115 protein-coding genes and 2 tRNA genes (2 of these 117 cut by a window edge) are annotated in these 111,440 nt (G+C 61.3%); 38 read left to right on the forward strand and 79 right to left on the reverse strand.

Going from position 1 to position 111,440, the window contains the following annotated elements; translation table 11 throughout:
- From ribB to ACZ2HM_RS11405, 8 genes are all read right to left on the reverse strand, one after another.
- Positions 1–460, reverse strand: partial view of a 3,4-dihydroxy-2-butanone-4-phosphate synthase gene (gene ribB, locus ACZ2HM_RS11370; RefSeq protein ID WP_470425259.1) — the 5' portion only. Its footprint begins 821 nt before the window's first position; only the first 460 of its 1,281 coding nucleotides appear in the window; it begins with the start codon at positions 458–460; its stop codon lies off the left edge, out of view.
- A 70-nt stretch (positions 461–530) separates the two neighbouring features.
- Positions 531–1,145 carry a riboflavin synthase gene (locus ACZ2HM_RS11375; RefSeq protein WP_470425260.1) on the reverse strand — a complete coding sequence of 205 codons (615 nt, stop codon included), beginning with the start codon at positions 1,143–1,145 and terminating at the stop codon, positions 531–533.
- Positions 1,146–1,183: 38 nt separating this feature from the next.
- A complete protein-coding gene (gene ribD, locus ACZ2HM_RS11380) occupies positions 1,184–2,137 on the reverse strand; it encodes a bifunctional diaminohydroxyphosphoribosylaminopyrimidine deaminase/5-amino-6-(5-phosphoribosylamino)uracil reductase RibD (protein WP_470425261.1) in 954 nt (317 codons plus the stop codon).
- A gap of 59 nt (positions 2,138–2,196) precedes the next feature.
- Positions 2,197–2,649 carry a hypothetical protein gene (locus ACZ2HM_RS11385; RefSeq protein WP_470426848.1) on the reverse strand — a complete coding sequence of 151 codons (453 nt, stop codon included), beginning with the start codon at positions 2,647–2,649 and terminating at the stop codon, positions 2,197–2,199.
- Between the two features lie 98 nt (positions 2,650–2,747).
- A complete protein-coding gene (locus tag ACZ2HM_RS11390) occupies positions 2,748–3,461 on the reverse strand; it encodes an energy transducer TonB (protein WP_470425262.1) in 714 nt (237 codons plus the stop codon).
- 117 nt (positions 3,462–3,578) lie between these two features.
- Positions 3,579–4,844: a DUF445 domain-containing protein gene (locus ACZ2HM_RS11395; protein WP_470425263.1), complete on the reverse strand. Its 1,266-nt coding sequence runs from the start codon at positions 4,842–4,844 to the stop codon at positions 3,579–3,581.
- A 55-nt stretch (positions 4,845–4,899) separates the two neighbouring features.
- On the reverse strand, positions 4,900–8,055 hold the full coding sequence (locus ACZ2HM_RS11400) for an efflux RND transporter permease subunit (protein WP_470425264.1): 3,156 nt from the start codon (positions 8,053–8,055) through the stop codon (positions 4,900–4,902).
- A gap of 79 nt (positions 8,056–8,134) precedes the next feature.
- Positions 8,135–9,304 carry an efflux RND transporter periplasmic adaptor subunit gene (locus ACZ2HM_RS11405; protein WP_470425265.1) on the reverse strand — a complete coding sequence of 390 codons (1,170 nt, stop codon included), beginning with the start codon at positions 9,302–9,304 and terminating at the stop codon, positions 8,135–8,137.
- 226 nt (positions 9,305–9,530) lie between these two features.
- Here ACZ2HM_RS11405 and ACZ2HM_RS11410 point away from each other — a divergent pair, with 226 nt between their 5' ends.
- On the forward strand, positions 9,531–9,779 hold the full coding sequence (locus tag ACZ2HM_RS11410) for a GlsB/YeaQ/YmgE family stress response membrane protein (protein ID WP_037476498.1): 249 nt from the start codon (positions 9,531–9,533) through the stop codon (positions 9,777–9,779).
- Positions 9,780–9,861: 82 nt separating this feature from the next.
- On the opposite strand, the gene ACZ2HM_RS11415 is transcribed toward ACZ2HM_RS11410, so the two are convergent.
- The 3 genes from ACZ2HM_RS11415 to ACZ2HM_RS11425 all read right to left on the reverse strand — a co-directional run bounded on the left by ACZ2HM_RS11415 (position 9,862) and on the right by ACZ2HM_RS11425 (position 11,031).
- Positions 9,862–10,116 (reverse strand): GlsB/YeaQ/YmgE family stress response membrane protein, encoded by a 255-nt coding sequence (locus ACZ2HM_RS11415; RefSeq protein ID WP_037476499.1) that lies wholly within the window; start codon positions 10,114–10,116, stop codon positions 9,862–9,864.
- A gap of 209 nt (positions 10,117–10,325) precedes the next feature.
- A complete protein-coding gene (gene sciP / locus ACZ2HM_RS11420) occupies positions 10,326–10,625 on the reverse strand; it encodes a CtrA inhibitor SciP (protein ID WP_037476500.1) in 300 nt (99 codons plus the stop codon).
- A 106-nt stretch (positions 10,626–10,731) separates the two neighbouring features.
- A complete protein-coding gene (locus tag ACZ2HM_RS11425; protein WP_096060937.1) occupies positions 10,732–11,031 on the reverse strand; it encodes a hypothetical protein in 300 nt (99 codons plus the stop codon).
- A 127-nt stretch (positions 11,032–11,158) separates the two neighbouring features.
- On the opposite strand from ACZ2HM_RS11425, the gene mnmA reads away from it, so the two are divergent.
- The 6 genes from mnmA to ACZ2HM_RS11455 all read left to right on the forward strand — a co-directional run bounded on the left by mnmA (position 11,159) and on the right by ACZ2HM_RS11455 (position 18,630).
- Positions 11,159–12,265 carry a tRNA 2-thiouridine(34) synthase MnmA gene (gene mnmA, locus ACZ2HM_RS11430; RefSeq protein WP_470425266.1) on the forward strand — a complete coding sequence of 369 codons (1,107 nt, stop codon included), beginning with the start codon at positions 11,159–11,161 and terminating at the stop codon, positions 12,263–12,265.
- Between the two features lie 226 nt (positions 12,266–12,491).
- Positions 12,492–13,154, forward strand: a complete 663-nt coding sequence (gene hisG, locus ACZ2HM_RS11435; protein WP_037476505.1) for an ATP phosphoribosyltransferase — start codon at positions 12,492–12,494, stop codon at positions 13,152–13,154.
- A gap of 165 nt (positions 13,155–13,319) precedes the next feature.
- The gene (gene hisD / locus ACZ2HM_RS11440) at positions 13,320–14,609 is read left to right on the forward strand and encodes a histidinol dehydrogenase (protein WP_470425267.1); all 1,290 of its coding nucleotides are present in this window, start codon (positions 13,320–13,322) and stop codon (positions 14,607–14,609) included.
- Positions 14,610–14,630: 21 nt separating this feature from the next.
- Positions 14,631–15,077, forward strand: coding sequence for a transcription antitermination factor NusB (gene nusB / locus ACZ2HM_RS11445; RefSeq protein WP_037472088.1), 447 nt, complete (start codon positions 14,631–14,633; stop codon positions 15,075–15,077).
- A 160-nt stretch (positions 15,078–15,237) separates the two neighbouring features.
- Positions 15,238–16,152, forward strand: coding sequence for a thiamine-phosphate kinase (gene thiL, locus ACZ2HM_RS11450; protein ID WP_470425268.1), 915 nt, complete (start codon positions 15,238–15,240; stop codon positions 16,150–16,152).
- 354 nt (positions 16,153–16,506) lie between these two features.
- Positions 16,507–18,630 carry a sodium-translocating pyrophosphatase gene (locus ACZ2HM_RS11455; protein WP_037472092.1) on the forward strand — a complete coding sequence of 708 codons (2,124 nt, stop codon included), beginning with the start codon at positions 16,507–16,509 and terminating at the stop codon, positions 18,628–18,630.
- 44 nt (positions 18,631–18,674) lie between these two features.
- On the opposite strand, the gene ACZ2HM_RS11460 is transcribed toward ACZ2HM_RS11455, so the two are convergent.
- Positions 18,675–18,959, reverse strand: a complete 285-nt coding sequence (locus ACZ2HM_RS11460; protein WP_037472094.1) for a type II toxin-antitoxin system RelE/ParE family toxin — start codon at positions 18,957–18,959, stop codon at positions 18,675–18,677.
- On the reverse strand, positions 18,956–19,234 hold the full coding sequence (locus ACZ2HM_RS11465; RefSeq protein ID WP_037472095.1) for a hypothetical protein: 279 nt from the start codon (positions 19,232–19,234) through the stop codon (positions 18,956–18,958). Before ACZ2HM_RS11465 ends, ACZ2HM_RS11460 begins: the two co-directional genes overlap by 4 nt.
- A 165-nt stretch (positions 19,235–19,399) precedes the next feature.
- On the opposite strand from ACZ2HM_RS11465, the gene ACZ2HM_RS11470 reads away from it, so the two are divergent.
- The 5 genes from ACZ2HM_RS11470 to ACZ2HM_RS11490 all read left to right on the forward strand — a co-directional run bounded on the left by ACZ2HM_RS11470 (position 19,400) and on the right by ACZ2HM_RS11490 (position 25,274).
- Entirely contained in the window at positions 19,400–19,747 is a 348-nt protein-coding gene (locus tag ACZ2HM_RS11470) for a hypothetical protein (RefSeq protein WP_037472097.1), read from the forward strand.
- A gap of 18 nt (positions 19,748–19,765) precedes the next feature.
- Entirely contained in the window at positions 19,766–20,536 is a 771-nt protein-coding gene (locus tag ACZ2HM_RS11475; RefSeq protein ID WP_076605431.1) for a DUF3800 domain-containing protein, read from the forward strand.
- A 97-nt stretch (positions 20,537–20,633) separates the two neighbouring features.
- On the forward strand, positions 20,634–21,098 hold the full coding sequence (locus ACZ2HM_RS11480) for a restriction endonuclease (RefSeq protein ID WP_470425269.1): 465 nt from the start codon (positions 20,634–20,636) through the stop codon (positions 21,096–21,098).
- 191 nt (positions 21,099–21,289) lie between these two features.
- Positions 21,290–22,285 carry a sensor domain-containing diguanylate cyclase gene (locus ACZ2HM_RS11485; RefSeq protein ID WP_037472480.1) on the forward strand — a complete coding sequence of 332 codons (996 nt, stop codon included), beginning with the start codon at positions 21,290–21,292 and terminating at the stop codon, positions 22,283–22,285.
- Between the two features lie 160 nt (positions 22,286–22,445).
- Positions 22,446–25,274 carry a class I SAM-dependent DNA methyltransferase gene (locus ACZ2HM_RS11490; RefSeq protein WP_470425270.1) on the forward strand — a complete coding sequence of 943 codons (2,829 nt, stop codon included), beginning with the start codon at positions 22,446–22,448 and terminating at the stop codon, positions 25,272–25,274.
- Between the two features lie 36 nt (positions 25,275–25,310).
- Here the strand turns inward: ACZ2HM_RS11490 and ACZ2HM_RS11495 are convergent, their stop codons facing one another.
- From ACZ2HM_RS11495 to ectA, 7 genes are read right to left on the reverse strand one after another with little or no spacing between them, the layout of a single operon-like run.
- Complete coding sequence (locus ACZ2HM_RS11495; protein ID WP_470425271.1) at positions 25,311–26,645, reverse strand: MFS transporter; 1,335 nt, start codon at positions 26,643–26,645, stop codon at positions 25,311–25,313.
- A 4-nt stretch (positions 26,646–26,649) separates the two neighbouring features.
- The gene (locus tag ACZ2HM_RS11500) at positions 26,650–27,927 is read right to left on the reverse strand and encodes an MFS transporter (protein ID WP_470425272.1); all 1,278 of its coding nucleotides are present in this window, start codon (positions 27,925–27,927) and stop codon (positions 26,650–26,652) included.
- Positions 27,928–27,942: 15 nt separating this feature from the next.
- Positions 27,943–29,385: an aspartate kinase gene (locus tag ACZ2HM_RS11505; protein ID WP_470425273.1), complete on the reverse strand. Its 1,443-nt coding sequence runs from the start codon at positions 29,383–29,385 to the stop codon at positions 27,943–27,945.
- A complete protein-coding gene (thpD, locus tag ACZ2HM_RS11510; RefSeq protein ID WP_470425274.1) occupies positions 29,382–30,299 on the reverse strand; it encodes an ectoine hydroxylase in 918 nt (305 codons plus the stop codon). The genes ACZ2HM_RS11505 and thpD overlap by 4 nt, the downstream gene beginning before the upstream one ends.
- Positions 30,300–30,323: 24 nt before the next feature.
- The gene (locus ACZ2HM_RS11515; RefSeq protein ID WP_310220956.1) at positions 30,324–30,737 is read right to left on the reverse strand and encodes an ectoine synthase; all 414 of its coding nucleotides are present in this window, start codon (positions 30,735–30,737) and stop codon (positions 30,324–30,326) included.
- A gap of 11 nt (positions 30,738–30,748) precedes the next feature.
- The gene (gene ectB / locus ACZ2HM_RS11520; RefSeq protein WP_333971270.1) at positions 30,749–32,053 is read right to left on the reverse strand and encodes a diaminobutyrate--2-oxoglutarate transaminase; all 1,305 of its coding nucleotides are present in this window, start codon (positions 32,051–32,053) and stop codon (positions 30,749–30,751) included.
- 33 nt (positions 32,054–32,086) lie between these two features.
- The gene (ectA, locus tag ACZ2HM_RS11525) at positions 32,087–32,572 is read right to left on the reverse strand and encodes a diaminobutyrate acetyltransferase (RefSeq protein WP_052027493.1); all 486 of its coding nucleotides are present in this window, start codon (positions 32,570–32,572) and stop codon (positions 32,087–32,089) included.
- Between the two features lie 281 nt (positions 32,573–32,853).
- Between ectA and ACZ2HM_RS11530 the strand changes: the two genes are divergently transcribed.
- Positions 32,854–33,348 (forward strand): MarR family winged helix-turn-helix transcriptional regulator, encoded by a 495-nt coding sequence (locus ACZ2HM_RS11530; protein WP_470425275.1) that lies wholly within the window; start codon positions 32,854–32,856, stop codon positions 33,346–33,348.
- Positions 33,349–33,398: 50 nt separating this feature from the next.
- Here the strand turns inward: ACZ2HM_RS11530 and ACZ2HM_RS11535 are convergent, their stop codons facing one another.
- Genes ACZ2HM_RS11535 through ACZ2HM_RS11545 form a run of 3 tightly spaced genes read right to left on the reverse strand, consistent with a single transcriptional unit; the run spans position 33,399 to position 35,019 of the window.
- On the reverse strand, positions 33,399–33,800 hold the full coding sequence (locus tag ACZ2HM_RS11535; RefSeq protein WP_037472115.1) for a hypothetical protein: 402 nt from the start codon (positions 33,798–33,800) through the stop codon (positions 33,399–33,401).
- Positions 33,801–33,856: 56 nt separating this feature from the next.
- Positions 33,857–34,579: a hydroxyacylglutathione hydrolase gene (gene gloB, locus ACZ2HM_RS11540; RefSeq protein ID WP_470425276.1), complete on the reverse strand. Its 723-nt coding sequence runs from the start codon at positions 34,577–34,579 to the stop codon at positions 33,857–33,859.
- Positions 34,580–34,584: 5 nt separating this feature from the next.
- On the reverse strand, positions 34,585–35,019 hold the full coding sequence (locus ACZ2HM_RS11545) for a VOC family protein (protein ID WP_470425277.1): 435 nt from the start codon (positions 35,017–35,019) through the stop codon (positions 34,585–34,587).
- A gap of 101 nt (positions 35,020–35,120) precedes the next feature.
- Here ACZ2HM_RS11545 and ACZ2HM_RS11550 point away from each other — a divergent pair, with 101 nt between their 5' ends.
- Positions 35,121–35,828: an SIMPL domain-containing protein gene (locus ACZ2HM_RS11550; RefSeq protein ID WP_470425278.1), complete on the forward strand. Its 708-nt coding sequence runs from the start codon at positions 35,121–35,123 to the stop codon at positions 35,826–35,828.
- A gap of 6 nt (positions 35,829–35,834) precedes the next feature.
- Here the strand turns inward: ACZ2HM_RS11550 and ACZ2HM_RS11555 are convergent, their stop codons facing one another.
- The 3 genes from ACZ2HM_RS11555 to ACZ2HM_RS11565 all read right to left on the reverse strand — a co-directional run bounded on the left by ACZ2HM_RS11555 (position 35,835) and on the right by ACZ2HM_RS11565 (position 37,759).
- A complete protein-coding gene (locus ACZ2HM_RS11555; RefSeq protein WP_409593226.1) occupies positions 35,835–36,050 on the reverse strand; it encodes a hypothetical protein in 216 nt (71 codons plus the stop codon).
- Positions 36,051–36,137: 87 nt separating this feature from the next.
- Positions 36,138–37,004 (reverse strand): tetratricopeptide repeat protein, encoded by an 867-nt coding sequence (locus tag ACZ2HM_RS11560; RefSeq protein ID WP_069065472.1) that lies wholly within the window; start codon positions 37,002–37,004, stop codon positions 36,138–36,140.
- Positions 37,004–37,759: an alpha/beta hydrolase gene (locus ACZ2HM_RS11565; protein WP_470425279.1), complete on the reverse strand. Its 756-nt coding sequence runs from the start codon at positions 37,757–37,759 to the stop codon at positions 37,004–37,006. The genes ACZ2HM_RS11560 and ACZ2HM_RS11565 overlap by 1 nt, the downstream gene beginning before the upstream one ends.
- A 130-nt stretch (positions 37,760–37,889) precedes the next feature.
- Between ACZ2HM_RS11565 and ACZ2HM_RS11570 the strand changes: the two genes are divergently transcribed.
- The 11 genes from ACZ2HM_RS11570 (at position 37,890) to ACZ2HM_RS11620 (ending at position 44,757) form a co-directional block, all read left to right on the forward strand.
- Positions 37,890–37,976, forward strand: a tRNA-Leu gene (locus ACZ2HM_RS11570).
- 155 nt (positions 37,977–38,131) lie between these two features.
- Complete coding sequence (locus ACZ2HM_RS11575) at positions 38,132–39,565, forward strand: DUF6538 domain-containing protein (protein ID WP_470425280.1); 1,434 nt, start codon at positions 38,132–38,134, stop codon at positions 39,563–39,565.
- Between the two features lie 223 nt (positions 39,566–39,788).
- Positions 39,789–40,217, forward strand: coding sequence for a hypothetical protein (locus tag ACZ2HM_RS11580; RefSeq protein ID WP_470425281.1), 429 nt, complete (start codon positions 39,789–39,791; stop codon positions 40,215–40,217).
- On the forward strand, positions 40,214–40,615 hold the full coding sequence (locus ACZ2HM_RS11585) for a helix-turn-helix domain-containing protein (RefSeq protein WP_470425282.1): 402 nt from the start codon (positions 40,214–40,216) through the stop codon (positions 40,613–40,615). The genes ACZ2HM_RS11580 and ACZ2HM_RS11585 overlap by 4 nt, the downstream gene beginning before the upstream one ends.
- A complete protein-coding gene (locus ACZ2HM_RS11590) occupies positions 40,615–41,133 on the forward strand; it encodes a hypothetical protein (protein ID WP_470425283.1) in 519 nt (172 codons plus the stop codon). Before ACZ2HM_RS11585 ends, ACZ2HM_RS11590 begins: the two co-directional genes overlap by 1 nt.
- A 71-nt stretch (positions 41,134–41,204) precedes the next feature.
- A complete protein-coding gene (locus ACZ2HM_RS11595; protein WP_470425284.1) occupies positions 41,205–41,339 on the forward strand; it encodes a hypothetical protein in 135 nt (44 codons plus the stop codon).
- Between the two features lie 674 nt (positions 41,340–42,013).
- Positions 42,014–42,424 carry a hypothetical protein gene (locus ACZ2HM_RS11600; protein ID WP_470425285.1) on the forward strand — a complete coding sequence of 137 codons (411 nt, stop codon included), beginning with the start codon at positions 42,014–42,016 and terminating at the stop codon, positions 42,422–42,424.
- A 50-nt stretch (positions 42,425–42,474) separates the two neighbouring features.
- Positions 42,475–42,663 (forward strand): hypothetical protein, encoded by a 189-nt coding sequence (locus ACZ2HM_RS11605; RefSeq protein WP_470425286.1) that lies wholly within the window; start codon positions 42,475–42,477, stop codon positions 42,661–42,663.
- A gap of 92 nt (positions 42,664–42,755) precedes the next feature.
- Positions 42,756–44,024, forward strand: coding sequence for a tyrosine-type recombinase/integrase (locus tag ACZ2HM_RS11610; RefSeq protein WP_470426849.1), 1,269 nt, complete (start codon positions 42,756–42,758; stop codon positions 44,022–44,024).
- Positions 44,025–44,060: 36 nt separating this feature from the next.
- Positions 44,061–44,414 carry a type II toxin-antitoxin system RelE/ParE family toxin gene (locus ACZ2HM_RS11615; protein ID WP_242496099.1) on the forward strand — a complete coding sequence of 118 codons (354 nt, stop codon included), beginning with the start codon at positions 44,061–44,063 and terminating at the stop codon, positions 44,412–44,414.
- Positions 44,415–44,418: 4 nt separating this feature from the next.
- Entirely contained in the window at positions 44,419–44,757 is a 339-nt protein-coding gene (locus ACZ2HM_RS11620) for a helix-turn-helix domain-containing transcriptional regulator (RefSeq protein ID WP_129927272.1), read from the forward strand.
- A 181-nt stretch (positions 44,758–44,938) separates the two neighbouring features.
- Here ACZ2HM_RS11620 and ACZ2HM_RS11625 read toward each other — a convergent pair whose 3' ends face one another.
- From ACZ2HM_RS11625 to ACZ2HM_RS11635, 3 genes are all read right to left on the reverse strand, one after another.
- Positions 44,939–45,256 carry a 2Fe-2S iron-sulfur cluster-binding protein gene (locus tag ACZ2HM_RS11625; RefSeq protein WP_371388774.1) on the reverse strand — a complete coding sequence of 106 codons (318 nt, stop codon included), beginning with the start codon at positions 45,254–45,256 and terminating at the stop codon, positions 44,939–44,941.
- Between the two features lie 65 nt (positions 45,257–45,321).
- Positions 45,322–46,605, reverse strand: a complete 1,284-nt coding sequence (locus tag ACZ2HM_RS11630) for a spinster family MFS transporter (protein ID WP_470425287.1) — start codon at positions 46,603–46,605, stop codon at positions 45,322–45,324.
- A 98-nt stretch (positions 46,606–46,703) separates the two neighbouring features.
- Positions 46,704–47,945 carry an aromatic ring-hydroxylating oxygenase subunit alpha gene (locus ACZ2HM_RS11635; RefSeq protein WP_470425288.1) on the reverse strand — a complete coding sequence of 414 codons (1,242 nt, stop codon included), beginning with the start codon at positions 47,943–47,945 and terminating at the stop codon, positions 46,704–46,706.
- Positions 47,946–48,222: 277 nt separating this feature from the next.
- On the opposite strand from ACZ2HM_RS11635, the gene ACZ2HM_RS11640 reads away from it, so the two are divergent.
- Both ACZ2HM_RS11640 and ACZ2HM_RS11645 read left to right on the forward strand, forming a co-directional pair.
- A complete protein-coding gene (locus tag ACZ2HM_RS11640) occupies positions 48,223–48,870 on the forward strand; it encodes a CoA transferase subunit A (protein WP_470426850.1) in 648 nt (215 codons plus the stop codon).
- Positions 48,870–49,511: a 3-oxoacid CoA-transferase subunit B gene (locus ACZ2HM_RS11645; RefSeq protein WP_470425289.1), complete on the forward strand. Its 642-nt coding sequence runs from the start codon at positions 48,870–48,872 to the stop codon at positions 49,509–49,511. Before ACZ2HM_RS11640 ends, ACZ2HM_RS11645 begins: the two co-directional genes overlap by 1 nt.
- 79 nt (positions 49,512–49,590) lie before the next feature.
- Here the strand turns inward: ACZ2HM_RS11645 and ACZ2HM_RS11650 are convergent, their stop codons facing one another.
- The 16 genes from ACZ2HM_RS11650 to ACZ2HM_RS11725 form a co-directional block, all read right to left on the reverse strand.
- Complete coding sequence (locus ACZ2HM_RS11650) at positions 49,591–50,385, reverse strand: SDR family NAD(P)-dependent oxidoreductase (RefSeq protein WP_371388768.1); 795 nt, start codon at positions 50,383–50,385, stop codon at positions 49,591–49,593.
- Positions 50,386–50,423: 38 nt separating this feature from the next.
- Entirely contained in the window at positions 50,424–51,233 is an 810-nt protein-coding gene (locus tag ACZ2HM_RS11655; RefSeq protein WP_470425290.1) for an SDR family NAD(P)-dependent oxidoreductase, read from the reverse strand.
- Complete coding sequence (locus ACZ2HM_RS11660) at positions 51,233–51,994, reverse strand: SDR family NAD(P)-dependent oxidoreductase (RefSeq protein ID WP_470425291.1); 762 nt, start codon at positions 51,992–51,994, stop codon at positions 51,233–51,235. Before ACZ2HM_RS11660 ends, ACZ2HM_RS11655 begins: the two co-directional genes overlap by 1 nt.
- Before the next feature lie 47 nt (positions 51,995–52,041).
- The gene (locus tag ACZ2HM_RS11665; protein ID WP_470425292.1) at positions 52,042–52,842 is read right to left on the reverse strand and encodes an enoyl-CoA hydratase/isomerase family protein; all 801 of its coding nucleotides are present in this window, start codon (positions 52,840–52,842) and stop codon (positions 52,042–52,044) included.
- 3 nt (positions 52,843–52,845) lie between these two features.
- Entirely contained in the window at positions 52,846–54,480 is a 1,635-nt protein-coding gene (locus ACZ2HM_RS11670) for a GMC family oxidoreductase (protein WP_470425293.1), read from the reverse strand.
- A gap of 70 nt (positions 54,481–54,550) precedes the next feature.
- On the reverse strand, positions 54,551–56,053 hold the full coding sequence (locus ACZ2HM_RS11675; protein WP_470425294.1) for an AMP-binding protein: 1,503 nt from the start codon (positions 56,051–56,053) through the stop codon (positions 54,551–54,553).
- Between the two features lie 31 nt (positions 56,054–56,084).
- On the reverse strand, positions 56,085–56,972 hold the full coding sequence (locus tag ACZ2HM_RS11680; RefSeq protein WP_470425295.1) for an enoyl-CoA hydratase: 888 nt from the start codon (positions 56,970–56,972) through the stop codon (positions 56,085–56,087).
- Between the two features lie 85 nt (positions 56,973–57,057).
- Entirely contained in the window at positions 57,058–57,924 is an 867-nt protein-coding gene (locus tag ACZ2HM_RS11685; protein ID WP_371388761.1) for an enoyl-CoA hydratase/isomerase family protein, read from the reverse strand.
- A gap of 41 nt (positions 57,925–57,965) precedes the next feature.
- Positions 57,966–58,724, reverse strand: coding sequence for a glucose 1-dehydrogenase (locus ACZ2HM_RS11690; RefSeq protein WP_371388785.1), 759 nt, complete (start codon positions 58,722–58,724; stop codon positions 57,966–57,968).
- 48 nt (positions 58,725–58,772) lie between these two features.
- The gene (locus tag ACZ2HM_RS11695; RefSeq protein ID WP_371388760.1) at positions 58,773–59,621 is read right to left on the reverse strand and encodes a TauD/TfdA dioxygenase family protein; all 849 of its coding nucleotides are present in this window, start codon (positions 59,619–59,621) and stop codon (positions 58,773–58,775) included.
- A 79-nt stretch (positions 59,622–59,700) separates the two neighbouring features.
- A complete protein-coding gene (locus ACZ2HM_RS11700) occupies positions 59,701–61,416 on the reverse strand; it encodes a diflavin oxidoreductase (RefSeq protein ID WP_470425296.1) in 1,716 nt (571 codons plus the stop codon).
- Positions 61,417–61,456: 40 nt separating this feature from the next.
- On the reverse strand, positions 61,457–61,789 hold the full coding sequence (locus tag ACZ2HM_RS11705) for a Rieske (2Fe-2S) protein (RefSeq protein ID WP_371388758.1): 333 nt from the start codon (positions 61,787–61,789) through the stop codon (positions 61,457–61,459).
- On the reverse strand, positions 61,786–63,012 hold the full coding sequence (locus ACZ2HM_RS11710; protein WP_470425297.1) for a cytochrome P450: 1,227 nt from the start codon (positions 63,010–63,012) through the stop codon (positions 61,786–61,788). Before ACZ2HM_RS11710 ends, ACZ2HM_RS11705 begins: the two co-directional genes overlap by 4 nt.
- Before the next feature lie 218 nt (positions 63,013–63,230).
- Positions 63,231–64,007, reverse strand: a complete 777-nt coding sequence (locus ACZ2HM_RS11715) for an SDR family NAD(P)-dependent oxidoreductase (protein WP_470425298.1) — start codon at positions 64,005–64,007, stop codon at positions 63,231–63,233.
- Positions 64,008–64,044: 37 nt separating this feature from the next.
- Positions 64,045–65,214, reverse strand: coding sequence for an acetyl-CoA acetyltransferase (locus ACZ2HM_RS11720; RefSeq protein WP_470425299.1), 1,170 nt, complete (start codon positions 65,212–65,214; stop codon positions 64,045–64,047).
- A gap of 48 nt (positions 65,215–65,262) precedes the next feature.
- Positions 65,263–66,435: an alpha/beta hydrolase family protein gene (locus tag ACZ2HM_RS11725; protein ID WP_470425300.1), complete on the reverse strand. Its 1,173-nt coding sequence runs from the start codon at positions 66,433–66,435 to the stop codon at positions 65,263–65,265.
- 150 nt (positions 66,436–66,585) lie between these two features.
- Here ACZ2HM_RS11725 and ACZ2HM_RS11730 point away from each other — a divergent pair, with 150 nt between their 5' ends.
- Positions 66,586–67,455, forward strand: a complete 870-nt coding sequence (locus tag ACZ2HM_RS11730) for a helix-turn-helix transcriptional regulator (RefSeq protein WP_470425301.1) — start codon at positions 66,586–66,588, stop codon at positions 67,453–67,455.
- Positions 67,456–67,548: 93 nt separating this feature from the next.
- Here the strand turns inward: ACZ2HM_RS11730 and ACZ2HM_RS11735 are convergent, their stop codons facing one another.
- From ACZ2HM_RS11735 to ACZ2HM_RS11830, 20 genes are all read right to left on the reverse strand, one after another.
- Entirely contained in the window at positions 67,549–68,157 is a 609-nt protein-coding gene (locus ACZ2HM_RS11735) for a VOC family protein (protein ID WP_371388754.1), read from the reverse strand.
- A gap of 83 nt (positions 68,158–68,240) precedes the next feature.
- Entirely contained in the window at positions 68,241–68,819 is a 579-nt protein-coding gene (leuD, locus tag ACZ2HM_RS11740) for a 3-isopropylmalate dehydratase small subunit (RefSeq protein WP_470425302.1), read from the reverse strand.
- A gap of 41 nt (positions 68,820–68,860) precedes the next feature.
- The gene (gene leuC, locus ACZ2HM_RS11745) at positions 68,861–70,267 is read right to left on the reverse strand and encodes a 3-isopropylmalate dehydratase large subunit (RefSeq protein WP_470425303.1); all 1,407 of its coding nucleotides are present in this window, start codon (positions 70,265–70,267) and stop codon (positions 68,861–68,863) included.
- On the reverse strand, positions 70,264–71,184 hold the full coding sequence (locus ACZ2HM_RS11750) for a hydroxymethylglutaryl-CoA lyase (protein WP_470425304.1): 921 nt from the start codon (positions 71,182–71,184) through the stop codon (positions 70,264–70,266). Before ACZ2HM_RS11750 ends, leuC begins: the two co-directional genes overlap by 4 nt.
- Positions 71,181–72,413 (reverse strand): CaiB/BaiF CoA transferase family protein, encoded by a 1,233-nt coding sequence (locus ACZ2HM_RS11755; protein ID WP_470425305.1) that lies wholly within the window; start codon positions 72,411–72,413, stop codon positions 71,181–71,183. The genes ACZ2HM_RS11750 and ACZ2HM_RS11755 overlap by 4 nt, the downstream gene beginning before the upstream one ends.
- Positions 72,410–73,045 (reverse strand): nuclear transport factor 2 family protein, encoded by a 636-nt coding sequence (locus ACZ2HM_RS11760; RefSeq protein ID WP_371388750.1) that lies wholly within the window; start codon positions 73,043–73,045, stop codon positions 72,410–72,412. The genes ACZ2HM_RS11755 and ACZ2HM_RS11760 overlap by 4 nt, the downstream gene beginning before the upstream one ends.
- Positions 73,042–74,154: a Gfo/Idh/MocA family protein gene (locus ACZ2HM_RS11765; RefSeq protein WP_470425306.1), complete on the reverse strand. Its 1,113-nt coding sequence runs from the start codon at positions 74,152–74,154 to the stop codon at positions 73,042–73,044. Before ACZ2HM_RS11765 ends, ACZ2HM_RS11760 begins: the two co-directional genes overlap by 4 nt.
- Positions 74,155–75,411, reverse strand: coding sequence for a cytochrome P450 (locus ACZ2HM_RS11770; RefSeq protein ID WP_371388748.1), 1,257 nt, complete (start codon positions 75,409–75,411; stop codon positions 74,155–74,157).
- Between the two features lie 140 nt (positions 75,412–75,551).
- Positions 75,552–75,914, reverse strand: coding sequence for a GlcG/HbpS family heme-binding protein (locus tag ACZ2HM_RS11775; protein ID WP_470425307.1), 363 nt, complete (start codon positions 75,912–75,914; stop codon positions 75,552–75,554).
- A 41-nt stretch (positions 75,915–75,955) separates the two neighbouring features.
- Complete coding sequence (locus ACZ2HM_RS11780) at positions 75,956–76,873, reverse strand: SDR family NAD(P)-dependent oxidoreductase (RefSeq protein ID WP_470425308.1); 918 nt, start codon at positions 76,871–76,873, stop codon at positions 75,956–75,958.
- Positions 76,854–77,969, reverse strand: coding sequence for a phosphotransferase (locus tag ACZ2HM_RS11785; protein WP_470425309.1), 1,116 nt, complete (start codon positions 77,967–77,969; stop codon positions 76,854–76,856). Before ACZ2HM_RS11785 ends, ACZ2HM_RS11780 begins: the two co-directional genes overlap by 20 nt.
- A gap of 19 nt (positions 77,970–77,988) precedes the next feature.
- Complete coding sequence (locus ACZ2HM_RS11790) at positions 77,989–78,426, reverse strand: SRPBCC family protein (RefSeq protein ID WP_470425310.1); 438 nt, start codon at positions 78,424–78,426, stop codon at positions 77,989–77,991.
- Positions 78,427–78,456: 30 nt separating this feature from the next.
- Positions 78,457–79,221, reverse strand: coding sequence for an SDR family NAD(P)-dependent oxidoreductase (locus ACZ2HM_RS11795; RefSeq protein WP_470425311.1), 765 nt, complete (start codon positions 79,219–79,221; stop codon positions 78,457–78,459).
- Entirely contained in the window at positions 79,209–79,964 is a 756-nt protein-coding gene (locus ACZ2HM_RS11800; RefSeq protein ID WP_470425312.1) for an SDR family NAD(P)-dependent oxidoreductase, read from the reverse strand. The genes ACZ2HM_RS11795 and ACZ2HM_RS11800 overlap by 13 nt, the downstream gene beginning before the upstream one ends.
- A 52-nt stretch (positions 79,965–80,016) precedes the next feature.
- Entirely contained in the window at positions 80,017–82,365 is a 2,349-nt protein-coding gene (locus ACZ2HM_RS11805; RefSeq protein ID WP_470425313.1) for a TonB-dependent receptor, read from the reverse strand.
- 203 nt (positions 82,366–82,568) lie between these two features.
- A complete protein-coding gene (locus ACZ2HM_RS11810; protein ID WP_470425314.1) occupies positions 82,569–83,975 on the reverse strand; it encodes an acyl-CoA reductase in 1,407 nt (468 codons plus the stop codon).
- Complete coding sequence (locus tag ACZ2HM_RS11815) at positions 83,968–85,314, reverse strand: hypothetical protein (RefSeq protein ID WP_470425315.1); 1,347 nt, start codon at positions 85,312–85,314, stop codon at positions 83,968–83,970. The genes ACZ2HM_RS11810 and ACZ2HM_RS11815 overlap by 8 nt, the downstream gene beginning before the upstream one ends.
- 202 nt (positions 85,315–85,516) lie before the next feature.
- Positions 85,517–86,200: a TetR/AcrR family transcriptional regulator gene (locus tag ACZ2HM_RS11820; protein ID WP_470425316.1), complete on the reverse strand. Its 684-nt coding sequence runs from the start codon at positions 86,198–86,200 to the stop codon at positions 85,517–85,519.
- 202 nt (positions 86,201–86,402) lie between these two features.
- Positions 86,403–87,458, reverse strand: a complete 1,056-nt coding sequence (locus ACZ2HM_RS11825) for an NAD(P)-dependent alcohol dehydrogenase (RefSeq protein ID WP_470425317.1) — start codon at positions 87,456–87,458, stop codon at positions 86,403–86,405.
- 61 nt (positions 87,459–87,519) lie between these two features.
- Complete coding sequence (locus tag ACZ2HM_RS11830; protein ID WP_470425318.1) at positions 87,520–89,895, reverse strand: TonB-dependent receptor; 2,376 nt, start codon at positions 89,893–89,895, stop codon at positions 87,520–87,522.
- A 703-nt stretch (positions 89,896–90,598) separates the two neighbouring features.
- Between ACZ2HM_RS11830 and ACZ2HM_RS11835 the strand changes: the two genes are divergently transcribed.
- From ACZ2HM_RS11835 to ACZ2HM_RS11860, 6 genes are all read left to right on the forward strand, one after another.
- A complete protein-coding gene (locus ACZ2HM_RS11835; protein WP_470425319.1) occupies positions 90,599–91,651 on the forward strand; it encodes an ArdC family protein in 1,053 nt (350 codons plus the stop codon).
- Entirely contained in the window at positions 91,648–92,079 is a 432-nt protein-coding gene (locus tag ACZ2HM_RS11840) for a DUF2958 domain-containing protein (RefSeq protein ID WP_470425320.1), read from the forward strand. The genes ACZ2HM_RS11835 and ACZ2HM_RS11840 overlap by 4 nt, the downstream gene beginning before the upstream one ends.
- Before the next feature lie 89 nt (positions 92,080–92,168).
- Positions 92,169–94,007, forward strand: coding sequence for a ParB/RepB/Spo0J family partition protein (locus ACZ2HM_RS11845; RefSeq protein WP_470425321.1), 1,839 nt, complete (start codon positions 92,169–92,171; stop codon positions 94,005–94,007).
- Between the two features lie 107 nt (positions 94,008–94,114).
- Positions 94,115–95,203 carry a hypothetical protein gene (locus ACZ2HM_RS11850; protein ID WP_470425322.1) on the forward strand — a complete coding sequence of 363 codons (1,089 nt, stop codon included), beginning with the start codon at positions 94,115–94,117 and terminating at the stop codon, positions 95,201–95,203.
- A gap of 17 nt (positions 95,204–95,220) precedes the next feature.
- On the forward strand, positions 95,221–95,541 hold the full coding sequence (locus ACZ2HM_RS11855; protein ID WP_470425323.1) for a DUF736 domain-containing protein: 321 nt from the start codon (positions 95,221–95,223) through the stop codon (positions 95,539–95,541).
- 405 nt (positions 95,542–95,946) lie between these two features.
- Positions 95,947–96,303: a hypothetical protein gene (locus tag ACZ2HM_RS11860; protein ID WP_470425324.1), complete on the forward strand. Its 357-nt coding sequence runs from the start codon at positions 95,947–95,949 to the stop codon at positions 96,301–96,303.
- Between the two features lie 204 nt (positions 96,304–96,507).
- Here the strand turns inward: ACZ2HM_RS11860 and ACZ2HM_RS11865 are convergent, their stop codons facing one another.
- The 10 genes from ACZ2HM_RS11865 to ACZ2HM_RS11910 all read right to left on the reverse strand — a co-directional run bounded on the left by ACZ2HM_RS11865 (position 96,508) and on the right by ACZ2HM_RS11910 (position 104,569).
- Positions 96,508–96,753, reverse strand: coding sequence for a DUF6771 family protein (locus tag ACZ2HM_RS11865; protein WP_470425325.1), 246 nt, complete (start codon positions 96,751–96,753; stop codon positions 96,508–96,510).
- A gap of 91 nt (positions 96,754–96,844) precedes the next feature.
- Entirely contained in the window at positions 96,845–98,050 is a 1,206-nt protein-coding gene (gene trbL / locus ACZ2HM_RS11870) for a P-type conjugative transfer protein TrbL (protein ID WP_470425326.1), read from the reverse strand.
- Positions 98,043–98,327, reverse strand: a complete 285-nt coding sequence (gene trbK-alt / locus ACZ2HM_RS11875) for a putative entry exclusion protein TrbK-alt (RefSeq protein WP_470425327.1) — start codon at positions 98,325–98,327, stop codon at positions 98,043–98,045. The genes trbL and trbK-alt overlap by 8 nt, the downstream gene beginning before the upstream one ends.
- Position 98,328: 1 nt before the next feature.
- A complete protein-coding gene (gene trbJ, locus ACZ2HM_RS11880; RefSeq protein ID WP_470425328.1) occupies positions 98,329–99,030 on the reverse strand; it encodes a P-type conjugative transfer protein TrbJ in 702 nt (233 codons plus the stop codon).
- A complete protein-coding gene (gene trbE, locus ACZ2HM_RS11885) occupies positions 99,027–101,462 on the reverse strand; it encodes a conjugal transfer protein TrbE (protein WP_470425329.1) in 2,436 nt (811 codons plus the stop codon). Before trbE ends, trbJ begins: the two co-directional genes overlap by 4 nt.
- Positions 101,459–101,728, reverse strand: a complete 270-nt coding sequence (locus ACZ2HM_RS11890; RefSeq protein ID WP_224548918.1) for a VirB3 family type IV secretion system protein — start codon at positions 101,726–101,728, stop codon at positions 101,459–101,461. Before ACZ2HM_RS11890 ends, trbE begins: the two co-directional genes overlap by 4 nt.
- Positions 101,728–102,060, reverse strand: a complete 333-nt coding sequence (locus tag ACZ2HM_RS11895; protein ID WP_037475283.1) for a TrbC/VirB2 family type IV secretion system protein — start codon at positions 102,058–102,060, stop codon at positions 101,728–101,730. The genes ACZ2HM_RS11890 and ACZ2HM_RS11895 overlap by 1 nt, the downstream gene beginning before the upstream one ends.
- The gene (gene trbB / locus ACZ2HM_RS11900; RefSeq protein ID WP_470425330.1) at positions 102,060–103,025 is read right to left on the reverse strand and encodes a P-type conjugative transfer ATPase TrbB; all 966 of its coding nucleotides are present in this window, start codon (positions 103,023–103,025) and stop codon (positions 102,060–102,062) included. Before trbB ends, ACZ2HM_RS11895 begins: the two co-directional genes overlap by 1 nt.
- Before the next feature lie 185 nt (positions 103,026–103,210).
- Positions 103,211–103,966 (reverse strand): helix-turn-helix transcriptional regulator, encoded by a 756-nt coding sequence (locus tag ACZ2HM_RS11905; RefSeq protein WP_470425331.1) that lies wholly within the window; start codon positions 103,964–103,966, stop codon positions 103,211–103,213.
- A 521-nt stretch (positions 103,967–104,487) separates the two neighbouring features.
- Positions 104,488–104,569 (reverse strand) — tRNA-Gly (locus ACZ2HM_RS11910).
- A 150-nt stretch (positions 104,570–104,719) separates the two neighbouring features.
- Here ACZ2HM_RS11910 and ACZ2HM_RS11915 point away from each other — a divergent pair.
- Positions 104,720–106,285: a tyrosine-type recombinase/integrase gene (locus ACZ2HM_RS11915; RefSeq protein ID WP_159640377.1), complete on the forward strand. Its 1,566-nt coding sequence runs from the start codon at positions 104,720–104,722 to the stop codon at positions 106,283–106,285.
- 99 nt (positions 106,286–106,384) lie between these two features.
- Here ACZ2HM_RS11915 and ACZ2HM_RS11920 read toward each other — a convergent pair whose 3' ends face one another.
- Positions 106,385–106,687, reverse strand: a complete 303-nt coding sequence (locus tag ACZ2HM_RS11920) for a hypothetical protein (RefSeq protein ID WP_348656880.1) — start codon at positions 106,685–106,687, stop codon at positions 106,385–106,387.
- An 87-nt stretch (positions 106,688–106,774) separates the two neighbouring features.
- Here ACZ2HM_RS11920 and ACZ2HM_RS11925 point away from each other — a divergent pair, with 87 nt between their 5' ends.
- Positions 106,775–107,800 (forward strand): cation diffusion facilitator family transporter, encoded by a 1,026-nt coding sequence (locus ACZ2HM_RS11925; RefSeq protein WP_159640374.1) that lies wholly within the window; start codon positions 106,775–106,777, stop codon positions 107,798–107,800.
- 7 nt (positions 107,801–107,807) lie between these two features.
- Here ACZ2HM_RS11925 and ACZ2HM_RS11930 read toward each other — a convergent pair whose 3' ends face one another.
- Complete coding sequence (locus tag ACZ2HM_RS11930; RefSeq protein ID WP_196847016.1) at positions 107,808–108,305, reverse strand: DUF305 domain-containing protein; 498 nt, start codon at positions 108,303–108,305, stop codon at positions 107,808–107,810.
- 134 nt (positions 108,306–108,439) lie between these two features.
- On the opposite strand from ACZ2HM_RS11930, the gene ACZ2HM_RS11935 reads away from it, so the two are divergent.
- Complete coding sequence (locus tag ACZ2HM_RS11935; RefSeq protein WP_159640371.1) at positions 108,440–108,790, forward strand: ArsR/SmtB family transcription factor; 351 nt, start codon at positions 108,440–108,442, stop codon at positions 108,788–108,790.
- A gap of 139 nt (positions 108,791–108,929) precedes the next feature.
- Here the strand turns inward: ACZ2HM_RS11935 and copM are convergent, their stop codons facing one another.
- Both copM and ACZ2HM_RS11945 read right to left on the reverse strand, forming a co-directional pair.
- Positions 108,930–109,334, reverse strand: a complete 405-nt coding sequence (gene copM, locus ACZ2HM_RS11940) for a CopM family metallochaperone (protein ID WP_159640368.1) — start codon at positions 109,332–109,334, stop codon at positions 108,930–108,932.
- Positions 109,335–109,343: 9 nt separating this feature from the next.
- A complete protein-coding gene (locus ACZ2HM_RS11945; protein ID WP_159640365.1) occupies positions 109,344–109,547 on the reverse strand; it encodes a heavy-metal-associated domain-containing protein in 204 nt (67 codons plus the stop codon).
- Between the two features lie 236 nt (positions 109,548–109,783).
- On the opposite strand from ACZ2HM_RS11945, the gene ACZ2HM_RS11950 reads away from it, so the two are divergent.
- On the forward strand, positions 109,784–111,440 hold the 5' portion of the coding sequence (locus tag ACZ2HM_RS11950) for a heavy metal translocating P-type ATPase (protein ID WP_159640362.1). The gene runs 851 nt beyond the window's last position; the window shows 1,657 of its 2,508 coding nt (coding positions 1–1,657); its start codon is at positions 109,784–109,786; its stop codon lies beyond the right edge, outside the window.

A 111,440-nucleotide genomic window follows, 5' to 3' on the forward strand; every position in this document is an offset into this window, starting at 1 on the left:
GCGCCTCGATCGACACGGTGAAGGCGGTTTCGTGGCGGGTGCCATTGTTGCGGCTCATGAGGCCGAGGCCCAGTTCCTCGACCCGCGCCTTGGTCAGCGCCAGGCAGATGAGGCCTCGACCATGGGTGGCCATGAAATTGATCGCGTCGGGCGTTGCCATTTGGGCGGGAATGACCAGATCACCTTCATTCTCGCGATCCTCGTCATCGACCAGGATGAACATACGGCCATTGCGGGCTTCGTTGATGATCTCTTCCGGCGAGGCGAGGGCCGTGCCGCCCTCGCGCTTCAACAGATAGGCTTCCAGCTTGCCCAGCGTGTCGGCGGTCGGGTTCCAGTCGCCCTCGCCCAGCTTGCGCAAGGAATTGGCGTGGAGACCGGCGGCGCGCGCCAGGCCGGAACGGGACATGCCGCCGTCTGTGACGAGGCGGCGAACGGTATCGAGAAGTGCGGACGACATGAAAACGACTCCTGCCCGGAAAGGACTGGAGCCGTATATCACATTTTAATGTGATTAATTCAAGCCGCAATCACATTGCGCGATTGCGAAGGCTCATCATCCGGTCGAGATAGCGCGCCAGCACGTCGATCTCCAGATTGAAGGCGCGCCCTTCCGGCAGCGCATTGAGCGTGGTGGCCGCAGCCGTATGGGGGATGATGTTGAGACCGAAATGGACGCTGCCATCGGCCTGATCCTCGACACTGTTCACGGTCAGCGAAATGCCATCGAGCGTGATCGACCCCTTGGCCGCCAGCGCCGCCGCCAGGGCAGCGGGTGCGGCGATGACCAGGCGCATCGAATCGCCTTCGGGTGTCGCTGATACCAGATGCCCGACACCATCGACATGGCCCGTGACGATATGCCCGCCCAATTCGTCACCGACCTTGAGCGCGCGTTCGAGGTTGAGGCGCGCACCTTCGTTCCACAGGCCGGGCGCGGTGCGCTCTACCGTCTCGGCGGACAGATCGACCGCGAACCAGTCCGCACCCTTTTCCACCACCGTCAGGCACGCGCCCGAACAGGCGATCGACGCGCCGATCGCCACGCCGTCCATGGCATAGCCGCTACCGATAACCAGCCGCAGGTCGCCGCGCTGCTCCGCGCTGCGGATGGTGCCGATGTCGGTGATGATGCCGGTGAACATGCGTCCTGATCCATCTGTTGAGGCCTGTGCCTCGGCCTCTAAGCGCTCCGAACCGCCTCGTAAACCTCAAGTCCGTCGGCCCCCAGCCGCCGTTCGTCGATCAGCCGCCAGCGGCCACGCGCCTCACTCAAGTCGGTCAGTCCGATGTCGCCGATACCAGCAAGGCCATTACCGATGAGGATCGGCGCGCGATAGAGTGTCAGCCGATCGACAAGATCCGCGCTCAGGAAGGCCGCCGCCGTCGCCGCGCCGCCCTCGACCAGCAGATGATCGACCCGGTCGAGCGTCGATATGTCCTCCGGCGCGCCAATCCGTTCCCAGCCATGGGGTGCCGCGCCCCGGCTCAGCAGGATGCGGCGCGGGCTGCGCCCTTCAAGCCCGGCGATCCGCACATCGAGTCGCGGTGCATCGGCGCGCAGCGTGCCGCCGCCGACCAGGATCGCGTCGTGCCGCGCTCGTTCCATATGCGCGTGGGCGCGGGCTTGCGGTCCCGTGATCCAGCGGCTGGCGCCATTGGCGAGCGCGATTTGCCCGTCGAGCGAGAGGCCGAGCTTGAGCGTCACATGCGGCCGCCCCAGCGTCTGGCCCAGGACGAACCCCGCCATGGCGCGGGCGGCATCCTCTGCCATCAGGCCCATCTCGACCGCGATGCCCCGTTCGCGCAGCCAGGCCGCCCCCTGCCCGTCGGTGCGCGGATCGGGATCGCGCAGCGCGATCACCACGCGCGCCACGCCAGCGCGCGCCAGAAGGTCAGCGCAGCGCGGCCCGCGCGGGGACAAATGAAAACAGGGTTCCAGCGTCACATAACAGCAAGCGCCATGCGCCCGGTCGAACGCCTGTTCCAGCGCCTGCGCCTCGGCATGGGGTCGGCCGCCCTTTTGCGTCCAGCCACGCCCCACGACCCGGCCGTCCCGCACGATGATGCAGCCGACATTGGGATTGGGGGTGGAAAGCCCGCGTCCGCGCCGCGACAGCGCGATGGCGGCGGCCATGAAGCGCCGGTCGGTGGCCGGATCGGCTATCGGCGCGTCAGAGATTAGCTGGGGGGCGCTCAGGGCTGTTGCGCCCCTTCGGCCTGCTTGGCCTTGGCGAGTCGTTCGTCCAGCATTGCGTTGATCCGCGTCAGCGCTTCCTTGCGCTTGGCGCTGTTGCGCGCGGCGTCCTCGCGCCATTCGATCCCGACCATGTCGGCGACCTTCTGCATGTCCTTCTGGCTGCGCGAGAGCGCCACTTCATAGCGGGCGATGTCCATCTTCTGCTGCAGGATCACGGCCGCGTCGGATCGGTTGGCGTCCCAGCTTTTGACATAGATGATCTTGTTGCGGGTCGGCATCGTGTTGGTGTTACCATCGACGATGAACGCCCAGATGATGACATAGGTGATCGCGGCCGACAGGCCCAGCAACGGCCATTTATGCGGCCGGCTTTCGCGAAAATAACCCCACAGATCATTGGCTGCTCTTTTGGGGGAAACGGGACGGGGAAAAATCGCCATGTCGTCCATATAGGCCAGCCTGCGCCAGGATGCAAAAGGGTCCGTCACGCCCGGCGCAAATGAACGGCTTCCGCCCTGCCCATCGGACAGGGCGGGAACCGCAGCCTTTACCGATCCGTCAAAGTGAACCGCACGGTCAATATTTTGGTCGTCGCCACCGCCACGCCATCGCGCGTCGCGGGGCGGAACCGCCATTTGCGCAGCGCGTGCCGTTCCGTCGCACGCCAGAAACTCTCGTCGCTCGCAGCAATGCGGGCAATGTCGGTCACGCGACCCTGCGCATTGATCGTCACCCGCACCGTCACGCTGCCTTCCAGCCCCTGCCGGATCATCGCGCCGGGATAGTCGGGCTGGAATGCCGACAGCGCGCGCGGATCGATCGCTGCCTCGACCATCACCGGCTCGCGCGGCGGATCGGCGGGCGGCAGGATGATCGTGGGGGCTGGGTTGATGCCCTCGCCCGACCCGGTGCTGCCGGTCAGGACGGAATCGCCTCCGCTCGACGGTACGATCGGATCGACCGTGGTCGGGCGCTGCTCTGTCGGCCGGGTCGGTATCCGCTCCGTGGTCGTCGGCTTGGTCTGTTCGGGCGGGGGCGGATCAAGCAGCGGAACGTTGGTGGTGATGAGCGGCGGCGGCGTGAACACCTCGTCGATCATCTCCTGCGGGATCATCAGCCAGACGCCGATCGCCACCATATGAACCGCAATTGCGCCACCGATGCCGAACGGCGACCCCTTGCCGCCCTGGTAGCCTGATGGCGCCGCTACTCCCGCCTCTGTCCGTTGGTTGCCCGTCGCTTGAATCGCCAATTTGCGCATCGCTCGACTCCTCTCCACACCGCCCGCCTTTGGACGGATCATGACATGTTACATCATATTTCTATGATATGTTGCAACATCATTTTATCGAGTCACTGGAAAGGTTGTCGAGGAGGGTTAAAGCGCCACGTCAATGGCATGCAAGATCAGCCCGACGAGGCCGCCCACCAGCGTGCCGTTGATGCGGATATATTGCAGGTCGCGGCCGACCGCGCCTTCCAGCCGGTTGGTGATGGTGCCCGCATCCCAGCCGCGCACCGTGTCGCTGACCAGCCGCACGATCGCATCGCCATAGGTCGCGGTCGCGCCCACCGCCGCGCGGCGCACGAAGCGGTTGATAACCAGCCGCAGCCGCGCATCCTCCTGCAAGGTGCCGCCCAACTGGCGCAGCGCTTCGCCCAGCCGCCCGGCCATCGCCTTGCCGGGATCACGCACCGCGCGCAGCAACCCGCCACGCGCCTGTTCCCACAGCCCGTCGATCCAGCGCTGCATGGCGGGATTGTCGAGTATCTCGTCGCGGATCTTCGCCGCCTTGGCCTGCGTTTCCAGGTCAAATTGCAGGTCGAAGGCCAGTTTCGCCATGCCCTCTTCCGCCTTCAGGCGCAGGTCATGGCCCGGATCGGCCGCCATTTCGGCGAGCATCCGGCGCAGGCCGTCGATGATCGCATTGGCCAGATTTTCGTCCAGCCCGGTCCAGCGCAGCACTTTGCCCGCCTTGTCATGCACCATCTGGCGGATCAGATGGTCATTGGCTTCCAGCGTTTTATCAGCCCAGTGGATGATGCCGTCCATGACCGGCGTGTGGCGACCGTCGCGCATCGCCGCCTCGATCGCCTGACCGATCAGCGGGCCGACATTTATGCCGCGCAACCGCTGGCCGATCGCGCCCTTGACCATGCCGCCCAGCCGTTCCTGGTCCAGCGCTTCGAGCATGTCGGCGATCAGGCGCGACGCGCCCGCGCGGAGCCGCCCGTCGCCTGCCGAGGGACTGGCAAGGAAGCGGCCTGCTGCCGACGCCACATCCATCGTCCGCATCCGCCGCGCGACGACGGCGGGCGTGAGAAAATTGTCACGCAGGAAGACGGCCAGCGTCTCGCCGATCCGGTCCTTGTTGCGGGGGATGATCGCGGTGTGGGGGATAGGTAGGCCGAGCGGATGGCGAAATAGCGCGGTGACCGCAAACCAGTCGGCCAGCCCGCCCACCATCGCCGCTTCGGCAAAGGCCTGCACGAAGCCGATGGCGGGATGGATATGCACCGTAGCCCGCGCCGCAATGAATATCGCCGCCATGACCAGCAGCATCACGGTCGCGAACATCCGCATGCGCCGTGCGGGATTGGGCAGGGTGTCACCGGTCGACCGGGAGGCGCGGAGCAATGTCATGGCTGCTTAACGGTTACGCCGCCGTTTCGTTCAGGCAAAGCCCTAATCCATCCGGCTATTCTGCAGGCAGGGCGACTCCCTTGTCATCGCCCGGCTTGTAGGTGAGCAGCCCCCGGCCGAGGCGCGGCCCAACCCAGCTTTCGAGCGCGACGGCCAGGCTGAAGGTCGCGGGCACGATCACCAGCGTCAGCACGGTCGACAGCAGCAGGCCGCCGATCACGGTGATGCCCATCGGCGCGCGCCAGGCACCATCGCCCGACAGCGACAACGCGGTGGGCACCATGCCCGCCACCATCGCCACTGTCGTCATGACGATCGGCTGGGCGCGTTTATGCCCGGCGTCCACGATCGCTTCGAACTTGGGCACGCCCTTGTCCATTTCCTCCAGCGCGAAGTCGATGACGAGGATCGAGTTTTTGGCGACGATCCCCAGCAGCATCAGCAGGCCGATGAACACCGGCATCGACAGGGGCTGTCCTGCGACATGCAGGGCGAGCGCCCCGCCCAACGGCGCGAGCAGCAGCGAGCCGAGATTGACGAAGGGCGGCATGATCCGCTTGTAGAGCAGGGTCAGCACCGCCAGCACGAGCAGGATGCCCGACGCCACGGCGATGGCGAAATTGACCAGCATTTCCGCCTGCCACTTGGCATCGCCGGCGTCGATCTTTTGCACGCCCTGGATACGGCCTTCGTTGATCGCCTTCATCAGCGGCAGAGCGTTGATCTTCTTGGTCGCCTCACTGGTCACGACGCCCGGTGCCATGTCGGCCCCGACGACGATGCGGCGGATCTGGTTGTAGCGGCGGATCTGCGTCGGCCCGGCGCCGAAGGTGATGTCGGCCACCACTTTGAGCGGCACCGATCCGCCATTGACGGTGGGCACGGGCATATTTTCGATCGTGCCGAGATCCTTGCGGCTATCTTCCGCAATCGCCACGCGGATCGGAATCTGGCGATCGGCCAGCGAGAATTTCGCGCTATTCTGGTCGATGTCGCCGATCGTCGCGATACGGATCGACTGGCTGAGTGCAGCCGTCGTCACGCCCAGGCTGGCCGCCAGGTCGAGCCGGGGCTTGATGATGATCTCAGGCCGCTGCATGTCGCCCTGGACGCGCGGCGCGCGCAATTCGGGGATGCGGGCCATTTCCGCGACCAACTGGTTTGCGACCTGCTCCAGTTTCACGGGATCGTCGGACCCGAACATCATGATGATGTCGCGGCCAAAGCCGCCGCCCGACTGCGACTGGAAATTCACCCGTGCGTCGGCGATCGTCTGGAATTTCGGCGCAATCTTGCGCTCCCATTCGACCGACGTCATCGGCCGGTCCTTCTTGAGCGTCAGAAAGATATCGGCATTGGTGGTTTCGATATCGGCAAAGGCGGCATCGACCACCTTCGTATCGGCCGCCAGCATGTCGGCGACCTTGCGCGTGATCGCGGTCGTCTGGGCCAAGGTGCTGCCCGGCACCGTTTCGATCTTCACCTGGCTGAAATCGGTGTTGGTCGTGGGCTGGAACGTCATCGGCAGCGTCGCGAAGGCGATGATGGTCGCGATGAAGGCCAGCGCGCCAAAGCCGACGGTCCACATCCGATGATCCAGGAAAATCGCCGTGAACCGCCGCCAGCCCCCACGTGCGCGGTGCGCGATGGCCCGCCGCTCGTCGAGCGACCAGCGCAGCACGCTCATATAGCGGTCCATCAGCCAGCCTTCGCCATGGCTTGCCTCACCATGGGCTTTGAGGAAATAGGCCGCAATCATCGGCGTGATCAGGCGCGCGACAGCCAGGCTCATCAGCACCGCGACCACGACGGTCATGCCGAACTGGATGAAGAACTGTCCCGAAATACCCGGCATCAAGGCGACCGGCAGGAACACCGCCACGATCGCCATGGTGGTCGCCAACACGGCCAGGCCGATCTCGTCAGCCGCGTCGATCGATGCCTGATAGGCGCTTTTGCCCATGCGCATATGGCGCACGATATTCTCGATCTCCACGATCGCGTCATCGACCAGCACGCCCGCGACCAGGCTGAGCGCCAGCAGCGAGATGCCGTTGAGCGTGAAGCCCATCATGTCCATGAACCAGAAGGTCGGGATCGCCGAGAGCGGGATCGCCAAAGCGGATATCATCGTCGCCCGCCAATCGCGCAGGAACAGGAAGACGATGACGACCGCCAGCACCGCGCCCTCGATCATCGCGGCCATGGCCGAATGATATTGGTCCTTGGTGTAATCGACGCTGGTATAGAGCTGCTTGTAGGTAACCTTGGGGTTTTCCTTGCGCAGCTTGTCCAACTGAACCATCGCATCGTCATAGACGGTGACGTCCGACGAACCCTTGGCCTTTTCCAGGCTGAAACTGGTGACCTGCCGCCCGTTCATCAGCGCCAGGCTGCGCTGTTCGGCATACATGTCACGCACGTCGGCTATGTCGGCCAGCTTGACGGTGCGGCCGCCGGTAATGGCGATCTGGGTCGCGCCCAGGTCGCGCGCATTGCGCGCATTGCCCAGCACGCGGATCGATTGTTCGGCCCCGGCGATTTCGGTGCGGCCTCCTGCAGCGTTCAGATTGACCTGATTGAGCTGGCTGTTCACCTGCGCGGCGGTGATGCCGAACGCCTGCAACTTGGCGGGGTCCAGGATGACCCGGATTTCGCGGCTGACGCCGCCGCCGCGATTGACCGCCGCCATGCCGCTGACCGACAGCAGCCGCTTGGCCACCGTATTGTCGACATACCAGGACAGTTCCTCCAGCGTCATGTCGGTCGCTTCGGCGCTGAAATAGGCAATCGGCCCGCCGTCGATATCGACACGGGTGACCTGCGGCTCCAATATGCCGTCGGGCAAATCGCTGCGGATCTGGTCAACCGCATTCTTCACGTCGTTGACGGCGCGATCGACGGGCGTGCCGATCTGGAACTGGACATTGGTCAGCGACTGGCCTTCGGAGGCGAAGGAGGTGATTTCGTCCACGCCGCTGATGCCGCGCACCGCCGCCTCGATCCGTTGCGTGACCTGCGTTTCCAGTTCGGTCGGGGCAGCGCCCGGCTGGCTGACGATCACGGTAACGGCCGGAAAGCTGATGTCGGGATTATTGTTGACGTCCATCCGCGTGAAACTGACGATTCCCGCCAGCAACAGGGCGGCGAACATCACCAATGGCGTCACCGGATTGCGGATCGCCCAAGCGGATATATTGCGAAAACTCATGACGGGCTTTCCCTCGCCGGACGGATCGCCGTCCCTTCCAAATCCATCCAGCGCAGGCCGCGACGCGACCCCGCCAGCCCTAACTGCCCTTGATCGCTTCCGGCTTGACCTTCTGCCCCGGTGTCAGGAAGGCACCGGCCGACGTCACGATCTTTTCCGTGCCCGTGATGCCGCTGGTTACCGCGACGCCCGCATCGGACACCTGGCCAACGGTCACGTCACGCCGCTCGACCATATTCTTGGCATTGATGACATAGACATAATTGCCCTTGGGATCGCTCTGCACCGCCGATTCCGGCAGCAGCGGCGCGGTCCCCGATCCGCTGGTGATCGTCACCGCGGCAAAACCGCCGGGCCGGATCGCAGGATTATAAGGAATGGCGACGCGGGCGATGCCCTGCCGCGCGGTCGGATCGACCACCGGGGACACCTGCCACACCTGTCCGGCGAACTGATCCTTGCCGCCGATCGGCGTCACCACAGCACTGTTACCGGGGCGCAGCGTCGCAAGGTCGCCCTCGGCCACCTGCGCCTGCAATTCCATCTCGCCATCCTTGGCCATGCGGAACAGCACACCGCTGCCCGAACCGACGATCTGGCCCGGTTCGACCGCGCGCGTCAGGATCAGGCCCTTTGCGGGCGCACGAATGTCGAGGCGTCCGGTGCGGGCGCGCTGTTCGGCCAATTGTGCGACTGCGACATTGACGCGCGCTTGCGCCGCATCCCGTGTCGCCGTGCGTTGATCAATGTCGGCCGCGCTGATGAACCCGCGCCCGACCAGCGCCTTGGCGCGATCGAGCTGCGCCTGCGCCAGTTTCGCATCGGCGCGCGCCACTTCGACTTGGGCCGCGAGCGAGCGGACCTGTTCGACCTGGACCGAACGTTCGATGATGGCGAGCGGCTGGCCTGCGCGCACCCAATCGCCCGGCTGTACCAGCACGCGGCTGACCATGCCGCCTTCGCCGATGACGCCGACCGGCATTTCGACGCGCGCGGCGAGCGATCCTGTTGCCGTGACGGTGCGGGCGACGGTCGATTGGCCGGGACTTGTTACCGTTACCACCGGTACCTGCGCGCTTGGCGCAGGCGCAGCTGCATCGCCGTCGCGCATGGACATCCATATCGCCACCGCAATCAGTATCAGCGCGACCACGCCGCCCACGATCAACAGCTTCTTGCGTCCGTTGCGTGAGTCGTCGTCGCCAAGGACAACCGTCGAGTCGCGCAAGACCTGGGTTTCGTAATTCATGCCGATTCCATCTTTCCGGCCTTCGCCATCCAGCGACTGTGTTATATGAATATAGCACCTGCCTCAACCCCCAATATCACGGGGTCGGGCGCGAGGGCAAAGCGATAATGTATCGGCACGGGACGGTGGATCGCGGATGCCGGTTCGTTACGCCTGCTTAGCATATTGCCAAGCGAACCGGAGTGTGGCGCTATATCGACGCGGGGTACGGGGAGAGGAGCGCGCCATGGACTTGTTGGGATGGATCGTCATCGGCCTGTTGGCTGGGGCACTTGCGAAGCTGATCATGCCGGGGCGCGACCCCGGTGGCTGCATCGTGACGATGTTGCTGGGGATCGCCGGGGCGCTGCTGGCCGGCTTCATGGGCAGGCTGGCGGGCCTTTATGCGCCGGGGCAAAGCGCCGGGTTCATCGCCGCCGTGCTGGGCGCGATCGCCATATTGATCGTGTATCGTTTCTTGGCAGCCAAGCGATAGCCGAAGCACCTGCAGTCATAAAAAAAGGGCCGCGCTTCGGATGAAGCGCAGCCCTTTTGATCGGAAGGTCGGGTTGAGCGCGTTAGCGCACCGAACCGCGACGGACCAGATTGATGATCGCCAGCAGAATGATCGCACCGACCAGCGACACGAGGAAGCTGTAGAGCGTCACACCGTCGTTGATCGAACCGCCGCTGAAAATCAGACCGCCGATGAAAGCGCCGACGATGCCGACGACGATGTTCAGCAGGATGCCCTGCTGCGCGTCAGTGCGCATGACCATGCTGGCCAGCCAGCCAACGACGCCACCGATGATAAGCCACAGAATGATGCCCATGATAATCTCCTTGAACCACGCCCCCTGCGGGTTGGGTAATCATTGAACGGGGGACAGAGCATCTCGTTCCATCGCACAAAAATGATTCCGCCCCTGCAACCATCGCGACTTTGCGCCGTTAGGACGCGCCCGCAACGGGATGCAAAAAGGGCCGCCGGAGCGATGCTCCGACGGCCCCTGCCAATCCCGCCACGCCAGCTGGCGCGAATTCAATATTTCTGCTGCCGCTCATAGAGAGACTTATAATATTGGATGCGCGTGACGCGCAGCCCATGCATGCCCGACCGGTCGACGGCGCGCTGCCAGCCGGCAAATTCCTCCAGCGTCAGATTGTAACGCGCGCATGCCTCGTCGACGGTCAGCAGGCCGCCATTGACGGCCGCGACCACCTCTGCCTTGCGCCGCACCACCCAGCGCGTCGTATCCGCAGGCGGCAGGCTATCCAGCGTCAGGGGTTCTCCGAGCGGCCCGACGACCTGGGCGGGCCTGATTTTCTGGTTCTCGATCATTCTTAACCCTCAACTTGCGGCATTTGGTGTTGCAAAATCCAACAGCGTTATCCTTTTTGCGCTTCAGCCCTGAACATCGACTAAAGCGCCACGGTAAACGCCATCTTCATCTTCCTTGCCCCCCAGCTAGACGGCTCGCGACGAGTGGATTGAAACTTCCCGCGAGACGAACGGCCTCGATCATGCCGCCGGAACGTGGCGCAAACACTGCCGCCAGTTCCTGGACCCAGTCTTCCTCTTCGCCCTGCCCCCGCAGGACGCCCGCAACCGCCTGCGCCGTAGGACTGGCCGCCTGTGCCGCCGCGCAAGCAGCTCGCAGGAACGGCCAGACCGGCATGCGCGGTCGGTCGAGGGCTCTGGCATGGACGGGCTTAAGCCCGCTTGCCCGAAGGAAACTAAGGTCCATGCCCTCTTTCTAGGTGGCAATGGATAAGGGTCCGTAAACTCGGACCAACGCTTCGTCGCATAGCGCAGCAGGCCATCGCATCACTCGCCACTGGCATGGCAGCCGCGTGGAGCGTATAGGCGCGGCCATGCAGCCAGAATTTCAGTTAGCCCAGCCGCTCGACGCGCGGCGGATCGTCGTTGCCATGTCCGGCGGCGTGGACAGTAGCGTCGTCGCCGCGCTGGCCGCGAAGACCGGCGCGGAAGTGATCGGCGTGACGCTCCAGCTCTATGATCATGGCGCGGCGGTGGGCCGAACGGGAAGTTGCTGCGCCGGGCAGGACATACGCGATGCACGCGCCGTCGCCGACCGCATCGGCATCGCCCATTATGTGTTCGATTATGAAAGCCGCTTCCGCGATTCGGTGATCGCCGACTTTGCCGACGAATATATGGCCGGGCGCACCCCCATCCCCTGCGTGAAGTGCAATATGGGGGTGAAGTTCACCGATCTGTTCCAGATCGCCCGCGACCTGGGCGCCGATTGCCTCGCCACCGGCCATTATGTCCGCCGGGTCGAGGGGGCAAACGGCGCGGAACTGCACCGCGCCGCTGATCCGGCGCGCGACCAGAGCTATTTCCTCTTCGCCACGACACAGGCGCAGCTCGACTATCTGCGCTTTCCCTTGGGCGGCCTGCCCAAGCCGATGGTCCGTGAAATCGCCGCCGAACTGGGGCTGGCGGTAGCGTTGAAGCCCGACAGCCAGGACATCTGCTTCGTGCCCGATGGCGATTATGCCAAGATCGTGCGCAAGCTGCGCCCCGATGCGGATGAAGGCGGCGATATTGTCCATATCGATGGCCGGGTGCTGGGTCGGCACAAGGGGATGATCCATTTCACCGTGGGCCAGCGCAAGGGGCTGGAGATTGGCGGCCAGCCCGATCCGCTCTACGTCATCCGCCTGGATGCCGCGGCCAAGCGCGTGATCGTGGGGCCAAAGGCGGCGCTGGCGGTATCGGGCGCGACGTTAAGCGACATCAACTGGCTAGGCCGCGACTTTGCCGGGCCGTTGACCGCCAAGGTACGGTCGATGGCGAAGCCCGTGCCTGCGCGGCTGGTGGACGGGCAATTGCTGTTCGACGCCCCCGAATATGGCGTCGCGCCGGGACAGGCGGCGGTGCTCTATGACGGCGACCATGTGCTGGGCGGCGGCTGGATTGCCAGCACGCAGAGCGCGATGGCGGAGGCTCTATAACCCTCTCCCTTGACGGAGAGGGATGCGTAGACTTGGCAGCTTGCTGCCCTAGTCGTAGCTGGGTGAGGGTGTGCCGACCTAACGATAGCGCACCGCCACCCTCATCCAACTCCGCCTAACCTCACTCCGTTCGGTAAGGCTCCATATCCTTCTCCCTCAAGGGAGAAGGAGTATGCCCCCCCAAATCCTTGCCCTGCCCCCCGCGCCCGGCTAAGGCCCGCGCGTCATGACTCGCACCCTCACCTTCGCCATTCCCAAGGGCCGCATCCTCGATGAAGCGCTGCCCTTGCTCGCCAAAGCCGGTATCGAGCCGGAGGCGGAGTTTCATGACAAGAAAAGCCGGGCACTGCGCTTCGCCACCAACCGCCCCGACGTGTCGATCATCCGCGTGCGCGCGTTCGACGTCGCCACTTTCGTCGCCCATGGCGCGGCGCAGATCGGCATCGTCGGATCGGACGTGGTGGAGGAGTTCGACTATTCCGAACTCTATGCGCCGGTAGACCTCGACATCGGCCATTGCCGCCTGTCGGTCGCCCAGCCCGCCGACGCCGCCGATGAAGATGAAGCCGCTATCAGCCATGTCCGCGTCGCGACCAAATATCCGCACCTCACGCGCAAATATTATGAAGCGCGCGGGCTGCAGGCGGAATGCGTGAAGCTCAACGGCGCGATGGAATTGGCGCCTTCGCTCGGCCTGTCGCGGCGGATCGTCGATCTGGTTTCGTCGGGCGCAACGCTCAAGGCCAATGGCCTTGTCGAAACCGACATCATCATGCCGATCTCCGCCCGCCTGATCGTCAACCGCGCTGCCTTCAAGATGCGCTCGGCTGAATTGGCGCCGATGGTCGAGGCGTTTCGCCGGGCTGTGGGGGTGCGGGATGCGGCTTGAACAAAATATAATCCTCCCCGGCACGGGGAGGTGGCAGGGCGAAGCCCTGACGGAGGGGGCGGGCGACCGTACCAAAGCGCCGATGCATGGGCGAGGGGCAATCCCCCTCCACCACTTGCTTCGCAAGCGGTCCCCCTCCCCGTGCCGGGGAGGATTTTACTTATCATGACCCAACGCCTCGCCACCACCTCGCCCGACTTCGCCGCCGCCTTCACAACCTTGGTCGATGCGCGCCGCGAGGCTGATGAAGATGTCTCGCGCGATGTCACTGCGATCCTCAAGGCCGTGCGCGCGGGCGGCGACGCGGCGCTGGCGGACTATACCCAGCGCTTCGACCGGCACGACCTGAACGTCAGCGGCTGGGCAGTTACGCCCGCCGAATGCCGCGCCGCGCTCGAAGGCATTTCCACCACCCTGCGCGATGCGCTCGAACTCGCGGCCGCGCGCATCACCACCTATCATGAAAAGCAGCGTCCAGTGGACAGCGACAGCGTGGACAGCGCGGGCGTGCGCCTTGGCGCGCGCTGGAGCGCGGTCGACGCGGCGGGGCTCTACGTCCCCGGCGGTCGCGCCGCCTATCCCAGTTCGCTATTGATGAACGTCATCCCCGCCAAGGTCGCAGGCGTGCAGCGCATCGCGATGGTTACGCCGACCCCGAATGGCGAGATCAACCCGCTGGTGCTGGCCGCCGCGCAGATTGCGGGGATCGAGGAAATCTGGCGTGTTGGCGGAGCGCAGGCCGTCGCCGCACTCGCCTATGGCACGGACCGGATCGCGCCGGTCGATGTCATCACCGGCCCCGGCAATGCCTGGGTCGCCGAAGCCAAGCGGCAGTTGTACGGCGTGGTCGGCATCGACATGGTCGCAGGCCCATCGGAAATCCTGGTCGTCGCCGACGCCAAGAACGACCCCGACTGGATCGCCGCCGACCTGCTCAGCCAGTCCGAACATGACCCGACCAGCCAGTCGATCCTCTTCACCGACGATGCGGCCTTTGCCGATGCCGTCGAACAGGCCGTACAGCGCCGCCTCCCGCTACTCTCGACGCAGGCCGTCGCGACCACCAGTTGGGAAGCCAATGGCGCGATCATCGTCGTGCGCGATTTCGAAGAGGCGATGCCGCTGGTCAATCGGCTGGCTGCCGAACATCTCGAACTGGCGTTGGACGATCCCGACGCGCTGTTCGCCAAGGTACGTCACGCAGGCTCGGTGTTCCTTGGCCGCATGACGCCCGAAGCGGTCGGCGATTATGTCGCCGGGCCGAACCATGTCCTGCCCACCGGCCGCCGTGCGCGCTTCTCGTCAGGCCTGTCCGTGCTGGACTTCATGAAGCGCACCAGTTTCCTGAGCCTCGATGCCGCCGCGATCGGCGCGATCGGCCCGGCGGCGGTTGCGCTGGCGGAAGCGGAAGGCTTGCCCGCCCATGCCGCATCCGTGGCGTTGCGCCTGAAGTAACACAGGCGTAGGGGCCATCCGATGAACGAACGATCCAAATCCCGCTCCGCCGCGCGCCTTGCCGCGGTCCAGGCGCTCTACCAGCTCGAAATGGAGGGCACGCCGCTCCATATCCTGTTGCATGAATTTCACACCCATCGCCTCGGCGCGACGATCGAGGATGTGACCTATGCCCCGGCCGAACAGTCGTTTTTCGACGATGTCGTGTCCGGTGTGGACAAGCGTCGCGACGAGATCGACGCACTGATCGCCGCCCGCCTGTCGAGCGGCTGGAGCCTTGACCGGCTCGACAAGCCCATGCGCCAGATATTGCGCGCAGGCACCTATGAACTGCTCGCCCGCGCCGATGTCGGCACCGGCACGGTCATCAGCGAATATGTCGATGTCGCCCACGCCTTTTACGACAAGCGCGAATCGGGCTTCGTCAACGGCCTGCTTGACGGCGTGGCCAAGGATGTGCGGGCGTAAGCACCGCCCTCCGTTCGTTTCGAGCGAAGTCGAGAAACCTGCGCGCGGCGTTTCTCGACGTAGTTTATCCAGAGCGCCTGCCGCAGGCGGGCAGTCGAAGGGCTTGAAACGAACGGAGGAAAGCATTTCGGATTGGTGGTGAGAAGGTTAGACTCCCGCCATGTCCGCCGAATCCCGCTTCCTCACCCTGCTGCGCCTATTGGCGAATGATCCCGCCGCGCAAGGGTTGATGGATGATGTCGCGATCCTGCCGGTTGGCGACACCCGCCTGATCCTGACCAGCGACACGATGGTCGAGGGCGTCCATTATCTCCCCACCGATCCGCCCGCCGATATCGGCTGGAAACTCGCCGCCGTGAACCTGTCCGACCTGGCGGCGAAGGGCGCGCGGCCTATCGGGTGCCTGCTCAACTATGCACTGTCGGGCAACGAAGCCTGGGACGCAGCCTTCATCGCGGGGCTGGGCGAAGCGCTCGATCGCCATGCCATGCCGCTGCTCGGCGGCGATACCGTCGCCATGCCGCTCGCCAGCGCGCGCAGCTACAGCCTCACCGCCATCGGGGAGGCGACCGGCCCCGTCCCTACCCGCAACGGCGCACAGCCGGGCGACATCCTTTACGTCACCGGTCCGATCGGCGACGCGGGCATTGGCCTCGACCTCGCCCGTGCCGATCCGGCCGCGTCCGGCCCGCTGGTCGATGCCTATCGCCGCCCGCGCCCTCGCCTGGCCGAAGGCGCGCTGCTCGCCCCGCACGCCAGCGCCATGATGGACCTGTCGGACGGGCTGTTGATCGATGCGCAGCGCATGGCACAGGCCAGCGGCGTCGCGATCATCATCGACCATATCCCCCTTTCCCCGGCGCTGGAAAAGGCGCGCGGGGCCAGCACCACCGTCCAGATCGCCGCCGCGCGCGCGGGTGATGATTATGAACTGCTTTTCACGATGCCGCGTGGGCTGGCTCCCCCGGTGCGCGCCATTCCCGTCGGTCGTGTCAGCGCGGGCGCGGGCCTGACCCTGATGATCGACGGCGCCATCGTGCCGCTGCCCGACCGGCTCGGCTGGGAACATGGATAGGCTGAGAGTATCCGTTCGTTTCGAGCCCTTCGAGTGCCCGCCTGCGGCAGGCGCTCTGGATAAACTATGTCGAGAAACGCCCCGCAATCGTTTCTCGACTGCGCTCGAAACGAACGGATGAGGTTGGTGAGGTTTCTGCGCCAACCCGCTTGACGCACGCCCTCCACCCTGTAGCTTCGCCTCACCCTATTCTCAGCCTGTCTGGACCGCTTATGTGCGTGTGCCCACTGCTGATCGACGCGGTGATCGATGCCGGACCCAACCCGCCCGGCCGCCCGCCCCTGCGCCTTTCGTTCGCCCGTCATTCCCTGCGGAGCGGCCGATGACAGCCATAACAGGGGGAGAGGAACAAGCATGCAGATCGTCTATATCGCCATAGGGTGTGGCCTGTTGGCCATCCTCTATGGCCTGTTCACCAGCCGACAGGTGCTAAGTGCGCCTGCGGGCAACGCCACTATGCAGGAGATTGCGGGCGCGATTCAGGAGGGGGCGAGAGCCTATCTCGGCCGCCAATATACGACCATCGCCATCGTCGGCGTGGTCGTGGCCACGCTGGTCCTGCTCTTTCTGGGCATCACATCCGCCATCGCCTTCCTGATCGGCGCGATCCTGTCGGGGGCAGCGGGTTTCATCGGCATGAACATCTCCGTCCGCGCCAATGTCCGCACCGCCGAAGCCTGTCGTGGCACGTTGCAAAGCGGGCTGACGGTAGCCTTCCGCGCGGGCGCGATCACCGGCATGCTGGTGGCGGGCCTGGCTTTGCTCGCGATCAGCGTCTTCTTCTGGTATCTGACCGGACCGTCGGGCTACGCGCCTGATGACCGGCTGGTCATCGACAGCCTCGTCGCGCTGGCCTTCGGTGCCTCACTCATCTCCATCTTCGCGCGGTTGGGCGGCGGCATCTTTACCAAGGCGGCTGATGTCGGCGCGGACCTGGTGGGTAAGGTCGAAGCCGGCATCCCCGAAGACGACCCCCGCAACCCCGCCGTGATCGCCGATAATGTCGGCGACAATGTCGGCGATTGTGCAGGGATGGCCGCCGACCTGTTCGAAACCTATGTCGTCACCATCGGCGCGACCATGGTGCTGACCGCGCTGCTCGTCACCGGCCTCGACAATGCAGTGCTGCTCAACCTGATGGCATTGCCGCTGATCGTTGGCGGCGTGTGCATCATCACCTCGATCATCGGCACCTATATGGTGCGCCTGGGCTCCAGCCAGTCGATCATGGGCGCGCTCTACAAGGGCTTCTGGACCACCGCTCTGCTCTCCATTCCGGCCATCTATTATGTCACTTGGCGTACGCTGGGCGACATGAATGCGGTGTTCGGCGCGGATTTGGATGGCGTTGGCGGCTATACCGGCATGGCGCTGTTCTGGTCGATGATGGTGGGCCTGGCCGTCACCGGGCTGTTGGTGGTCATCACCGAATATTATACCGGCACCAATTACCGCCCGGTCCGCTCCATCGCCAAGGCGTCGGAAACCGGCCATGGCACCAACGTCATTCAGGGTCTGGCGATCAGCCTGGAATCGACCGCCCTGCCGACGCTGGTGATCGTCATCGGCATCATCGTGGCGCATCAACTGGCTGGCCTGATCGGGATCGCCTTCGCCGCCACCGCCATGCTGGCGCTTGCGGGCATGGTCGTGGCATTGGACGCTTATGGTCCGGTGACCGACAATGCGGGCGGCATCGCCGAAATGGCGCATCTCGACGATAGCGTCCGGGTCAAGACCGACGCATTGGACGCGGTGGGCAACACGACCAAGGCGGTGACGAAGGGCTATGCCATCGGCTCTGCGGGCCTCGCCGCGCTCGTGCTGTTCGGAGCCTATACCGAGGATTTGAAATATTATAACAGCGCGCTTGGCCTGACCGCGCCGGTCGATTTCAGCCTGTCCAACCCCTATGTCATCGTCGGCCTTCTGCTCGGCGCGCTGCTGCCGTATCTGTTCGGGGCGATGGGGATGACTGCAGTGGGCCGCGCGGCGGGCGACGTGGTCAAGGATGTCCGCGCGCAATTTGCCGAGAATAAGGGCATCATGGATGGCACCAGCAAGCCCGACTATGCCCGCACCGTCGATCTGGTGACGAAGGCCGCGATCAAGGAAATGATCGTCCCCAGCCTCTTGCCGGTGCTGGCGCCGATCGTGGTCTATTTCGCCATATCGGCGGTGGCGGGCGTGTCCAACGGTTTTGCGGCGCTCGGTGCCCTGCTGCTGGGCGTCATCGTCTCCGGACTCTTCGTGGCGCTGTCGATGACATCGGGTGGCGGCGCATGGGACAATGCGAAGAAATATATCGAGGATGGCCATCATGGCGGCAAGGGCAGCGAAGCCCATAAGGCGGCCGTAACCGGCGACACGGTGGGCGATCCCTACAAGGATACCGCCGGGCCAGCGGTCAACCCGATGATCAAGATCACCAACATCGTCGCGCTGCTGCTGCTCGCGGCGCTGGCGCATGGGGCGTAGTTGAAGGATGGCCCGCCCGGCGCGATCCGGGCGGGCTGTTTCCCTTATGGATATTCCGGCGGCCATTGCCGCGCCGTGTGGATCAGGACGAGTATCCACACCGTTTCGTCCATAACTTCGTAGATGATGCGGTAGCTGCGATGCGGGGTCAGTTCGCGCGTGCCCGCAACCTTCCCCACATGACCAAGCATGGGAAAGTCCGCAAGCTGGGCAACGGCTTGGCTGAATAGGCCATCCAATCTCACCGCAGCAGGCGGGTCACGCACAGCAAGATAGTCAAAGATCGCCGCGCGGTCCCGCTCCGCCTCCGACGTCCAGACGATATTCACGCCTGATCGAGCAACCGCGACCGGCGGGCGACAAAGTCAGCATCGACAGCCTCATTCGAGCGCCCCTCCCCCTCCTGCGCCGAAGCGCGGGCCTTATCGACCTTGCGCTGCAGAAAGTCGCTATGGTCACGCTGCGCCTGCTGCTGCTGGATAAAGTCTCGCATCAACTCGCGAACAACCTGAGAGGCTGGCCGATGGCTGGCCTCGGCTTCGGCCATGAACGCGGCGCGCAAATCGGCTTCCAGCTTCATGGTGAATATCGCGGATTTCGACATGCTATCCTCCCGGCAGGTACTAACGATATATATACCCAACAAACCATGGCGACAATCGGCATGTCGTCTATCGTTCGAGCGAAGGCTGGAATCGCGCCATTCTTCATGCCAGAAGCCTTGTCCGATACAGGGGCTTAGCGACGCACATGACCAACCGGCTTTACTATGGCGACAATCTGGACGTGTTGCGCGCCCACATTCCCGACGGACGAAAGCGTCGATCTCATCTATCTCGACCCGCCGTTCAATTCCAATGCGGGCTATAATGTCCTGTTCAAATCGGCGAGCGGCGCGGGTGCCGACGCCAGCATAGAGGCGTTCGACGATACCTGGACCTGGGGCGAATCCAGCCAGAATGCGCTGATGGACATTGCCAGCGGCACCAACCGCCCGCTGACCGTGATGATGAACGCGATGCACAGTGCCATCGGTGAAAATCCGCTGATGGCCTATCTGGCGATGATGGCGGTGCGGCTGGTGGAACGATCGGAGCGATTGACTTTTCAGCGATAAAAATGCTGCATAATAGCTATGTATCTGTTGTTCGTAGATGAGAGCGGCACTCCGCCAAAGCCTGATAGCTTTGGGCAAAATTACTTTGTTATCGCAGGTTTGGTTGTCCCTGAAGATCGTTGGGTTGGCCTGAATGACAAACTTTCCGGACTCAAGCGCGCATCAGCCTACTTCGGAGAGGTGAAATGGCGATATTTCGCTCCAAATAACAATGACCGAGATAACCCAATGGCAGATTGGGACGTCGAAAGGCGCAATGCGTTCAGAAATGCCGTTTTTGCGATCATAACGGAAATCAAATCCTGCAAGATAATCGCCTGCGTGAGCGAGGCCCCAACCGCCTATGGTATTGGCCCCGTGAAATCTCAAAGCGACCTCTATTTCCGGACCTACAAGCCCGTTACGGAGAGATTTCAGTATCTTTTACAGGATATTACGCGGACCAGCGGGCGAGATAGTTATGGACTTATCGTCGCCGACCATCGTGGACGAGGTGACGACGAACAAATGCGTCAGCAACATGAACGGCTGGTACGAGAGTCTGGGCAACATACGTCTAATTATGCCAATTTCATTGAAGGCCTGTTTTTCTCGCCCAGTCACATGAGCGTCGGAATTCAACTTGTTGATATGATTGCAGGCGCAATTTGGCGCGCACAAAGTCACAATGATCGAACATGGTATGACAGAATCCGCCCATCGTTCCGTGCATCGCCAACTGGAACAATTGACGGTTATGGAATCGCCCGTTTTCCAAAGGCGGGGTGGCGTGGAACGATATTAGATTAGACGCCGGGTGAGGCCATGGCCCCAACGTGCTAGGTGACGCACTCCCGGCTCAACAAATATATATATTGGGCGAGAGCATGTCAATTTCCTCCGTCCATTGTCCAAGTTTCAGCAATGGATATGCTGGCAAGTCGTTGGTTTTCCGCGCGAAAAGAAGGGCGGGGACAAGGGCGTCGATGGCTGGTTCAACTATCTGGCGGGCAAAGAAGGGGCTGGGGGCGGCAAGATCGAAACCGGCGTCATTTCGATCAAGGCGGGCGACAATGTGAACCCCAATATGGTCCGCGACCTTGGCCGCGTGATGGAGCGCGACAAGCACCGCTTCGGCCTGTTCGTCATGAAGGGGATGCCGACCCAGGGGATGCGCGACGAAGCCGCGTCCCAGCCGGTCATCGAAACCGAATTTGGCCGCTTCCCCGCGCTGCAATTCGTCACGCTCGCTGAACTGTTCCAAGGGCTGAAACCCAAATTGCCGCCGCTCATCAGCCCGGTGAAAAAAGCGTCGCGCGTCGAAACCCGCAAATCGCACCAGCCCGGTGCGCAAGGCGGCCTGTTCGGCTGAACCAATTTCGGCTATAGAATGTTATCCCTTTAACGTTCCGTCCGGTCACGCCAGCGCCTGTTTTAACCCTTTGTTCAGAACCCAGGCCCACTCTGGCGCATCGGTCGGCCAAGGGGGGTGGCCAGACCACGCCGGATTTCCCCGCCATGCCCGAAGCGGCAAGGCATACTATGATAACCGGATACCGTGAAATGCCCTGTGCCATACCTATCGATGAACCCGCCCGGATAGCGGCGCTGCGCCGCTATGGGATTTTGGACACCCCGGCCGAAGGCGCCTTCGACAAGGTGACCGATCTGGTGCGGACCTTGTTCGATGTGCCCATTTCGGCCGTGTCGCTGATCGACACCGAACGCCAATGGTTCAAGTCGATCACTGGCCTCGACATATCCGAAACCGCGCGCAGCATGGCCTTTTGCGACCATGCCATCCGCCAGGACGAACCGCTCGTCATCACTGATGCGCAGGCCGATCCGCGCTTTTGCGACAATCCGCTGGTGACCGGAGAGCCAGGCATCCGCAGCTATGCCGGGGTGCAATTGCGTACGCCCGACGGCCATAATCTGGGGTCGCTCTGCGCCATCGACACCCGCCCCCGCACCTTTTCGCCCGAACAGATGGAAGTGCTCAAAGGCCTTGCCCCCATAGTCGTGGAGCAGATGGAATTGCGGCTGCTGGCCGAGCGCGATCATCTGAGCGGAGCGCTGACCCGGCGCGCCTTCATCGCCGAACTCGACAAGCGGATCGCGCTCTTCACCCGCCACCGCCGCCCGGCCGCGCTGGTCCTGCTCGACATCGACCATTTCAAGCAGATCAACGACCGCCATGGCCATCCGGCGGGCGACCGCGTGATCGAAGCGGTCGCGGCACTCTGCAAAGGCCTGTCCCGTCCCAGCGATGCGTTCGGCCGGATCGGCGGCGAGGAATTCGGCCTGTTGCTGCCCGAAGCGCAGGAGGCCGATGCGCTGGCGGTCGCCAATCGGATACGGTCAGCGATCGAGCGGTTCGAGATCACCAACAATCCGCCGCTGCATGTCACGGCCAGCTTCGGCGTCGCGACGATCGGGGCGGGCCGCATGTCGAGCGAAGCGTGGCTGTCGGCGGCCGACGCTGCGCTCTACCAGGCCAAGCGCGCGGGGCGTAACCGGGCCGTGCTGGCCCCGATCGAGGCCGTCCGCGCCGCCTGATCCGCATGGGGTGACGCGACCATAATGGACGGAAATCCGGCCTGATCCCGGCCCACAATTTTGCGCCATATCGGACCAGCACCATAATGGTCCAGGGTCCGCTTGGCGCGGATCGCCCCTGCATCCACCCCGTCTCCCTCATCATGGGGGGAGGGCAGGGATGCGGCTCAGCTGGCCGGAAATTCGCACGAACGCAGCCCATTTCGCCGCCGAATGGCAGGGCAAGGGCTATGAAAAGGGCCAGACCCACAGCTTCTACGACGAATTTTTCGGCATTTTCGGCGTGCCGCGCAAGCAGGTCGCCGTCTACGAACAGCGGGTCAAATCGCTCGATCCCGCGCGGTCCGGCGGCTTCATCGACCTGTTCTGGCCCGGCACGCTGATCGTCGAACAGAAAAGCGCGGGCCGCAACCTCGACCGCGCCATGGCCCAGGCGCTCGATTATTATGACTGGCTGCCCGACGTGCAGCGGCCCCGGCACATGATGGTGTGCGATTTCCAGCGTTTCGAACTGGTGGACCTGGAAACCCGCCGCGAATGGCGCTTTCCGCTCACCGATCTCAAACGCCATGTCGAAGCCTTCGGCTTCATCATCGGCGTCCAGCCGCGCCTCTTCCGCAACCAGTCGCCGGTCAATCGTCAGGCGTCGGAACTGATGGGCCGCCTGCACAATGCGCTCGCCGCTGACGGCTATGTCGGCCATGATCTGGAACGGCTGCTCGTCCGCCTGCTCTTCATCCTCTTTGCCGACGATACCGGCATTTTCGAGCGCAAGGACCAGTTCCTCACCTTCCTCGAACGGCGCACCCGCGCCGATGGCCGCGACCTTGGCCGCTGGCTCGGCGAACTGTTCCAGACGCTCGACACCCCGCCCGACCGGCGCCAGCAGAGCCTCGACGCCGATCTCGCCGACTTTCCTTACATCAACGGCGAACTGTTCCGCGAGCGCATCGCCATGCCCAGTTTCGACGCCGCGATGCGCACGATGCTGCTCGACGCCAGCCTGTTCAACTGGGGCGATGTGTCGCCCGCGATATTCGGGTCGCTGTTCGAAAGCGTCATCGATAAGGTCACCCGGCGCAAACAGGGGGCGCATTACACGCCTGAGCAGGCGATCCTCAAGGTCATCGAACCGCTGTTCCTGGACGATCTGCGCGCCGACTTCGCCCGTGCCAGCGCGCTCAAATCCGGCCGCGAGCGCGCCTTGCGCGCGCTGCATCAGCGGCTGGGGACGATGGCTTTCCTTGATCCCGCCTGTGGCGCGGGCAATTTCCTGGTCGTTGCCTATCGTGAGCTGCGCGAACTGGAACGCGACATATTGCGCGAATTGCTGACCATCGACGGCCGGGTCGAACTGGTGATGGATGTCGCGGCGCTCTCGAAACTGGATGTCGATCATTTCTTCGGCATCGAAATCGACGAATTTCCCGCCATGATCGCGCAGGTCGCGTTGTGGATGACCGACCATATCGCCAACACCCGCCTGGCCGAGGATTTCGGCCAGCATTATGCCCGCATCCCGCTAGTGAAGGCACCCGGCATCCACCATGGCGACGCACTGGAACTGGACTGGAATCAGGTCATTCCGGCGCAGGGCTGCACCTTCGTCTTCGGCAACCCGCCCTTCGTCGGCGCGAAATATCAGAGCGAGGCGCAGCGGTCGCAGGTCCGCCGCCTCGCCGCCCTACCCGGCAGCGGCGGCACGCTGGACTATGTCGCCGCCTGGTTCCTCAAGGCCGCCCGCTATGTCGCGGGCGGCGACGCGCGCATTGCCTTCGTATCGACCAATTCGATCGTGCAGGGCGAACAAGTGGCCCAGCTCTGGCCGCTGATCTTCCGCGCAGGCCTGGAAATCGCCTTCGCCCATCGCACCTTCGTCTGGCCCGGCCGCGCGGCGGTCCATTGCGTCATCATTGGCCTCGCCCAGCGCCGCGACGAACCCGCGCAAAAGCGGCTGTTCAGCTATGCCGACGCCAAGGGCGAACCGACCGAAACCCGCCATGGCGCGCTGACCGCCTATCTGTTCGATGCCCGCGACGCCGACCGCCATCTGGTGGTGCGGGAGGAAAGCCGACCGATCAACGGCGCGCCGCGCATTGTCATCGGGTCCAAGCCGATTGATGGCGGCTATCTGATCTTCGACGCCGACGCGCGGGCAAAGCTGCTGGCGCAGGAGCCCGACGCCGCACCCTTTTTGCGCCCCTATGTCGGCGCGCAGGAGTATCTGAACGGCGGCGAACGGTGGATATTGGCGCTACAGGATGCCGCCCCGGCGGATATTCGCCAGCTTCCCACCGTCCGGCAAAGGCTGCGCCAGGTGACAGCCTATCGCCGCGGCGAGATCGCGGCGCTAGGCAAAGCGGAAGAAAGCATGAAGACGCCCGGCCAGTCGTCGCTGGCACTGGCCGATACGCCATCGGCCTTTCACGTCACGGTCATCCCGACCCTGCCCTTCCTCGCCATCCCCGAAGTCAGTTCGGAACGCCGCGACTATATTCCGATCGGCTGGCTGGAACCGCCGACCATTCCCAGCAATCTCATCCGCATCCTGCCCGGCGCAACCCTCTGGCATTTCGCTATCCTGACCAGCCATATGCACATGGCCTGGATGCGCCAGATCGGCGGCAGGCTGGAAAGCCGCTATCGCTATTCGATCGGCCTAGTTTATAATAATTTCCCTTGGCCCGAAGCCACCCCGGCCCAGCGCGCCAAGATCGAAACCCTCGCCCAAGCTGTCCTCGATGCCCGCGCCCTGCCCCGCAACGCGACATCCACCCTGGCCGATCTCTACGACCCCGACACCATGCCCGCGCAATTACGCAAAGCGCATCATGACCTCGATCTCGCAATCGACCGACTCTATCGCAAGACCGCGTTCGGGTCCGACCGCGAACGGGTGGAATATCTCTTCACCCTCTACCAGCGGCTAATCGACCCGCTCCACAATGTAAAAAACCGCCGCATAATCCGCCAGCCACTGTCGCTTTAAGTCGCCAAGCCATGGCATCGGGGTTGTATGGCTTGATCATGCTATCCGTGCTCGTTCCCCATCCCGCAGCGACTGGCCAGCGGTTTCCGGCATGAAACGCAGCGCGATCAGCCCGACGACACAGGCCAGCATCATGTAGAAAGCGGGCATGAGTTCATTGCCGGTGAGGCCAATGAGGCTGCTGCCGATCGCAGGTGCCGTGCCCCCGAAAATGGACGTCGCGACATTATAGGCGATGGCGAAGCCCGCAAAGCGGACGGACGTCGGGAACAAGGCGGGGAAGGTTGCCGAGATCGTTGCGAGTTGCGGCACATAGAGCAGGCCGAGCAGGGCAAAGCCGACCACCGCCCCGACGAAACCCGTCGCCATCAGCAGATAGGCGGGCACCACCAGCAGGAACAGGCCGATGAGCGAGAAGCGCCACAGCGGCTTGCGGCCGACCCGGTCGGACAGCGCCCCGGCGAAGGGCAGCAGGACCATCATGAACATCATGCCGATGATCGGCACGATCAACGCTTCATTGGCGGACAGGCCCAACCGACGCTGCAGATAGGTCGGCATGTAGCTCAAGAGCGTATAGTTGACGATGTTGAGCGCGGTGACCAGCCCGCCCATCACCAGCAAGGTGCGCCAATGGCCCGTTATCAGCGCGCCGAGCGTCGGCGAGGCAGTCTTGGCCCCTTGCGCGGCTTGTTCGGCCTCCAGAAAGACCGGCGTGTCCTCCATCTTCGATCGCAGATACATGCCGACCAGACCCATGGGACCAGCCACCATGAACGGAACGCGCCAGCCCCAATCATACATGGCGGCGTCGCCCAGCATCAGCGAGAAGCCAAGCATCAGCAGCGCGCCCAGCGAAAAGCCCGCCAATGTCCCGAACTCCAGGAAACTGCCGCAAAAGCCGCGTTTGTCGTCGGGCGCATATTCGGCCATGAAGGTCGCCGCACCGCCATATTCGCCGCCGGTGGAAAAGCCCTGCACCATCCGCAACAGGATCAGCAGGGTCGGAGCCCAAAAGCCGATCGTCGTATAATCGGGGATCAGGCCGACGCACACCGTCGCACCCGACATCATCAATATGGTGAGCGCCAATACGGACTTGCGCCCCATTCGGTCGCCCAGCGGCCCCCAGAACAGGCCGCCAAGTGGGCGCACCAGGAAGGAAATGGCGAAGGTCGCCAGCGCGAACAGCACTGCCTCCTCCGTATTGCCGGGAAACAGCGCGGCGGAGATATAGGTCACGCCATAGGCATAGATGCCATAGTCGAACCATTCGGTCGCATTGCCCATGGCGGACGCACCGATCGCCCGGCGCAAGGTGGTCCGATCGACGGCGGGTTGGAGCGAGGCAGTAGGATGGGGCGCGGGCATGGATCTATCCTGAAAGGGGGAGCGGCGATCGGTCGGCCGGTTCGCCTTCTTCGGGCGCACTCTGTTCCGGGGCATGGGGATCGAGCATCGCGGCCACGGGCGTGGTGCGGGGCAGGATCTGATAGCTTTGCTGGTCGTCGCCCGGCACTGGCAGGGACGATGCCTGACGCCAGAGGCCAAAGGCCAGCGTGCCACCCGCAACGGCGGCGATGAAGAGGAACAGCCCGCTCGCACCGAACAGCGTCATCGCCGCCGCCGCGCCGGTCGGTCCCAATGCCGCGCCGATCGAATAGAGCAGCACCAGTGCGCCGCTGGCCGCGACGCGGGCCGCCGGGTCCAGCCGGTCGTTGGTATGGGCGACGCAAAGCGGATAGAGCGCGAAGCTGAGGCCACCAAACAGGCCCCCCAGCGTCAGCAAGGGCAGGCCGATACCATCGACCATGGTCAGCGCAAGACAGACGGCCATGGTCGCGCCGAAGCTGGTGACGATGACCCGACGGCGATCGAACCGATCCGACAGCCGCCCCAACGGCCATTGCAGCGCAACTCCGCCGAAGATGACGATGCTCATGAAACTGGCGGTCTGGGACAGGTCCAGTCCCAGCCGGCGGACATGGACGGCGGCGAGGCCGTAGAAAGCGCCCAGCATCAGCCCGGTCGTCATCGCGCCGACGAAGCCCAGTGGCGACGAAGCGTACAATTGCCGCATCGTACAAGGGGCATCTTGCCCCGGCAGCGGCGCGGCGATGCGGGTGAGGACAACCGGGATGACGGCCAGCGAAATGAGGATGGAAGCGATCAGGAAAGGAATGGACGGGGTGCGCCCGAAATTAAGCAGAAATTGCCCCAGCGCCTGCCCCGAATAGAGGGCGATCATATAACCCGCCAATATGCTGCCCCGCGTGTCCGGTTCCGCCCGCTCGTTCAGCCAGCTTTCGAGGCATATGAACACGCCCGCCACGCACAGCCCGTCGATGAACCGCAGCGAGGCCCAGAACAGCACATTCTGGAACAACGCATAAGCCAGCGTGCTGGCCGACAGCAGCGACACGAAGGCGGCAAAGGCGCGGATATGTCCGACTCGCTGTACGACAGGCGCGGCGCGCAGCGCGCCAACGGTCAGCCCGGCGAAATAGGCGGTCGCCACCGCGCCGATCATCAGCGTGCCACTGCCCCCCCGTTCCAGCCGCAGGCTGATCAGGGTGGACAGAAAGCCGCTGCCCGCCATCAGCATGAAGATGGCGGCCAACAGGCTGCGAACCGGGAGTATCGATGACAGCATGCGGAAAGCGGCGGCTTAGGCCGCCTGACGCCCTTCGCTCTGATCGGCCACATCCTCGATCAGCCGCTGGTGCAGGACACGCACGGCCGTATCGAAATTCGCGCAATCGATGATGAACTGGATGTCCACGTTGCGGATCTGATGCTGCATCGCGACCATGTCGATATCGGCGGCCGCCAGTGCATCGAGCGCATCGGGCACCAGTCCTGGCCGCGATATGTCGCTGCCGATCACCGACACCATGGCCACAGGCTGCGCGGAGATGGCGGCATCGGGATAGAGCGATTGCAGGTCGGCCATGATCCGCTTCACCGTCGCCGCGTCGATCGACAGATAATGGGTGATCGTGTTGGCGTTGGAGGATTTGCTGACGATCCACGCGCCATGGCGGGTCAGCGCATCGAGGATCGCGGCGTCATAGCCCTTCTCGCCGACCATATCCTGCTCGAAGAACTGGAGCGCCTGCATCGATCGCACACCGGTGATGATTTCGACGCGTGGCGTGTCGGACACATAATCGCCGCAGATCAGCGTCCCTTCATCTTCGCGATCGAACGTGTTGCGGACGCGCAGCGGGATGCTGGTCTGGCGCAGGCCACGGCCCGCGCGGGGATGGATCGCCTCCATACCCAGATTGGCGAGTTGATCGGCCACGTCATAATTGGTGCGGCCGATCTTGCGCGCCGCGGCCTCCCCGACCAGGCGGGGGTCGGCGCTCGACAGGTGAAATTCCTTGTGAATGATCGCTTCGCGCGCATGGGTCAGCACCGCGATCCGCGAGAAGGTCATTTCCGAATAGCCACGCGCATAGCGCCGAACCATGCCTTCGCGGCATCCGGCATAACCCGTGACGATCGGCATCGTATCGCGCAGGTTGATCGGTGCCAGCGCTTCCACGATCCGCTCGTCCAGGCTGCGCAAATCATCCTGGTCCCACAGCGTCAGATCGACGAATGCCGCGTTGATCCCGCGATCGCGCAGCAACAGCGCGGTGCTGTGCGCGCTATGCGCCTCGCCGAGTCCGGCCAGCAATTCGCGCACTGTCAGCAACTGTTCCTTGACGCAAAAGCGCCCATGGCTACGCAACCGGCCCAGATCCGCAAGGCAATCCTGCACCGCCGCGATCCGCAGATCGACAAAGGCATTGGCCTCCTCCAGGCTGGCGGTGCGCGCGAACATCTCGCCATTGCGATCGTGCATCGCCTCGCGCACCTTGGCCATCGCCTCCAGCCAGCCGTCCGCGCCATCATCGGCGATGAAGCGGCCATAGACGCCCGGCACGCCGGATTTCTTATGCTCCAGCAGCAGGTCGGTCATGCCCGCATAGGCGGATACGACGAAGATGCGGTTGTAGAGATCGTCGCCGCTGCGGCCTGCGATCAGGACATTGTCGAACAGGCTGGCCGTGGCCGCCATCGATGTGCCGCCGATCTTCTCGACGCTATGCAGGCCGCTCATGCCATCACCTCCGCAACCAGATCGCCATGACAGACCCTGATCGCCTCTGCCTCCCGTGCCGCGATGAAGGACGGGCGCGGCGTCGCGGGGCCAAAGGGGGCGGCCAGCTGATTGGACATGGCGTTATAGACCATGAAAGCGTTCGCGCGGGGAAAGGGCGTGATATTGCCGTTGGACCCGTGCATCAGGTTGCAATCGAACAGGATGACCGTTCCCGGCTTGCCCGTCGGTGCCACGATACCATGCTTGTGCGCAAGGTCGGCCAGGCTGTCCTCATCGGGGACGCCATATTCCTGCTTCTTGAGCGACATTTTATAATGGTCGTCGGGCGTTTCACCCACGCAGGTCAGAAAGCTGCGGTGCGATCCTGGGATCAGCATCAACGGGCCGTTATGTGGGGTGTTATCCGCCAGCAGAACCGACATGGACAGGGCGCGCATGCGCGGCATCCCGTCTTCCACATGCCAGGTCTCGAAATCCGAATGCCAGTAGAATTCCTTGCCCTGGAACCCCGGCTTGTAGTTCAGGCGCGACTGGTGAAGATAGACTTCGTCATTCAACAGGAAGCGGGCGACGTCGGTGAGCCGGGCGTCGGCCGCCAGCCGGTGCATGACGCGGCTCTGGCTGTGAATTTCGAAGATCGAGCGGATTTCGCCGCCACCCGGTTCGGTGATCACGGTGTCGCCATCCAGCGCATCGGGATCGGCCAGCAGGGAACCAGCCTCCTGTTGCAGGAAGGCGACTTCCTGCGCGGAAAAGATATCCTCCAGCACCAGATAGCCGTCGCGCTCGAACTGCGCGGCCTGCGCTTTCGAGAGCGGTGCCGCCTCGCTCCAGTCACTATGGACGACCGGATCGAGACGGGGCAGGAATTGCGGTTCCGCCATTTGGCGGGATGGGTAGATGTCTGTCATGGGACTCCCCCTTTCTTTATGATTTCAAGACGTCAGTTCGGCCGTGCGGACCATGTCGGCCTCTGCGGGATAGGCGCCATTCTCATCATGCACTTCGCGGCCGGTAACCGGCGGGTTGAAGACGCAGACGGTCAGGATGTCCGTTTCGGGGCGCACGATATGGCGATCATGATCGTTGAGCGCATACATGGTACCTGCGGCCAACTGGTGGGTTTCCCCCGTGCCCAAATCCTCGATCGTGCCCTTGCCCTTGAGCACCAGCACGGCTTCGAGATGGTTTTGATAATGCATCTTCAGCTCTTTGCCGGCGTACATGGTGGTGACATGGTATGAGAAACCCATGCCGTCATCCTTGAGCAGCAGGCGGGCGCTTTCCCAGCCATCGGATTTGACGTTATGGTCGGACTTGCGAATGTCGGTCAGTTTACGGACGATCATGCGATATCTCCTTATTCCGCCGCCACGCCAAAGGCGGCGGCAAGCGTCTCGCGCACGCTGGTTTCCAGTATGTCGAGACCGGCCGAAAGGACGGCGTCGTCGATGATGAGCGGGGCGAGCACCTTGACGATTTCGTCATGGGGGCCGCTCGTTTCGATGATGAGGCCGCGCGCGAAGCAGGCGGCGGTGATGACGGACGCAATCTCGCCCGACCCGACGTCGATGCCGCGCATCATGCCGCGTCCGCGCGTGGTCAGCCCATGTTCGCGGGCCATCTTGTCGAGGCGACTTTCCAGCAGCGCACCGCGACGGCGCACATCGGCGGCGAAGCTGTCATTGCTCCAGAAATGGCGCAGGGCGGCCGTCGCCGTGACGAAGGCATGGTTGTTGCCGCGGAAGGTGCCATTATGCTCGCCGGGCGACCATTGGTCGAGTTCGGCGCGGAATAGCGTGAGCGCGAAGGGCAAGCCCATGCCCGACAGCGACTTGGCCAGCGTGACGATGTCGGGCGTGAAACCCATATCCTCGAAGCTGAAAAAGCCACCGGTGCGGCCGCAGCCGGCTTGAATATCATCCACGATCAACAGGGCACCATGCCGCTTGGCGATTGCGGCAATCTTGCGCAGCCAGGCCGGCGACGCGGCGTTGAGACCGCCTTCGCCCTGCACGGTTTCCACCAGGATGGCGGCGGGTGCATCCAGGCCGCTGGAAGGGTCGGACAGCCGCTGTTCCAAAAGGTCGGCGGTATCGACGTCGGGGCCGTGATAGCCGTCATAGGGTTCGTGGCTGACATGGCTGAGCGGCACGCCCGCACCACCGCGCTTGGCGGCATTGCCGGTGCAGGCGAGCGCGCCCAACGTCATGCCGTGGAAGCCGTTGGTGAAGGCGATCACCATTTCGCGGCCGGTAATCTTGCGCGCCAGTTTGATCGCGGCTTCCACCGCATTGGTGCCGGTCGGTCCCGTGAACATCGCGCGATAATTCAACTTGCGCGGCTGGAGGATCACCTCCTCGAAAGCTTCCAGAAAGGCCGCCTTGGCATCGGTATGCAGGTCCAGGCCATGGGTGATGCCGTCGGCCATGATATAGTCGAGCAGCGCCTGCTTGAGGATCGGATGGTTATGCCCGTAATTCAGCGTCGAGCAGCCCGATAGAAAATCGAGATAACGCCCCCCCTGATTGTCGTGCATCCACACATTCTCGGCGCGGTGAAACTGGCGCGGCATCGACCGGGCATAGCTGCGGACGATCGATTCCCGGCGCTCGTAAATGCCGGTATCGGGAATGATCTGGGTCGGTTTGGGGGTCATTGTCATGGGGGGAAAGTCTCCGAATATCTATGGGCTGGCTTAGGAAGAAAGGGCGAAGGGGCCGATCGTCGCTTGCCACTCGGTTTCATGCGCGCCGGCGAAATGAGCGTCGCGCTCGAACAGCGGGGCTTTGGTCAACTCAGCGCCTAGACGCCGGGCGATCCCATCGAACAGCGCCCAGGAGGCGGCATTGTCCGGGGTCACCGTGGTAATCAGGTGCGTGACGCCAATGGCCGATGGGCGGTCCAGCAAGGCGGCGATCATGCGCTGCGCCAGCTTTTCGCCGCGAGCCTCCGCAGCGACGGCGACCTGCCATATGAAGAAGCGACCGGGGTCGGCGGGTAGGCGATAGCCCGATACCCAGCCGACGATCTGGCCGTCGCGTTCGGCGACGATGCAGCTATCGGCGAAATGCGTGCATTGCAGCAGGTTGCAATAGGCCGAATTGCCATCGAGTGGCGGGCAGGCGGCGATCAGCGCGGTGATGGCAGGGCCGTCCTGCGCCACCGGCATACGGAAATTCATAACTCGTCCAGTCTCATTCTCAGGGCGCGCAAAATTCCGTGGCGACAGGACCGTCGCATCGGTTTCACGATCAAATATGATTAGCCTCCCAAAGTATTTAACTATCTGGGCGAATCCCTTCGCCTCTGTTGCTGCGGCGCAATATATACATATGAACGCGAAATTTTCAACCCTTTGGCCGCAATGACTTCTCTGTCCGCCGTTTCGGCCTTGCATTATCCTTCATTATATAAAGGAAAATGACATTGGCATGGCACTGCGCAAACGGATAGCTATCAGCCATGGAATCCGACCTTTCGAACCCCACTCTCCAGGCGCTTCGCCGCATTCTGCGCGCGACCGAAATCGGCAGTCGCAAGCTGGCGACGACCACAGGGCTGACCCCCTCCCAGATGCTGGTCTTGCGCGAAATTGAGGGGCGCGATCAGGCGACGCCGAGCGCCATTGCGTCCGCTTTGAAATTCAGTCAGGCGACGATCACCAATGTCGTTGATCGGCTCGTGCTATCGGGCCTGGTAACGCGCGAACGCAGCGATCGCGACAAGCGCCAGATCATGCTCCATGCAACGGCGACGGGACGGGATGCACTGGCCTGCGCGCCCGACTTGCTGCAGTCCCAATTCACTGACCGCTTCGCGTCGCTCGCCGCCTGGGAACAGGCGATGATCCTCGCCTCGCTGGAGAAATTGAGCGTCATTCTGGGCGCGCAGGACATGGATGTCGCGCCACTGCTCGATAGTGGTGCTATCGATCGGTCAGAGCCGGTTGCGATCTAGGCCAATAAGCCTGTTCGAATAGTCCGATGCGACCAGAAGGCGGAACCGGATTATTTACCCGGCGCGCGATAGGGGATGAAGTCGCCTAGCGCGCAGGCGCCACTGGTCATCCCGGTCTGCAGGTTGGCGGTCGTGGTCATGTCGCCGCGGCACAGTTGCGAGCCGAAGCTGCGCACGATCAAGGTGTCGCCATAGACGAGGCCGCTGCAGCTGCCGATCAACTCATTCTTGTAGATCAGCCGGTTGCTCACTCGATAGAGCAGCACATTGTTGCTGATGACGGTCAGATTGGTCCGTGGTTCGCGGTTGATGCAGCCTTGTTTTTCACCGGCCACCTTGCCTTCCAAAGCCTTCTCCAGCTTGGCCGCCTGCTTCTGCGTCAGCGGTGTGGGCGTATAGCTGCCGGTGCAGCCCGCCAACAGGAGCGGTATCATCCCTATCCATGCGCGCATCGCGACTCTCCCTTGTCGATCTTTACCCTGACGACGGCACCATAGCGCAGAAACCGTCAGGCCGCGTCCTTTGCCGTGCGGCGTTCGGCCAATTGCGCCACGTCGCGCGCGCGCATGAAGATATTGGTCGCGCGCTCCAGCCCGATCGTCGTCGGCACCGTCGCTTCGTCCCGCGCCCGCAGCGCTTCGACGGCTGCAACCCGCTCGACCAGCGCCGCATTGTCCGGCTCCACCGTCAGCGCGAACCGTCCGTTGGAGAGCGTATATTCATGCGCGCAATAGACGGCCGTATCCTCCGGCAAGTCCGCGAGACGTTGCATATTGGCGAACATCTGCGCCGCTGTCCCCTCGAACAATCGGCCGCAGCCCATGGCGAACAGCGTATCGCCGACAAAGGCCATCTGCGCGGCGGCGAGATGATAGGCGATATGCCCCGCCGTATGGGCCGGGACCGCCATCACGGTCGCGACATGATCGCCGATACGCACGCTATCGCCTTCCCCGACAAAACGATCGAGCGTCGCGATCTTGTCCGCCTCGGCCGCAGGCCCGGTGATGACGCAACCCGTCGCGACCTTGATCGCCGCATTGCCGCCGACATGGTCGCCATGCCAATGGGTGTTCCAGATCTGGCCGATGGTCCATCCCCGCGCGGCGGCCGCTTCCAGCACCGGCTCGGCCACGGCCGGGTCGATCACGACCGTCTCTTGGCTCTTGGGGTCATGCAGCAGCCAAATATAATTATCGGACAGAACCGGGATGCGGACAACCTCCAGCATCGGGCTTACCATTGCCCGACATTGGGCATCGATACCCAAGGTTCGGCCGGGTCGAGCCGCCCATCCTGCAGCAATTCGACCGAAATGCCATCGGGCGTGCGGACGAAGGCCATATGCCCGTCCCGCGGCGGGCGATTGATGGTCACGCCCGCATCCAGGAAGCGCTGGCACGTCTCATAGATATTCTCGACCTGATAGGCGATATGGCCGAAATTGCGCCCGCCATCATAGATTTCGGCGGCGCTGCCATCCTCCGGCGGCCAGTTATAGGTCAGTTCGACCTGCGCATCTTCATCCCCCGGCGCGGCGAGATAGACGAGCGTGAAGCGCCCCTGTTCGCTGTCGAACCGCTTCACCTCTTTCAATCCCAGCAGGTCGAAAAAGGCGATCGTCTTTTCGACGTCACGGACGCGGATCATGCTATGCAGGAATTTGGGCAAGTCTTTCTCCATTCGTCGCTATAAAGCAACGGTTCATCTGGGGGAGGGCAAGGATGCTCCCAAGATAAGGTCGCGCATCAACGCAGGGAAGAGGCAAGCATATGACATGGGACATGCGGGACAAAATAATGTTGGGCAGCGCCGCGCTGCTGGCGTTGGGGGTCGTTGGCGGCGGCTATCTTCTGGGAGACGGACTGCGGCGCGCCAAGGCGGCGGATCGCTCGGTCACGGTGCGCGGCCTCGCGGAAAAGGACGTGACGGCAGACCTTGCGACCTGGTCGATCAGCTATTCGGCGACCGGCTTCGACTTGCCCACCGTGCGCGCGGAAATCGACAATAATACCAAGGAATTGCAGGCCTATTTCACTGGGCTTGGCTTCAAGCCCGCCGAACTGACCCCGACCGGCGCCGGGGTGAACCAATATCTCAACAATGGCGTCAACAATATCACCGTGACACAGCGGATGTTGTTGCGCACGACCGACATCGCCCGCGCTCAGCGCGCCGTCGCCCAGCAGTTCGATCTCGTCCGGCGGGGCGTCACGCTGCAGGAAGGGTCGGGTATGCGCTACAGCTTCACCAAGCTGAACGACGTCAAGCCGCAAATGGTGGCCGCCGCCACCAAGGATGCCCGTGCCGCTGCCGAACAATTCGCCAAGGATGCAGCTTCCGGCGTCGGCGGGATCAAGAGCGCCACGCAGGGCTATTTCTCGATCGACGCGCGCGATGGCGAAGGCGGCGACGGGTCGAGCGACACGCCCTATAAGAAAGTGCGCGTCGTCACGACCGTCGACTTCTACCTGAAATAGCGGGCCTTAATCGCGGCGGTCGTCGCCAATCACGGCGCCCGCCGCGCCACCGATAATCGCGCCTTCGGTCGTGCCGAGGCCGGTCGCGCTGCCGACGACTGCGCCGCCGGTGCCGCCGATCAATCCGCCCGCCGTCGCGCCGCGCGAACAGGCCGTGGTCGCCATCGCGCCTGCGAGCAACAGGCCGATCGCAGCGATATTCTTCACATTGGGGGTCATCATCTCATCTCCGTTTCGGTGGTCCCGCTATACCCATGCGAACGGACCGAACCGGAAAGCGGTTCCGTGACAAAGTCTTGCTGGACGGCCTTAGCCCGCAGGCTTGGCTACAGGTAAACGGGACAGATTATCCGCCGCCGCCTTGCCCGCTGCGGCGTCCGGCGCCAGGCGCACAGCCCGCTGCCAGGCGGATCGGGCGATATCCTCATGATCGGTCAGGATCGCGATATTGCCCTCCTCCAGCGCCACCGACGCATCGTCGGGCGAGAGCTGCACGGCGCGCGCGATATGCGCTTGGGCCAGACTCATTTCGCCGGACCGGCGCGCCAGCGTTGCCGACAACAGCCAGCCGAGCGGGTCTTTGGGTGCCTGGGTCAGCGCCACATCGATCGAATCGCGCGCAGCCTCCGTCTCGCCCAGTGCGACCAAGGCCCGCGCCCGATCGAGATGCACCTCGCCCTTTTCCAGCCCGTCGGGTAGACCGCGCGCTAAGGCCGCATCGAAATCTCCGCGCGCCTTGGCGGCATCCCCGCTGGCGAGCGCGGCATTGCCCGCCTGCGCCCACAGCCGCGCGCTTTGCACCATCTCGCCGCTCCGTTCAGCCTCTTCCGCAGCCTGCTGAAAGGCGATGATCGCGGGCGACCAGCGTTCGGCGCGCGCGAAGGCAAAGCCCATGCAGTGGCGCGCATAGAAGCCCCCGCCGTCGATCCGCCATTTTTCGGCAAAGGCGACCCCGGCGGTGGGATCTTCAAGCGCTTGGTCGAGACAGGCCTGGAAAGGCGCAGCGAATTTCGCGGGCACGGGAATTTTGCCGTCTTCCCGCGCGGGCGTGCTGGGCAGCGGCGCAGCGGCGACGCTGGCGGCGGCTTCCTGCTTCTCTTTGCGGCTGCGATTCATCACGGCCTCAATCTCAGGATCATAGGCCTGGGCCAACAGCATCAGGGGCAAGAGCGGCATCAATGGCTGTCCAACAGGCTGGCGACGGTGCGGATCAACAAGGCGATGTCGCCGTCGCGGGAAAGGCGATGGTCGCCGTCCTTAATCAGCAGCGTCTGCACATCCGATGAACGCAAACGGGCGGCCGCCTTCACCGCCACATACCAGGGCACGTCCTTGTCCTGCTGCCCGTGGAGCAGCCGTACCGGGCAATCAATGCCGATCTCGCCCTCCAATAGCCGCAACGCCTGACCCGACTGCCAAAAGGCCAGCGTCGTGACATAAGGATCGTCGCTATAGGCCGACGGCTCCTCGATCCGCCCCTCGGTCGCCAGCAGCGCCTTGTCGGCGTCGGTAAAGCCCCATTCGGTGAAATCGGGCGCGGCCGCGATGCCGACGATCCCCACAACCCGGCCGGGCCGGGCCAGCGCCACCAGTAGCGCGAGCCAGGCGCCCATCGACGATCCGACGAGCAGGACCGGTCCCTCGATCAGGCTATCCATCACCCACAGCACGTCATCGCGCCAACTGGCCAGCGTGCCATCGGCAAAACGTCCTTCGCTCGACCCGTTGCCCGCATAGTCCATCCGCACGATGGCCCGCCCTTGGCGCGCCGCCCATTGATCGAGCGCGACCGCCTTGCTGCCCTCCATGTCGGACATATAGCCCGGCAGGAAGAGGATGGTCGGCCCCGCTCCCGCCCGCGGGCGGCAGGCGAGACGCAGTCCATCGGGGCGGGCGAACAGGGTGATCGGGGTGGAATCGGGGTGGGTCATAGCGCCGTCATCCCCTCCGCTGGCGCACCCGTCCACCCCCGGCGCGCGATTTTGCAAAGAGGCATGAAATAATCCGCAACATGCGTTGACAGCTTTGGAGGCAGCGGCTAGTTGCGCGCTCCTACCCCGTGCCCAGATGGCGGAATTGGTAGACGCACCAGCTTCAGGTGCTGGCGATCGCAAGGTCGTGGAGGTTCGAGTCCTCTTCTGGGCACCAGCTACTCTCAAAGCATTGAAAATGCACGGGGATCGTCAACAAGACGGTCCCCTGAGAGCGTTTGTTACACATCGGTGTTACACAATTCGGGGCAATCATCGGTTCCAGACCGTGGGAAAACTGCCCTAGTCGAGGCGGCCGACTGTTACACACACGTGTTACACAAACGGCCGGTTGGGCTGGTTCTGCGTGGTCGCCAATATTACTGCCGCCGCCGCGTTCCGAGCGACGCGCGAAGGCTACTCGGACGGGATGAGATCTGGCGATCACTCCGAACTGATAGTTTGAAGATCGCCCTCCGCAGGCTGGCCGGTGCAATAGCTCGGATTGAGGCTGAGATCGAACATCATCGCTGGAAGGCAGGTTTGCCATGCGACCAGACGCTCTGTGGACCGTTGATTCACGATTTGCAGGATGATCGGCCACCGGTGATAAAGGCGGAGCCTGTCCGAAGTGCTCAGGCGGCAGGGAAGCCCTTCGTCTCAGTCACTACGTTTGGCGACGCCTATGGGAAATATCTGTCCGATCCGACGCATTCATGGTCGGCTAGAACGCGCGAGGCCTATGAAACGAGCCGACGGCTAGCTACGTCGGTCATCGGCGCGGAAACGCCAATTAATGCGCTATCGCGGTCACAATGCCGCGACTACGTTGAAGTGCTCCGGCACCTTCCTCGGAACGCTTCTAAACGCTTTCCAAAGTTGTCACCGCGTCAAGCCGCAAGTCATGCTCGTGAGCGTGGCGACATCGACATCATCAGCACCGCCAATGCGAACGTCTGCCTTGCAAATTTGTCGACCTTCCTGAATTGGGCCGTGAACGAAGAGCTTCTCTCTAGAAACCCCCTACGCGGATTGCGATTGCCCGACGAGACAGCGAGGAAGGACAAGCGATATCCATTCAGCCCGACGCAGCTTCAGGCGATTTTTAATGCTCCTCTTTATATTGGATGCGTGGATGGGGGGCGGGGCTACTCAAAACCGGGAACGGAACGCCCTCGGAATGCGAGATTCTGGGTGCCATTGATCGGTTTGCATACCGGCATGAGGCTAAACGAAATATGCCAGCTTGATGTCGCCGACGTTAGGGAGATCGACGGGATCTGGTGTTTCACGATCACGGAGGCCTCGTTGACTGGCCAGAGTGATAAGAACCTCAAAACTGTCGCAAGCGAGCGGTTGATGCCCCTTCATCCGACATTGATTGATTGTGGATTGCTTCACTTCGTTGCAGAGCAGCAGCGGTGCAATCAGACAAAGCTGTTTGAGGAAATTGACCCCGGCACCAAAGGTATCCGTGCCGTAGCTTTTTCAAAATGGTTCACGCAATTCCTCGACAGTTGCGGAGCGCGGCAACCTCGCACGTGCTATCATTCGTTCCGACATAATTTTCGGGACGAACTGCGGTCAGCGCGGGTGGACCATGATGTTGCAATGGCTCTTGGAGGATGGACAATTGGAAAGCGTGGCGCATCGGAAAATTATGGGAACGGTCATCGGATATCGATACTGGAGTCGGCTATCAAAAGCCTTAGTTTCAGCGACATTAGTTTCTCACATCTGGCATGGTCGGCGAGTGATGCGAGTTGATGCGGAAGGTTAGGCATCAAGTTGGTTATGGACAATATCGACGTAGCCGGAGCGACCAAATTTTGGCTGGGCTTGAGTGATTTGGACCGTCTTGAGCCAACATTTGATTGCCCTCGTCGGCGGCGACATATGGACCCATCCGTGCATCCTTCCGCAACAAAAACCGACTGCTGGCGGTTTTACCCTTGCAGGGTGTTAAGAGAACTATTAACTCTTGCTTCCTATGAAGGTCGAAGATGATCAACCTTATCGGGCATTGGGCTGTGAATGCTTGGCAGAGCACATGGGGGCCTGTGTTTTTTGCGATGCGAAAATCGCAAAAGAATATGATGGACTCGACGATCGGCAGCAAGGTCGACTGAAAAGGACGATGCAACGCTGGTGTGAAGGTAGTGCTCTAACAAATGAAATGTTCAACCCGAATGAAGGTAGAAGTGTTGGAAATCTGATGTTGCAGGTCTTTAAGACCCATAAGATCCGGCTATACGGTTATGAAACCGTCGTAGATAACAAGAAAACTTTCATAATTGTAGAGCGAAACCTTTCCAAAAAGAAAGATAAAGCGGACCAAGCGCTGCTAAAGCGCGCTCGAAAATACGCTGATGCTATGGAAATCGCCGTCAAGAATTTAAAGGCAAGGAGCAAAAGATGAGCAACATTGCCATCGAAAAAAGCGCAATCTTCGCAGAAGAGGGTTTCGTTGTAGATGCCCAGATTTTTCTCAACGAGTTGATGCTGGAGAAGCAAATCTCGCGAGCAGATCTTGCGAAGGCAATGGGTGTATCTCGTGCACGTATTTCACAGATTTTTTCTGATGATTGCAAGAACTTCACGGTTCGGTTGCTGGCGCGCGCGATTCACGCTCTCGGTGAGGAAGCATTTATTACTCACAGGCGCGCCTATGAAGCATTGACGACGGCTTGGCAGGAAGAAGGAGCCTCAAAGGAGGCCTTCAGCAATGTGCTGCCGATGTGGTCTGAGGAAGCGTCGAATGATGACGATTGCGATGACAACTCCGCCAAATGGCTGGAATACGCGAGGGCAGCCTGATGGGCGAAATTGCTAAAGTGAGCGGTAGACCACCTACTCAGTCGGGCTTCAAGGGCGCTGAATATAACGCGGTCGCAACGCATGCAAAGTTGGAGAAAATTTGCCTTACGGGATCCAGATTTGATATTAGTCCCGAGCATTTCTCCAATCAGAGCGATTGGAAATTGTCATACGGGCGGAAGCTGAAATCGTGCCAGTTCGTTCCAGAAGACGCATGTGTCATGGGTGTCTTTGAATACCACGTTACGGCAAAAGTGGGAAGATCCCGCGCAATGCAGTGCACCGCTGAGTATATTGTCCTTTATGATGTGCCCGGAGATGCGTCGGAAGCTGCCGCGCACGGTTTTTGTAAAAACGTGGGAGCATTTGCGGCTTATCCTTACTTTCGTGGGCTTGTGGCGCATCTTTTTGCTGAAGCTGGCCTTAACATACCTCCCCTCCCCGCGATCGCATCTACCGCGCATATTCCACCTAAGCAGAAGCCCAAGGAGATTCCCGATGACCCCAAATCGATTTAGGGTCAGTCTTTGGAATGGTGATCGAATAGGACGCTCAAGCAATTTCGCTCGAGCTTTCTGGACATAAGACCATGACCAATAAGAAGGTTCCTACTCAGGTTTCGCATCGAAGCTCGAACACCGGGCGCTTTGTGCCTGAGAGCTATGCCAAGCGCCATCCGTCGACTACCGAGCGCGAACGGATCAAGCATCCTGAGCGCGACTGACGGATTAGCCCGCCTCTTAATGAGGCGGGTTTTTTATGACATGTTGCGCAATTTCGTCCCGCAAGGAAGCGAGAAGCCAAGGGACGTCCATTATGAGATCGATGTGTTGCAAGGCGTTTGCGGCTCATTTACATATTGACTGCTTCGGATCGCAGACCTCCTTTTGAAGGAAAGCAGAAGGTAACAGTCGGCCGCCTCGACTAGGGCAGTTTTCCCACGGTCTGGAACCGATGATTGCCCCGAATTGTGTAACACCGATGTGTAACAAACGCTCTCAGGGGACCGTCTTGTTGACGATCCCCGTGCATTTTCAATGCTTTGAGAGTAGCTGGTGCCCAGAAGAGGAAAGCGCCGATCTGGATTTGATTCCTCGATGGGGACTGGACGGTTTTCCGCCATTTTCGGATCGCGCCCATGATGCCCCAGAACGTCTTCACCAGTCCCAGCTAAAGCAATAAAATCATTCGATTGCTGGACGCTGTCGCACCCGCATGGACAACCATAGGCCAGAAGAGGAACCGCATCATCCTTCCTCTCAAGGTTGGCGGTATCTGGTTCGGCCGTAGGAGTATCGTCGGAGCGTGATGTCATGCTCTATCCCCATGATGATGAAGTAAGGGTCGACCGGCAGCGTCATCCACGATCGTAGGCGACCATGGTCAGGCGGCGATCGGTTGGCCCATCTGGGTTTTGATGCGATGGACGGTGCCGACGCCGACCTTGAGCTTCTTCGCGGTCGCATTAATGCTGGTCCCGCGCGAGAGTTCCCGCCTGATCTTGTCGGCCTTGGCTGGATCGAGGGATGGGCGACCACTCTTCTTGGTGCTCCGAAGAACGGCCTGACCGTATGGCCGCCAAAGATCGACGGCCCGGAAGCCACGCGCCGATCGGTGGCGTTCACCGATAGTTCGCTCCGGCACGCTGTCATGCTCAACGCCCGCGAATCATACCGCGCCTTGGGCGGCACCGATGCCGAATGGATTGGCACATCGATCCCAATGGGGCCGCGCGGTGAGCCGGAAGGCGAAGAGGATATGGAAGGTGGCGAGGGTTTGCAGCGCTTCATTTCGGCTGGCGCGGCTTAGATCGAGTTTTCTACCTAGTGGTTCCGCCATGGTTCCGGGGAAATCGTCGCTTGAATATCACCTCAACAACGACGGCAGAAACCATTGATTTTTCGATGATTTCTGGAGCGGGCGAAGGGATTCGAACCCTCGACCCCAACCTTGGCAACCCGATCGGAGCCGTTACGCCAGAATTCGCCATTCTACGATTTTCTACGCTTTTTCATATGGATATTGCTATCACAGCTACGACGCAGTAGCCTCCGATTTGCCACGAAACGACCGATTTTTATTACGTCCTTATTACTTTTCGGTTTTTCAAGGCTCGCGTAATAAAATGGAGGAAGCGCGCATGGCGCAGGCCAAGCTCAACAAGCGAACGGTCGATGCTCTCACCCCGCCCAAGGCGGGTCAGGCGTTCATCTGGGATACCGAGATCAAAGGGTTCGGGGTCCGCATCGGACAGACCGGCACCAAGACCTTCGTCATCCAATATATGAACAAGGAAGGCCGCATTAGGCGCGTCAAGATCGGTCGCTTCGGCGTCATTACGGTGGATCAAGCGCGCGATCTGGCGAAGATCAAGCTTGGCGAGGTTGCTTCCGGCGAAGACCCTGCCGAAGAGGCACGTCGTGCGCGCAAGGAGATGACCGTCACGGAACTGTGCGATTGGTATCTGACGGAGGCTAGGGCCGGCAGGATTCTGGGCCGCAAGAACCGTCCGATCAAGGAATCCTCGCTGGCAATGGATGAAAGCCGGATCAAGACGCATATCAAGCCCCTGATCGGCAAGCGCATAGCACGGCATCTGACAATCGCCGACGTCGAGGCAATGCAGGACGACGTCAAAAATCATAAGACGCAGAAGAGCCGCAGTGGCGGGCGTGGTGGTAAGGCGACCGGTGGTCCCGGCGTTGCTGCGCGCTGCCTTGGAACGATCCAGGCGATCCTGGGCCATGCCAGGCATAAGGGGTTGCTTTCCGAACACCCCACTAAAGGCGCCAAGAAGCTGGCAGGCAATAAGAAGACCCGTCGGCTCAGCGTGGCGGAGATCGAAACGTTGGGCAAGGCGATGGTATATGCCGAGCAGCAGGGTGTTAGTCCCACCGGGATTTCGGTGATCAAATTGTTGCTCCTGACGGGATATCGCCGTGAAGAAGGCCAAGCGATGGAGCGCTCATGGGTGAACCCGATGGGCGGTTTTGTAGCCTTCCCCGACACCAAAACCGGCGGGCAAATCCGGGCTATCGGACCAGAAGCAATCAAGGTGATCGTGGCGCAGCCACAGGTCGCAGGCAATCCCCATGTTTTCCCGGCCACGACAGGCGACGGCCCCTTCACTGCGGCCAGTGCCTGCCTGCAACGTATCTGCGGATTTGCAGGCATAGTGGGCGTTACGCCCCACACCTTGCGGCACACTTTTGCCAGTATTGCTGCCGAACTTGGTTTTTCTGAACTGACGATCCGCGCGATGCTGGGTCACGCATCACAGAATGTGACACAGGACTATATTCACGTCGATGAAGCCCTGAAACTGGCCGTGCGACGGACTTCGGATGAAATCGCCAAGCTGCTGGCACAAGGGGCCGCCAAGCTTGACCGCCTGCGACTGGTCGCCTGATCGCAAACGCTGGACATATGGTAACATATATGTTACTTGAAAGGCTATGAGTTGATAGTTCAGGAATATATCCGCGAGGACGGTTCCTGTCCGTTCCGGTCATGGTTCGACGGTCTGGATCCACAGGCCTCCGCTAAGGTGGCCACAGCCATAGTGCGGTTGGAGTTGGGTAATGCCTCGAATGTAAAATGGATCGGCGGCGGCCTGGGAGAATATCGGATCGACTGGGGACCAGGCTATCGTCTCTATCTCGCCAAGGAAGGGGATGAACTCGTCATCCTGTTCGTAGGTGGGACGAAGAAGCGGCAGCAGTCAGACATCGATCAGGCGGGGGTGCTGCTGAATGAATACAAGGTCCGCAAGGCGACTGACAAAAAAGGCAGGAAGTAGCGAGATGGCGCTGACCCGAGATTTCAAGGAAACAGTGAAGGAACGCGCCATGCGCGACCCAGCCTTCTCCAAGGCCATGCTTGATGAGGCGGCTACTGCATTTCTGAATGGCGAACCGCATGTGGCGCGCCTGATCCTGCGCGATTTGGTCAATGGGTCATTGGGTTTCGAGGCTTTGGCAGCGGACACCAAGCATCCAAGCAAGAGCCTCCATAGGATGTTGTCCGAAAAGGGTAACCCGAGCATGGATAATCTCGCTGCCATTTTTGGCGCAGTGCGCAAAAGGCTCGGTGTCGCATTCGAGGCACACGCCGTAGATCAGCTTAAGAACGCAATCCTTTAATCGCGCTTCAAGCCCTTGAAAGTTAAGGGGAATGACTGGATTTTTGGTTCAGCATGATGTTGGTTAGGTTTATAATGAAACTTGCCAGTTACCCGTACATTGCTCGCCCAAAAAGGGTTTCGCTCGGCGCGAATTGTCAATCGCTGGCGGCGTCGCTTCGCCCGAAGATCGTCTAGGCTTCTCAGTCTTCTGGAGCGATCGTGACCTTGAGCCCTTCGGTTTCTTCGCCAATGACAATCTGACAGGAAAGTCGACTGGCTGCCGTTCTGTGTTCACTGCTGTCCAGCAGATCATTCTCGTCCTCTGACATGGGCGATAATGCACCAGCGTGGCCGCTATCGACATAGACATGGCAAGTGGCGCAGGAACAGCAGCCTCCACATAAGGCCAGCATTTCGTCAATACCCTCGTCCCGGATGGCCTCCATAAGGGAAAGTCCGTTTTGGGCGTCTAAGGCCCGCTCTTCGCCTGCCCGGTCTATCACGGTCAATTTCGGCATGATCGTTCCTCATATTGCAATATTCATCCGCTCCGCGCGGCCAATGCTGACAATTACGCTGGCGGTTATATTTCCGATCCTCGCGCCGGTATGGATCGGGCGACCAGAAAAAGGGAAAATGCGGCGATCGGGAAAAATGGAACGAGACCGATCATCGCCATTCTGAGAGCTTGCGCGCCAAGGCTTGGTTCCAGCCAATCACTGAGCACGCCAACGTACAGCGGTCCGAGCCCGGTTCCAAAGATGTTCAGAATGAATAGCAGGATGGCCGCAGCCGTACTGCGCTGACTGGCCGGAACGCTGTTCTGCACGATCGCCGTCGCCGGGGCGAGATACATCATGTTCGTTGTCATCGGCACCGCCAGGCAAGCAAGCGCGACCTGCCACGATGTCGCGAGCATCCCGACCACGTAAAATGGCAGTCCACAAATCATCGCCCAAGATGGCGCAATGAGATAGGCCTGCTGATTATGCCCAGGGCGGCCGGTCAGATAGCCGCTCGCCAGCATGCCCAACGTCATCGCGCTACCGCTTACAATGCTGTAGTAGGCGGCGATATCGGACATGCTCATGCCTTTTGTCCGCATCAGCATCGCCGGTGCCCAGCTTGCAAAGCCGGTAAAAACAAAACTGTATGAAGCCGCGGCGACGAGCAGCAGCAAAAGCGTTCGACTGCGTTGGAATGTTCTGAAACTTGCCAACAATGAAGCGCTCTCCAACATGTCGGAAACGCCTGGATCCGTTCCGCCCCGTTTGGGTTCCCGCACGAAAAGCCAAAGCGCAAGCGCCGCAAGAAATCCCGGTGCTCCAACAGCGATAAATGCGGTGCGCCAGCCGTAATGCGCCGCGACGGCACCCCCAAAAGCAATGCCAAGGGTAGCGCCAATCGGAAGTCCCAGAGAATGAAGAGCGATCGCCGCTCCTCTCTTCTCAGGAGGAAAATAGTCGGATATCAGCGAATGAGAAGGCGGCACACCACCCGCCTCACCGGCACCAACGCCCGTCCTTGCCAGCGCCAGCGAAGCGAAACCAGTGGCGGCGCCACAAAGCATCGAAAAAAAGCTCCACACTGCGCAGGCAATCGCCACGATACGAACGCGTGACGTTCGGTCGGCCAGCCATGCGATGGGTATTCCAAGCAATGTGTAGATCAACGCAAAGGCGAAGCCTGACAGGAGCCCTAGCTGCGTGTCCGAGAGTTGGAGGTCCTGCTTTATCGACTGGGCTAGGATCGCGATAATCTGTCTGTCGAGATAGTTGAGCATGTAAATGATGCCCAGCAGGAACAGCACCAAATAGGGATATCTGGCTGTGCTAGGGGGAAGTTCGGCCTTCATGACGTCAGACACGCGCTAACCCCACCACAACAACCGTTCAGCCAACCGACCGTTTCACCAAAACCCATTAACCTGGCCCTCCCACTATATGAAAGGACCAGGCCAGATTCCTATGCGTGGGCGTAGGGCAGATCGACGGCGACGACCGCCAGTTCCTGCGGCACGTTTTCGCGGCCCATCACCACGTCGATGTGCTGCTCGTGGTTATAGATAAACTGTTCCGACCAGCAGAGCGGTATCGAATCGATGCCACCGTGCGCCAGCGCCTTGTGCATCCCGGCAAGCGCGTCGAGATCTTCGCCGATGAAGCTCTTGAAGAAAGTCAGAGTATCCGCGTCCAACTTCTCGTTGGCCGGTCCATCACCTGTTTTGACGAATGACACCTCGACCTTGCAGCGCCCGGCATCGATTGGCCAGACCATCACGATCGGGAAAAGATACTCGGCAATGGGGAATGTTCCGTTAGGGAAGATGTTATAGCTGCGCTGCCCACTGCGCGATATCTCTGCCAGCTTGCTGGCCTGATCTTCCGCCGAATCGTCTTCTGACTTGAAAAAGGCAGCGCCCATCCCGCTGGTCAGCGTCCCGCGCGATTTGATAACGATGGCGTTATGTCCGCCGCGGAGCATCTGCAGCGCCGACGTCTTTGAATCGATCACCTTGTCGATGGTGTTCTCATGGACATATTTCGCGTGATAATTTTCAGCAAAATTGTCCTGGAGGCACTTCCAGTTGCAATCCACCTCGAAGCTGAAGCGATCAAACAGCCGAAGGTCGTCCAGCGGAATGTCCGACCAAAGCGCAGGAATATCGGTGAGATACTCGACAAGTGGCGCCGCCTGTTCGTCGAAGTTCACAAATAGAAGGCTTCCAAACTGTTCGCAGCGGATCGGCTTTAAGCCGCGCTCCTCCTTGTTCAGGCCGGAAAAATAATGCTCGTCGGGAACGAAAATCAACTTGCCTTCTAGATCGTAGGTCCAGCAATGATAGAGACAGCGCATGTTCCTAGCGACACCGCCCTCATCTTTCATGAGCAACGACCCACGGTGCTGGCAGACGTTGTGAAAAGCGCGAATTTCGCCATCGCGACCGCGCATGACTACGACTGGGGCTTCGTTCAACGTATAGGTACGATAGCTTCCCTGCTCTTCGAACTCATGCGCTAGGCCAACGAACAGCCACGTCCTGGACCAAAGGTGCTTTTTCTCCAACTCGTAGAAGGCTTCGCTGGTGTAGCGAGCTGCAGGAATATCGGGCAGCGCCGGAAAATCGTCTGGATGCCGACGCTCACGCATCTGCGTGCTCGCCGCTTCCCACATCGATTGGATGCGCTCGGGGGTTTCCAAGGTCATGTGCAGCCTTCCTCGTCCTATGTTCTTGCACGGTTATACGCTTTGCCCAGAGCGCCTCTATCCCCCCGGCGGGGGACCGCGTCTGGGTGATGCCGCCGTCCCGCCTGAGAGGGACTGCATTGCGCGCGGTATCGGCATAGGCAACTGACTGGGACGCGGGGACCGGCAGGGCAACCATGCCGCCGGCCGACAGACTGTTCCCGATTGCAAGGACAGGATATTGCCGAAGATCGTTGAAAGCGCGGAGGCGGCCTTAGACGACCTCCTTTTTGATGGAATGACCATTGTCGCCGGTGGATTTGGCCTTTGCGGCATTCCAGAAAAGCTGATCCTCGGCACGCGCGATTCAGGCGTGCGCGACCTGACAGTTATCTCGAACAATGCCGGTGTCGATGATTTCGGGCTCGGCCTTCTTCTCCAGACCCGACAAATCAGGAAAATGATCAGTTCCTATGTCGGCGAGAACAAGGAATTCGCGCGCCAGTATCTTGCCGGAGAGCTCGAACTGGAATTCAATCCCCAAGGGACGTTGGCTGAACGGATACGAGCTGGAGGTGCCGGCATACCCGCCTTCTTCACCAAGACGGGCGTGGGGACGCTGGTCGCAGAGGGCAAGGAGGAGCGGGTTTTCAACGGCGAGCGATTCATTATGGAAATGGGGCTGTTTGCAGACTTGGCGCTGGTCAAGGCGTGGAAAGCGGATACCAAGGGAAATCTGATCTTTCGGAAAACGGCTCGCAATTTCAATCCGATTGCCGCGACCGCCGCCAAGGTCACGCTGGTCGAGGTGGAAGAATTGGTGGCGGCCGGGGAGATCGACCCGGACCATGTGCATACACCCGGAATCTATGTCGACCGAATCCTGGTGGGAACCGATTATATAAAACCGATCGAGCAACGCACGATCCGGACGGAGAGCGTTTGATGGCCTGGACTCGCGACGATATCGCTGCCCGCGCGGCGCGCGAACTGACCGATGGCGACTATGTCAATCTGGGTATCGGGGTGCCTACCCTCGTACCCAACTATCTTTCAGAAGGGATCGAGGTGACGTTTCAGTCCGAGAACGGCATGCTCGGCGTCGGACCGTTCCCTCTTGAAAGCGAGGTCGATGCCGATCTGATCAATGCGGGCAAGCAAACGGTCACCGCCCTCCCCGGCGCATCGTTCGTCAATTCGGCCGAAAGCTTCGCCATGATCCGCGGCGGCCATGTCGACTTGTCCATCCTGGGCGCTCTCGAGGTCGCGCAAAATGGCGATCTCGCGAATTGGACGATCCCTGGAAAAATGGTCAAAGGCATGGGCGGGGCAATGGATCTTGTCGCCGGGGTCGCGCGCATCATCGTCCTGATGGACCATGTCTCGAAAGGCGGCGAGCCCAAGTTCCGCACCGTATGCAGCCTCCCGCTAACCGGAGCGGACGTGGTCGACATGATCATAACGGATCTGGCCGTATTCGAGCGACAGACGCGCGGATCATCCTCCTTCCGTTTGACGGAATTGGCACCAGGCGTCTCCCCCGACGAAATCAGATCCAAGACCGAGGCTAGTTTCATCTTCGACTAGGGAGTCCCTCCATTGGAGGGGAGCCCGCGCTATCCTGAATCCCTCCCGTCTATTGACGCCCAGGCAAGCATCTGGGGGGTCAGGCGCCTTCCTCATAGCGTGGGGTATGGGACAAGGACGGTAGTCGGCACGTCATCCCGCCATCGACGGTAATTGACTGGCCGGTGACATAGCTGCCGCCATCCGACGCCAGATATAGAGCAGCCGCTGCAAGATCTTCGGGCTGACTATAACGACCCAGCACCGACGCGATGTCCAGATAGGCCTGTCCCTCGGCTGATTGCGCCGGGGAAAACCAGTCGCGTGTGATGCCGGTCACCGTGTTCGCCGGATTTATGCAGTTTGCCGTAATGCCGTCCGGCCCGAGTTCGATCGCAAATCCCTTCATCAATCCCGATACGGCGTGCTTGGATGCCACATAGGCGCCTTGGAGGCGCAGGCCATATTCGGCGCAGACCGAGGCCGTGGTGATGATGCGGCCATATCGGCTAGATCGCAGCAGGGGTACGCAGGCGCGCGTCAAATGAAAGACCGCATCGACATTCACAGCGAATACTCGGTTCCAGTTGGCGTCCGTCGTTTCATGCAGCATCGCCAGATCACCGGGAATGCCGGCATTATTGACGAGGATATCAAGTCCGCCCAGCACCTCCTGCGCCTTGGCCACCAGGATTTCGGCGGCTTCGTCCAACGCAATATCCTGCACGATCGGTGTGATGGCACAATGGCCCGCGAAGGCGCTAGTCAGTTTCTCGGCCGAAAGATCGACCGCCAGAACCTGGGCGCCTTCTCGTGCGAATATCTCGGCAATGGCCCGGCCAATGCCATCAGCGGCGCCTGTCACCAATGCGCGGCGTCCCTGGAGTTGTGGCATCGTCTATCCTTTCCCGATTATGCGGTGATGATCGGCGATCAGTTGAAGTACATGCCGCCATCGACGTTTAGCGTCTGGGCCGTGATGAACGCGCTCTGGTCAGTGCAGAGGTAGAGAATTGCGTCGGCGCAATCTTCCGGGCGACACAAGCGCCCAAGCGGGGTCTCGGCAAGAAGCGACGCTTCCACGGTCGGCGCGCCTGCGGCCCGGTCTTGCCCATAGGCGACCTTGACCGCATCCCACATAGGTGTTTCGACCGCTCCGGGCGCGATGGCATTGACGCGTATGCTGTGGATCGCCAGCTCTTGGGCCATGCCCTGTGTCATGCTGATCACGCCCGCCTTGCTCGCTGAATAGGCCAGCGAGCCGATCGAAGGCCTGCGGCCGGCAGCTGACGCGACATTGACGATTGCGCCGCCGCGGCCGGCCTTGATCATATATCGTGCCGCAGTCTGGCTGACAAAAAACAGGCCTTTGAGATTGATCGACAGGACGCGATCATACTCGGCCTCGGTGATAGCCATGATCGGCTGCATGGAATAGACGCCAGCGCAGTTGATGAGGATATCCAGTCTGCCATGGTCCTTCCAGACCGTGTCCAGTGCGACCTGTATGCTCGACAAGCTGGTGACGTCGCATGCCAGCGGTGACATCCGATCGGGCAGTGCCGCGCAGGTCTGCGCACAAGCCTCAATTGCCCTGTCTACTGCAAATATTGTCGCGCCCGCCTTCGCAAGGTCCCGTGCCGTGTGTCGGCCTATCCCGCTGGCCGCGCCGGTGATGATCGCGATTTTGCCAGAAAGGTCGGGGATCGGCTTGCTTCGATTCTCTTGCAGCGCCTCATCCATCATCGCGGCCCCATGCGGATCGCGCCATCGAGGCGGATAACTTCACCGTTCAACATCGGATTTGTAATGATTGCCTGCACGAGCTTGGCATATTCTTCGGGCTGGCCCAGCCGACTGGGATGCGGCACCTGTTGCCCCAGGCTATCCTGGGCAGCCTGCGGCAGCCCTTTCATCATAGGGGTCATGAATATGCCCGGCGCGATCGTCATGACCCTTATCTTTTCCCGCGCGAGGTCACGAGCAACCGGCAGCGTCAGACCGACCACGCCGCTCTTAGACGCCCCATAGGCAGCCTGGCCCATCTGTCCGTCATAAGCTGCAACCGATGCCGTGTTGACGATGACGCCCCGCTCTTCCCCGACCGGCTCGACTGGAATCAGTCTTGCAGCAAACTGGCTCAACACGTTGAAGGTCCCGACGAGGTTGATTTCGACCGCGCGTCGGAAGTCGACAAGCTTGTGCGCCACCCCATCCCGGCCAACGGTCTTGATGGCTGGCGCGATGCCCGCGCAATTGACGAGAATGCGCGCCACGCCAAAGGATGCCTCCGCTTCGATCAGCGCAGCTTCGATACCGTCTGCGTCCGTCACGTCGGCCTCGACGAAGCGCCCACCTATAGCCTGGGCATGGGCTTCCCCGGCTGCACGATCGCGGTCCAGAATCGTCACATTGGCGCCCGCAGCGGAGAGCATCGCCGCCGTCGCGGCACCCAGCCCCGAAGCTGCCCCTGTGACGACGGCCGCCAAACCTTCAATCTCCACGGATAATCTCCTCTTCCTGGCACGAATTATTTTGCGTTGTTGTGGGATCAGGTCGACACGAAATCTGGAGGGCGCTTACCAAGGAACGCGGCAACGCCCTCACGGCCTTCCAATCCTTCCGCCTGCATACGCACGCTTGAAGCCTCCATGCCCATCTGGGCTTCAGGCGTATTGGCACCGGCAGCAAGCAACAGGCGACGCGTCGCCGCAAAGGCGCCCACGGGCCCCTTCGCTAGCGCTTCCGCTACATCCTGCGCGTCGCGGGCAAGATCGCCGCCGACCACAGAACGTGTGACCAAACCCAACTCGACTGCCTCGGCACTGGTCAATCGTCGGTTGGTGAGTGCAAGCTCCTGCGTCTTGCGCAATCCGATCAGGCGCGGCAGCAGCCAGCTCGACCCACCATCGGGTGAAAATCCAATCCCCGCATAGGCCATCGAGAAATGCGCGGTTTCCGACGCCAGCACGATATCGCCGACGGCGGCAAGACCAAGGCCCCCGCCGGCGACCGGCCCGTTGACGGCCACGACGAGGGGTTTGTCCATCTGCAATAATATGCTGATCGCGGCGTGCAGCGGTGCCGTGATCCGATCCAGCAGCGAACCAACGTCTTCGCCGGCCTGCCCGATAGCGCGCACGTCGCCACCCACGCAGAAGAACCGTCCTTCCGCTGCCAGCAGGACGGACCGCGTCTCTCGATCCCCTGCGGCTTCCTGCACTCTGGCAAGAAGGCTCTCGGCCATCTCGACGCCCAATGCGTTGCCCGTCTCCGGACTGGAAAGGGTCACCAGCGCAACCCCGTTGAGGCGCTCCATCCGCACGTGCGGCGCGCCATCGCGGCCGTTCATGCGTCAGGCCGCCAAGGTCGCTGCAACGGTGCGTCCGGCAATGAGGTCCGCTGCCTTCTCACCGATCATTATGGCCGTGGCATTTGTATTGGTGCTTGGCAGGGACGGCATGATCGATGCGTCAACGACGCGCAGTCCTTCCACGGATCGTACACGCAATTCGGGATCCACGACCGATCGGACATCGCTACCCATCCGGCAGGTGCCTACGGCATGATAGCCGAGCGCTGCCTTGGCGCGCACAAAGTCCGCCCATCCCTCATCAGTGGAGGGTATTGGATTTGGATTGCGGTCCGCAGTCACCAAACTACGCATCGCTGGCGTGTGGTAGAGTTTGTTGATCACCTTGCAGCCTTCGATCATCGTCGCGAGATCACGTTCGTCACCAAAAAGACGATGCACGACGCGCGGACGTTTATTGGCGTCCAGTAAGATCCGCCCCCGGCTCTTTGGATGACAGACCGACGCATACAAGGTTATGATCTGTTCCTTGGGCAGGCCGTCAGCCCCCCATGAGGTAGAGTTCGGATCGACGTCATAACCCAGCGGCATGAAATGGAACTGGATATCGGGCTCGTCCAGATCGGCGCTCGTCTTCACAAGTCCCATGGCCGGCACCGCAGGCGCGGAGAGGGGGCCGCTACGATTCCATGCGTAACGCGCCAGATATCCAAGGATGTCGATCGGCCGCATGCGACTGTTCATCGTCGGCTTGTTCACATATTTATTCTGTCCGACACCGGGATGTTCCTGGAGATTGGCGCCAACGTCGGGTGCATCGATTCGAACCGGAATGCCGTGCTCGTTAAGGACGGCTGCGGGACCAATTCCTGATCGCATCAACAAAGCAGGCGTACCCATCGTACCCGCTGACAAGATAACTTCTCGACGCGCTGTCGCCTTATGTATCTTGCCGCTCTTGCGATACGTCACCCCGACGGCACGCGCTCCATCGAAATCCACATGTTCGACATCTGCATCGACGATGATTTCAAGGTTAGCGCGTGATCGGGCCGGGCGCAGATAGGCTTTCTCGGTGCTACACCGCCAGCCGTCTCGCTGCGAGCCCTGGGTGAGGTAGACCCCCTCCATCTGCCCATCCTGATATTCGGCAAGAGTGGGAATTCCCATCTCGTTGCATGCCTTCAGGAAGTTATGGGTGAGCGGATGGAATCCTGGACGCATCGGCGCCACCGACAGCGGCCCATGCGAGCCATGCGCCTGGCTCGGCGCACCTGACCATGTCTCGGATTTCAGGAAATAGGGAAAGACCCCGGCAAAGCCCCAGCCCGTGGCTCCGGCCTCTTCCCAACGATCATAATCGCGCCGCGTCCCCCTGACATAGACCATCCCGTTGATCGAACTGCTACCACCAAGCGCCTTGCCGCCAGACCATGCGAAGGAGCGATTGTCGATCGTGGGATCGGGCTCCTGCGGATAGAGCCAGTCATATTTGGTGTTGCCGATCAGTTGGACGACCCCGGCAGGCACCTGCATCATCAACGACCTGCCTTGACCCCCGGCCTCGATCAAAAGCACCTTGGAGCGACCATCCTCGCTGAGCCTGTTGGCAAGTACGGCACCCGCGCTGCCTCCGCCAACGATGATATAATCTGCGGACTTTGCTTGCTCGCTCATGTCGGTCTCCCCGGAGAACCCGGTCAATTGGAGGGGTGGGCGCAACCGATCGGCACGCCAGTGATCGGTTTCAGCCGGCAGCAGGCTGGGTATCGGGCATGGACTGGCGCATTGCTGCAATCCGCTCCTCGCGCAGTTGTTGGCGCCGAACCTTGCCAGCGTCATCGCGCAACATGGTTGTCGCAAATTCGAAACTGCGCGGAAGTTTATAGGCCACCAGCCGCTCCCTTAGAAATGCGAGCAACTCGTCGGGCTCAACCAGGCCCTGCGCCTCTTGTGTCAGTTGAACGATGGCGTGGGTCGTCGCCCCAAAATCGAGGTCCGGCAACCCGATGACCACTGCGCCTTCCACGCCAGGGTGCGCCATCAACGCACCTTCGACTTCCGCCGGGAAAATGTTGGCACCGCCCGATACGATCATATCGGTACGGCGGTCGGCAATGTAGAGATATCCGTCCTCATCCATCCATCCGAAGTCGCCGAGCGTCTCGAACCCGTCCTCGGTGACCCGCGCGTCAGCTCCGATATAGCTGTAGGTCGAACCGCGGCCGCCCGCGGGAAGGGCAAAGATTTCGCCTACCTCGCCCCGCGGCAATTCGACGCCCGCCTCATCGACAATCTTGATCTTGTCCATATGGGCGCGGCCAACCGAACCACGATGTGTCAGCCATTCCTCACCGTTCAATATGGTCGTGACGATCCCTTCGGTCCCCCCGTACAGCTCCCAAATCTTTTCAGGGCCGATCCAGTCGATCCACTCCTGCTTGAGTTCGGCCGGCATAGGAGCCGCCCAATGCCAAACGGTTTCCAGCGACGATACGTCATATCTGGCGCGCACCTCTTGCGGCATGCGCGAAATCCGCATCATCATCGTGGGTACGAAACTGGTCCACTTGACGCCAAATTCCTGGATAAGGCGCAGCGCCTCTTCAGGGTCGAACCGGGTCATCCCTATGATCGAATGCCCCTCGAACAATGCCTGGATATTGGTTGTCACGGGCATGTTGTGGTAGACTGGGCCGGTCGCGAGAATGGGGCCCTGATCGGGGAAGCGCAACGGAGGCTTGCGTTCGCTATCGATTGTATTGGGACCAGGCGCGACGATGATCTTCGGTCGGCCAGTCGAACCGCCAGAGGACATCGCCTTCCAGCGCGGGGCGATCACCGGGATCAATGGAGTCCTATCGGGATGGTCGCGACCAAAATCGGCCGGTTGCGCGCCGAACGCTTCCCTGAGAGACCTGTCAGAAGCGATTACGATCTTTGGTTCAGCGACCGCTACGATAGCTTCGAGTTCCGCCAGGGGCAAACGGTAGGACACCACATGCGGCGTCGCGCCAATGGTCCACAGCGCAAACATGATTTCGTAGAAAGCCGAACCGTTCGGGAGCGCCAATGTGACGAGATCACCAGGTCCAACGCCAGCGTCGCGCAAAGCATGCGCACGCCGTGTCGCGCGATCCGCAAGGTCACCCCAGCTTATCACGTCCTCGCCGTGACGGATTGCCCACGCTTCGCGGCCATGAAGCGCCGCACCGCGCGCGGGTATTTCAGCCAGCGGAATTATGGCCATTGGGCAGCATCCTCTATCAATATTGTGCCGGTTATTTGGGTACCGGCTTGCCCTTCCAGGCCGCCTTGTCCCTCAAAGCGGCAGGCAATCCCGTAGGATCGATCGGCAGGCCGAAAACTTGTTCATTGTGGGCGTGACTGAGTTGATGCAGCGCAAAACTGGTGTTCATCGCATTTACACGGCCCTGCGCATCCTGGGCGGCATTGACCGCTTCTTTAAGCAGCTTCAGCGTGAAGGATGGCTTTTTGGCGATTTTGCATGCCATGGCTTCGGTAAAGCCTTGCAGAGCCTCGTTTGGCACCACATGGTTGACCATGCCTAACCGGTGGGCTTCATGCGCATCGATGAAATCGCTGGTGAACAGCATTTCCTTCGCCTTGCGGACGCCCAACTCCCAGGGGTGATGAAAAAACTCCGCCCCAGCCACGCCGATCTCTGCCGTATTGTCGGCAAATTCGGCGTCTTCGCCTGCAATAATGATGTCGCAGGGCCAGATCAGCATCAACCCGCCCGAAATCGCCTTGCCCTGGACCTGAGCGATCGTGACTTTGGGAATGTTACGCCAGCGCTCGGAGAGCCCCAGGAACATTTCCTTTTCGATCCCCATTCGCCCCTCTGCGCCATCGCAGCCAAACCCGCACCAGGTGCCGACGGGGTCCCACGGCGCCATTTCAGCGACGAAATCCGGCACGCGCAGGTCGTGCCCCGAAGAGAAATGCTTCCCCTGCGCTGCCAGAATGATGACCTTGACGCTATCGTCACGCGCCGCCTGGTTGAACGCGCTATTGAGCTCGTAGAGCATGGCCGCATTTTGAGCGTTGCGGCTTTCGGGACGATTGAGCACGATCCGCGTAACGCCCGGGAACGGGGTCTCGACGAATATCGTTTCGAACGCCTGCTGAACTATATCGCGCGTCAAAATGTGATCCTCACTTCAGCTGAGCAACTCGTCGATAATGCCCGGGATGCCTGGGCCCCTTCTCCCAGGCATCCCGAACGCTCGCTCAGGCCGCGTCGCGCTTGCGACCCGCACCTGCATCGGCCTGATCCTTGGGATAGAGCCGTTGCAGCTTGCTATAGGTTTCCTGGCCTTCATTGCTCTTGTCCCAGACCATCCAGCCCCGATCCATGTGGGACAGAGCCTGCAGCGCCATGCCGTAGCCGACGCCGACCTTGTCGTTGAACAACTGCTTCCAGCGATCGACAAAGCACTGGCGCGTATAGCGCAGGGCAAGGTCGTCATAGGTGGCCATCTGGTGCGCCAGTTCGAGTGCGCGCGGCATGAGGTCGGCAGGTTCGAGAACCTCGTTCACCACGCCCAAGCGCTGTGCCTCATACGCATCGATATGCTGGCCGGTCAGCAGGAAATATTTGCCGCGGTTCGTGCCGAGCAGTTCCTGCCAGAGGATGTGGACGCCATCGCCGGGTACTTCGCCGGCCGTGAAGTGGCCCTCGTCAGCGAAGACCGAGGTGGTCGTGGCAAGGTTGATATCGCCCAGCACCATCAATTCGCCGTGGATCAGCGCCGGGCCGTTGCACGCGCAGATCAGCGGAGCCTCGATTTCGAACAGGCGGCGGAACATCATTTTCTCGCCCCATGACGGAATGTCGAAATTGCTGGGTGTCTTGATCGGCACCCCCCATTCGCCATGACGGTCGATGAAGACATCTCCCGTACCGGTAAACACGACCACCCGGTTGCCGCGATCGCCGCCAATGTCGGTGAATGCAGGCGCCCATTCGGAGTGATGCTCTGAGCCGTAAAGCACCGGACCATCATTGCTGTGCCAGGTCACCACCAGGACGCCGTCTTCGGACCGTTCGAACTTGAGGGTCTTGTACTTATCGAAATATGCTGGACGTTCGCTCATCACATCTTCTCCATTGAATCTAAGTTTTCAAACTGAACCGTTTATGCGATCACCATGCCACCATCGACCGAGAGCGTCGCACCGGTGAGGTAGGAGGCGGCCTCGGAACAGGCCCATATCACTGCCGAAGCAATTTCATCCGGCCGACCGGCTCTACTCATGGGCACGGATGACTGGACGTAATCGTCGATACTGAAGAAGCCCTCGGCCGCTTTCTTGGCAAGCATTGGCGTTTCGATGACGCCAGGGCAGACGATATTAACCCGGATATTCTGTTTCGCATATTCAAGCGCCGTGACCTTGGTGAGACCGATCAAAGCATGTTTGCTCGCGACATAGGCGGGCAATTGGGGCGCGGCGCGAAGCGAAGACACAGACCCTGTGTTCATGATGGCGCCGCCCCCGGTCTTGAGCATGGCCTGAATCTCGTACTTCATGCACAGCCACACGCCTGTCACGTTGACGGCAAATATCTGGTCCCAGATTTCCCGGCTGCAATCCGCCGTCGCGCCGGTGTCAGGCGAGATGCCCGCATTATTATACGCAGCGTCCAAGCGCCCAAAGCGACTGACGGTTTCGGCAACCGAGGCCGCGACCGATGCTTCACATGTCACATCCGTCGGCAGGAAGATCGCCTCGCCGCCGGCCTCCAGGATCGCATCCAAGGTTTCGGCACCCGCGCGCTCATCGCGATCGAGGACGGCGACCTTCGCCCCCAAAGCCGCGAACTCCTGGGCCGTCGACTGGCCAATGCCGCTACCGGCACCGGTGATCAGGGCAACCCGGCCATTCCAATCCATTTTATTCACTGAGTTGCTCCAAACACCGATATCGGGCTTATGCGACCATCATTCGCGCATGTGGGTGGGCAAGCGATCCGCAGGGATCGGCGGGCGATAATCCTCGGCGACGCCTTCGGTGATGCAGACCCGCTGCAGTGTCCGCGTCTTGCCCGGCACCAGTCCGCCCCGTGCATGATGATAGGCCTGGTTCGCCCAGATCACGATGTCGCCATTGCGCCAGCGATGCTCGTAAATGTTGGAATCAGCGTAGAGATGCTCGTGCAACTCCCCGATCAGATCCTCGCTCTCAGCCTCGCTGAGGCCAATGATCAGCGCCGTGTTCTGCTGCGTGGCAAAAAGCACTTCCTGCCCGGTAATCGGGTCGAGGTGGATAAGGGAGTGTTCGGCCCTGGGCGCGTTCTCGGGATAGCCTTCGATGCGCTGGCGGCCCGTAAGGCCCTCTTCGCTGGCCGAAAACAGATTGAGCCCCTTGAGACCGCGCAGACGCTCCCGGGTCGCCGGGGCAAGCGCTTCGAGCGCAAGGCGCCCACTGGCAAAGCGAGTCCAGGTTTCTTCATAGGGAACCTCGATGCCATGGAGGGAAATGCCCAGGAGCGGCACTGGCGTGTACAGAAAATCGAGGTGGAACGACACTTCCGAGTCGCCCAACAGGCCGTCCTTGCGCGTGTTGGAGACATAGCCAACGGTCGTGAAATCTTCGAGGACCGGCCCGAGCTTGCCCATGACGGCCTTCTGCTGGTCCTGCGTCAATTCCTGTTCGCGGAAGACTAGATAGCCATATTCCTTGAACAGCCGAGCGACCTCATCATGGGTCTTCTCGTCTCGCAGATCGAGGTCTACCTCAACGCCAAATGGCTCGATCGTCTTAAGCTTCGCTGTTGATTCGACAGACATAAAATCCTCCTAAAGACCGGACATTTTCGCATCTGCGGGTGCCGGACGAGCCACGCAGGTCGATTTCATTCAGACCCGCTCAATACACATCGCGCTGGTACCGACCCTCGGCTTGCATGGTGCCAAGATAGGCTCCTGCCGAAGCGGCATCGAGGCCCATGCCCGTTTCGAGGACGCGTATTAGCGCGCGATCGACATCGGGCGCCATGTGCGCAGCATCGCCGCACACATAGATATGAGCGCCATCGCTGAGCCATCGGCAGAGATGTTCGGCCTGGGCGAGCAGGCGATCCTGCACGTAGATTTTGCGCGTGCCGTCTCTGGAAAATGCCGTGTCGAGGTGCGTCAGCGCCCCCGTAGCCAGGAATCCAGCAAACTCGGCTTCGTACAGAAAATCGGTGGATTGGTTGCGCTCGCCGAAAAACAGCCATGACCGCCCGCCAGCGCCCTGCGCACTGCGCTCTTGGAGGAAGCCGCGATAGGGCGCCACGCCTGTGCCTGCACCGATCATAATGATCGGCGTATCCGGCGCAGGCAGGCGAAAATGGGAATTGCCTTGCACATAGATCTGAAGCCGCGTGCCGATTGCCGTTCGCTCGCAAAGCTGGCCAGTCGCAACGCCGCGCCGGACTTCACCCCAAAGCGGATAGGACACCGGCGCGATCGTCAGATGAACCTGGCCCGGCGCTGCCTTCAGGCTCGAAGCGATCGAGTAAAGGCGCGGCTGGAGCGATCGCAGCATATCGACCAACGTCTGGGCACCCAAGGCGCAAGCCGGATATTCCCGCATGATGTCGACGATATGATATTGGCGCATGGCAGTGGCGCGGACACCAGGATCACTGGCTTGGGCCATTTCCAGAAGCGCTTGGCTTTGGGCCAATTCTGCCCATGATTCCAGAAAGCGTGGCGTTACCGAGGTGATGTCCAGGTAGAGATGCAGCGCCTCGCGCAGCGATATTTGCTCGCCCTTGAGGGTAACGAGCACATCTGGAGCGAAACCCCCGGCAGCAAGCACGGCAGTGACGACCCCTGGATCATTCTGGACAAAGACGCCCAACGCATCGCCCGGCTCATACGCCGTGGACCTGTCGGAAAAGGCCAGCGCAATATGGCGGGTCGCCTTGGTCGATCCCTCGCCGGTCAGGACCCGGTTCTCGACTACCGTCGCTTCAGTCAGGCGATATTTCTCGCTCCGGGCCGCCGCCGGCCCGCGCGGCGCATCATCGGTCGGCAGTATCAATGGCTGTTGCGAGACCGATCCAAGAACAGCGGTACGCCATGCCGCAGCCGGCTCTTCATAATCGATGTCGCAATCGACCCGTTCCAACAGGCGCCGCGCGCCCCGCTGTGCGAGCGCGTCGTCCAGCCTTTTCCCAGCAGCACAGAAATGCTCATAGGTAGCGTCGCCGAGCGCGAGAACCGCATAGCTGAGATGATCGAGGGGAGCGGCATCATCAGCGCAGATCGCAGCGAAATAACTCTCGGCAGCATAGGGCGCGTCTCCGTCGCCGGTGGTGCTGGCGACAAACAGCGCGACATCCACTGATGAAAGCTCAGCGACATCTGCGTCCGCCATGTCCAGCACCCGCGACGCCAGTCCTTGCTGCTCTACAGCGCGTCCAAGTGCCTTTGCCACGTCCTCGCTGGCACCGGTCTCCGTCGCAAACAATATCAGAACGGATTTCGCGACGGCAGGGCTGGCGCCCGCACCCGCGCTGCCAGGCCGCAATTCGCCGCCCTTCGACGCGCTGTCGCGCGAATCCTGCGTGGCGAGGGTAGCTTCGCTCAGCATCGACCCGCGTCCCGCTGACCAATCCAGAACGGAAGCCGGTTCATGCAGACGCCGCTTCGACATCGTCGATCGTCACGTAGATCGCATCGTTGTCGACCTGGACGTCATAGACCTTGACCGGAATCCACGCAGGCACACCGGTCACTTCGCCGGTGAGAAAGCTGAAACGCGAGCTGTGTGCCGGACATTCGACGCTATCGCCGCAAATCCAGCCGTCGCTGAGCGATTCATCCTCATGCGTGCAACGATCGTCTATCGCCCGAAAACCATGGCCTTCGATATGGGCAACGCAAAGCGTCCGATTGCCGATTTCGACCTTCTTCATCTCGCCAGGCGGCAGATCGCTGGCCTTGAGAACTTTAACCTTGGTCATGCGCGCGGGCTCCAATTGTCGAGAATGACGGGAAACGAGATGTACGTCGGGATCTGGTCCCTTGGATCATCGGAGTGCTTGAGGGGCAGCAACTGCGCAGCGATCTGTGGATCACGCCGGATTCCTGCACGGAACAGGCCCTGGACAAGCCGGAGATGGCTGCCGCTCTTGCCGTCATTGCCGAGAACAGCTCGCAACCCGAGGCATTGATGCGCACCAGTCGCAAAGGCCAGCCCGTACCGACTGATGCCTTCAGGCACCTCCCGCTTGGGATTGAATTCATTGGCGTCTTCGCCAAATATGGCCGCGTCCCGGCCTGCCCGTGCAACCCAGGCCTGGACCTCGTCACCGGCCTTGACCTGGACCGTACCAGCATCCACGTCATCGACAGCGAGGCGCGTGATGAAAGGCACGAATGGCGCGCGCAGCCGAAGCGCCTCCTGCAGCGCGTTGCTGATGAATTCCATATCCTCGACCAGCGCGCGGTCATCGGGATGTTTTTCGAACCAATCGAGCAGATATTCCACGGTCGAGAGCACGGCCTGTGCACTTGTCCCGGTCGTCGCGACGAAGAAGAGGATAGCTTCCTTTATCCCGACATCCTCATCGGCATAGGTTTCATGTGCCTGCGTAGCGATCATCTGGAGGAGGTTGAGGGGGACATCGTCTTCGGACAGTTCGCCAGCTTCCAGCTTCTTCAATTGCCGGCGGGTGAACTCGAGCGAGGGGCGATAGAATTCTTCGACGAATACGTGCTTGGCCTCGATCCCTGCGTTGGTGACGCCTTCACGATCCTCAAAATGGGCCGCGCTCAAGCCACCGAAGATCGGCAAGGCGCAACCGCGCAGGCGGGCCATGCCTTCTTCGGATTCCACCCCCTCGATGCCGATGATCTTGGCTGCGAACTCGAGAAAGATCAGTTCGACGACGCCCGCAAGGTCACAGCCGAACGCTCCCTCCTCATTGGGCTTGACCATGCGGGACATCCACCGATCGACCGAAGGGAGAATAATATCCTCCCGGAACCGGACCAGTTGCTCGGGTCGCACCAGCGAATTCAGCAGACGCCTGCGCTGGCGATGCACGTCGCCATTGCTCATGGCCAGATTGCCTTGCTGAAATTCGCGGACGTTGATCGCAGCCAGCGCGTTAGGGCAGATATAGTTGTCCGCCGAGACATCGGCGTTTTCCTCGACCGCCTTCGAGCGCAGAACCTGCTGCATGGCATCCAGCGTATCAATTTTGACACGCGAGACCGGGCACTGAGACGGGGGGCTCTGTTGCTCGGTATCCATCTATCAACTCTCCTATGGCGGTGAGAGCGTGCGGTTGCTTGCCAGGGCATCCACCGCTCTAAACTCTGGTGATCGGACTAGAGGCAAACCGCCGGTCCGTATGTCACCGATGCTGGGGACTAGCGCCGAAACGGCGGCACGAGCGCCTAGAGTGCCGACCAGCCGCCATCGACCGGAAGACAGACGCCCGTGACGAATTCCGCCTCGTTGGAGCTGAGGAACATGACTGCCTGGGCAATTTCGCGCGGCTTTCCAAGGCGCTTCATCGGATGCATATCGCCGATGGCTCGTCGCGCAGCGTCCTGCTCCGCCCGTTCCAGCCCCGACAGGCTTTGCGCCATCATGCCGGTCGGTATGCCACCGGGCGCAACCGCGTTTATCCTTATGCCGTCGGTGGCATATTCAATCGCGGCATTTTTAGTCAGGCCCACCACGGCCGCCTTGCTCGCCGCGTAGGCGGTTTGAAGGGCCATGCTGTGATGACTGAGGAACGAGGCGGTGTTGATGATGGAGCCGCCGCCCTGGATTTGCATGAGCTTGATCTCTGCACGCATGCACAGCCATACTCCGGTGACATTGACCCGGATCACACGATCCCATTCCTCGAAGGTCAGATCCGCCGTAAGCGTCGATGACTGCGTAATACCTGCGTTGTTGAACGCGCAGTCGATGCGACCGGTCACCGCTTGCGCCGCCTGCATTGCAGCGACGACCGATTCCTCGTCCGCCACATCGGCGGTTATGCCGTGAAAGCGAGCGTCGATGGCTCGCAGGAGTGCGGCGGTCTTGTCCAGACCGTCCTGCGACCGATCGATGCCGACGACATGGGCGCCGGCTTCGGCAAAGGCGAGGGCGCTCTCCTGGCCGATACCGCTCCCGGCCCCGGTGATGAGCACGGTCTTGCCGTCAAAACGAGCAGCCATTCTGTCTCTCCATTTTTATATCGTTGAACATGCTAGATCAGCGCACCCGCTCCAGGACGCTGGCGTAGTTGGCGACAGCCGCACCGCCCATGTTGAATATCCCGGCCAGTTGCGCGCCGGGCACTTGCATCCCGTCGGGAGCCTCAGCGCATAATTGCATGGCGCACAGGGCATGCATCGATACGCCTGTCGCTCCGATCGGATGGCCCTTGGCCTTCAGGCCGCCCGAAGCATTGACCGGCAGACGCCCCCCAATCTCGGTCCAGCCCTCCAGAACGGCGCGTGCGCCCTCGCCATGGGGCACGATGCCCATGGCTTCATACTCGATCAATTCGGCGACCGTGAAGCAGTCGTGGGTCTCGACGAGCGAGAGGTCGTTCAGCCCGATACCGGCTTCCGCAAACGCCATCCGCCAGGCGTGGGTGCAGCCTTCGAACTGGGTGATGTCGCGACGCGACATCGGCAGGAAATCCTGTGCATGGCCGCGTCCGCGAAATTGGACAGCGCGCGCGGCCTGCGCCGCAATGTCGGGCGCTGCCAGAATGATGGCCGCGGCTCCGTCCGAAACCAAGGAGCAATCCGTTCGCTTCAGCGGTCCAGCGACATAAGGGTTGCGCTCACTTTCCGTCCGGCAGAATTCATACCCCAGATCCTTGCGCATCTGCGCCCAGGGGTTGTTGACGCCGTTCTTGTGATTTTTGGCCGCGATCCGGGCAAGGGCATCCGACTGGTCACCATATTTCTGGAAATAAGCGTGCGCGATCTTGCCAAAAATTCCTGCAAATCCGCCGTCCGTGCCGCCTTCCTCGGCGAGGTACGAGGCACGCAGCAGGTTTTCCGCGATCTGTGGTGGTGTGGAATCCGTCATCTTTTCGACGCCGACCACCAGGACGGTCTTGGCGCGTCCTGCTTCGATCGCGTTCAGGCCCTGGAAAACCGCGGCGGACCCCGATGCGCATGCATTTTCCGTGCGCAAAGCGGGCTTGAAGCGAAGCCCCGGATTTGCCTGCAGTACCAGCGCCGACGTCAGGTCCTGCTTGGAAAAGCCAGCGTTGAAGTGACCCAGGACGATCGAATCGATGTCTTCGGGACCAAGCCCGGCATGCGCCATCGCCTCGTTGGCCGCAGCCACGACCAGCGTTTCCACGGTTTCTTCCGGCTGCTTGCCAAACGGGGTGTGTCCCCAACCTATGATCGAAGCGTTCACGCTGCTACTCCAAAATGATAATCGGGCAGATAAATGGCGCTGACTGAATTAGCGCCCAAGAAGGTCGCGCTGTGAAAGCCAATCCTCGGTAATCCTGGTGGCCTGATCGAGATGTTCTGGTTGCCCCACATAATAATGGGTCGCGCCCTCGATGATCACGTGTCGCTTGTCGCTTGAGGCGGCTGCCTCGAAAACCGACCTGCAGTGATATTGCGGCACCGCATCGTCTGCCGTGTTTTCGATGAAGAGCAGCGGCGCTGAAATGCAGGCCGCATTGGCAACGCCTTCGGCATTCGTGTCGTCGATCGACCATTGCGAGAGCCAGGCACGCAAGGTGGAGAAGCGCGCCAGACCCACAGGGCCGCTGTTGACCGTTTCGGGAACGCCCAGATAGCATCGGCCGATGGGCCGATCATTGGGGTCCAGCGTAGCGTCCAGGAAACGGGGGTCGGCCAGGGTTCTGTGCGTTACGAAACCGCGCTCGCGTTCGGCGCCGCCTGCCGATCTCAGCCGTTCGAGCGTTTCTTTCACCCACGCTGTAATCCGCCGCACCCGGACGAGCTGGGCCGCGCGATACCGTTCGATAAATTCGGCTGGGTAAGGCGCCTTAAATGAGCCGGCATAAAGGTCGAGGGTCGGGTCCCTGTTGTCCGGGTCAAGCTCGTCGATGACGGAAGGATCGATGATATCGAGCAGCAATTTGGCACGCGAGCTGTGGGCCGCCTGGAAAATGACTGCATCGGCAGGGATCAAACCTGCCTTCGTGAGATCGACAGGGTCACCCGCCGGGGTGTGCGTGATCGTCGGCTGTTCTGCCTGGGACTGATAGAATAGCGATAGCGAGCCGCCTCCGCTCCATCCCACCAGAACAACCCGGGTGTAGCCCCACACGGACTTCGCATGCTTGATATACGCCCCCAAATCCAGAAGCACATTTTCCAATATGCAGGCGGTATCGTTCCGCGCGTATCGGCTTCCGGCGCATAAAACATGTGCCCCGCGTTTTGCCGCTTCTCTAGGAACCGGGAGGAGTTGAAGCGTTGAAGCGGGGTGCATGTATATCTGAAGGGTTTTACTTGGGACGCCGACAGGTCTTATCAAGATGCCTTCGAGATTCACGGCACCCTGATTACCTGCAAAACCATATGTCTCGGTGAAGCTCTGCGTCTCATCATAATGCACATGCACCCAGTCGAACTGTAGCTCGTGAACTTCAGGCATATAAATACTGTGCCTCCCCAACCCGTATCGGCCTTCGGGCCTTGTGAATTATCGCTTCGGTGAGTATGATGTATCAGGAAGCTGTGTGCAGTCCTGTCCCTATCGCGCGGGACGGAAGACGATAATCAACGCGGCACCCAAGGAGAGAATATGCCTTTCTGGACCGCACTCTCGGAACCGGCGCTTCACAAGCTGGCGGCGAATTTTCCGGACCTGATCATGTCCATCGGACAGAAGCGGTTCGGAGTGCAGTTGTTGACGCTCCTTAACGATACCTGCGGTGCGGAGCATGCGACCGTCTTCCATCTGACTGCCGATAATTTGATCGAAGTGACAGCTGCCAGCATGGACGGCTCGGATACGGCCCACCGGCAGGTCGGCGTGTATCTCAAGGAGGGTCTATGGCGCCGCGATCCCACTTTGAACGAAGCGAAGCTCCGCCTATCCTCGGAAAATGAGGCATTTGTGCGCACCGATGTCGAGCATCTGAGCGACGACGTATTGCGCGAGATCGTTTACGGCGAGCAGGACATCAGCGACAGGCTGCTCATCTGTTCGCGCTGGGGCGATGATATTGTCGGGCTGAGCGTGCTACGCTCATCGCACGCCGGCCTGTTCACCCGCGCCGACATCGACGCCGTCCAGTCGATTGCGGGAACCATCTTCGCCCTTCTGGCCAAGCATATCAGCATCACGTGGGACGGCCCGAATGTATCCGTGGCTCTGACGTCGCTGCAGGAGATCGGAGCTTGCGTGTCGGCATGTGCTGCCTCGCTGCCCCGGCGCGAAGCCGAGGTATGCAGCCGGATCATTTATGGCATGTCGTCGGTAGGCATATCGCTGGAGCTGGAGATCAGCGAGGAGACGGTCATGACATACCGCAAGCGGACCTATCACCGGCTCGGCATCGCCACTCAGCGCGAACTGCTGTTGTGGTATCTCGACCTGTGGAGCCATTGGCAGGATCGCTCGACGCGGGAACCCGCCGAACTGTCCTGGAAGCCGCAAAAGGTGGCATGATAGGTCGCGAAGACCCTGCCGTCTTTACTTCGGTTCCGACGGATCCGGATAGTGCAGCATCCGCATCCGTCGTGGCACGCTCGCCAGAAACTTTCAGCGTTTGTGGCGACGGGCGGCTATGAGTTCGACCATCGCTTCTGCAACATCGCGGCCTGATTCGATGGCCTGCTTCTTGCCCTCGTTCCACATCGTGAGGTCGGCCAGCCCCTTGACCGAATGCCTGTTCCATTCGGGATCGGTCGGATGCGTTATTTCGAGGCGGAGACCGTTCGGATCGCGGAAATAAATGCTGTAGATCAGTCCGCCATGGTCTGTCGGACCAACCACGTCGATGCCCTTGTTGGTAAGCCATTGGTGCCACTGATCGACCTCGTCATGGGTCTCGGCCTGCAGCGCAATGTGATCGAATATTTCATATGCAGGGTGGGAAACGGCCGGACGCTCGGGAAGTCCGGGCGCCTCGAAAAAAGCGATGGTCGAGCCATCCTTCATACGAAAGAAAATGTGGAAGTAAGGGAACGCATCGCCGGTCGAAGGGATCGTGTCATCGACAACGGTGCTCGCCAGCTCCATGCCCATTATATTCATGTAAAAATCGGCGGTCGCTTCGACGTCGTGCGTCACCCAGGCTGCATGATTAAGCATGAGCGGGGTAAGCCTTGTCATCGAATCGGTGGCTACCGTTTCGGCAGACATAACCATGGAAAATCCTCTCCCATCAGGAATTATTACTGGATATAGGAACGCGTCTCGATCGGCTGTCCCCAAGTCGCGGGACCAGTTATCTATTCACTGGCAATAGAAATTGCGGGGACGGAATCGCGATTTTCGCGTTTCCATCGGTCAATTCGCCCCTGATGTCCCAAGGTCTCGGCAATTTCGTCCCGCCCCTCGATGAGTGCGATCTTGCGTCCCGCATCGATGTCGAAGCGGATCGCCCGCGCCATGCTCGTGCGGATCAACTGGCGCTGCAGATCAATCTGCATTCGGGCGGTTGCCGGTATTTCGGCAAGGCGCTGGAGCTGATCTTGGTCCGGCTCATCTAACACGATGGGAAGAATGCCGTTCTTGAAACAATTATTGTAGAAAATGTCGGCAAAGCTTTTTGCGACGATCGCGCGTATGCCGAAATCGGTGAGCGCCCACGGCGCATGTTCGCGGCTGGACCCGCAGCCGAAATTCTGGCCCGCAATAAGGATACCCGTTTTCCGCCAGGGATCACGATTGAGAATGAAGCCCGGATTGTCGCTCCCGTCCTCATGATACCGCATGCGGGCAAACAGGGCACGCCCAAGGCCCTCGCGACTCACCGTCTTGAGATATTCTCCCGGCAGGATCTTGTCGGTATCGATATTGTCCTGCACCAGGGGTGCCGCGATGGCAGTGAGGTCGGTAAATTTACGCATCACGCGTAGCTCCTCACGTCAACGATGGCACCCGCCACGGCAGCTGCAGCGGCCATGGCAGGCGACATGAGATGCGTGCGCCCCCCTGGCCCCTGACGCCCTTCGAAGTTGCGGTTCGAGGTCGAGGCGCAGCGTTCGCCGGGCGACAGGCGGTCGGGATTCATACCCAGGCACATAGAGCATCCTGCATCGCGCCACTCAAAACCCGCATCGCGAAAAATATCGGCTAGCCCTTCCTCTTCGGCCTGGCGCTTGACACTGCCTGAACCCGGCACAACCAAAGCCCGCACGCCTGGAGCAACCTGACGATGCAGCGCGATAGCCGCTGCGCTGCGCAGATCCTCGATCCGTCCATTCGTGCAACTGCCGATAAATACGACGTCGATCTTGACGCCCTGGATTGGCTGTCCGGGGTCCAGAGCCATATAATCGAGCATCGTGCGTACCTGATCCCTTTTGTCGTTCGCCAAGGCCTCCAGCGTCGGAACCACGCCATCTACGCGAGTCACGGCTTCCGGGCTTGTTCCCCAGGTGACCATCGGCGCGACGTCGGATGCATCGACAACCACTTCCCTGTCGAACGTCGCGTCCGTGTCTGAGCGAAGCGCGCGCCACCGATCCAGCGCCGTCACAAGGGCGTCGCCCGAAGGAACGCCCGGTCGGCCTTCAAGCCAGTCGAAGGTCTTGTCGTCCGCTGCTATCAGACCAGCCCGTGCGCCGGCCTCGATCGACATGTTACAGACCGTCATCCTTCCTGCCATGTCCAGATCGGTGATGGCTTGGCCTGCATATTCGATAACATATCCGGTACCGCCAGCGGTTCCGAGTTTGCCGATGATGTAGAGAATGAGGTCCTTGGCCGTCACCCCGACCGGCAGCGCATTTTCCACCCGCACACGCAGTGTTTTGGCCGGCTTCTGTCGCAACGTCTGCGTCGCCAGCACATGTTCGACCTCCGAGGTGCCAATGCCGAAGGCCAAAGCGCCAAACGCGCCATGCGTCGATGTATGGCTGTCACCGCACACGATCGTCATGCCCGGTAGCGTGAGCCCGAGTTCAGGACCAATGACATGGACGATGCCCTGCGCTTCGCTGCGCAAGGCGACATAGGGCACGGCAAACTCCGCGACATTGCGTTCCAGGGTCTCAACCTGAATTCGGCTGTCGGGATCCGCGATGGGACGATCCCGATGTTCGGTGGGCACATTATGGTCCGCGACGGCAATCGTCAGTTCGGGATGCGCAAGCCTTCTGTTCGCGATTCGAAGTCCCTCGAAGGCCTGTGGGCTGGTTACCTCATTGACCAGATGGCGGTCGATCTGCAGCAGCCATGATCCATCGTCCAGTTCCAAGATCGCATGCGCGTCCCAGATTTTCTCGAACAGGGTGCGTGCCTTTTGCATCATACGACTTCGGCCAATGTGGCCTTTGCCCCCAGAGCATCTCTCACACGCCCGCCGACACAGGCGCCGGGCAGGGCCGCTGCGTCCTCCGCAGCGTCCAGTAGCCTTGTCAGATCGATGCCCGTGGCGACGCCCATCTTGGCGAATGTCCACACCAGGTCCTCAGTGGCGACATTGCCCGTAGCGCCGGGCGCGAAGGGACAGCCGCCAAGCCCGCCGAAGGACGAATCCACTACGCCAACCCCTGCATGATAGGCCGCCAGGGCATTCGCGACGCCCAGCCCATAGGTGTCATGGCCATGGAAAGCCCATCTTTCGATCTGCGGGAAGCGCGCCTTCGCCCGCATGAACAACTCGCCGACGCGATCAGGCGTGACCCGGCCGGTCGTGTCGCAAAGGCAATATTCGGAGTCAGGCGAAATCTCCGCCAGCGCCTCGATCAGGTCGAGAGCCTCATCAGGATTAACGGATCCATCGAACGGGCAGTCGAACGAGGTCGCCAGATTGATGCGCACCTCGGCATAGACCGGCAGCATAGCGACGATCGACCGGAAATCCTCGACCGACTCACGCGGCGTTCTGAGCACATTGCTTTGATTATGCTTGGGCGAAACCGACAGCACGAAGGCGAGATGGCGGGCGTCCGCCGCCAGAGCGCGTTCCGCCTGACGCTGGCTGGGCACGAGCACTTGCACATCCAGGCCGGGCTTGTCCCCGCAATAGGCCAGCAATTGCGGTGCATCGGCCATTTGCGGCACCGCGCGCGGGCTGACGAACGCCGTCGCCTCCATCCGGCGAATGCCAGCGTCATACAGCTTGTCGATTAGCGAGAGCTTCTGCTCGGTGGGGATGAACTGCTCGATGGGCTGGAAGCCATCCCTTGGCCCCACTTCGACGATCGATACGGACCGGGCGCTCATGTCAAAACTCCAGAATGTTTCAACGAGACGATCCGGCTTTCGTCATAGCCTAGTAACTCTCGCATGATCGCTTCGCCGTCGGCACCAATGTCAGGGCCAGTGCTGCGAACCTGTCCAGGTGCATCGGGAAAATGGGGAACGATGCCAGGATGGAGAACTGTCCCGATCAGCGGATCTTCAACTTCGCGGACCATGCCACGGGCGCGATATTGCGGGTCGTGCGCGATATCCTGCGCCGTGTAGACCTTTGAGGACGGGATATCCGCACCGGCAAGCATCTGCGAAAGCCTCTCGGCCGTATATTGGCCGCTCCATTCGCCGATCAAGCTGTCGAGTTCGGCGGCATGGCCCACTCGCTGCGCATTGCCCGTAAAACGCGGATCGTCCACCAAGTCGGAGCGGCCCATGAGGGCGAGCAGCTTGGCAAAGAGGGGCTCCGAATTGGCGGCGATCAATATCCACTGCTCGTCCGCGGTAGGATAGGCGTTGGATGGCGCAGCCGTGGCGATCGCGCCCCCGGTTGGCTGCTTTATCTTGCCCAATGCGCCAAATTCAGGAAGCATCCCCTCCATCATGCTGAGCACGCTTTCGGTCAGCGCCACGTCGATCGTTTCGAAGCGCGCCGTGGCCCCGAACTTCTCTCGCCGCCATAGCGCGGAAACGATGCCGAAGGCGGCGTAGAGCCCTGCCAGCGAATCGCCGATGCTGACCCCCACGCGAACCGGAGGCAGGCCATGGGTTTCAGGGGGATGGTTGGTGAGATAGCGAATGCCGCCGATTGCTTCGCCGATCACGCCGAACGCCGCCTGATTGCGTCCTGGGCCGCTCTGGCCATAGCCCGATACATGGGCCACGATCAGTCCTGGCCGCCGCTCGCGCAATATGTCCGGGGCAAGTCCCATCTTGGCGAGTTGGCCGGGACGGAAATTCTCGACGACGACATCGCAATGCTCGACCAGATCGAGCAATATGTCCCGGCCCTCCTGCGCCTTGAGATCAAGTGCGATACTGCGTTTGTTCCGCCCATGCACCGACCACCAAAGCGACCGCCCATCGATCTGCGCCCCCCATTGCCGCACGGGATCACCCTTGGGCGGCTCGATCTTGATGATGTCGGCACCCAGGTCGCCGAGCAGTCGCGTGCAAAAGGGCGCAGCGACGAAATGGCCGATTTCCAATACGCGAATACCCGAGAGGACTCCGCCTTCGCCACTTTGCCCTTCCATCATGCGCTCACCGATTCTTTGGCAGCGCTGCTCAGCCGCTTGTAATCGGTGACCCGCGACGGATCGATCTCGAGCGGCCTTTTGTAGGACGGGTCTTGAACGTCGCGGCTGGGCTGCGGCGCGGTTTCAGCGACCTTGAACTCGAAAGGCTGCAGGCAGTCATAATTCGGCCCGCCTTCGGGCGTCTTGGCTCCCTCGATCGTGTTGATCGAAGGGGCCACCCAGTCCACGATATATTCGCGGGCGACGATCCCCCATTTGCCATCGCGCTTTTCCATCCGGTCGATGTAACGACCACCGATCGCGCTGAACGGTGCGCCCGTCTTGTTCATGCCCGAATAGGACAGATAGGTTTCGCAATGCGCGACATTGCCATCGATCCAGGCGAGATGATTGCCGATCATATGCTGGGTCGAGCTGTGGTTTTCGGAGTGCATTTTGCGTACCCACGGCCAGAACTCATCGGCTGAGCCGACGAACATGCTATGATCGTCCAGAGCGTCGCGATGATATGCCGACATCACCATCTCTTCATCGAGACGATCGACGCCGCGGCAGTAGCGATTCACGACGTCCAGAATCTCCTGGCGGTCCATCAGGTAGGTCAGCTTCTCCTGCATCTCTTCCAGCGTCATTCTATCTCTCCTCTCCGGTTCCAGTCCGCCGCGCGCTCGATGCGATCCAGCAGCCGATGGGTTATGATGGCATCAGCGAAGGTGGGGACAGTCAAAGACCCGCTGGTCAGATCGTCATGGACCGCGCGATACGCGTGCGCGACGGCATCGGAATAGCCCGCCGGATCGGTCGCCACGCGGCGATACTCGACGGGCACGGCCAACTCCGCGAGCGGACTGGTGCCTTGACGTCCTCGCAGGCGCACATGGCCATATTGCAGATGGCCGCTATCGCCTTCAACGACCAGCACGCCCTTGGTCCCGTTGATCTCCCAGCGAAAATTATGTTCGGGCGCGTCTCCGCCACGATAGTGGAGCGACACAACACCGCCCCCTTTCAACAGGCCACCGACAACGATCTGATCGGGCGCCGTGGCCGAGACGACATCCTCGCTATCTACCAGCCCGACCGAGACGTAATGGGTTGCTAAAGTGGCATGAAGGCGGGCGAAATCGCCCAGAACCCAGGTAAATGCATCAAGCATGTGCCCGAATGGTATGCTCAGCATGGTCGCGCCGGTCTTATTGTCGAGCACATAGGCCATGCCGGCCATGGCAACGCCGCCCCATGGAAACCCGCCGGCCCCCATCACGCTGGAAGAGATCACGTCGCCAACATAGCCTTGGCTGACAAGGTCGCGCAGATAGCCGACGACAGGCGCGCTTCTGCCCTGCAAGCCGACGAATGTCCGTACGCCGCGCGCCTTTGCGGCATCGGCGATGTCGGCGGCATCTTCCAGGTCCCTGCCGAGCGGCCATTCGCAATAGACCGCCTTGCCCTGATTGAGCGCATGGGCGACCAGTTCCTTATGGTGCGGCACCTTGACGGTCACGACCACAAGGTCGACGTCCGGATGGGAGGCGAGCCGGGCTGGATCGTCGGTAGTAAAGTCGATACCATATACCTCGCCCGCCGCCTTCGCGCTGTCGGCCGTCGAAGCCGACAGCCCCTTGATCGCGAAGCGATCCGGCATCGCGCGAAGGGCTTCGACGTGCGCCGTGGCGGCCCATCCACCCTTGGCGCTAAGGCCAATGATACCGACACCGAGCGGCTTGATGGCAGTGCCCATCTATCCGTCCGTCCGCTGTCCAGGAGTGAATTCGACATTGAGGCTTTCCAGGGCATGGATCTGGAAATGCTCCATGTAGCGCGGCGCAGGATGCTTATCGGATATGCGGATATCCTTCAGCCGCTCCAGCAGGCGGCCTATCGCCACGCGCATCTCCATGCGCGCCAGTTGGTTGCCGACGCAGAAGTGGATACCCCGGCCAAACGCCAGATGGTTGCGGACGCCCTTGCGATCGATGTCGATCTTTTCGGGGCATTCCCACTTGGCCTTGTCATAGTTGCCCGCGAGATAGCTTAGCTGCACCACCGTGTCCTTGGGGATGGCAACACCGCACAATTCGGTATCCCGCGTCGTGAAGCGATATTGATGCGGCACGGGTGCGTGAGCCCGCAGCATCTCCTCGATGACCGCAGGGATCATCTTGGGATCGGCTATCAGCCGGTCCTTCAACGCCGGATCGCTCAGGATCATGTTCATCGCACTGGTGATGCCGGTGGTCGTCGTCTCGTTACCCGCGACCAAGACAAGCTGTGCGATCATCAGCAACTGGCCCATGGTCAACTTCTGACCATCGACATCGGCATGGACGAGGCGACTGAGCATATTGTCGTTGGGCGAAACCTCATATTCACGCGCGCGCGCAGCCAGATAATTCTGCATGTCGATCATACGATCGGTCAGCAAAAGTTCTCGTTCGGGTGGGCAATTGGGATCGTTGCGGTCGACCCAGGCTGTGGACCAGAGCTTGAACTGCTCATAATCCTCGCGTGCCACGCCCAATTGATCGGAGATGATGTACATCGGAAGATGGACGGCGAATCCGGCACTCAGGTCCGTTTCGCCCGCCTCGATGAAGCCGTCGATCAACTCATCAACAAGGCCCAGCGCATAGGGCTCGAGCTTTTTCACATAGCTTGGCGTGAACACCTTATCGACCAGCGCGCGATGCAGGCCATGCTCGGGCGGATCGGCGAACGCCAGCACATGTTCCTCGGGCCAGCCTCGCTCACGATACCGTTTCGCCACCTCCTCGGAAACGGAGGTCTGGCGGTTGATCATGATCGGCGTCTTGCTGGAGAATATCTCCGGATGGCTGTTGACGAAATTGATGTCGTCATAGCGGCTGACGATATACATGTTCGTGCCAGGGTCGCGATAGACCGGTGCCTCTTCCAGCAGCCGATTGAGAAAAGGGAATGGACAACGCTGCACCTCCGGCGATGCGTAGCTTCCCAGGTCATCTTTCACGATTTCCATATGCCTGCTCCCATTGGCCCACGGATCGAGCTCGCTATCGGAGCAGTCCCAGGTGCCATTCTTTCAATTGCCAGTAAGCCCTAGCAGACCAACCACCGTCAGCCTGTCACCGAGAACCGGGACAGGCGCCGATAATCACGTCAGTCCTGCAGCGTGAATGACGCTGCCCCGCATCTGGCGACCGCCTCGTCCTGATCGGACGACGCGCCGGAAACGCCGATGGCGCCCACGCAATGCGCCTCGTGATAAAGGGGAATCCCGCCGCGAAACGGATAGAAATCGTCGATCGCGATCATCGAAGGCATGGCCATGGCAGCCTGTTCCAACTGTGCGGTCGGCATGTTGAGCTCGAGAGCCGTACGCGCCTTTCCCTCTGCTACGCGCAGAGAGATTAAGGGAGCCGCTCCAAGCCGATCGAGACGCAGCATATGGCCGCCATCATCGACAATGCAGATGGTCACCGCCAGATTCTCGGTCTGCGCAAACGTCCTGGCAGCCTGCATGATCGCATCGACCTCAAGGGTCGTAAGATGGGGTCTGGATATCATGATCCGCTCTCCAGAGGTGCCGTCCGATAAAGGTCGAGAATCAAAGAGTCTATTTCCCGGTCCGACTTCGTACGTGCGAGCTGGCACATATATTCGGCGTCGGTTCCAACCTGGTAGCGCGTCTCCGGCTTTTCAGCCCGCAACGCCTCGACGACGATTTCCGCGACCGTCTCGGGCGATGTATAGTTCGCGTTTGTCAGACCTTCATCCGCCCGATATTTCATTTGACGATAGAGGTTGCCGTAGAGGGCGGCCTCTTCGTCGGGCAGTTCGGAAATGACCTGTGCAAGCGATGCCTGGCTGCAGCGCATCATTTGCGTGTCGAGTGACCCTGGCTGGATCAGGACGACGTCGACGTTCCAAGCGCCTGCTTCCTGCCGCAACACATCGGCCAGCCCTTCAAGCGCGAATTTGGACGCGACATAGCTCGCCATCACCGGGGTAGCGACCACGCCAGACCAGGAACCGGTCAATATGATACGGCCATGGGTCTTCCTCAATGCCGGCAAGCAAGCCTGATAGACAGCCAGGTTCGAGAGACAGTTTATCTCCATCGTCCGTCGGAAGACATCGAAGGAGGTCGTCTCCGCCGGAGCGAAAGGCGCGACCGCCGCGCATATGACGACTGCGTCCAGCGATCCCATGAAATCCACGAGCCTTTCGACCTGAGCCTTGAGCAAATCGGCATCGGCCAGGTCCGCGACTTCCACAATTGCACAGCCGGGACAATCTTCGCAGAATGCTGGAATCGCTTCGGGCCGTGAAACGGTTGCACCGACCCGATAGGACGCGTTCACAAGCGCCCTGGTGACCGACAAGCCCATGCCGCCATTCGCCCCGACTACGAGCGCATTGGGAACAGTCACAGGTTGAGGCCGGCGCAGCGCGTTGCGGTCACAGGGTTTCTCGAACAAGGGCGAGGGTGCCATGATCCTCCACAGCCGTGGAAACCCGGAGCAGCGCGACCGCCATTGTTTCCCAGCCGTAGCTTTCGGGCGGACAGGTCAGCCAGCCGATATAGAGCGTCCACAACGCCGCGCGCCTGTGCTCGGTCCACAGCATTTCGAGGGTCGGCGGCGACAGCACCCCGAATTCGATCAACTTGTCGCGATAATAATCGAGCAATTCCCGCTCGTGCCTGCGTCGTTCCGCGATCGATAGCGCGGTGTTGATGATATAGGTCACATCATGCAGCGCGAAGCCCTTCACGCAAAGCTGCCAGTCATGCAGGCCGACGCTAAAGTCCGGCATCCGATAGGTATTGCCGATGTGGAGGTCGCCATGCAGCAGCGTCTGCGGCAGGGTCGCCTGGTGTTTCTTGTTGGCGACCATGCCAGCGAAAAGTTCGCGCTCTGTCGTACCCAGCCGCTCCAGAAGTTCCCGCTTGAACTTATGCAGTTCCAACTGGCTGCGGATACCTTCCTCCGGGATCACGCTGCGCATATGGGTCTCAACGCCGCCACTCAGATGGGTCTCGACCCATGAGAGGTCGCCGGCAAAGCGATCACTCTCCCAATAGGTCGCATGAACCTTGGCAATGGCGTCCAGAATGCGTTTAACATTGTCGACGCCAACCTCATCGAGATTGCTTGGGAAGGTCGCGCCGCGCTTCGTGACATCCTCCATTATGAGGAGGTAGCGCTTCGTGTCCGGATCGAAATGGCCGCCGAGCGAACCTGGCGCCTCTATGGCCAGGCCCGGCCTGATGCGGTTGTAGAAATTGACCTCGTTCGCGAAGAGCCCGTCCAACTGGCAATACCAGGCATCGGTGCCCTTCTTGCCCGGATCGAACGACAGTTTGAGTATGACGTCCCGCGGCAAGCCGGCGGGAGCCCCTGCGGCGTAATCCAGTGTCGCGGTGGCGCGGGCCGAAGTCGATACGTCCCCGTCCCCATATTCATGCGACTTGACGATAGTGAGGCCGCTGACACCGGCGCCTGGGATGACGGGGCTGACAATGGCCGTCAGCAGGTCGGGCGTCAGATCAAAAGGAGAGGGAGGTATCTGCACGTTGGCAATTCCTTCGCGGTTATTCAAATAATGCGGCGAGGATATCGAGGCTGTCCGAGAGCAGCGCGAACCGGCTCGCCTCGAACGCGCGCGCCTCGTCCTCGGGCAGCGGCGTATCGTAGGTCAGGCGTCGCTCGACCAGGGTTGGGCCTTCGGCACCCACCGGCGTGAGCTGCATGGCGCCGTAAACATTGTAAACGGGCAGCGGGAGGTCGCCGACAACATCATATTCCTGCGTCCAGGTCCGATCATCCATGCCTGTCAGCACTTCGTCGAAACAGGATCCATCACCATAAGTCACCCTGCGCTTCACGCCGATGGTCAAACCATCGCCGCCTTCGAGCGAAATGACCGGGTGATGCTCGATCCAGCGTGCATGCGTCCCGAAATCTCGAATGGCCTCCCAAACTGTTGCGACGGGAGCGTCTATAATTCGGCGTGCGCGAACGGTTGGCATGGATGACGTTCCTCGTGCGTGGATGGTCGGTCAGTGAGCGGTCATGCCGCCGTCGACCGGGATTGCGGCCCCAGTGATGAAGGAGGCATCGTCGCTGGCCAGAAACGCCACTGCGGCAGCTATTTCATCTGGCCGGGCGAACCGCTTGAGAGCATGTTTATCCGCCCAGCTATCCATCGTTCCCTCGTCCATGAAGGACAGAGCGAGAGGCGTGAGAACGCCGCCCGGGCAAAGGGCATTCACCCGAATATTGTGGCGTCCATATTCCAGAGCAGCTGTCCTCGTCATGCCGACGACCGCTGCTTTGGATGCCGAATAGATCGACAGCGTCTCGAACCCGATCAGCGCCGCAACGGATGCGACATTGACGATGGCGCCGCTGCCGCCCGCGACCATGGCGGGAAGGACCTGCTTCATCGCCAGCCAACAGGCTCGCAGATTGACGTCGATCACCCGGTCAAAATCGTCATTCTCCCCGTCGGCCAGCAAGGCAGGCGTTCCGTCGATCCCGGCATTATTGACCAGAATGTCGATCCGGCCCCATCGTTGCTCGGCTTCCCGCACGGCGGCGTGCAGCACCGACGCATCGGACACGTCGCCGACGGTTGCGAAAGCCTGGTTGCCGATGGCCTCGGCAACAGTCCGCACCTTTTCATCGAGATCGACGCATAGGACGCGCGCGCCTTCGGACGCCAGGCGGCCGACCGTGGCTTCCCCTATCCCTTGCGCCGCGCCTGTCACCAGCGCCACCTTACCCACCAGTCGCGGTGCCGGATCGCCCATCACAATGTCCATCCACCATCTGCGGCATAGCTGCCGCCGGTCAGGAAACTTGCCGACTTCGATGCAAGAAAGACGATGAGGTTCGCAATCTCGGCAGGACTCCCCGGTCGCGGGATCGGCAAGCCGGACGCGAATTGCAGGATTGGCTCGAAAGCGGCCGCCCCGCCTTCAGGACGGACCATTGGCGTGTCGACAAGGCCTGGATGGACTGAATTAACCCGAATATTATCCTTGGCGAGATCGAGCGCCGCCACCTTGGTCATGCCGGTCACGGCAAACTTGCTCGCCACATAAGCGATCGCACCGCGTTCTGCCTTGAGGCCCGCCACGGACGACACATTGACGATCGCGCCACCACCCCTACCGATCATGGAGGGAGCGACCGTTTTCATGCCCAGAAAGCAGGAAATCTGGTTGATCTCGATGACACGCCGATAATCGGCTTCGCTAACCTCGAAAAGCGGTGTCGGCGTCGGAGCGATGCCGGCATTATTAACCAATATGGATACCGGGCCGAAGCTGTCTTCCGCCACGGACAGGACCGTCTTCCAGTCGCACCCGTCGCCGACGTCATGCGCGACGAACCGCGCCGCCTCGCCGATCTCGGCAGCGACCTGCGTGCCGAGCGCCTGTTTGATATCGGTCAGGACTATCTTGGCGCCATGTGCGGCAAGCATCCTCGCTGTCGCGGCCCCAATGCCACCGGCCGCGCCGGTCACGATCGCGACGTCCCCCAGAAAAGTTTCGGCGTCCATATGTCGTCCTAGCCGGGGAGGCCGATCCGTTATCGACCTCCCTGTCCCACCATCAGAAACGATAGCTGAAATTCGCCCCATAGGTGCGGGGTTCGCCGGTGAAGCGGACGGCGCCGTCGCCTGCCGACGCCACCGAATTCCAGTAATATTTGTTCGTCAGATTGCGGCCGTAGATACTGACCCGCCACCCGTTGATCGATTCCACACCAAGCCTGGCGTCAAGCAACGTGTAGGAAGGCATTGCAAAGTCAGCACCTTCGCCCAGATCGGCAAACGTCTTGTCCCGATAGGTAACGGTGCCGCCGACGAACGGTGAGATATCGCCGCCGGTGTCGAACTTATATTCCGCGTCCAGGTTGGCGGACCATGGCGGCGCATAGTTGAACTGCTTGCCCGAGAAATCGAGGGGCGCGCCTGCAAAGTCGAAGCCGACATATTTGCTAACCTTGGTCTTGATATAAGTGGCGCCGCCGTTCAGCCGCAGGCCCCCGAATTGCGCCGTGATATCGATGTCCGCGCCATCCACGGTCGACTTGGGGATATTGACCAGCGTCGCCGTCACCAGCGCGCCCTGCAGGACGGGCAGGAACGAGAAGAACTGCTTGTTCACATAGTCATAGTGGAACGCCGAAGCATTGAGCTGGACGTGATTGTCGAACAGCGTGAGCTTTGCGCCCGCCTCGTAAGAGGTTAGCTTTTCCTGCTTCACCGGCTTGATGACGGAATTGAACAGGTTGACGATGACCGGGAAAGTGCCTGCCTTGAAGCCCCGGCTTACCGATGCATAGAGCAGGACGTCCGGGGTTACCTTGTAATTGACGGCACCGCGCCAAGCAATATTATGCTCCTTCTGCTCGCCGTCCGCAAAGATGGGCAGGAAAGTCGGGGCTGCGCTCCCGCCCCCGTCGTCGATCGTGATGCACCCTCCGGAGACATAGGCAGCCGCCAGGGCCGGATTGATGGCGCCGACGATCGCTTGCGAAATACCCCGGATGCCGGGCGTGCCGCCCTTGTCGAACGTGCAGCCGTCGATCGTCTGCTTCGTTTCCGTGTACCGGGCCCCGGCCGTCAGGGTCAGGCCCTGGACGACCTCATAATCCACGCTGCCGAATACCGCGGCGCCCCGCTGGGTGAGATCATATTTCCATTCGGCAGGCGAATTGGCCGGAAAGCCGGTATAGCCTGTATAGGCGTTGGCCACGCCTTCTGTAATGTCGTCCTTGCCGTAGCTCGCGCCAAGCACAAAATTGATACCCGCATCGGCATAGTTGCCGGACAGGCGAATTTCCTGGTTGATGGACTTAATATCCGCCTTTGCAGTTGCGGGCTGCATAGGAACGGCGGTGCCGTCCTGGTCATGGGGCGAACGGAACCTCGTCTTGATGTAATTTGTGATCGAAGTCAGCGTCAACGCTTCGCTTATGTCATAGTCCGCCCGCAGCACGCCTTGATAGGTATAGCTGTCGGCGCGCGTGTCATATCCCGTGTCGAAGTCGGCGTCGCGCGCGTTGGTCGGCAGATGATCCCGATAGGCCAGGAACGGGGCTGCCGAAGCGGCGGCCGGATTCACTGGCTGGATGAGGAATGCCTGGGCCTGCTGCTGCTCGCTGCGATCCTTCGAGGCATTCAGGTTGACCGAGATCTTAAGCCGGTCGGTGGGCGTCCAGTCCAGAAGCAGCCTGCCAGCGATCTTGTTCTGATCGCCATTTTTCTGGTTGTTGAGATAATAGCCACGCTGCCAGCCGCCGAACTGCGTGGTCTGGACCGCAACGCGCGCAAGCAACGTGTCCGACAAGGGGCCGCTGACGAAGCCTTCCGCATTGGTTTCGCCCCAACGATTGACGTCCACGCGGAAGCCGGCGGAGAGATCCTTGGTGGGTTTGGCCGCAATCACGTTGATCGAGCCACCAGTCGCGTTCTGGCCAAACAGGGTGCCTTGGGGGCCCTTGAGCACTTCGACGCGCTCGACGTCCAGGAACAATGCCTGTCCCATTACCGGATAAGGCAGGGCGGCTTCGTCGATGTACGAGCTGACGGTTGGGGGAGCAGATGCCTGGAAGGAGTTGAAATTGACGCCGCGCAGCGAGAATACCGGCGGGCCGAAGACGCTGGTCGAGGCAGTAAAGCCCGGGACGATCGAACCAAGCCCTTCTGCATCTATGACACCAGCGCTCTGAAGCTGGGTTGCTGATGCGACCGAAACGCTGACGCCCACATCGTTGAGGCGTTGCTCACGCTTTTGCGCTGTGACGATGATGTCACCCAAGCCGGATTGGTCGGCGGCCGGCTGCTCGGCCTGCGCGGGCGCACCATCGGTCTGAGCGCTGGCCTGAGCCGCCATCAGGATCGACGACCCTGTCAACGCGATGATCGCCGCAGACGTGTGGAACTGGTGCTTCATGGTACCCCTCTCCTGACATGCCCCTCCTTGGGGTCTATGTCATATTCTTTAGTGTCAGGAGGGATGGACCGCTGTCACCTAGGGGGGTGACTGCTCTGCGGAACGTCGGATTTCTCGTCGGCTGCTGCTGGTCACACGTTGGGAATGACGATTGCAGGTACTGGCCAAGCCCCTGCAATCGCATATCGAGCCAGATCGTGCCTTCAGTCTTCCCCCTCGTCCGCTACCCACCGGACGAACCTGTGCAACGGATAGAAGGCATCATGCGGTCGACCCAGCGAACTCTCCATGGCTTCGCCGAGCGGGACGACGCGCTGCACGCCTGCGCTCGCCAGCGCATCGCGGAACTCGGCTTTTCGGCCATTGGGATAGACACCGACCGTCTGGGTTGCGACGTTCGCGCGGAGGACCCCTTGCCGGAGATTGTCGACCGCCACGACATTGACCGTCTTATCGGAAGGGTGGAAATCGACCGGCGCCTGGGAGCGAATGACCATCCCGCGCCCATCGGGCCGGCCAAACACGCGGTACATAGGCTCCAGCATCGAAACGCCCTCCACATGATCCCTCAATTCAGCGGTCGGCAACGGCCCCTGCCCATCGCCATAGCGCGAATCCTCACCCAGAGCCTCGAGCAAGTGGCCGCAATAGCGATCGGCGTCCTCGACGCTGCCCTCGATAAACTGGAAGCGCGAAGCCACGCACGCATCCTGATTGCAGACCTTGACGTCGGCGCTCGCTCGCCAGGCCACCGCTTTGAGTGTCTCTTCGGAGGCAAAGGCTTCCTTGCCGATCAGTGACATCGAGGTCTTGGGATCGAAGGAAATGAGTTCCAGGCCGGGGCCTATATATTGCTGAATGTGCCGCATCGATGCTTCGCCGCCCCAGGCGACGACCTTGTCGAAATATTGCGCACGGTAAATACCCGATTCGACGCGCTCGTCGCCCCCTGGCCAATAGGCTGCGCTGAACGAGCGTACGACCGGGTGATCCTTGTCGATATCCGCCAGAGTCCGGAGAATCGCGGTCGCGGTAAACAGGTCGTTGGAGGGCAACTTGATCAGATGCACGCCTTTGCTGAGCGCGCCGCGGGCGATCGTGAGCCCGGATACCATGGGCGAGTTGCCGGCTACGACGTGCACCATCCTGGACGGAAAAGCACGAACATGATGGTGCCCGCCCCGCTCGCTCGCCTGCCAGCCGTCAAGGGCGGCAGCGCCGACGATCTCCATGTCGGCCATCAAAGCGGATCTGTCGAATATCCTGGGTATGTCCATATAGGTGTTTTCGACGATCCGCTGACCGAGCGGCGACGCCTTCGCCGACATCGCAGCAGCTTCCTGCAGATAGATGTTGGAGTCGAACGCCAGCCGTTGCCCCAGCTCCACAAGAAGATCGACGATTTCGGCGATCGGCGTATCGAAGGCTGGGCCTGGTTCGCTCCTGGGCCATATCAGACGGTCCAGCCGAAGCGCCGGCGTCGTGAACTCGCCGCCCAGGTCCCGCGACCGGTAGACCGCATCTTCACCCGTCTCATAGGTGCCGCGAATGAAATGCGGAACCCGCAGGCGCGCGGTGGCCGCAGGTGTCATTTCCAATGTGTCAGCCATTAATCGATCCTCTCACATAACTGTCGATAGTGCCGGCGCAGGAGAGCTTGTCGTCTCCCTCCGGCAGATCCTGATAACGCGTGATGGACTGGACGATCGGCGCGCCATCGTCGAATCTCACGCTAACCTTGTCCCCGGTAATGAGGCCGCCCCAGCGGCCCTCGAGCGAGAGGTCGAGAAAGGCCATCCGGCCTTCCACCAACTTGCTCCCGGTCGCGTGATTGAGGAGCTTGGTTCCGTCCCGGTCAAGCACGAGGGGGATGACCCAGGGGGGGACCACATATCCCTCCGCTTTGCTGGAATAGGGCAAGGGAACCTGCATTTCGACCATGCCATAGGTATGTGCGATATTGTCCTGCGACAGGGCGAAGAAATCATAGACCCGCTGCTGATAGCCTTCGGGCAACTGCGCGCCCTTCAGCCCACCCCCGAACATTATGACTGAATCGGGATGGAAATCGCCGTCCTTTATGCCCTTAGCCCCGGCATGTTCGGCCAGTTCGTGGAAATAGGGCCAAAGCGTATGCAGGAAGATCGGCCGATGGCGATTTTCCAGGATATTATCGTAGAATTGCGTGATGGCTCCCCGCACCGCCATGGATTTCTCGCGTGTCTTGCGCTCGAATTCCTCGACTTCTTCCGGTGCGGCCTTGCCCTGCGCAATCTGGGTCCGCAGCCTGCCCATATAATTGGTATCGGCCGCCCGTGTCGGTATGTCCGTGAGGAAATGAATATCCCCGGGCGCGCCGATCGCAACGGCCATGGCCTGTTGAATTTCCGAAAAGCGATGGGGACTATGGCGCGGGACGCCGCAGTAGCATGGGCGGTCGGCATTGGGGTTGAGCGAAGGCGCCTGCCATATGGTCCCGTTCAACAGACCGGTAAACGTGCGCTCGCGATCGACTTCGGTCTGGTTGAGAAAAGACGATTTGCCCGAGGTCCCGCTTGACGCAAAAACATAATGTCCAGCCTCGCGCAACCGCACCATCCAGTCATCGACATCCTGAACGCCGCGCATATCGATGTCCTGAGAAATCTTGCGAGTGGAAAGGCTCTGCAGCCAGAGATTCATCATCTCCCATCTCTGATTGTCGACCAGGCTTTCGGGATAGCTTTTATAGTTAGTATGGGAAAAAAGCAGCGGCACGAGGTCGTCGAACGAGTCGATTGCGTCCACGCCGGTATCATGCGCGCGCTTGTCGAGGACCGCGATCTGGCCCCGCCGCTGCTTCACGCGTTCCCGCGCTGCGTGGAGTTGCAATTCAGCCAAATTGTCTGGGCCGTTGTCGTAGACATTAACATCCCCAATCAGGGACAGCAATTTATCCAGAGCAGACATGACAGTCATCTCTCCAATTTATTGGTTATGATTTAGCTGAATACAGGACTCAGCTACCAGATCGATAATTTGAGGGATTTCATCAATATTCTTAGTTTCAACTGCTCATTTTCGTGAACAGTTGACGACTAGGGGACGATTCATTCCCAAGGCGGTGGCCTTGAACTGTTTATCTGCTCGTGCCCGCTACCGGGCAATCGGATTAATTACCCAAGGCTGCGATAGGCCGGAAACCACGGTCGAATATCTCGACGAGATAGTCGACCCACTTCTGTGTCGTTTCCCGGCCCGGCGAGAAGCCGAATGCCGGCTCCATCACATTCTCGTTCATGATGAGCTGGCAGAGCAGAATTTCGATGGTGAAGGTCGTGAAGTTCGGGTCCAGATCCGCGCGGTAATAGCCCAGTGTCACCAGTCGACCGATGATCCGTTTGAGCACGCGTGTCGGCCGCGAGCAGAGCTGTTCGACATAAAGCTGCTTGAGTTGGGAATTGAACTGGATTTCCGTGATGAGGAGCCGCAGGCCCACGGAATGCTCCGAATAGGTCTCGATGATGGACTCAATGATGATCCGGGTGGGGTTGCGCTCCTGAAGATCGATCTTCTCGATACTCTTTTCGATAATGCAGAAGGCGTCACTCAGCCGCTTGAGCAGATGATCGACCAGAGCAAGGAACAGATTGTCCTTGTTCTGGAAATAATAGCCGATCATGGCCTTGTTGACCCCCGCGACGGCAGCGATCTCTCTCACCGTGATCTCACCCCGGGGCTTGTCGTGCAGCAGGGAGACGGTAGCGTCGATCAGTGCATCGGCAACATGGCGGTCCAGTTCGGCGCTGGGGCGACCGACGGCGAAGGTCTTTGGGTCCATGCGGATGCTGGTCATAGCCCTGAGACGCCAAGTTTCATCCGCACAGGACATCAGCTGGCGCTTGCTCCCTCCTCATTGCTGCCCGTCTCGTCGCCGACTATTACGGCACCTGCGGGTCTGTTCACCACACCACGCTAATCCCTATTTCCGATAGCGCTGTCCCCTTCGACAGGGTCTTGTCAGCCCTCCCCGACCAGCAGGTGGACAGTTGGCGCATTCACGGATGCTCGACGAGATCGGCGCCCATGTCGATGACAAATCGATAGCGCACATCATTTCTCCTGAGCCGGTCCAATGCCTCGTTGATCTGCGATCTGCCGACCCGTTCGATTTCGGGCTTTATGCCGTGAGTCGCCGCAAAATCGAGCATCTCCTGCGTCTCGGCAATCCCGCCCGTCATCGAACTGGTAACGATCAATCGACGCCAGGCGAGCATCATCGAACTTATGGAGAGTGGTTCGGCAGGCATCCCGATCATGCAAAGAGTGCCGTCCAGCTTGAGCAGCCCCAAATAGGGCGTTGGATCGTGCGGTGCGGAAACCGTATCGAGAATATAGTGAAAGCTTCCGCCATGGCTGGCCATCTGCTCCAAATCGCTGGAAACCACAGTCGAATCAGCGCCGAAGCGCAGGGCGTCTGCGGCCTTCGCTGCTGTCGTGGTGAAAACAACGACTTGGGCGCCCCAAGCCTTTGCCCATTTCACGGCGAGATGACCCAGCCCCCCCATTCCAACGATACCGACCTTGTGGCCAGACTGAAGATTGGCGCGGCGCAACGGCGAATAGGTCGTGATGCCAGCGCAAAGCAATGGTGCGGCATGGGCTGGATCGAGCAGCGGCGGGATCATCACTGCGAAATGTTCGTCGATGACATAGTCGTTCGAAAAACCGCCATAGGTCATCGTCCCGTGACGGTCCGCCCCGCCAAACGTCGGCGTGGCGCCCGTCTCGCAATATATCTCCTCACCATCGCTGCAAGGTTCGCACGTACGGCATGAATCGACCACCGTACCGATGCCGACCATATCGCCGATGCTGAACTTCTCGACGCCCGCCCCGATCGCCGTGACGCGGGCGATGATCTCGTGCCCTGGCACCAGCGGATAGCTGTGGAAGCCCCAGTCATTGTCGATCGCATGAAGGTCGCTGTGACAGATGCCGCAAAACAGGATGCTGACCGCGATATCATTTGGACCCAGCGACCTGCGTTCGAATTCGAAGGGCTCCACGCACGCGTTTCGCGCGAGTGCCGCATAGCCATGGGAAAATGCCACAATCTGTCCTCTTATTGTCAGTAAAGCCGACTGGGTAAGCGCGTCGGCGCGGCAGCGCCGTTCAACGAAAGCTATAGCTCAGCCGCAGCATCAGTTCGCGTCCCCTCGTAATCGGGCCGACCGTATCGCCCAGAACACCTGCGGTCGTGCCGCCCGAAGCCGGCGTGCCGGAGAAGGGATTGTCGATGCTGCGCGTCCAGAAATATTTGTTGGTCAGGTTCCGGCCGATGAGCGCCACTTGCCAGCCGTTATCCTGTTGCCCGAGGCGGACAGAGGCACCCAGCAGGGCGTAGGAGGGCGAGCGCCCGGCCGCCTTTGAGGATGCGTCGGTCAGATAGCTGTCGCTGTACGTCATGTCCGCGCCGAGCCCCAGTTCCAGGCCATTCCCCACCGCAACATGATAGTCGGCGCTCAGATTGCCTGCAAATTCCGGGGCGCGCAGCAATTCCGTCCCGCTCAGATCCTGCAGCAACGCCATGTTGCCAGAGACGCGATTAAGTTGATTGAGACAGGGCACCGGCGAATTGGCATTCTGCCCGCGATAGCATGTCGCCTGATAGTCGAGATAGCGGCCACGATTATAGGACAGTGCCCCATCGATCCTGAGCCCGTCGACCGGCGGGCGATAGCTGAAATCGAACTCGATGCCTTTTGAACTGACCTCGCCGGCGTTACGCAGTTCCTGAACCGTGCCCCCACCCGTGGTCACCGTCACCTGCAGGCCTGTGACCCTGTAGGAATAAAGCGCCAGATTGGCATGCAGCGTTCCGTCGAGCAGGGCGACTTTAGCCCCTCCTTCAAAGCCCTTTATCAGTTGCTGGTCGTAGGACAGATTGGTGGCGAAATTGGCGGCGCCCGAGTTGAAGCCTCCCGACAGGAAGCCTTTCTTGTACGAACCATAGACCGTCATGTCCTTGCTCGGCCGCCACGACAGCGTGAATTCCGGCGAAAAGTTATTGAAGCTTCGCTTGGCGACGATGGCTGTCTGCTCGACCGGTGGATTGGCTGGATTGCGCGTGGTGTCCGTCGCGATGAACGGCAGTTTCTTCCGTTCATGAGAATAGCGTCCGCCGGCGGAAAATTCGAGGGTCGGCAATATGTCGAACGACCCTTGGGCAAAAGCAGAATAGCCCAAGCCATCCTGCTTGAGCAGATATTCGAGTATTTCCACCGGCGCATTGGCATTGAGGAAACTGTGAGCACCGGCCTTGACCCGCGAGTCCTGAAAATGGCCGCCGGCGGTAAAATTGAATGGCCCATCGAAGCCGCTCGCCACGCGAAGTTCCTGCGAAAATTCATCGATCGAAAGATAGTTTCGTCCGTGAATATAGGTCGATGGCACATAAGAAGCTGTAAAATTCCCGACGGAATCCAGGGCCGTCGAATAATAGCCCGTGACGGATGTCAGCGTGATCGTGTCGGAAGGCCGGTAATTCATTTCCAGACCTGTGAGCACTTGCTTCTGGGTAAGAAATGTTCCGCGGCCGTCGAATGATGGGTCGAGTCCGGCAAAATTTGCGCCGGCATCAGCCGAAGACACCGTGCCGTTCGCCCGGCAATCATCCACGCCGCCTGTCTGGGGAGCGCCGAGCGGACAATCGACGAACTGGAGGTTCGCGGCCGAACTATCGCCAGTCCGCTTGCTATAAGTCAATTTGAGACGCGCATCGAAGCTGTCGGATGCGTCGAACTTCAATGTGCCGCGAACGGCAAACTCATTCTGTTCGGGCGAACGGGCATGGGCGGGCTGAAGCGGGGCGTTCGCCGGAATCTGACTCTTCACCCAACCTTTCATGGTCGACCCATAGGCGGCCAGGCGAAAGCCCAGGCTGTCCGTCAACGGTCCCGAAATAAATCCATCGCCGCGGAATTCGCGGGCCTCCATTTCGTAGCTGCTGGCGATCTTCCCCGTCCAGGATGAGGTGGGATCGGCGCTGCGAATGGATATCACGCCGCCGGGGCTGTTCTTTCCGTAAAAGAGCGCCTGGGGTCCTTTCAGGACTTCGACTTGGGCGACATCCATTTCAGCCATCCGTCGCACGCTCGCACGCGCAATCTGAACGCCATCGATGTTGAAGGAAACGGCCTGGTCCGCAAAGGGATTGGAATCAGCGCCACTGATGCCGCGCAGGACGATATTACCGCCCTGGATCGTACCGCCGCCCTCTCCCACGATCAGTTGGGGGACCAGTCGTGCCAGTCCATCTATGGAGTTGACGCCGCGTTGTTCCAGTTGCGCGGAGGTTACCGCCGTTACTGCTACAGGGACAGAAATCAAGGTCTCCTCTCGCTTGCGAGCAGTAACGACGATGTCTCGATCCGCAACTTGAGCGGCTTCGCCAACCGTCTGCGCGCTTGCTTTGTCAGACATTATAGCAGCACCAGTGTTCATCAATAAAATAGCGTATGACGTCGAATTCCAACATCCCCTGTTCATGATATCTCTCCAGATTATTATATTTTGTCGATTTTTATAGTAAGAATGTCACGCTATTATATCGTTTTCTACGCGTGCATCTCGATGAACAGGTGGAAGAATATATCTGTCGGACAGGTGAGCAATGAGTTTAATTACCCAAGCGTGCACGGCGCGATTGGGCGAACGACGCGCGACCACATGGGGACCGGGCGTCTGCAAAATCGAAGTGGTGCCGCTTCTGCATTGGAGATCTTGCCAAGGATGGGCGTTGCCGGGATTCCGAGGGGTCCTAGCGAGCCCCATGCTCGCCGTTGCGATACCGGTTATCGTCGTATTTCAGGAAGTGATGGCGCCCCCCGTGACCGGTCGCGCTCTATGCCGCTGCCTATCGGCCCCGGCACCCAGCCCTCGGGCGGTCTGGTCCATTCGGTAACGATCGCTGGCGCGGTCTCGGCCGCTCGCGCGCCGACATGCGGACGCCACGCTGACGCGCGGCGGCGTCTTGAGGTGAGCCTCTCCCAGGACGCGGGAGTAGGCGGCGCTCCCTCCTAGGCCCTTGGCATGCGCCGGCAACCCGCTGCGCTGCGCTTGCGGGTGCTCCACTGCCGTTTCGCCCTTGCGGTGCCTGCGCCCGCCGGGGCGGGCCTTTCCAGTCGCGTTTCGCCGCCCACCCCCGCTTTCCGGGGAGCCTCATATTTTTGGGCAGGCAGGAGGACAGGACATGGCTCGTAACACCAGCGTTCGCGCAAGGCCGCAGCGTCGCACCGAGGACACCCAGCCCGAACGCACCAATCTTTATGACGAGGTGACGGCCAAGATCGTCACCCAGCTTGAGGAGGGGCGGTTTCCATGGGTGCAGCCTTGGGCATCGTCTGGCACCGACATGGCGCTAGGCGCGCTGGCCCCCGGCCTGCCGCGCAACGCGCTGACGGCCCGCTGCTATTCAGGCGTCAATATCCTGATCCTGTGGGGTGCCGCCATTGAGAAGGGCTATCCTTCCCAAAGCTGGCTGACCTTCAAACAGGCGCAGGATGCGGGCGGATGCGTCTCCAAGGGTGAGAAGGGTGTGACCGTCGTTTATGTCGACCGCTTCACCCCCGACGCGGAGAAGGAAAGGGCAAGGACGAGCGGCGAGGAAGCCAAGTCGGTCGCCTTCCTCAAACGCTTTACCGTCTTCAACGTGGCGCAATGCGAAGGGCTAAGGCCCGGCCTTGCGGCCGAACCTTCCCCCTTGCCCGAACGGGAGATCGTGCCCGTTGCGGAGGCCGTGATCGCGGCAAGCGGCGTGGATTTCCGTATTGGCGGGGACAAGGCTTTCTACATGCCCTCGCTCGACATGGTGCAGGTGCCGCCCCAGCCTGCATTTTACGAGCAGATCAACTATTACCGGACCTGCCTGCACGAACTGACCCACGCGACCGGCCACCCCTCGCGCCTCGACCGCAACCTCAAAAACGTCTTCGGCAGCAAGGATTATGCCCGCGAGGAACTGATCGCCGAAATGGGATCAGCCTTCCTCTGCGCCGCGCTTGGTATCATGCCGACCGTCCGCCATGCCGACTATATCGGCTCTTGGCTGGAAATATTGCGCGAGGACAATCGCGCCATCTTCCGCGCGGCGGGCGCTGCCAGCAAGGCGGCGGAATGGCTGCTGTCGCGGCATCGCGACGCAAGCCAAGACCTCGACATCGAAATCGACATGGCGGCCGGGGACGAGGGCGGCACTTTGCTCCCGGCGCAGACCTGCGCCGCTCTGGAACGGAGGGCGGCATGATCGTCCTGACCCCGGACCTTCGCTATGCGCTGCGCGCCAATGCCATAAATAGCGCCGCCGCGCAGGCGCAGGAGATGCGCTTCGACCCGGTCCCGCTCGTCAAATTCTTCAATCCGCTGGGCGCAGGCACATGGCTGGCGACTGAACTCTATGGCGACGACGACACCCTGTTCGGCCTTGCCGATCTTCGCTTTGGTTGCCCGGAGATGGGCGTTTTCTCGCTGACTGAAATTCAGAGTGTCCGATTGCCCTACGGGATGCGGATCGAGCGTGACGAGGATTTTTATAGCCACCATCCCCTGTCCCGCTGGGCCGATACCGCGCGGCGCGCCGGATCGATCATCCATGCCGAGCAGCTTTTGATCCGCGCCGCGACCGACGCGGCTCCCGACCTTCCGACCGATCCCGCCCACGGGACGGCAGGATGACGCGCGGCGCGTAACGCCGCATTTCCGTAAAGCCGGGCCGCCCAACTCGCGAAAGATCGACGGCCCGGCACTCACAAGGAGTGAAACTGATGAAACTCGATTTTATCCCGCTCGACAAGCTTTGTGTCAGCAAGGCCAATATGCGCTTCTCCAAGAGCGTTCCCGATGTGTCGGACATATTGCCGACCGTGCGCCAGCGCGGCGTGATCCAGCCGGTCATCGTCCGACCGAATTGCACGCCCGGTGCGTTCGAAATCATTGCCGGTTCCCGCCGCTTTCACGCCGCTTTGATCGTCGCGGAAGAAAGGCGCGCCATGGGCGAGGCTGACAGCGAAATCGCCTCGCTGCCCTGCGCCATACTTGAAGACGGGGACGACGCCGATGCGGTCGAAGCCTCGATGATCGAGAATATGGCCCGGCGCGATGCTGACGAGGTGACCCAGTGGGAGAGCTTCACCCGGCTAGTGAAGGAAGGCCGCAGGACCGACGATATCGCCGCAACCTTCGGCCTGCCCGAACTCACCGTGCGCCGGGTGCTGGCGCTGGGCAATCTTCTGCCCCGCATCCGCCGCCTCTATGCCACAGACGAGATCGACCGGGCGACCGTCCGCCACCTGACCCTTGCGTCCAAGAGCCAGCAAAAATCATGGCTTGCCCTGCTGGATGACGAGGAAGCCTATGCGCCGGTCGGCCATCAGTTGAAGGCATGGCTGACGGGCGGCCAGTCCATCGGCACCCGTCATGCGCTGTTCGACATTGAGGCGAGCGGACTTTCGGTGATTGCGGACCTGTTCGGCGAGGACAGCTATTTTGCCGATCCCACTGCTTTCTGGGCCGCGCAGGACGCCGCGATCCACGCCCGGCGCGAAGCCTATCTGGACGAGGGCTGGAACGATGTCGTGATCGTGCCGCCCGCCGAGCATTTCTCGACCTGGGAATATGTGAAGGCCAGCAAGCGCCATGGTGGTCGCATCTATGTCGATGTACGTGGCACAGGCGAAGTCACCTTCCATGAGGGCTATCTGAGCCGCAAGGAAGCCGAGCGGATCGCCAAGGGACAGGCCAGCGGTTCGGGGGGCAAGGTCGCCCGCCCCGAAATCACCTCGACCATGCAGACCTATCTCGACCTGCATCGCCATGCCGCCGTTCGCGCGGCCCTGACCGGCCATCCCTCGGTCGCGCTGCGCCTCATGGTCGCCCATGCCATCGTCGGGTCCAGCCTCTGGGCGATCCGCGTCGAGCCGCAGACCAGCCGCAACGACCTTGTCGCGCTGAGCATCGAAAATGCGTCGGGAGAGGCGGATTTCGACCATATGCGTCGCAAGGTGCTGGACCTGCTGGGCTTAGACGCGGAAGAACCGACCGTCATCGGCGGCGAGGGCGAGGGTTTGGGTCCCGATACCGGTCTTGTCGCGGTCTTCCTGCGCCTGCTCGACCTCGACGATGCCCAGGTGATGGATGTGATCGCCATCGTCATGGGCGAAAGCCTCGCCAGCGGCAGCGCCGCCGTCGATGCGGTCGGCCTCCATATCAACATCGACATGGCGGACTATTGGCAGGCGGACGAGGCCTTTTTCTCCGCTATGCGCGACCGCGAGATATTGGGGCATCTGGTCGCGGACGTCACCGACCCGGCCATCGCGACCGCCAATGCGGGCGAGAAGGCCAAGACGTTGAAGATCATCGTGCGCGATGCGCTCGACGGCACCAACGGACGCGACAGGAAGGATCGCTGGGTGCCGCGCTGGATGCAGTTCCCACCATCGGCCTATTCGCAACGGGGCGGGGTCGGAACGGTTTCCGCTCACGCGCGGGTCGAAGCGGCCATGCAGGGGCATGATGAGCCCCAGCCCGATCCGGGCGCACCGGGCAACGTCGTTCCGCTGCCGGGCAACCGGGAGGAAGGGATCGAGCGCCTTGCCGCCTGATCTGTTCCTGCGGGCGGCGCTGCGCCGCCGCCCGCTTGCCGTCCGCAATCGAAAAATCTGCGCGCCGCCTCCTTTCTGGCGGCGGCGCGCCTCTTGGGAGTTTCATCATGGTAGATCGGGTTTCGCTTTCCATCACGCTCGGCGGCGATCTGTCCGCTGCCCTGCGCGACGATCTTCTTGCCATCGTTCAAAGCGAGGGTCTGGCCCTCGATTGTGACGCTGAACCCTTCACGGCCGACGACTTTCCTGCCGATGGGCCGCTCTCGCTCTACGCCCAGGAGGTCGCTTGGGGGCGGGTCGACCGGCTGGAGGGCTTCTGTGTCGCCCATGGCCTGCCATTCGCCCGCTGGTCAGGCGGCAGCGCGGCGCAGTTCGGCCCGGAGCGCGCCGTGTTCATCGGGACGGGGGAAGTCAGGCTATATGGTGCCGACGAAGACGACGACGTCGTCATCACCATGGACCGGGCCAAGCGGCTAGGCAGCTATGAGGCCATCATGGCCTATTTCACGGCGGCAAATTTCTGCGTTCCCCCATTGCGGTTCGTGGCGCGGCTTCAGGCTGGGCCGCCTGCTTTTCCGTGCGTCGGCGGGATGGGCTTGCTTATGGAAGGACGCGGGGATGCGTTCCCCGCTTCCGCGACGAACAATGTCGCTGTCGGAGGCATAGCGCATCGTCGCTGTTACGGCAGTGGCGGCCCATGCGGCAGCAGGGCAGGCGGGTGCAGCGCCAGGGCGGGCGAACGCAGCGGGGGCCGCATGGACGAGCCATATCGCAATCGTGCGAACCCGCGCGTGCGGCTCGCTCCGCCCGGCAGGCAGGACCGGAAGAAGGCGGATGGGCATGGCCCCCGGTTCGCTGACGGGAAAGCTGCTGTTGCGCGCGCACCGGATCGAACCCACCATCCTCGCCATGGCGTGCCGACTGCTAACGGATGGTACAGTCGCCATGGCCATGGTCCTGCTGCCCTTGCGGCCACTGGCCGGGTGAAGTGCGTTGACCTGGCAGCGTCTCGTGCGCCCCTCAAAACCATCGCCTCGCTTCTATTTCCCCGCCGTTCCGGCTCCTCGCGGCCGCTTCGCTTGCAAATAGCAGCGTGCCTCCGGTCCTCCGCTCGACGCTTCGGCCTGCCGGTTCGGGGGCGCCCAGCGCGCTGCCTGACGGTCCGCACGCCCGGCGGATCGGCCGCAAGGGCATAGACCCAAGGAGATTTGACATGCCAGCCATCGGTTACGTTCAGCGCCTCGACAATGGCGGTTTCAAGGGTGTCCTCAAGACCCTGGCGGTTCGCGCCGAGATCGAGATCATTCCCAATCGGGGCAAAAGCGGCGATCAGCCCGACTATCGCATCCTCTCGGGCGGCTCGGAACTGGGCGGGGGCTGGATTCGCACCGGCGAGGTGTCGGGCCGCGAATATATCCGCGTCGCGATGGCGGCCCCGGAACTGGGCGCGCGCACCATCTACGCCAATCTCGGCCGCGCCGCAGGCCAGGACGATGAGAACAGCTACGCTCTCATCTGGAACCCCGACGTCTGAGGACGAACGGCCCCGCGCCCTCCCGGCGCGGGGTTTCCCGGCAAGCGCCGCGATCGGCCAGCGCGCAGGCGTCTGGCCAATCGCCTTTCCAGTCGCTCAGGTCTTCATCCGGCAGCGTCGATCGGCGATCTTGCAGAAAAGGCCGCTGCGGAAGCGTCGGCGCCGCCGACGGCCCCTCTTGGTTGAAGGGAGAGGGTGGCGCGTCGAAACCTTCCCATCCTGACGGGCGGCGGCGCGGCTTTCAAAGCTCGCAGGTTCCCCCCAATTTGGCTTCGCAAATCGGCTCCCCCTCGCGCCCGCTGGCGCGGCGCGCGCTGACGCGCGGCGGCCCTGACAGCCTTCCGGCGCCCGTCCCTCCATGCCGGTCCTCGATCGGCGAGGGCGCAAGCACAAGGAGACATTCTCATGAGCATCGTTCAGCCCATTGCCCTTGCATCGGATTGCGTCATGGCGGCTCTGGTCGCAGGCCTTGAACTGGAATTCGGCCGCGGCGCGGGGCAAGCCCTCGCGGCCCGCTTGATGGAAGCCGAAGAGATCGACATCCATTGGGACGCCCGTGTCGGCGAACGCTGGATCGGCTTCTATGTCACGCAGGATGACAATCTGGACCTCGATCGTGTCGCAGCGCACGGCTTTCTGGACGGACGCTGGTTCGTCGCGATCTTCATCGTCGATGGCGACGGCAATGCCCATGGACTGTTGAGCTGCAGGACATTTGCATCGGCCGATGCAGCGGCCCAGGCCTTCGCGCAGGCGCGATGAGCCGGGCCGCTTCCGGGGCGCCCGATGGCGCCCCGGATTTACAGATTGGCGCGGACACGGCGATCCGTATCTGCGCCAATCTGTAAATCCGCAACGGCGCTTTGGCGCTCATCCTCAGTCCGGCTTGAAGCGAAGATCATATCGCGCATGATGGCGGCAGGGCTTATAATCGGTCGCGTCCGTATCGTCAGGTCGGCCGACACGTTAGAGCGGCAGCGACATCTGACGCGGATCGTGGATGACGGGCGGACGGGCCAATGCCGCGATCATCGCCTGGGCAAGCTCCACCGCCGCCTGCTCGCGCAGTTGCGGTTTGGGAGCCGACAATGCCACACGCGCCCAGGCTGGTGCCGCCAGCAGGTTCTGGGCTACCCAAAGAGAATCATGTTCCATGTGCAGCATTAGAACAAATGAAGAACATAAGGGCAAGACCATATCGATACGCAGCACCGCAGGCGCGCGCCCTGTCTATGCGGCATGATCCTGTACCGTCTCGGAAGACGGTTCGAAGCGCGGGCGATCTTGCGATAGCGAAGACCAGTTACGCAAAACCAGGCGCATTGCGACGATCCGAAGCGAAATGGCATCGGGCACTGCATGCACGCAGCATTTGCGTGCCACCACTGTTCGTCGATGCGCCCGATTTCCCCGCTTCGAAGCTTTGCTTCATCGCATCGGCAGCGCGGCGGAGTGGGGAAGTAGCGGCAGAGCCGGCCGCTCTTCCCAACGCACCGATCCCGCCCGCGACGGCGTCTCCCCCGCTCTTGCCCGCTGTACCGGCGCTATAGGTGGCGCTGGTCGATCCGGCCGCACGGGCAGCGGTGCTCGATGCGCTCGCTACGGCCCCTCCAACAGCGCCGGCCGCGAGCCGTGCGCCTGCGACCCCGCCGGCCAGGGTGGCGCCGGCTGCAATTGCCGTACCCGCCGCTGCGCCTGCACCAAGCTGCGGACCTCCGGTGACGATGCCGTTGGCGATGCCGGGGCCGAATATGCCCAGACCCAGCAACGCCAATGAGGCGAGCGCAATCGACATGGCCTGTTCCGCAGTCGGCGCGGTTCCACCCAGCGCATTGATGAACTGGTCGAACAGTCCCGTGCCGATGCCGGTGATGACGGCGAGAACCAGGATCTTGATGCCGCTCGATACGATATGGCCAAGCACCCGCTCCGCCATGAATGCCGTCCGCCCAAAAAAGGCGAAGGGCAGCAGGACGAACCCGGCCAGCGTCACCAGCTTGAACTCGATCAGCGTGATGAACAGCTGTACGGCAAGAATGAAGAAGGCGAGGATTACGATTATCCAGGCCAGCAGCAGCACGGCGATCTGGACGAAATTGGCGAAAAACGAGGTGAACCCCATCATCTCGGACGCGGACGTGAGCAGCGGTTCGCCTGCATCAAGCCCAACCGCCGCAACGCTACCCGGCTTCATGAACTCGGCGAGGCCGATGCTGGCGCCGCTGGCCTTGAGGCCGAGCGCGGCAAAGGACTGGAACAGGATTTGCGAGAGCGACGAGAAGTTGCCGATGATGAAGGCGAAGAAGCCGATATAGAGCGTCTTCTTGACCAAGCGTTGCAGGACATCCTCGTCGGCACCCCATGCCCAGAACAGCCCGGCAAGTGTCACGTCGATTGCGATCAGCGTGGTCGAAAGAAACCCGACTTCCCCGCCTAGAAGGCCAAAACCGGAATCGATATAGGCCGTGAAGGTAGCGAGGAACCCGTCGATGACGCCGACATCATTCATATCCGGCACGCTCCTGCAGATCGGATCGGGCGCTGCCGCTATCCTCTGTACCGAAGAAGCGGCGTCGCTCGGCTTCCCAGGCCGCTTCGCAGGTTGGATCCTGTGCCGTGACGTGCCGACAGCGAACAAGGGCGGCCGCGCGGCGCTCGGTCGACACCGGCATCGGCGGTATCTGTTCAGTGGGCGTGCCTCGCTGCTGGTGCATGACCGTGAGCACTGCAACCGTCAGCATGCCACCGCCTGCGAGGCCCGCCAGCGCCAAGCGTCCGCTCCGCATCCTATTGGCCCGAACGCGCCATGAAGCGCTGGAATCGGACGCGGCCCTCCGCCTCCGCAGTGGCTGCGCGTGCTGCTTCGATCGTCTGGGCGCGGCCCTGCGCTGCGAGCATGGCGGTGATATCGGCCAGTTGCTGGGACTGGAGCGCGACAAGCTGGTTCCCGGCCTGGGCAGCTTGCAACGCGCCCGATGCCGACTGGCTGGCTGAAACAAGATCGTCCATCGAGGTCCGGGTGCCGTCGATGTTGCCGACCACCCCGGCCTGGACTTTTAACGCATCCTCGAACGCATCGACGCTGGTGGACCAACGGTCCCGGGCGCCGGCGACCAGATCGGCGTCTGAACTCGACAGCGCTATATCGCCATATTTGGTGGAGAAGGCCTGCTCGATCTGGGTCACGTCATAGGCCAAGCGCTGTGCTTGCCCCAGCAGACGCTGGGTCTGCCGCACCTGCTGCTGGAGCGCCTGAAGGCTGCTGAACGGCAAACTGGTGAGGTTTTTCGTGTCATTTAGAAGCGAGGCCGCCTCGTTCTGTAGCGACCGGATCTGGTTATTGATCTGCTGTAGCGCCCGCGCCGCCTGCATCACGTTGGAGGCATAGTTGGTGGGGTCATATACCACCAGTGCCTGTACTGGTGTCATGGCCAATGCGAGCGCAGCGGCGCACAGGCCAAGCGGGCGAATGATGAAGCGCGATGTCATGAACTTTGCTCCTTTGGCTCTTGCGTAGAAAGCAGGTCCGCCGCCCAGTCGTGACCGCATTCGCGCAGCCAAGCCGCGGCGAACTGCTCGTCGCCCGGTTGGCCCAGTATCTGATCGATCCTGCGCTGGTCGGACTTGGAGGACGCGGCGGTGAAGGCGAGCGCCACCTCCTTTAGCCCTAAGTCCATCAGGCGATTGCCGCGGCGCGACTGGACATAATAATCGCGCTTTGGCGTCGCCCGCGCCAATATCTCGATCTGCCGGGCATTGAGCCCGAACCGGGCATAGATGGCGCTGATCTGCGGTTCGGTCGCCCGCTCGTTGGCCAAGAATATCCGGGTCGGGCAGCTTTCGATGATGGCTGGCGCAATGGCGCTGGTTTCAATGTCGGCCAGGCTCTGCGTCGCAAAGATCACGCTCGCATTCTTCTTGCGCAGCGTCTTGAGCCATTCGCGCAATTGCGCGGCAAAGGTCGGGCTGTCGAGCGCCAGCCAGCCTTCGTCGATGATAACGAGGCTGGGCGATCCATCGAGCCTGTTCTCGATCCGGTGGAAAAGATAGGTCAGCACCGGAGCGGCTGCGGCGCAGCCCACCAGTCCCTCGGTTTCGAATATCTGGACAGGGGCACCGCCCAGTTGCTCTGCCTCGGCATCGAGCAGGCGACCCCAGGCGCCCCCCACACAATAGGGCTGCAGCGCCTGTTTGAGGGCTTGGGATTGCAGCAGCACCGCAAGGCCCGTCAGCGTCCGTTCGTCGGGCCTTGCGCTGGCGAGCGATCGGAGCGCCGCCCACAGATGATCCTTGGCCTGGGGATCGAGCGTGATCCCCTCCGCCTCCAGGATCGAACCGACCCATTGCGCCGCCCATGCCTGTTCGGCCGGATCATCGATCCTTGCAAGAGGTTGGAGCGATACAGCCGCATTCTCGGAGTGAAGCCCGGTCCCCAGATCCTGCCAGTCACCGCCCATCGCCATCGCGGCGGCGCGCATGCTGGCACCAAAGTCGAAGGCGAAAATCTGTGCGCCCGGATAGCGGCGAAACTGCATCGCCATAAGGGCGAGCAAAACCGATTTGCCCGCGCCTGTCGGCCCCACCACCAGCGTGTGCCCGACGTCGCCAACATGCAGCGAGAAGCGGAAAGGCGTCGATCCCTCGGTTTTGGCATGGAATAGCGGCGGACCATCGAGATGCGAATCACCCGTTGGGCCTGACCAGACGGCCGACAGCGGCATCATATGCGCAAGGTTGAGCGTGCTGATCGGTGGCTGCCGGACATTGGCGTAAACATGGCCCGGCAGCGACCCGAGCCAGGCCTCCACAGCGTTGAGCCCTTCGGTCGTGCAGGTGAAATCCCGGCCCTGAACGACTTTCTCGACAAGGCGCAGTTTCTCGGCGGCGATGGCAGGGTTTGTGTCCCACACCGTCACCGTGGCGGTCACATAGGCCTGGCCGATCATGTCCGAGCCCAGTTCCTGCAAGGCAAGATCGGCGTCTGCAGCCTTGTTCGATGCGTCCGTGTCCAGCAGGGCCGAGGCTTCGTTAGTCATCACCTCCTTGAGAATGGCCGCGACCGACTTGCGCTTGGCGAACCATTGTCGCCGGATCTTGCCCAGCAATTGGGTGGCATCGGCCTTGTCGAGCATGATCGCCCGCGTCGACCAGCGATAGGGAAAGGCCAGACGATTGAGTTCGTCGAGCAGGCCTGGATAGGTCGAGGTCGGAAAGCCGGTGACGGTCAGGCTGCGCAGATGGCTGTTGCCAAGGCGGGGTTCGAGGCCACCGACCAGCGGTTCGTCCGCCAGAAGCGCATCCAGGTGCATCGGTGTTTCGGGCACGCGCACGTTCTGACGCTTGGTCGAGATCGTCGAGTGAAGATAGGTGAGGGTCGCACCATCGTCTAGCCAGGCGATTTCCGGCAGGAATCCTTCAAGCAGCTGGACGATCCGGTGTGAGCGGTCGATAAAACCAGCGAGCAGGTCGGCCCCGTTGGACGTCGTTGTCGATCGCCCTTCATAGAGCCAGCGTTCGGCCCGTGCGCTGTCTTCCGCTGGCGGCATCCACAGCAGGGTGACATAATAGGCGCTGTCATAATGCGCGCCTTCTTCGTGGAATTGCTCGCGTCGTTCCCGGTCCAGCAGTCGCGAGGCCGGATCAGGGAAGACGTCTTCGGGATAGTCGTTCGCTGGCACCCGCTGCGCCTCGGTGAACAAGACCCAGCCCGAGCCGAGCCGACGCAGGGCGCTATTCAGCCGCGCGGTCGTCGCCACCAGTTCGGCGGGCGTCGCGGAATCAAGGTCCGGTCCCCGGAAACGGGCGGTGCGCTGGAACGAGCCGTCCTTGTTGAGGACGACGCCCGGCGCGACCAGAGCGGCCCATGGCAGGAAATCGCTCAGGCTGCTCGCGGTCGAGCGATATTCGCGCAGCGACATCATGCCCGTAGCCAGGTCGGATAGCGAACATGCCGCCGGGCCACATCGACGAAGTTCGGATCGTGGCGGGCGGCCCATACGCCCAGCACATGACCGATGGCCCAAAGCACAAGGCCTGCGATCCACAAACGCAAGCCGAGACCGACAGCGCCTGCCAGCGTCCCGTTGACGATTGCCAGCGCGCGCGGCGCGCCGCCCAGAAGGATCGGCTCGGTGAGGGACCGATGGACTGGAACCTCAAAGCCTGGAACCTGTCCAACCCTATCCATCAGACGAGCGCTCCGCCGCCGAAGGAGAAGAAGGAGAGGAAGAAACTTGTTGCGGCGAAGGCAATACTCAGACCGAATACGATCTGAATGAGCTTTCGCGCACCGCCCGACGTATCGCCAAATGCAAGGGTCAGGCCGGTTACCGTGATGATCATCACGGCGATGATCTTGGCGACCGGCCCTTCGATCGATTCCAGGATGGACTGGAGCGGCGCTTCCCAAGGCATCGACGATCCGGCCGCATAGGCCGGAATCACGGACGCCATGGCTATGATGCCAGCGAGCGCCAGATGACTGGCACTCCGGCGGATTGGCACGACAGGCTGGATCATCAATCATCTCCTTGGCTGGTTAGGGAATATTCGCCCCTGGGATCGAGGCCATCGACGCGGACCAATTCGGCCAGACGGCGGCCATGGCCGTCGCGCACAAGCACCGCGACGATGTCGATCGTGTCGGCGATCAGGGCACGAGGGACCGTGACGACGGCTTCCTGGATGAGCTGTTCCATTCGCCGCAGTGCGCCCATGCCTGATCCCGCGTGGATGGTGCCGATCCCGCCCGGATGGCCCGTCCCCCATGCTTTGATGAGGTCGAGGGCTTCGGCCCCGCGCACCTCACCAATGGGGATGCGGTCGGGCCGCAGGCGCAGGGCGGATCGCACGAGATCGGACAGCGTGGCGACGCCATCCTTGGTTCGCATCGCGATCAGGTTGGGAGATGTACACTGGAGCTCGCGCGTATCCTCGATCAGGACGATCCTGTCGGTCGTCCTGGCGACCTCGGCCAGAAGCGCGTTGGTGAGCGTCGTCTTGCCGGTCCCTGTGCCACCGGCCACCAGGATGTTCTGGCGCGTGGAAACGGCTTGCGCCAATATATCGGCTTGGCGCGCAGACATGATATCGGCGGCGACATAATCCGCGAGCGTGAACACAGCGACGGCGGGCTTGCGAATGGCGAATGTCGGCGATTGGACGACGGGTGGGAGAATACCCTCGAACCGCTCGCCTGTATCGGGAAGTTCGGCCGACACGCGAGGCGCTCCGTCATGAACCTCCGCGCCGACATGATGCGCGACCAGACGGATGATCCGCTCGCCGTCGGCGGCCGACAGGCAGGCTCCGGTATCGCTGAGGCCTTCGCCCAGCCGATCAATCCAGATGTGCCCGTCGGGATTGAGCATGATTTCGATGACGCATGCATCGTCGAGCCAGCCGATGATCGCCGAACCGAACGCCGTGCGGAGCATGCGCGAGCCGCGTGTCCTGGCTTCTGTACGGAGCGGATATATGCTCATGGATCGACCCTGCCAATTGCCAGACCTTTGGCGGTCCAGCTCAGGGGATGATCAAGAAAGCCACGTTGCCTCTGTCCGCAACATCGAAATCGCTTGGGCGTAGGCTGGCGCAGAAAGACAGGGAAACGGCGGTTTTGCTAGAACCGTTCGATGAGGGGGCGGCACACCGCCCCCTCGACATGACGTTACCAATATCGGTGTCGCTGGAAGATCTCGGAAAAGGAGATGAGACCATCGAACAGCGCCCGGATCACGAGCGAGGTCCTCTTGCGCACGCCATAGCGCTCGCGCGCGAACTTGAGATGCTGGATCACGGTTTCCTTGGAGATGCCCAATATGTCGGCAATCTCGCCGTCGGTATTGCCACGGGCGGCCCATAGAACGCAGTCGCGTTGACGTTCCGTGATCGCGGAGTCCCCAGACAGGGTCGTGCGGCCCAAAAGGCGTTGCCCCCGTTCAAACGCGAGCCCGCCGATGAGTTGCGCCGTCCATATCTGATCGCGAGGCAGCGGCTCGTCGGCTCGGGTGACGAATGTACAGGACCCGCTGACTTCGCCAGGAATGTGCGAGGGGACGGTAAATCCTTCGCCCAGCCCGTGGGCTTGACCGGCAGCTAGAACGGCGCGATCGGCAGGCGTCAGTGTTAGAAATCGTGGAATGGTGAGCCAGGCAAAGCCCAGATGGGTCCGGTGGCTGGCCCGTCGGATGGGATCGCGCGGCCCCAGGTCCCTGTCCACATAATAGGCGGCCCAGCCGCGTGGATAATTGTGGATTTGAAGAGGTTGCTGTTGTGGCATCCTCAGATCGATGTGCTCAGCCAGCGCGAAATAGTCGAAACCCATTTCCCGCGCGATCCTCGCCAGGAATTCGTAGAGCATGTGCATTTCTGATGCCTCCGCTAATGCTGCGGCAAGGGCATCCAACCGTTGGTAACGACCCATGATAATAGCATAATCGACCGCAAGGGCGTTCCCAACCCGCAGGTCTCGCGATTCGCCTTTCTCATTCTATGCGCTTCCCGCCCGTCCTCACAACGATCGGCGAAACAAGGTGAGCGGACAGCTTATGGCATTTTCGCTATGTGACAATTGCGTGACGGTCATGTGGGATTGCCAAGCGCGCAACCTCAACCACTCAGTCCTCTCCAGCCGACGGAAGTCTGCCGCTCTGCTGAGTGGGTGATGGTCCATATGTGTTAGGAAGAAGGATGCACGATAGCCCGGCCGGCCGGAGATCCCCGTGACTATGCCAGCAGACCTACTCCTTCGGGAGGGTTCTCACCGCTACATGGCCGGGCCGCTTCTACGGAAACCAGATTTTCAGTGGTTCAACCTACGCCAGAACCACCCACAAATACGCGCGCAGCATATTACGTCCTTATTACTTTAGGCTTTTCAGGAGGTCGCGTAATATGAAAACCTGACACAATCGCCCCAGAAACCATTGATTTTTCGATGATTTCTGGAGCGGGCGAAGGGATTCGAACCCTCGACCCCAACCTTGGCAAAGTTGCATAGGCACTATTCCAAGATACGCCACCCCGCGCTATTCTACGATTAACGGTATGATTTTACGTTTCTTTTCTTATCTTTCTACGCTATACAGGGCCGAGAGGAAGCCCGCTTTTCCACTTTGGCGTTGTAGCCCGGTTGTAGCCTGATAAATGGCAAAGGCCCGCAGAAAGACACAGAAAAATGGCAAAGCAGTCTGAAATAAAGCTCACAAAAACGGTGGTGGACGCCGCTGAGCCAGGCGCAAAGCGTTATGTGCTGTGGGATAGCGATACCAAGGGCTTTGGTATTCGCATCGGAGTGAGCGGGGTCAAAACCTTTGTGGTCAAGTATCTCGCCGAAGGCGGCGGCCGGAGTGCGCCGCAACGCTTCTTCACGATTGGGCAATTCGGCCCGCTTACCGTCGAGCTGGCGCGTAAGCGCGCGAAGGAGATCGTGGCTTCCGCGCTGATGGGCAAAGACCCCGTTTCGGAGCGTAATGCCAAGCGTAAGGAAATGCGGATTAGTGCGCTGATCGACCTGTATGAAGCCGAGGGTTGCTTCATCCAGCGCGGCAAGCGCCAGGGTCAGCCGATGAAGTCGTTGACCAAGAAATACACCATCGCCCGGCTGCGCCATCATGTCGTGCCGCTGCTCGGCCGGAAGCGCGTGACGGAGATCGGCGCGGCCGACATCGAGCGGTTCTTCCGCGATGTCGAAGCTGGCAAGACGGCGAAGAATGAGAAGACGGGGCCGCGCACGCGGATCATCGTCAAGGGTGGCGCTGGTGCGGCGCGCAAGGTGTTCCGCGATCTGTCGGCCGTATTCAGCTTCGCCAAGCGGCACGAGATCGTCGCAGCCAACCCCTGCGAGAAGGCCGTGGTGAACAAGTCCGACAACAAGCGCACACGCTTCCTTACGCTTGAGGAAGTCGCACGCTTGGGCGCGGCCTGTGACGCATTGGAAGCGGAGGGCGTCAACAGCAAGGCGCTCAACATCACCCGGTTGTGGGTGCTGACCGGCTGCCGCCGCAATGAAATAGCGGAGCTGAAATGGGATGAGGTCGATCTGGATAATGGTCTGCTCGTCCTCGACGACAGCAAGACCGGCAAGTCGATCCGTCCGCTCTGCCTCGCCGCGGCGACCTTGCTCAAAAGCGTCGAGAAAGTGGACGACACAGACTATGTGTTTCCCGCCGATGAGGGCAACAGCTATTTCCAAGGCACCAAGAACATCTGGCCGAAGATCGTGAAGAAGGCCGAACTGCCCGGCGTCACCCCGCATACGCTGCGTCATACGGTGGGTGCCACAGCCACCTCGCACGGCGAGGCGCTGGCGCTGACCGGCGCAATCCTCGGCCATGCAAATCTACGTTCCACGATGATCTATGCCCATGTTCAGCATGATCCATCGGTGAAGGCCGCCAATCGCGTAGGCCGTCGTATCGCCTCGGCACTGGCCGGTGAAACCAAGCCTGCGCCCCGCAAGCGTCGCAAGGCAGCCGAGCCCATACCAATCAAGGAAGCGGCCCCAGCCAGCAATGGCTTACTCCCTGATGCCGAATGGGAAGCGTTGGTCGAGCTTGCCGCGTTGTCCGCTGAGGACAAGGGATTTCTGGCTTCGGCCAACGATCCGGCCCTCGCTATGCTTGCCAGGCGGGGCTTCGCCATCGCTGATATTGGCCCCAGCGATTTGCTGGCATGGTGGACGATCAGCTCTGTTGGCCGGGCGCTGGTCGATGCGTTAGCTTCGCATCGCGCCGCCGCATAGAGCCTGCTTCGTCCGGCTATTGGGGCGTCATCCTCGTGGGCTGGCTGGCGCTGGGCATCGCCTATTCGAACAGCGCCGGGCGGACGGCTGCTGCGTCGATCATCGGCGGAGGAAGATCGCCCCGCCTTGTTCGCCGCGCAATTCGCGCTCAGTCATGTGTGCTGGCTCATCGCCTATCCACTCGCCGGACAGGCCGGCGCAATTGAAGGCATGGGGACAGCTTTCGGGGCAGCCGCCGCGCTGGCGCTGATCGGCACAGTGATCGCCTTCTGGATTTGGCCGGCGGCAGATGTTGAGGTGCTGGCGCACACGCATGACGATCTGCCACGCGATCATCCCCATCTTCTCGAAGGGCATCCGGGCGGTCGCGCACGCCACGCTTTCGTGATCGACGAACTGCATCCACGCTGGCCCATTGCATAATATATTGACATCTATCATATGAACACATATTCATATGTTCATTCAGTATAGTATGAAAGCTCTATAATGGCCCATTCGCACGCCGATCATGGTCACGGCCACGATCACGACCACGATCATTCGCACACGCCGACCATCACCAGCGATAATGAGCGCAAGGTGCTGCTGTCGTTCGGCCTGATCTTCACCTTCATGGTGGTCGAGGTCGTGGGCGGCCTGATCTCGGGCTCACTCGCTCTGCTGGCAGATGCCGGGCATATGATGACCGACGCAGCGGCGCTGGCACTCGCCTATGCGGCCTTCCGCTTCGGTCAGCGCGCGGCCGATTCCAAGCGCACCTTCGGCTATCTGCGCTTCGAGGTGGTCGCCGGTTTCGTCAACGCCGTCACCCTGTTCGCGATCGTGGGCTGGATCGTCTATGAAGCCTGGGAACGCTTTCAGGAGCCGCAGCCGATCCTTGCCGGGCCGATGTTCGGCGTCGCGGTCGCGGGGCTGCTGGTCAATATCCTCGTCTTCTGGATTCTGACGCGCGGCGACAGCGAGCATGTCAACATCAAGGGCGCGGCGCTGCACGTCATGGGCGACTTGCTCGGTTCGGTCGGGGCCGTGGGCGCGGCGATCGTGATCTATCTGACGGGCTGGACGCCGATCGACCCCATCCTCTCGGTCGTCGTCTCCCTACTGGTCCTGCGTAGCGCGTGGAAGTTGGCGGCCAAGTCGCTTCACATCCTGCTCGAAGGTGCGCCCGACGGCGCGGCGCCGGAGAAGATCGAGCGTCATCTTCTGGAGCATGTGCCGGGCGTCGCTGCGGTCGGTCATATCCATGTGTGGTCGATCACGTCAGGCCGCACGCTGGCAACGATGCACGTCCGCCCCACAAGCGACGCCGAGGCCCGCGTCGTTGTGCGCGCCGTCGAGCGCGAGCTGGAGAACCATTTCGAGATCGAACACGCGACCGTGGCGGTCGACTGGAACGAGGAAGGCGAAACGTGCAGCCTGGCTCCCGGCAACAAGCGGGACAATGGGCATGACCATGACCACGATCATTTCGGCCACAGTCACGGCGCGTCAGGAAAGGCTTGCTCCCACTGACAGGCCGTCAGCGCAACCGATCCGCGATGCTCTGCATCTGCTGGATTTCTTCGCGCTGCGCCTTGCGGATCGCGTTGCACAGATTGGTCAGTTCGGGATCGCTGAGCCTTGCCTCCCGGCACATAAGGATGGCTCCCGAATGATGCGGGATCATCGAGGCGATGAACTGACGGTCATCAATCGCCGCCTGCGCGCGGGTCGCCCAAAAAGACCCGGCGGTCAGCACGGCGAACAGGACGTAGAGCGCGATATTCATTTTCCTGTCGGGAAACATGCCGGGCATGGTGGCGAGCATGAAGATGCCCATCGGCGCCCACATCGTCACCGCCATGTAGAGCATGTTCAGATTGTTCCTGAAGTCATGCCAGCCGTCGATCATGGTGAACATGACCGCATACATGACCGCAAGGCCAAGGATCATGTTGATCCAGAACATCAAATAGGGGCGGCCGTGGGCAGTCTCTTTGTCATGCCCGCCGCCATAGGATTGGTCAGCCTGTGACATCGCCTATGCAATCCTCTGTGCGGCCGTTCGGTTCCCTTCGGGAAGGCGCTTAATGGGGCGGCCCTCGACGCCGAGTGGCGATAGAAAAGACCATATATCTACACATCGTCATATCTTCATGTATGAGTGTTCCAATGTCCGACCCCACTACCTCTGACGATCATGGTAATCCCGAGCATTCGTTGGGATTATCGAGCCACGGTGTTACGATCCTGGCCGAAACGTTCCGCTTGCTGGGTGACCCCTCCCGCCTGCGTATCTTGCTCTATTGCCTGAAAAGTCCGCGATCGGTGGGGGACATCGCCAAAAGCCTCGATCTGTCTCAAACGCTGGTGAGCCATCATCTGCGCCTCCTGCGCGGCGCGCGCCTGGTCCGTAGCGAGCGGCAAGCCAAGCAGATATTCTATGAAGTGGCCGATGCCCATGTGAGCACCATGCTCATCGACATGGCGAGCCATATTGGAGAGGACCACGGCGACGATTGATCGCCGCTGGCCGCGCCGCATTCGGCTCGACCGTTTCCTCTGTCAGAACAAAAAAGCCCCGATGTCGTGCATGACATCAGGGGGCTGTTCTTGGTGGCGCTGGCGCGCGAGGATCGATCGGCCAGCTATATCGGGACAATCACTTGCCCCGATCGGCCAGCCATTTCTGCATCATCGCGATCTCGCCTTCCTGGGCGGTGATGACGTCCTGGGCCAGCTTGCGAACCTCCGGGTCTTTCCCATGCTGGAGAACGACACTCGCCATATCAATCGCGCCCTGGTGGTGCGGGATCATGCCGCGCATGAAATCGACGTCGGCGTCGCCGGTAAACTCGATTCCCATGTCGGCGTGCATCTTGTCATTGGCAATCTGGTAATCGCGAATGACCGGATTGGCCGAGCGTTCCGGGCTGGCGTGTCCGCCATGTCCGCTTTGTGTCGTCGCAACGCTGGTCGTTTGCGGGCCGATGCCGGATTGCGTGTATGCGAGAACGCCGACGGCCAACAGCGCGCCCGCGATGAAGATAGGCGTCAGCTTGTTCATGCCTGTCTCCTATACCTGTTCAATAACGCGCGCGGGATAACCGTCTTCAGCGAGCGCCGCTTCGATGTCCTGCGCGCTGGCGACGCTATCGACCGTGACTTTCTTGTCCGCGATATTCACGTCGACCTTTGCATTGGGGTCGATCGCGGCGATCGCTTGCGTGATGTGCTTGACGCACGAACCGCAGCTCATGTTTTCGACGTGGAATTGCATTGAAAATCTCCATTTTTCCTAACGACGAATCACAAGCTAACCTTTCCCATCGTTGGAAGGTCAAGGCCGTTTTCGCGATTGCTGTCGGAAAGGGAAAATGCGGCTCCCGCATTCACCCATGCGTTTTCAGATGCAGGCTGGCCATATTTGGCCGGCATATATTTTGCCTTGACCTTCCCACGATTGGAACCTGCATCTTGATGCAAATTCAATCGAAAAGTGTGGAGTATCGAGCAATGAGAGCCGCGGAAATCCAGGGAAACTTGGCGGATCGCGCCGATTCGGCGATCAGCCTGCCCATTGAAGGCATGACCTGCGCCTCTTGCGTCGCGCGCATCGAACGATCGCTGAGCAAGGTCGAGGGCGTGCAGTCCGTCAGCGTCAATCTGACGACCGAGCGCGCCGACATTCAGGCCAGCAACTCCGTTGACCGGAAGGCGCTGGTGAAGGCCGTCGAAGACGCCGGCTATAATGTGCCATCTGCCACCGGCATCGAGCTGGCGGTGGAGGGGATGACCTGCGCCTCCTGCGTCGGGCGGGTGGAACGGGCGCTCAAAGCCGTCCCCGGCGTCACTGAGGCGACCGTCAATCTGGCGACCGAGCGTGCGAGCGTGCGCGGCACGGCCGATGTGCAGGCGCTGATCGCGGCAATCGCGGGCGCGGGCTACACCGCGCGCCCGATCGAAACGAGCGTCGCCGGTGATGAAGAAACGGCCGAACGCAAGGATGCTGAGCGCCGCGATCTCAAGCAGGATTTCTTCATGGCCGCAGCACTGGCGCTGCCGGTGTTCCTGCTCGAAATGGGCAGCCATGTCATTCCCGGCGCCCATGCACTGATCGACCGCACGATCGGCATCCAGACAAGCTGGTATATCCAGTTCGTCCTCACGACGCTGGTCCTCGCCTTCCCCGGCATCCGTTTCTACGAGAAGGGTCTGCCCGCGCTGGCGCGGCTGGCACCCGACATGAACTCGCTGGTGTCGGTCGGCACGCTGGCCGCCTATGCCTATTCGCTGGTCGCGACCTTCGCGCCCGGCCTGCTGCCCGCAGGCACGGTGAACGTCTATTATGAGGCGGCGGCCGTCATCGTCGCGCTGATCCTGCTCGGCCGCTATCTGGAAGCCCGCGCCAAGGGCCGCACGTCCGAAGCGATCAAGCGGCTCGTGGGATTGCAGGCCAAAACCGCCCGCGTTCGCCGCGATGGCTCCGTGGTGGAGGTTTCCATCAACGAAGTCGTCACCGGCGACATCATCGAAGCGCGCCCCGGCGAACGCATCCCCGTCGACGGGGAAGTGATCGAAGGCGAGAGCTATGTCGATGAGTCGATGATTACCGGCGAGCCGATCCCGGTCGCCAAGGTCGCGGGCGCCACGCTGGTCGGCGGCACGGTCAACCAGCAAGGCGCGCTGGCCTTCCGCGCCACCGCTGTCGGCGGCGCGACGATGCTCGCGCAGATCATTCGTATGGTCGAACAGGCGCAGGGGTCGAAGTTGCCGATCCAGGCGCTGGTCGACAAGGTGACGATGTGGTTCGTTCCCGCCGTGTTCGCCGTGGCGGCGCTGACGTTCGCGGCGTGGCTGTGGTTCGGCCCGTCGCCCGCGCTGACCTTCGCGCTGGTCAATGCCGTGGCGGTCCTCATCATCGCCTGCCCCTGCGCGATGGGCCTCGCGACGCCGACCGCGATCATGGTCGGCACAGGGCGCGGCGCGGAGCTGGGCATATTGTTCCGCAAGGGTGAAGCCCTCCAGCTTCTGAAGGATGCCAGGGTCGTCGCGGTCGACAAGACCGGCACGCTGACCGAGGGACGCCCCGCGCTCACCGACCTTCAGGTGACGGACGGCTTCGACCGGGCGGCGGTGCTGGGTCTGGTTGCCGCCGTCGAGAACAAGTCGG

The sequence above is a fragment of the Sphingobium sp. KKT206 genome, from assembly GCF_055640555.1.

What these genes read in the sequence shown, in the direction of transcription:
- ACZ2HM_RS11750 (WP_470425304.1), bottom strand. Translation starts at nt 71,184, where the DNA reads ATGAGCGCCCGGTCCGTATCGATCGTCGAAGTGGGGCCAAGGGATGGC.
- thiL (WP_470425268.1), top strand. Translation starts at nt 15,238, where the DNA reads ATGTCCGCCGAATCCCGCTTCCTCACCCTGCTGCGCCTATTGGCGAAT.
- ACZ2HM_RS11405 (WP_470425265.1), bottom strand. Translation starts at nt 9,304, where the DNA reads ATGAATTACGAAACCCAGGTCTTGCGCGACTCGACGGTTGTCCTTGGC.
- ACZ2HM_RS11390 (WP_470425262.1), bottom strand. Translation starts at nt 3,461, where the DNA reads ATGCGCAAATTGGCGATTCAAGCGACGGGCAACCAACGGACAGAGGCG.
- leuC (WP_470425303.1), bottom strand. Translation starts at nt 70,267, where the DNA reads ATGATGCAAAAGGCACGCACCCTGTTCGAGAAAATCTGGGACGCGCAT.
- ACZ2HM_RS11805 (WP_470425313.1), bottom strand. Translation starts at nt 82,365, where the DNA reads ATGAAGCACCAGTTCCACACGTCTGCGGCGATCATCGCGTTGACAGGG.
- ACZ2HM_RS11485 (WP_037472480.1), top strand. Translation starts at nt 21,290, where the DNA reads ATGCCCTGTGCCATACCTATCGATGAACCCGCCCGGATAGCGGCGCTG.
- ACZ2HM_RS11515 (WP_310220956.1), bottom strand. Translation starts at nt 30,737, where the DNA reads ATGATCGTCCGTAAACTGACCGACATTCGCAAGTCCGACCATAACGTC.
- ACZ2HM_RS11855 (WP_470425323.1), top strand. Translation starts at nt 95,221, where the DNA reads ATGCCAGCCATCGGTTACGTTCAGCGCCTCGACAATGGCGGTTTCAAG.
- ACZ2HM_RS11920 (WP_348656880.1), bottom strand. Translation starts at nt 106,687, where the DNA reads ATGCAGTTCGTCGATCACGAAAGCGTGGCGTGCGCGACCGCCCGGATG.
- ACZ2HM_RS11795 (WP_470425311.1), bottom strand. Translation starts at nt 79,221, where the DNA reads ATGGACATTGTGATGGGCGATCCGGCACCGCGACTGGTGGGTAAGGTG.
- ACZ2HM_RS11635 (WP_470425288.1), bottom strand. Translation starts at nt 47,945, where the DNA reads ATGACCTTGGAAACCCCCGAGCGCATCCAATCGATGTGGGAAGCGGCG.
- ACZ2HM_RS11685 (WP_371388761.1), bottom strand. Translation starts at nt 57,924, where the DNA reads ATGAGCGAACGTCCAGCATATTTCGATAAGTACAAGACCCTCAAGTTC.
- ACZ2HM_RS11770 (WP_371388748.1), bottom strand. Translation starts at nt 75,411, where the DNA reads ATGGAAATCGTGAAAGATGACCTGGGAAGCTACGCATCGCCGGAGGTG.
- ACZ2HM_RS11835 (WP_470425319.1), top strand. Translation starts at nt 90,599, where the DNA reads ATGGCTCGTAACACCAGCGTTCGCGCAAGGCCGCAGCGTCGCACCGAG.
- ACZ2HM_RS11705 (WP_371388758.1), bottom strand. Translation starts at nt 61,789, where the DNA reads ATGACCAAGGTTAAAGTTCTCAAGGCCAGCGATCTGCCGCCTGGCGAG.
- ACZ2HM_RS11815 (WP_470425315.1), bottom strand. Translation starts at nt 85,314, where the DNA reads ATGTCTGCTCTGGATAAATTGCTGTCCCTGATTGGGGATGTTAATGTC.
- ACZ2HM_RS11675 (WP_470425294.1), bottom strand. Translation starts at nt 56,053, where the DNA reads ATGGCCATAATTCCGCTGGCTGAAATACCCGCGCGCGGTGCGGCGCTT.
- ACZ2HM_RS11490 (WP_470425270.1), top strand. Translation starts at nt 22,446, where the DNA reads ATGCGGCTCAGCTGGCCGGAAATTCGCACGAACGCAGCCCATTTCGCC.
- trbL (WP_470425326.1), bottom strand. Translation starts at nt 98,050, where the DNA reads ATGAATGATGTCGGCGTCATCGACGGGTTCCTCGCTACCTTCACGGCC.
- ACZ2HM_RS11400 (WP_470425264.1), bottom strand. Translation starts at nt 8,055, where the DNA reads ATGAGTTTTCGCAATATATCCGCTTGGGCGATCCGCAATCCGGTGACG.
- hisG (WP_037476505.1), top strand. Translation starts at nt 12,492, where the DNA reads ATGACTCGCACCCTCACCTTCGCCATTCCCAAGGGCCGCATCCTCGAT.
- ACZ2HM_RS11375 (WP_470425260.1), bottom strand. Translation starts at nt 1,145, where the DNA reads ATGTTCACCGGCATCATCACCGACATCGGCACCATCCGCAGCGCGGAG.
- ACZ2HM_RS11640 (WP_470426850.1), top strand. Translation starts at nt 48,223, where the DNA reads ATGACCATTGTCGCCGGTGGATTTGGCCTTTGCGGCATTCCAGAAAAG.
- ACZ2HM_RS11580 (WP_470425281.1), top strand. Translation starts at nt 39,789, where the DNA reads ATGAAGGTCGAAGATGATCAACCTTATCGGGCATTGGGCTGTGAATGC.
- ACZ2HM_RS11735 (WP_371388754.1), bottom strand. Translation starts at nt 68,157, where the DNA reads ATGGTTATGTCTGCCGAAACGGTAGCCACCGATTCGATGACAAGGCTT.
- ACZ2HM_RS11890 (WP_224548918.1), bottom strand. Translation starts at nt 101,728, where the DNA reads ATGGATAGGGTTGGACAGGTTCCAGGCTTTGAGGTTCCAGTCCATCGG.
- ACZ2HM_RS11760 (WP_371388750.1), bottom strand. Translation starts at nt 73,045, where the DNA reads ATGACGCTGGAAGAGATGCAGGAGAAGCTGACCTACCTGATGGACCGC.
- ACZ2HM_RS11530 (WP_470425275.1), top strand. Translation starts at nt 32,854, where the DNA reads ATGGAATCCGACCTTTCGAACCCCACTCTCCAGGCGCTTCGCCGCATT.
- ACZ2HM_RS11755 (WP_470425305.1), bottom strand. Translation starts at nt 72,413, where the DNA reads ATGATGGAAGGGCAAAGTGGCGAAGGCGGAGTCCTCTCGGGTATTCGC.
- ectB (WP_333971270.1), bottom strand. Translation starts at nt 32,053, where the DNA reads ATGACAATGACCCCCAAACCGACCCAGATCATTCCCGATACCGGCATT.
- ACZ2HM_RS11905 (WP_470425331.1), bottom strand. Translation starts at nt 103,966, where the DNA reads ATGGGTCGTTACCAACGGTTGGATGCCCTTGCCGCAGCATTAGCGGAG.
- ACZ2HM_RS11840 (WP_470425320.1), top strand. Translation starts at nt 91,648, where the DNA reads ATGATCGTCCTGACCCCGGACCTTCGCTATGCGCTGCGCGCCAATGCC.
- nusB (WP_037472088.1), top strand. Translation starts at nt 14,631, where the DNA reads ATGAACGAACGATCCAAATCCCGCTCCGCCGCGCGCCTTGCCGCGGTC.
- ACZ2HM_RS11455 (WP_037472092.1), top strand. Translation starts at nt 16,507, where the DNA reads ATGCAGATCGTCTATATCGCCATAGGGTGTGGCCTGTTGGCCATCCTC.
- ACZ2HM_RS11395 (WP_470425263.1), bottom strand. Translation starts at nt 4,844, where the DNA reads ATGACATTGCTCCGCGCCTCCCGGTCGACCGGTGACACCCTGCCCAAT.
- ACZ2HM_RS11565 (WP_470425279.1), bottom strand. Translation starts at nt 37,759, where the DNA reads ATGACCCACCCCGATTCCACCCCGATCACCCTGTTCGCCCGCCCCGAT.
- ACZ2HM_RS11495 (WP_470425271.1), bottom strand. Translation starts at nt 26,645, where the DNA reads ATGCCCGCGCCCCATCCTACTGCCTCGCTCCAACCCGCCGTCGATCGG.
- gloB (WP_470425276.1), bottom strand. Translation starts at nt 34,579, where the DNA reads ATGCTGGAGGTTGTCCGCATCCCGGTTCTGTCCGATAATTATATTTGG.
- ACZ2HM_RS11820 (WP_470425316.1), bottom strand. Translation starts at nt 86,200, where the DNA reads ATGACCAGCATCCGCATGGACCCAAAGACCTTCGCCGTCGGTCGCCCC.
- ACZ2HM_RS11665 (WP_470425292.1), bottom strand. Translation starts at nt 52,842, where the DNA reads ATGAACGGCCGCGATGGCGCGCCGCACGTGCGGATGGAGCGCCTCAAC.
- ACZ2HM_RS11555 (WP_409593226.1), bottom strand. Translation starts at nt 36,050, where the DNA reads ATGATGACCCCCAATGTGAAGAATATCGCTGCGATCGGCCTGTTGCTC.
- thpD (WP_470425274.1), bottom strand. Translation starts at nt 30,299, where the DNA reads ATGACAGACATCTACCCATCCCGCCAAATGGCGGAACCGCAATTCCTG.
- ACZ2HM_RS11810 (WP_470425314.1), bottom strand. Translation starts at nt 83,975, where the DNA reads ATGGCTGACACATTGGAAATGACACCTGCGGCCACCGCGCGCCTGCGG.
- ACZ2HM_RS11415 (WP_037476499.1), bottom strand. Translation starts at nt 10,116, where the DNA reads ATGGGCATCATTCTGTGGCTTATCATCGGTGGCGTCGTTGGCTGGCTG.
- ACZ2HM_RS11800 (WP_470425312.1), bottom strand. Translation starts at nt 79,964, where the DNA reads ATGGACGCCGAAACTTTTCTGGGGGACGTCGCGATCGTGACCGGCGCG.
- ACZ2HM_RS11790 (WP_470425310.1), bottom strand. Translation starts at nt 78,426, where the DNA reads ATGCCAACCGTTCGCGCACGCCGAATTATAGACGCTCCCGTCGCAACA.
- ACZ2HM_RS11620 (WP_129927272.1), top strand. Translation starts at nt 44,419, where the DNA reads ATGGCGCTGACCCGAGATTTCAAGGAAACAGTGAAGGAACGCGCCATG.
- ACZ2HM_RS11475 (WP_076605431.1), top strand. Translation starts at nt 19,766, where the DNA reads ATGTATCTGTTGTTCGTAGATGAGAGCGGCACTCCGCCAAAGCCTGAT.
- ACZ2HM_RS11860 (WP_470425324.1), top strand. Translation starts at nt 95,947, where the DNA reads ATGAGCATCGTTCAGCCCATTGCCCTTGCATCGGATTGCGTCATGGCG.
- ACZ2HM_RS11610 (WP_470426849.1), top strand. Translation starts at nt 42,756, where the DNA reads ATGGCGCAGGCCAAGCTCAACAAGCGAACGGTCGATGCTCTCACCCCG.
- ACZ2HM_RS11930 (WP_196847016.1), bottom strand. Translation starts at nt 108,305, where the DNA reads ATGTCACAGGCTGACCAATCCTATGGCGGCGGGCATGACAAAGAGACT.
- ACZ2HM_RS11560 (WP_069065472.1), bottom strand. Translation starts at nt 37,004, where the DNA reads ATGCCGCTCTTGCCCCTGATGCTGTTGGCCCAGGCCTATGATCCTGAG.
- ACZ2HM_RS11935 (WP_159640371.1), top strand. Translation starts at nt 108,440, where the DNA reads ATGTCCGACCCCACTACCTCTGACGATCATGGTAATCCCGAGCATTCG.
- ACZ2HM_RS11700 (WP_470425296.1), bottom strand. Translation starts at nt 61,416, where the DNA reads ATGCTGAGCGAAGCTACCCTCGCCACGCAGGATTCGCGCGACAGCGCG.
- ACZ2HM_RS11625 (WP_371388774.1), bottom strand. Translation starts at nt 45,256, where the DNA reads ATGCCGAAATTGACCGTGATAGACCGGGCAGGCGAAGAGCGGGCCTTA.
- ACZ2HM_RS11830 (WP_470425318.1), bottom strand. Translation starts at nt 89,895, where the DNA reads ATGAACAGGGGATGTTGGAATTCGACGTCATACGCTATTTTATTGATG.
- ACZ2HM_RS11945 (WP_159640365.1), bottom strand. Translation starts at nt 109,547, where the DNA reads ATGCAATTCCACGTCGAAAACATGAGCTGCGGTTCGTGCGTCAAGCAC.
- ACZ2HM_RS11690 (WP_371388785.1), bottom strand. Translation starts at nt 58,724, where the DNA reads ATGGATTGGAATGGCCGGGTTGCCCTGATCACCGGTGCCGGTAGCGGC.
- ACZ2HM_RS11655 (WP_470425290.1), bottom strand. Translation starts at nt 51,233, where the DNA reads ATGGATGAGGCGCTGCAAGAGAATCGAAGCAAGCCGATCCCCGACCTT.
- ACZ2HM_RS11535 (WP_037472115.1), bottom strand. Translation starts at nt 33,800, where the DNA reads ATGCGCGCATGGATAGGGATGATACCGCTCCTGTTGGCGGGCTGCACC.
- trbJ (WP_470425328.1), bottom strand. Translation starts at nt 99,030, where the DNA reads ATGACATCGCGCTTCATCATTCGCCCGCTTGGCCTGTGCGCCGCTGCG.
- ribD (WP_470425261.1), bottom strand. Translation starts at nt 2,137, where the DNA reads ATGGCCGCCGCCATCGCGCTGTCGCGGCGCGGACGCGGGCTTTCCACC.
- ACZ2HM_RS11585 (WP_470425282.1), top strand. Translation starts at nt 40,214, where the DNA reads ATGAGCAACATTGCCATCGAAAAAAGCGCAATCTTCGCAGAAGAGGGT.
- ACZ2HM_RS11845 (WP_470425321.1), top strand. Translation starts at nt 92,169, where the DNA reads ATGAAACTCGATTTTATCCCGCTCGACAAGCTTTGTGTCAGCAAGGCC.
- ACZ2HM_RS11850 (WP_470425322.1), top strand. Translation starts at nt 94,115, where the DNA reads ATGGTAGATCGGGTTTCGCTTTCCATCACGCTCGGCGGCGATCTGTCC.
- ACZ2HM_RS11465 (WP_037472095.1), bottom strand. Translation starts at nt 19,234, where the DNA reads ATGTCGAAATCCGCGATATTCACCATGAAGCTGGAAGCCGATTTGCGC.
- ACZ2HM_RS11385 (WP_470426848.1), bottom strand. Translation starts at nt 2,649, where the DNA reads ATGGACGACATGGCGATTTTTCCCCGTCCCGTTTCCCCCAAAAGAGCA.
- ACZ2HM_RS11730 (WP_470425301.1), top strand. Translation starts at nt 66,586, where the DNA reads ATGCCTTTCTGGACCGCACTCTCGGAACCGGCGCTTCACAAGCTGGCG.
- sciP (WP_037476500.1), bottom strand. Translation starts at nt 10,625, where the DNA reads ATGATCGAGAACCAGAAAATCAGGCCCGCCCAGGTCGTCGGGCCGCTC.
- ACZ2HM_RS11695 (WP_371388760.1), bottom strand. Translation starts at nt 59,621, where the DNA reads ATGTCTGTCGAATCAACAGCGAAGCTTAAGACGATCGAGCCATTTGGC.
- ACZ2HM_RS11650 (WP_371388768.1), bottom strand. Translation starts at nt 50,385, where the DNA reads ATGCCACAACTCCAGGGACGCCGCGCATTGGTGACAGGCGCCGCTGAT.
- ACZ2HM_RS11925 (WP_159640374.1), top strand. Translation starts at nt 106,775, where the DNA reads ATGGCCCATTCGCACGCCGATCATGGTCACGGCCACGATCACGACCAC.
- ACZ2HM_RS11590 (WP_470425283.1), top strand. Translation starts at nt 40,615, where the DNA reads ATGGGCGAAATTGCTAAAGTGAGCGGTAGACCACCTACTCAGTCGGGC.
- ectA (WP_052027493.1), bottom strand. Translation starts at nt 32,572, where the DNA reads ATGAATTTCCGTATGCCGGTGGCGCAGGACGGCCCTGCCATCACCGCG.
- trbB (WP_470425330.1), bottom strand. Translation starts at nt 103,025, where the DNA reads ATGAGCATATATCCGCTCCGTACAGAAGCCAGGACACGCGGCTCGCGC.
- ACZ2HM_RS11595 (WP_470425284.1), top strand. Translation starts at nt 41,205, where the DNA reads ATGACCAATAAGAAGGTTCCTACTCAGGTTTCGCATCGAAGCTCGAAC.
- ACZ2HM_RS11410 (WP_037476498.1), top strand. Translation starts at nt 9,531, where the DNA reads ATGGACTTGTTGGGATGGATCGTCATCGGCCTGTTGGCTGGGGCACTT.
- ACZ2HM_RS11670 (WP_470425293.1), bottom strand. Translation starts at nt 54,480, where the DNA reads ATGAGCGAGCAAGCAAAGTCCGCAGATTATATCATCGTTGGCGGAGGC.
- ACZ2HM_RS11775 (WP_470425307.1), bottom strand. Translation starts at nt 75,914, where the DNA reads ATGCAGGCTGCCAGGACGTTTGCGCAGACCGAGAATCTGGCGGTGACC.
- mnmA (WP_470425266.1), top strand. Translation starts at nt 11,159, where the DNA reads ATGCAGCCAGAATTTCAGTTAGCCCAGCCGCTCGACGCGCGGCGGATC.
- trbK-alt (WP_470425327.1), bottom strand. Translation starts at nt 98,327, where the DNA reads ATGCGGAGCGGACGCTTGGCGCTGGCGGGCCTCGCAGGCGGTGGCATG.
- copM (WP_159640368.1), bottom strand. Translation starts at nt 109,334, where the DNA reads ATGAACAAGCTGACGCCTATCTTCATCGCGGGCGCGCTGTTGGCCGTC.
- ACZ2HM_RS11895 (WP_037475283.1), bottom strand. Translation starts at nt 102,060, where the DNA reads ATGATCCAGCCTGTCGTGCCAATCCGCCGGAGTGCCAGTCATCTGGCG.
- ACZ2HM_RS11715 (WP_470425298.1), bottom strand. Translation starts at nt 64,007, where the DNA reads ATGGCTGCTCGTTTTGACGGCAAGACCGTGCTCATCACCGGGGCCGGG.
- ACZ2HM_RS11505 (WP_470425273.1), bottom strand. Translation starts at nt 29,385, where the DNA reads ATGAGCGGCCTGCATAGCGTCGAGAAGATCGGCGGCACATCGATGGCG.
- ACZ2HM_RS11725 (WP_470425300.1), bottom strand. Translation starts at nt 66,435, where the DNA reads ATGCCTGAAGTTCACGAGCTACAGTTCGACTGGGTGCATGTGCATTAT.
- trbE (WP_470425329.1), bottom strand. Translation starts at nt 101,462, where the DNA reads ATGATGTCGCTGCGCGAATATCGCTCGACCGCGAGCAGCCTGAGCGAT.
- ACZ2HM_RS11470 (WP_037472097.1), top strand. Translation starts at nt 19,400, where the DNA reads ATGGCGACAATCTGGACGTGTTGCGCGCCCACATTCCCGACGGACGAA.
- ACZ2HM_RS11710 (WP_470425297.1), bottom strand. Translation starts at nt 63,012, where the DNA reads ATGCAGCAGGTTCTGCGCTCGAAGGCGGTCGAGGAAAACGCCGATGTC.
- ACZ2HM_RS11550 (WP_470425278.1), top strand. Translation starts at nt 35,121, where the DNA reads ATGACATGGGACATGCGGGACAAAATAATGTTGGGCAGCGCCGCGCTG.
- ACZ2HM_RS11915 (WP_159640377.1), top strand. Translation starts at nt 104,720, where the DNA reads ATGGCAAAGCAGTCTGAAATAAAGCTCACAAAAACGGTGGTGGACGCC.
- ACZ2HM_RS11645 (WP_470425289.1), top strand. Translation starts at nt 48,870, where the DNA reads ATGGCCTGGACTCGCGACGATATCGCTGCCCGCGCGGCGCGCGAACTG.
- ACZ2HM_RS11425 (WP_096060937.1), bottom strand. Translation starts at nt 11,031, where the DNA reads ATGGACCTTAGTTTCCTTCGGGCAAGCGGGCTTAAGCCCGTCCATGCC.
- hisD (WP_470425267.1), top strand. Translation starts at nt 13,320, where the DNA reads ATGACCCAACGCCTCGCCACCACCTCGCCCGACTTCGCCGCCGCCTTC.
- ACZ2HM_RS11765 (WP_470425306.1), bottom strand. Translation starts at nt 74,154, where the DNA reads ATGGGCACTGCCATCAAGCCGCTCGGTGTCGGTATCATTGGCCTTAGC.
- ACZ2HM_RS11500 (WP_470425272.1), bottom strand. Translation starts at nt 27,927, where the DNA reads ATGCTGTCATCGATACTCCCGGTTCGCAGCCTGTTGGCCGCCATCTTC.